The 115,343-nt window shown below is 61.6% G+C and carries 95 protein-coding genes, 1 other RNA gene and 9 pseudogenes (1 of these 105 cut by a window edge); 48 read left to right on the top strand and 57 right to left on the bottom strand.

Annotated elements, in window-relative coordinates; all coding sequences use genetic code 11:
• A protein-coding gene (locus C4Q26_RS20460) for a non-ribosomal peptide synthetase (protein WP_104883442.1) crosses the window boundary here: on the bottom strand, positions 1 to 6,826 show its 5' portion. 6,128 nt of this gene lie to the left of the window's left edge; only the first 6,826 of its 12,954 coding nucleotides appear in the window; it begins with the start codon at positions 6,824 to 6,826; its stop codon lies off the left edge, out of view.
• Between the two features lie 339 nt (positions 6,827 to 7,165).
• Between C4Q26_RS20460 and C4Q26_RS20455 the strand changes: the two genes are divergently transcribed.
• Positions 7,166 to 7,696 carry an RNA polymerase factor sigma-70 gene (locus C4Q26_RS20455; protein ID WP_104883441.1) on the top strand — a complete coding sequence of 177 codons (531 nt, stop codon included), beginning with the start codon at positions 7,166 to 7,168 and terminating at the stop codon, positions 7,694 to 7,696.
• A 106-nt stretch (positions 7,697 to 7,802) separates the two neighbouring features.
• Here the strand turns inward: C4Q26_RS20455 and C4Q26_RS20450 are convergent, their stop codons facing one another.
• Complete coding sequence (locus C4Q26_RS20450; RefSeq protein WP_104884061.1) at positions 7,803 to 8,816, bottom strand: GNAT family N-acetyltransferase; 1,014 nt, start codon at positions 8,814 to 8,816, stop codon at positions 7,803 to 7,805.
• A gap of 65 nt (positions 8,817 to 8,881) precedes the next feature.
• Positions 8,882 to 9,682, bottom strand: coding sequence for an ABC transporter substrate-binding protein (locus C4Q26_RS20445; RefSeq protein ID WP_023381398.1), 801 nt, complete (start codon positions 9,680 to 9,682; stop codon positions 8,882 to 8,884).
• 163 nt (positions 9,683 to 9,845) lie between these two features.
• Between C4Q26_RS20445 and C4Q26_RS20440 the strand changes: the two genes are divergently transcribed.
• Positions 9,846 to 10,397 carry an exonuclease domain-containing protein gene (locus C4Q26_RS20440; RefSeq protein ID WP_023381399.1) on the top strand — a complete coding sequence of 184 codons (552 nt, stop codon included), beginning with the start codon at positions 9,846 to 9,848 and terminating at the stop codon, positions 10,395 to 10,397.
• A gap of 77 nt (positions 10,398 to 10,474) precedes the next feature.
• A complete protein-coding gene (locus C4Q26_RS20435; protein WP_023381400.1) occupies positions 10,475 to 10,759 on the top strand; it encodes a pyrimidine/purine nucleoside phosphorylase in 285 nt (94 codons plus the stop codon).
• 105 nt (positions 10,760 to 10,864) lie between these two features.
• Here C4Q26_RS20435 and C4Q26_RS20425 read toward each other — a convergent pair whose 3' ends face one another.
• Complete coding sequence (locus tag C4Q26_RS20425) at positions 10,865 to 11,557, bottom strand: alpha/beta family hydrolase (RefSeq protein ID WP_104882349.1); 693 nt, start codon at positions 11,555 to 11,557, stop codon at positions 10,865 to 10,867.
• A 49-nt stretch (positions 11,558 to 11,606) separates the two neighbouring features.
• Between C4Q26_RS20425 and ccoN (C4Q26_RS20420) the strand changes: the two genes are divergently transcribed.
• From ccoN (C4Q26_RS20420) to C4Q26_RS20340, 16 genes are all read left to right on the top strand, one after another.
• Positions 11,607 to 13,031 carry a cytochrome-c oxidase, cbb3-type subunit I gene (gene ccoN / locus C4Q26_RS20420; protein WP_023381402.1) on the top strand — a complete coding sequence of 475 codons (1,425 nt, stop codon included), beginning with the start codon at positions 11,607 to 11,609 and terminating at the stop codon, positions 13,029 to 13,031.
• 13 nt (positions 13,032 to 13,044) lie between these two features.
• Complete coding sequence (gene ccoO, locus C4Q26_RS20415) at positions 13,045 to 13,653, top strand: cytochrome-c oxidase, cbb3-type subunit II (protein ID WP_023381403.1); 609 nt, start codon at positions 13,045 to 13,047, stop codon at positions 13,651 to 13,653.
• Between the two features lie 5 nt (positions 13,654 to 13,658).
• The gene (locus tag C4Q26_RS20410; protein WP_023381404.1) at positions 13,659 to 13,850 is read left to right on the top strand and encodes a cbb3-type cytochrome c oxidase subunit 3; all 192 of its coding nucleotides are present in this window, start codon (positions 13,659 to 13,661) and stop codon (positions 13,848 to 13,850) included.
• Complete coding sequence (gene ccoP, locus C4Q26_RS20405; RefSeq protein WP_023381405.1) at positions 13,847 to 14,788, top strand: cytochrome-c oxidase, cbb3-type subunit III; 942 nt, start codon at positions 13,847 to 13,849, stop codon at positions 14,786 to 14,788. Before C4Q26_RS20410 ends, ccoP (C4Q26_RS20405) begins: the two co-directional genes overlap by 4 nt.
• Before the next feature lie 610 nt (positions 14,789 to 15,398).
• Positions 15,399 to 16,841, top strand: coding sequence for a cytochrome-c oxidase, cbb3-type subunit I (ccoN, locus tag C4Q26_RS20395; protein WP_023381406.1), 1,443 nt, complete (start codon positions 15,399 to 15,401; stop codon positions 16,839 to 16,841).
• A complete protein-coding gene (gene ccoO, locus C4Q26_RS20390; RefSeq protein ID WP_023381407.1) occupies positions 16,841 to 17,449 on the top strand; it encodes a cytochrome-c oxidase, cbb3-type subunit II in 609 nt (202 codons plus the stop codon). Before ccoN (C4Q26_RS20395) ends, ccoO (C4Q26_RS20390) begins: the two co-directional genes overlap by 1 nt.
• A gap of 5 nt (positions 17,450 to 17,454) precedes the next feature.
• Positions 17,455 to 17,652, top strand: coding sequence for a CcoQ/FixQ family Cbb3-type cytochrome c oxidase assembly chaperone (locus C4Q26_RS20385; protein ID WP_023381408.1), 198 nt, complete (start codon positions 17,455 to 17,457; stop codon positions 17,650 to 17,652).
• A complete protein-coding gene (ccoP, locus tag C4Q26_RS20380; protein ID WP_023381409.1) occupies positions 17,649 to 18,626 on the top strand; it encodes a cytochrome-c oxidase, cbb3-type subunit III in 978 nt (325 codons plus the stop codon). Before C4Q26_RS20385 ends, ccoP (C4Q26_RS20380) begins: the two co-directional genes overlap by 4 nt.
• Positions 18,627 to 18,916: 290 nt before the next feature.
• Complete coding sequence (gene ccoG / locus C4Q26_RS20375) at positions 18,917 to 20,332, top strand: cytochrome c oxidase accessory protein CcoG (RefSeq protein ID WP_023381410.1); 1,416 nt, start codon at positions 18,917 to 18,919, stop codon at positions 20,330 to 20,332.
• Positions 20,333 to 20,347: 15 nt separating this feature from the next.
• On the top strand, positions 20,348 to 20,875 hold the full coding sequence (locus tag C4Q26_RS20370; RefSeq protein ID WP_023381411.1) for a FixH family protein: 528 nt from the start codon (positions 20,348 to 20,350) through the stop codon (positions 20,873 to 20,875).
• Between the two features lie 122 nt (positions 20,876 to 20,997).
• On the top strand, positions 20,998 to 23,442 hold the full coding sequence (locus C4Q26_RS20365) for a heavy metal translocating P-type ATPase (protein WP_104883440.1): 2,445 nt from the start codon (positions 20,998 to 21,000) through the stop codon (positions 23,440 to 23,442).
• Between the two features lie 13 nt (positions 23,443 to 23,455).
• The gene (gene ccoS / locus C4Q26_RS20360) at positions 23,456 to 23,668 is read left to right on the top strand and encodes a cbb3-type cytochrome oxidase assembly protein CcoS (RefSeq protein ID WP_023381413.1); all 213 of its coding nucleotides are present in this window, start codon (positions 23,456 to 23,458) and stop codon (positions 23,666 to 23,668) included.
• The gene (locus C4Q26_RS20355) at positions 23,661 to 24,344 is read left to right on the top strand and encodes a sulfite exporter TauE/SafE family protein (protein WP_027907552.1); all 684 of its coding nucleotides are present in this window, start codon (positions 23,661 to 23,663) and stop codon (positions 24,342 to 24,344) included. Before ccoS ends, C4Q26_RS20355 begins: the two co-directional genes overlap by 8 nt.
• A 161-nt stretch (positions 24,345 to 24,505) precedes the next feature.
• Positions 24,506 to 25,888 carry an oxygen-independent coproporphyrinogen III oxidase gene (gene hemN / locus C4Q26_RS20350; RefSeq protein ID WP_104883439.1) on the top strand — a complete coding sequence of 461 codons (1,383 nt, stop codon included), beginning with the start codon at positions 24,506 to 24,508 and terminating at the stop codon, positions 25,886 to 25,888.
• Positions 25,889 to 26,071: 183 nt separating this feature from the next.
• Positions 26,072 to 26,806 (top strand): Crp/Fnr family transcriptional regulator FnrA, encoded by a 735-nt coding sequence (gene fnrA / locus C4Q26_RS20345; RefSeq protein WP_015271145.1) that lies wholly within the window; start codon positions 26,072 to 26,074, stop codon positions 26,804 to 26,806.
• Positions 26,807 to 26,861: 55 nt separating this feature from the next.
• Positions 26,862 to 27,410, top strand: coding sequence for an adenine phosphoribosyltransferase (locus C4Q26_RS20340; RefSeq protein WP_023381416.1), 549 nt, complete (start codon positions 26,862 to 26,864; stop codon positions 27,408 to 27,410).
• Between the two features lie 98 nt (positions 27,411 to 27,508).
• Here the strand turns inward: C4Q26_RS20340 and recR are convergent, their stop codons facing one another.
• From recR to dnaX, 3 genes are all read right to left on the bottom strand, one after another.
• Positions 27,509 to 28,111 (bottom strand): recombination mediator RecR, encoded by a 603-nt coding sequence (recR, locus tag C4Q26_RS20335; protein ID WP_023381417.1) that lies wholly within the window; start codon positions 28,109 to 28,111, stop codon positions 27,509 to 27,511.
• Positions 28,112 to 28,200: 89 nt separating this feature from the next.
• Positions 28,201 to 28,536: a YbaB/EbfC family nucleoid-associated protein gene (locus C4Q26_RS20330; RefSeq protein ID WP_023381418.1), complete on the bottom strand. Its 336-nt coding sequence runs from the start codon at positions 28,534 to 28,536 to the stop codon at positions 28,201 to 28,203.
• A 64-nt stretch (positions 28,537 to 28,600) separates the two neighbouring features.
• Positions 28,601 to 30,613: a DNA polymerase III subunit gamma/tau gene (gene dnaX / locus C4Q26_RS20325; protein ID WP_104883438.1), complete on the bottom strand. Its 2,013-nt coding sequence runs from the start codon at positions 30,611 to 30,613 to the stop codon at positions 28,601 to 28,603.
• A gap of 125 nt (positions 30,614 to 30,738) precedes the next feature.
• Between dnaX and C4Q26_RS20320 the strand changes: the two genes are divergently transcribed.
• Positions 30,739 to 31,506 carry an ABC transporter substrate-binding protein gene (locus C4Q26_RS20320; protein ID WP_023381420.1) on the top strand — a complete coding sequence of 256 codons (768 nt, stop codon included), beginning with the start codon at positions 30,739 to 30,741 and terminating at the stop codon, positions 31,504 to 31,506.
• A 102-nt stretch (positions 31,507 to 31,608) separates the two neighbouring features.
• On the opposite strand, the gene C4Q26_RS20315 is transcribed toward C4Q26_RS20320, so the two are convergent.
• The 6 genes from C4Q26_RS20315 to C4Q26_RS20290 form a co-directional block, all read right to left on the bottom strand.
• The gene (locus tag C4Q26_RS20315) at positions 31,609 to 32,112 is read right to left on the bottom strand and encodes a hypothetical protein (RefSeq protein WP_104883437.1); all 504 of its coding nucleotides are present in this window, start codon (positions 32,110 to 32,112) and stop codon (positions 31,609 to 31,611) included.
• Between the two features lie 231 nt (positions 32,113 to 32,343).
• Positions 32,344 to 32,440: signal recognition particle sRNA small type (gene ffs, locus C4Q26_RS20310), an RNA gene on the bottom strand.
• A 183-nt stretch (positions 32,441 to 32,623) separates the two neighbouring features.
• Entirely contained in the window at positions 32,624 to 34,954 is a 2,331-nt protein-coding gene (ligA, locus tag C4Q26_RS20305) for an NAD-dependent DNA ligase LigA (protein ID WP_104883436.1), read from the bottom strand.
• Between the two features lie 63 nt (positions 34,955 to 35,017).
• Complete coding sequence (gene zipA / locus C4Q26_RS20300) at positions 35,018 to 35,899, bottom strand: cell division protein ZipA (protein ID WP_104881441.1); 882 nt, start codon at positions 35,897 to 35,899, stop codon at positions 35,018 to 35,020.
• 204 nt (positions 35,900 to 36,103) lie between these two features.
• Positions 36,104 to 39,592 (bottom strand): chromosome segregation protein SMC, encoded by a 3,489-nt coding sequence (gene smc / locus C4Q26_RS20295; protein WP_104883435.1) that lies wholly within the window; start codon positions 39,590 to 39,592, stop codon positions 36,104 to 36,106.
• A 3-nt stretch (positions 39,593 to 39,595) separates the two neighbouring features.
• Positions 39,596 to 40,255 (bottom strand): GntR family transcriptional regulator, encoded by a 660-nt coding sequence (locus C4Q26_RS20290; protein WP_023381437.1) that lies wholly within the window; start codon positions 40,253 to 40,255, stop codon positions 39,596 to 39,598.
• A gap of 269 nt (positions 40,256 to 40,524) precedes the next feature.
• On the opposite strand from C4Q26_RS20290, the gene xdhA reads away from it, so the two are divergent.
• Genes xdhA through guaD form a run of 4 tightly spaced genes read left to right on the top strand, consistent with a single transcriptional unit; the run spans position 40,525 to position 46,574 of the window.
• Complete coding sequence (xdhA, locus tag C4Q26_RS20285) at positions 40,525 to 41,979, top strand: xanthine dehydrogenase small subunit (RefSeq protein ID WP_023381438.1); 1,455 nt, start codon at positions 40,525 to 40,527, stop codon at positions 41,977 to 41,979.
• Positions 41,972 to 44,368 (top strand): xanthine dehydrogenase molybdopterin binding subunit, encoded by a 2,397-nt coding sequence (gene xdhB / locus C4Q26_RS20280; protein WP_023381439.1) that lies wholly within the window; start codon positions 41,972 to 41,974, stop codon positions 44,366 to 44,368. Before xdhA ends, xdhB begins: the two co-directional genes overlap by 8 nt.
• 45 nt (positions 44,369 to 44,413) lie before the next feature.
• On the top strand, positions 44,414 to 45,259 hold the full coding sequence (gene xdhC / locus C4Q26_RS20275) for a xanthine dehydrogenase accessory protein XdhC (protein WP_104881439.1): 846 nt from the start codon (positions 44,414 to 44,416) through the stop codon (positions 45,257 to 45,259).
• Between the two features lie 10 nt (positions 45,260 to 45,269).
• A complete protein-coding gene (guaD, locus tag C4Q26_RS20270) occupies positions 45,270 to 46,574 on the top strand; it encodes a guanine deaminase (protein ID WP_023381441.1) in 1,305 nt (434 codons plus the stop codon).
• A gap of 7 nt (positions 46,575 to 46,581) precedes the next feature.
• Here the strand turns inward: guaD and C4Q26_RS20265 are convergent, their stop codons facing one another.
• From C4Q26_RS20265 to C4Q26_RS20255, 3 genes are all read right to left on the bottom strand, one after another.
• Positions 46,582 to 51,603, bottom strand: coding sequence for a dermonecrotic toxin domain-containing protein (locus C4Q26_RS20265; RefSeq protein ID WP_104883434.1), 5,022 nt, complete (start codon positions 51,601 to 51,603; stop codon positions 46,582 to 46,584).
• A gap of 113 nt (positions 51,604 to 51,716) precedes the next feature.
• A complete protein-coding gene (aqpZ, locus tag C4Q26_RS20260; RefSeq protein WP_023381443.1) occupies positions 51,717 to 52,415 on the bottom strand; it encodes an aquaporin Z in 699 nt (232 codons plus the stop codon).
• A gap of 192 nt (positions 52,416 to 52,607) precedes the next feature.
• Positions 52,608 to 53,363 (bottom strand): GntR family transcriptional regulator, encoded by a 756-nt coding sequence (locus C4Q26_RS20255; protein ID WP_023381444.1) that lies wholly within the window; start codon positions 53,361 to 53,363, stop codon positions 52,608 to 52,610.
• Between the two features lie 282 nt (positions 53,364 to 53,645).
• Between C4Q26_RS20255 and C4Q26_RS20250 the strand changes: the two genes are divergently transcribed.
• The gene (locus tag C4Q26_RS20250; RefSeq protein ID WP_104883433.1) at positions 53,646 to 54,995 is read left to right on the top strand and encodes an NCS2 family permease; all 1,350 of its coding nucleotides are present in this window, start codon (positions 53,646 to 53,648) and stop codon (positions 54,993 to 54,995) included.
• Between the two features lie 541 nt (positions 54,996 to 55,536).
• Here C4Q26_RS20250 and uraH read toward each other — a convergent pair.
• The gene (gene uraH, locus C4Q26_RS20245; RefSeq protein ID WP_023381446.1) at positions 55,537 to 55,890 is read right to left on the bottom strand and encodes a hydroxyisourate hydrolase; all 354 of its coding nucleotides are present in this window, start codon (positions 55,888 to 55,890) and stop codon (positions 55,537 to 55,539) included.
• 397 nt (positions 55,891 to 56,287) lie between these two features.
• On the opposite strand from uraH, the gene puuE reads away from it, so the two are divergent.
• The 7 genes from puuE to C4Q26_RS20210 all read left to right on the top strand — a co-directional run bounded on the left by puuE (position 56,288) and on the right by C4Q26_RS20210 (position 63,325).
• The gene (gene puuE / locus C4Q26_RS20240) at positions 56,288 to 57,214 is read left to right on the top strand and encodes an allantoinase PuuE (RefSeq protein WP_023381447.1); all 927 of its coding nucleotides are present in this window, start codon (positions 56,288 to 56,290) and stop codon (positions 57,212 to 57,214) included.
• On the top strand, positions 57,214 to 57,729 hold the full coding sequence (uraD, locus tag C4Q26_RS20235; protein ID WP_023381448.1) for a 2-oxo-4-hydroxy-4-carboxy-5-ureidoimidazoline decarboxylase: 516 nt from the start codon (positions 57,214 to 57,216) through the stop codon (positions 57,727 to 57,729). Before puuE ends, uraD begins: the two co-directional genes overlap by 1 nt.
• 107 nt (positions 57,730 to 57,836) lie before the next feature.
• Positions 57,837 to 58,340 carry an ureidoglycolate lyase gene (locus C4Q26_RS20230; protein WP_012315446.1) on the top strand — a complete coding sequence of 168 codons (504 nt, stop codon included), beginning with the start codon at positions 57,837 to 57,839 and terminating at the stop codon, positions 58,338 to 58,340.
• A 43-nt stretch (positions 58,341 to 58,383) separates the two neighbouring features.
• Entirely contained in the window at positions 58,384 to 59,712 is a 1,329-nt protein-coding gene (locus C4Q26_RS20225; RefSeq protein ID WP_027907559.1) for a urate hydroxylase PuuD, read from the top strand.
• Between the two features lie 198 nt (positions 59,713 to 59,910).
• A complete protein-coding gene (locus C4Q26_RS20220) occupies positions 59,911 to 61,266 on the top strand; it encodes a nucleobase:cation symporter-2 family protein (RefSeq protein ID WP_104881436.1) in 1,356 nt (451 codons plus the stop codon).
• Between the two features lie 135 nt (positions 61,267 to 61,401).
• Positions 61,402 to 62,187 (top strand): outer membrane protein OmpK, encoded by a 786-nt coding sequence (locus C4Q26_RS20215; RefSeq protein ID WP_104881435.1) that lies wholly within the window; start codon positions 61,402 to 61,404, stop codon positions 62,185 to 62,187.
• A gap of 355 nt (positions 62,188 to 62,542) precedes the next feature.
• Positions 62,543 to 63,325, top strand: coding sequence for an outer membrane protein OmpK (locus C4Q26_RS20210; RefSeq protein ID WP_104881434.1), 783 nt, complete (start codon positions 62,543 to 62,545; stop codon positions 63,323 to 63,325).
• Between the two features lie 96 nt (positions 63,326 to 63,421).
• Here the strand turns inward: C4Q26_RS20210 and C4Q26_RS20205 are convergent, their stop codons facing one another.
• Positions 63,422 to 64,336, bottom strand: coding sequence for a DUF808 domain-containing protein (locus C4Q26_RS20205; RefSeq protein ID WP_104883432.1), 915 nt, complete (start codon positions 64,334 to 64,336; stop codon positions 63,422 to 63,424).
• Positions 64,337 to 64,468: 132 nt separating this feature from the next.
• On the opposite strand from C4Q26_RS20205, the gene C4Q26_RS20200 reads away from it, so the two are divergent.
• A complete protein-coding gene (locus C4Q26_RS20200) occupies positions 64,469 to 65,080 on the top strand; it encodes a TetR/AcrR family transcriptional regulator (RefSeq protein WP_023381456.1) in 612 nt (203 codons plus the stop codon).
• 91 nt (positions 65,081 to 65,171) lie between these two features.
• Here the strand turns inward: C4Q26_RS20200 and C4Q26_RS20195 are convergent, their stop codons facing one another.
• Positions 65,172 to 65,612: a heme-binding protein gene (locus C4Q26_RS20195; RefSeq protein WP_023381457.1), complete on the bottom strand. Its 441-nt coding sequence runs from the start codon at positions 65,610 to 65,612 to the stop codon at positions 65,172 to 65,174.
• 257 nt (positions 65,613 to 65,869) lie between these two features.
• On the opposite strand from C4Q26_RS20195, the gene gcl reads away from it, so the two are divergent.
• The 6 genes from gcl (at position 65,870) to C4Q26_RS20165 (ending at position 73,316) form a co-directional block, all read left to right on the top strand.
• Positions 65,870 to 67,645, top strand: a complete 1,776-nt coding sequence (gene gcl, locus C4Q26_RS20190) for a glyoxylate carboligase (protein WP_023381458.1) — start codon at positions 65,870 to 65,872, stop codon at positions 67,643 to 67,645.
• A 54-nt stretch (positions 67,646 to 67,699) separates the two neighbouring features.
• The gene (gene hyi, locus C4Q26_RS20185; protein ID WP_104883431.1) at positions 67,700 to 68,482 is read left to right on the top strand and encodes a hydroxypyruvate isomerase; all 783 of its coding nucleotides are present in this window, start codon (positions 67,700 to 67,702) and stop codon (positions 68,480 to 68,482) included.
• Positions 68,483 to 68,533: 51 nt separating this feature from the next.
• Positions 68,534 to 69,424: a 2-hydroxy-3-oxopropionate reductase gene (locus tag C4Q26_RS20180; protein WP_023381460.1), complete on the top strand. Its 891-nt coding sequence runs from the start codon at positions 68,534 to 68,536 to the stop codon at positions 69,422 to 69,424.
• Positions 69,425 to 69,579: 155 nt separating this feature from the next.
• Positions 69,580 to 70,854 (top strand): glycerate kinase, encoded by a 1,275-nt coding sequence (locus C4Q26_RS20175; protein ID WP_023381461.1) that lies wholly within the window; start codon positions 69,580 to 69,582, stop codon positions 70,852 to 70,854.
• A complete protein-coding gene (gene pyk / locus C4Q26_RS20170) occupies positions 70,851 to 72,266 on the top strand; it encodes a pyruvate kinase (RefSeq protein WP_023381462.1) in 1,416 nt (471 codons plus the stop codon). The genes C4Q26_RS20175 and pyk overlap by 4 nt, the downstream gene beginning before the upstream one ends.
• A 174-nt stretch (positions 72,267 to 72,440) precedes the next feature.
• Positions 72,441 to 73,316 carry an urea transporter gene (locus C4Q26_RS20165; protein ID WP_104883430.1) on the top strand — a complete coding sequence of 292 codons (876 nt, stop codon included), beginning with the start codon at positions 72,441 to 72,443 and terminating at the stop codon, positions 73,314 to 73,316.
• Here C4Q26_RS20165 and C4Q26_RS28885 read toward each other — a convergent pair.
• Positions 73,301 to 74,047 carry an RHS repeat-associated core domain-containing protein gene (locus C4Q26_RS28885; RefSeq protein ID WP_081669699.1) on the bottom strand — a complete coding sequence of 249 codons (747 nt, stop codon included), beginning with the start codon at positions 74,045 to 74,047 and terminating at the stop codon, positions 73,301 to 73,303. The two genes, C4Q26_RS20165 and C4Q26_RS28885, sit on opposite strands and share 16 nt — an antisense overlap.
• 145 nt (positions 74,048 to 74,192) lie before the next feature.
• Here C4Q26_RS28885 and C4Q26_RS20155 point away from each other — a divergent pair, with 145 nt between their 5' ends.
• Positions 74,193 to 75,014, top strand: a complete 822-nt coding sequence (locus C4Q26_RS20155) for an ion transporter (protein WP_023381465.1) — start codon at positions 74,193 to 74,195, stop codon at positions 75,012 to 75,014.
• Between the two features lie 217 nt (positions 75,015 to 75,231).
• Positions 75,232 to 76,230 (top strand): sulfate ABC transporter substrate-binding protein, encoded by a 999-nt coding sequence (locus tag C4Q26_RS20150; RefSeq protein ID WP_023381466.1) that lies wholly within the window; start codon positions 75,232 to 75,234, stop codon positions 76,228 to 76,230.
• Positions 76,231 to 76,252: 22 nt separating this feature from the next.
• Here C4Q26_RS20150 and C4Q26_RS20145 read toward each other — a convergent pair whose 3' ends face one another.
• Complete coding sequence (locus C4Q26_RS20145) at positions 76,253 to 77,179, bottom strand: class I SAM-dependent methyltransferase (RefSeq protein WP_104881429.1); 927 nt, start codon at positions 77,177 to 77,179, stop codon at positions 76,253 to 76,255.
• Between the two features lie 110 nt (positions 77,180 to 77,289).
• Positions 77,290 to 78,186: a DMT family transporter gene (locus C4Q26_RS20140; protein WP_023381468.1), complete on the bottom strand. Its 897-nt coding sequence runs from the start codon at positions 78,184 to 78,186 to the stop codon at positions 77,290 to 77,292.
• A gap of 133 nt (positions 78,187 to 78,319) precedes the next feature.
• Between C4Q26_RS20140 and C4Q26_RS20135 the strand changes: the two genes are divergently transcribed.
• From C4Q26_RS20135 to C4Q26_RS20125, 3 genes are all read left to right on the top strand, one after another.
• A complete protein-coding gene (locus tag C4Q26_RS20135; protein ID WP_023381469.1) occupies positions 78,320 to 78,757 on the top strand; it encodes an Lrp/AsnC family transcriptional regulator in 438 nt (145 codons plus the stop codon).
• A gap of 523 nt (positions 78,758 to 79,280) precedes the next feature.
• Positions 79,281 to 80,813: an NCS1 family nucleobase:cation symporter-1 gene (locus C4Q26_RS20130; RefSeq protein WP_023381470.1), complete on the top strand. Its 1,533-nt coding sequence runs from the start codon at positions 79,281 to 79,283 to the stop codon at positions 80,811 to 80,813.
• Between the two features lie 16 nt (positions 80,814 to 80,829).
• Positions 80,830 to 81,558, top strand: a complete 729-nt coding sequence (locus C4Q26_RS20125; protein WP_023381471.1) for an aspartate/glutamate racemase family protein — start codon at positions 80,830 to 80,832, stop codon at positions 81,556 to 81,558.
• Positions 81,559 to 81,651: 93 nt separating this feature from the next.
• Here C4Q26_RS20125 and C4Q26_RS20120 read toward each other — a convergent pair whose 3' ends face one another.
• The 11 genes and pseudogenes from C4Q26_RS20120 to C4Q26_RS20070 form a co-directional block, all read right to left on the bottom strand.
• Positions 81,652 to 82,845: a D-amino acid dehydrogenase gene (locus tag C4Q26_RS20120; protein WP_104883429.1), complete on the bottom strand. Its 1,194-nt coding sequence runs from the start codon at positions 82,843 to 82,845 to the stop codon at positions 81,652 to 81,654.
• A 49-nt stretch (positions 82,846 to 82,894) separates the two neighbouring features.
• Entirely contained in the window at positions 82,895 to 83,233 is a 339-nt protein-coding gene (locus C4Q26_RS20115; protein ID WP_023381473.1) for an FKBP-type peptidyl-prolyl cis-trans isomerase, read from the bottom strand.
• An 86-nt stretch (positions 83,234 to 83,319) separates the two neighbouring features.
• Positions 83,320 to 83,727, bottom strand: coding sequence for a GFA family protein (locus C4Q26_RS20110; protein WP_104883428.1), 408 nt, complete (start codon positions 83,725 to 83,727; stop codon positions 83,320 to 83,322).
• An 81-nt stretch (positions 83,728 to 83,808) separates the two neighbouring features.
• Positions 83,809 to 84,294: pseudogene (locus C4Q26_RS20105) on the bottom strand (RHS repeat protein); the annotation flags it as partial.
• 201 nt (positions 84,295 to 84,495) lie between these two features.
• Positions 84,496 to 84,906: a hypothetical protein gene (locus C4Q26_RS20100; protein WP_104883427.1), complete on the bottom strand. Its 411-nt coding sequence runs from the start codon at positions 84,904 to 84,906 to the stop codon at positions 84,496 to 84,498.
• A 580-nt stretch (positions 84,907 to 85,486) separates the two neighbouring features.
• The gene (locus C4Q26_RS27915; RefSeq protein WP_158664902.1) at positions 85,487 to 86,086 is read right to left on the bottom strand and encodes a hypothetical protein; all 600 of its coding nucleotides are present in this window, start codon (positions 86,084 to 86,086) and stop codon (positions 85,487 to 85,489) included.
• 353 nt (positions 86,087 to 86,439) lie between these two features.
• Positions 86,440 to 87,168, bottom strand: a pseudogene (locus C4Q26_RS20090) (RHS repeat-associated core domain-containing protein); the annotation flags it as partial.
• A gap of 133 nt (positions 87,169 to 87,301) precedes the next feature.
• Complete coding sequence (locus C4Q26_RS20085; RefSeq protein ID WP_104883426.1) at positions 87,302 to 87,685, bottom strand: Imm10 family immunity protein; 384 nt, start codon at positions 87,683 to 87,685, stop codon at positions 87,302 to 87,304.
• Between the two features lie 11 nt (positions 87,686 to 87,696).
• Positions 87,697 to 89,040, bottom strand: a pseudogene (locus C4Q26_RS20080) (RHS repeat-associated core domain-containing protein); the annotation flags it as partial.
• Between the two features lie 429 nt (positions 89,041 to 89,469).
• On the bottom strand, positions 89,470 to 89,799 hold the full coding sequence (locus C4Q26_RS20075) for a hypothetical protein (protein WP_023381481.1): 330 nt from the start codon (positions 89,797 to 89,799) through the stop codon (positions 89,470 to 89,472).
• Positions 89,800 to 90,143: 344 nt separating this feature from the next.
• Positions 90,144 to 91,089, bottom strand: a pseudogene (locus tag C4Q26_RS20070) (RHS repeat-associated core domain-containing protein); the annotation flags it as partial.
• 5 nt (positions 91,090 to 91,094) lie between these two features.
• Here C4Q26_RS20070 and C4Q26_RS20065 point away from each other — a divergent pair.
• Entirely contained in the window at positions 91,095 to 91,307 is a 213-nt protein-coding gene (locus tag C4Q26_RS20065; protein WP_104881425.1) for a hypothetical protein, read from the top strand.
• A 708-nt stretch (positions 91,308 to 92,015) separates the two neighbouring features.
• Here the strand turns inward: C4Q26_RS20065 and C4Q26_RS27910 are convergent.
• The 24 genes and pseudogenes from C4Q26_RS27910 to ccmA form a co-directional block, all read right to left on the bottom strand.
• A complete protein-coding gene (locus tag C4Q26_RS27910) occupies positions 92,016 to 92,606 on the bottom strand; it encodes a hypothetical protein (protein ID WP_158664901.1) in 591 nt (196 codons plus the stop codon).
• Positions 92,607 to 92,959: 353 nt separating this feature from the next.
• A pseudogene (locus C4Q26_RS28880) lies at positions 92,960 to 93,332 on the bottom strand (RHS repeat-associated core domain-containing protein); the annotation flags it as partial.
• A 44-nt stretch (positions 93,333 to 93,376) separates the two neighbouring features.
• Entirely contained in the window at positions 93,377 to 93,640 is a 264-nt protein-coding gene (locus C4Q26_RS20045; protein ID WP_104883424.1) for a hypothetical protein, read from the bottom strand.
• A gap of 331 nt (positions 93,641 to 93,971) precedes the next feature.
• Positions 93,972 to 94,457: pseudogene (locus tag C4Q26_RS28415) on the bottom strand (RHS repeat domain-containing protein); the annotation flags it as partial.
• A gap of 366 nt (positions 94,458 to 94,823) precedes the next feature.
• Entirely contained in the window at positions 94,824 to 95,054 is a 231-nt protein-coding gene (locus C4Q26_RS20035; protein ID WP_104881422.1) for a hypothetical protein, read from the bottom strand.
• A 199-nt stretch (positions 95,055 to 95,253) separates the two neighbouring features.
• A complete protein-coding gene (locus tag C4Q26_RS20030) occupies positions 95,254 to 95,628 on the bottom strand; it encodes a hypothetical protein (RefSeq protein ID WP_158664900.1) in 375 nt (124 codons plus the stop codon).
• A gap of 80 nt (positions 95,629 to 95,708) precedes the next feature.
• Positions 95,709 to 97,628, bottom strand: a pseudogene (locus C4Q26_RS20025) (RHS repeat-associated core domain-containing protein); the annotation flags it as partial.
• A gap of 151 nt (positions 97,629 to 97,779) precedes the next feature.
• Complete coding sequence (locus tag C4Q26_RS28135; RefSeq protein ID WP_177429839.1) at positions 97,780 to 98,394, bottom strand: hypothetical protein; 615 nt, start codon at positions 98,392 to 98,394, stop codon at positions 97,780 to 97,782.
• A 10-nt stretch (positions 98,395 to 98,404) separates the two neighbouring features.
• Positions 98,405 to 98,698: a hypothetical protein gene (locus C4Q26_RS28130; RefSeq protein ID WP_177429838.1), complete on the bottom strand. Its 294-nt coding sequence runs from the start codon at positions 98,696 to 98,698 to the stop codon at positions 98,405 to 98,407.
• Positions 98,699 to 98,877: 179 nt separating this feature from the next.
• Positions 98,878 to 99,804, bottom strand: a pseudogene (locus tag C4Q26_RS20010) (RHS repeat protein); the annotation flags it as partial.
• Positions 99,805 to 99,854: 50 nt separating this feature from the next.
• Positions 99,855 to 100,073, bottom strand: a pseudogene (locus C4Q26_RS20005) (type VI secretion system tip protein VgrG); the annotation flags it as partial.
• Between the two features lie 81 nt (positions 100,074 to 100,154).
• Positions 100,155 to 100,673: an Hcp family type VI secretion system effector gene (locus tag C4Q26_RS20000; protein WP_023381485.1), complete on the bottom strand. Its 519-nt coding sequence runs from the start codon at positions 100,671 to 100,673 to the stop codon at positions 100,155 to 100,157.
• A 509-nt stretch (positions 100,674 to 101,182) separates the two neighbouring features.
• The gene (locus tag C4Q26_RS19995; RefSeq protein ID WP_023381486.1) at positions 101,183 to 101,971 is read right to left on the bottom strand and encodes a PhzF family phenazine biosynthesis protein; all 789 of its coding nucleotides are present in this window, start codon (positions 101,969 to 101,971) and stop codon (positions 101,183 to 101,185) included.
• 50 nt (positions 101,972 to 102,021) lie between these two features.
• Entirely contained in the window at positions 102,022 to 102,960 is a 939-nt protein-coding gene (locus tag C4Q26_RS19990) for a 2-hydroxyacid dehydrogenase (RefSeq protein WP_027908251.1), read from the bottom strand.
• Positions 102,961 to 103,068: 108 nt separating this feature from the next.
• The gene (locus C4Q26_RS19985) at positions 103,069 to 103,485 is read right to left on the bottom strand and encodes a hypothetical protein (RefSeq protein WP_023381488.1); all 417 of its coding nucleotides are present in this window, start codon (positions 103,483 to 103,485) and stop codon (positions 103,069 to 103,071) included.
• Positions 103,486 to 103,497: 12 nt separating this feature from the next.
• On the bottom strand, positions 103,498 to 104,679 hold the full coding sequence (gene ccmI / locus C4Q26_RS19980) for a c-type cytochrome biogenesis protein CcmI (protein WP_023381489.1): 1,182 nt from the start codon (positions 104,677 to 104,679) through the stop codon (positions 103,498 to 103,500).
• The gene (locus C4Q26_RS19975) at positions 104,672 to 105,148 is read right to left on the bottom strand and encodes a cytochrome c-type biogenesis protein (RefSeq protein WP_023381490.1); all 477 of its coding nucleotides are present in this window, start codon (positions 105,146 to 105,148) and stop codon (positions 104,672 to 104,674) included. Before C4Q26_RS19975 ends, ccmI begins: the two co-directional genes overlap by 8 nt.
• Positions 105,145 to 105,681: a DsbE family thiol:disulfide interchange protein gene (locus tag C4Q26_RS19970; protein ID WP_023381491.1), complete on the bottom strand. Its 537-nt coding sequence runs from the start codon at positions 105,679 to 105,681 to the stop codon at positions 105,145 to 105,147. The genes C4Q26_RS19975 and C4Q26_RS19970 overlap by 4 nt, the downstream gene beginning before the upstream one ends.
• Positions 105,678 to 107,651, bottom strand: a complete 1,974-nt coding sequence (locus tag C4Q26_RS19965) for a heme lyase CcmF/NrfE family subunit (RefSeq protein WP_177429864.1) — start codon at positions 107,649 to 107,651, stop codon at positions 105,678 to 105,680. Before C4Q26_RS19965 ends, C4Q26_RS19970 begins: the two co-directional genes overlap by 4 nt.
• An 11-nt stretch (positions 107,652 to 107,662) precedes the next feature.
• Positions 107,663 to 108,118, bottom strand: a complete 456-nt coding sequence (ccmE, locus tag C4Q26_RS19960) for a cytochrome c maturation protein CcmE (RefSeq protein WP_104881413.1) — start codon at positions 108,116 to 108,118, stop codon at positions 107,663 to 107,665.
• Positions 108,115 to 108,291, bottom strand: coding sequence for a heme exporter protein CcmD (gene ccmD / locus C4Q26_RS19955; protein ID WP_023381494.1), 177 nt, complete (start codon positions 108,289 to 108,291; stop codon positions 108,115 to 108,117). Before ccmD ends, ccmE begins: the two co-directional genes overlap by 4 nt.
• Positions 108,291 to 109,055 (bottom strand): heme ABC transporter permease, encoded by a 765-nt coding sequence (locus tag C4Q26_RS19950; protein WP_023381495.1) that lies wholly within the window; start codon positions 109,053 to 109,055, stop codon positions 108,291 to 108,293. Before C4Q26_RS19950 ends, ccmD begins: the two co-directional genes overlap by 1 nt.
• 46 nt (positions 109,056 to 109,101) lie before the next feature.
• Entirely contained in the window at positions 109,102 to 109,779 is a 678-nt protein-coding gene (gene ccmB / locus C4Q26_RS19945) for a heme exporter protein CcmB (protein WP_371263234.1), read from the bottom strand.
• Positions 109,767 to 110,399 carry a cytochrome c biogenesis heme-transporting ATPase CcmA gene (gene ccmA / locus C4Q26_RS19940; protein WP_023381496.1) on the bottom strand — a complete coding sequence of 211 codons (633 nt, stop codon included), beginning with the start codon at positions 110,397 to 110,399 and terminating at the stop codon, positions 109,767 to 109,769. Before ccmA ends, ccmB begins: the two co-directional genes overlap by 13 nt.
• Positions 110,400 to 110,602: 203 nt before the next feature.
• Here ccmA and C4Q26_RS19930 point away from each other — a divergent pair, with 203 nt between their 5' ends.
• The 3 genes from C4Q26_RS19930 to C4Q26_RS19920 all read left to right on the top strand — a co-directional run bounded on the left by C4Q26_RS19930 (position 110,603) and on the right by C4Q26_RS19920 (position 115,338).
• Positions 110,603 to 112,159, top strand: a complete 1,557-nt coding sequence (locus tag C4Q26_RS19930) for a flagellar hook-length control protein FliK (protein WP_104881409.1) — start codon at positions 110,603 to 110,605, stop codon at positions 112,157 to 112,159.
• Complete coding sequence (locus C4Q26_RS19925) at positions 112,156 to 112,494, top strand: EscU/YscU/HrcU family type III secretion system export apparatus switch protein (RefSeq protein WP_023381499.1); 339 nt, start codon at positions 112,156 to 112,158, stop codon at positions 112,492 to 112,494. The genes C4Q26_RS19930 and C4Q26_RS19925 overlap by 4 nt, the downstream gene beginning before the upstream one ends.
• An 81-nt stretch (positions 112,495 to 112,575) precedes the next feature.
• Positions 112,576 to 115,338, top strand: a complete 2,763-nt coding sequence (locus C4Q26_RS19920) for a dermonecrotic toxin domain-containing protein (protein ID WP_104883419.1) — start codon at positions 112,576 to 112,578, stop codon at positions 115,336 to 115,338.
• The last annotated feature ends 5 nt before the right edge of the window (positions 115,339 to 115,343 follow it).

Raw genomic sequence — 115,343 nt, 5'->3', positions numbered from 1 at the left:
CGATGCGGCTGTCCTCGATCATGTAGTGCAAACGGTCGAGCGGGTATTCGGGGTCCAGCGGCACATAGGCACCGCCGGCCTTGAGAATGGCCAACAGGCCGACGACCATCTCCAACGAGCGCTCGAGGGCCAGGCCCACCCGTACCTGCGGGCCGACACCGCGCTCGCGCAGGGCCCGGGCCAGGCGGTTGGCCCGTTGGTCCAGCTCGGCGTAGCTCAGGTGCTGGCCGGCGAAGGTCAGTGCCAGGGCTTGCGGGGTACTGGCGGCCTGGATGGCGAACAGGCCGTGAAGGGTCTGGTTGAGTCCGTGGTCCGGCTCGCCCTGCAAATGGCCCACCAGCACCTGCTGCTCGGTGTGGCTCAGCATCGGCAACTCGCACAGACGTCGTTGAGGATCGTCGAGCAGGCCGACCAGCAACTGCTGCCAGTGCTCGGCCATGCGCGCGATGCGCGGTTCGTCGAACAGGTCGCGGCTGTAGGTCAGGCAGCAGCCGAGGCGGCCGTCCAGGTCGGTGACCTCCAGATAAAGGTCGAACTTGGTGGCACTGGCATCGTTGACCAGGTAGTCCACCTGCATGCCCGCCAGTTCGCGGCGCTGCTGGAAGGCCCAGCGCTGGACGTTGCACATGACTTGGAACAGCGGGTTGTAGGCACTGCTGCGCGGCGGCTGCAGGGCTTCGACCAGTTGGTCGAACGGCAGGTCCTGGTGCGACTGGGCCTCGATGGCGACCTGGCGCACCTGATCGAGCAGCGCGGTGCCGGTCATCTGTCCGTCCAACTCGCAGCGCAGCACCTGGGTGTTCAAGAAGGCGCCGATTAGCCCCTCGCTCTCGGGACGAATACGGTTGGCCACCGGCGCGCCGATGCGCAGGTCGCGCTGGCCACTGTAGCGGTGCAGCAATGCGGCCAGCGTGGCGGTGATGGTCATGAACAACGTCAGGCCACGTTGGCTGTTGAAGGCATGCACGCGCGCCACCAGCGCCGGGTCGAGGTCGAAGCGATACAGCTCCCCCCGGTGGCTCTGCACGGCCGGGCGCGGGCGGTCGGACGGCAGGGCCAGCACCGGGTGTTCATCGCCCAGGCGGGCTTTCCAGAGGGCCAGCTGACGGGTGCCCTCACCGCTCTCCAGCCACTGGCGTTGCCACACGCTGTAGTCGAGGTACTGCACCGGCAGCGGCGCCAATGGCGATTCGCGCGCGTCGACAAAGGCCTCGTACAGCTCGCCCAGCTCGCGGGCGAAGATGTCCATGGCCCAGCCTTCGGTGACGATGTGGTGCAAGGTCAGGACGAAGAAGTGCTCGTGCGCCTCGGTCTTGGTCAGGCACGCACGCAGCAGCGGGCCGCGCTCCAGGTCGAACGGCTGGTGCGCCTGGGCATCGGCCAGTTGCTGCAAACGATGCTGGCGGGAATCGGCAGGCAAGGTGCTGAAGTCTTGCCAATCGAGCTGCAGGCCGCTGTGCTCGGCAACGCACTGGTACGGCACGCCGTCGATGCTCGGGAAGGTGGTACGCAGGGTTTCATGGCGCACGATCAGCGCCTGCAAGGCACGCTCGAAGGCCTCCACATCCAGAGTGCCACGCAGCCGGGCCATACCACCGACGTTATAGGCCGGGCTGTCCGGCTCCATGTGCCAGAGGAACCACATGCGCTGCTGAGAGTAAGACAGCGGCACGGCCTGACGGCGGTCGACACGTGCGATCTCGCCTTGCAGGTTGCGCTCGCCAGCCTCGCGGATGCGAGCGATCTCGGCGCAGAAAGCGCCCAGCTCGCTGGCTTCGAACAAGGCTTTGAGCGGCAGCTCGACATCGCAGGCCTGGCGGGTGCGGGAGACGATCTGGGTAGCCAGCAGCGAGTGGCCGCCAAGGTCGAAGAAGTCGTCCTGCAGGCCGATACGTGGCAGGTTGAGCACCGCGCACCAGATCGCCGCCACCTCCTGCTGCAACGCAGTTCGTGGCTCGATATGTTCGCGCTGCTGCCAGACCGGCGCTGGCAAGGCCTTGCGATCGACCTTGCCGCTGGGGCCCAGCGGCAGGTGCGCCAGCGCAATCAACTGCGCAGGGACCATGTAGGCCGGCAACCGCTCTGCCAGGGCCGCCACCAGCGCTTCAGGCTGGGCGGTGCCACTGTAGTAGCCGACCAGTCGTGCACTGATCCCATCCTTGTGGATGAGCACCAGGGCCTGGTCGACACCGGACTGGCTCAGCAGGCAGGCCTGGACCTCTTCGGGCTCGACGCGGAACCCGCGCACTTTCACCTGCTGATCGAGGCGACCCAGGTACTCCAGCGCCTGGACCTGCATCTGCCAGCGGGCACGGTCGCCACTGCGGTACAAGCGTTCGCCGTTACCATCGACCTGGGGCACGAAGCGTTCGGCGGTCAGGCCCGGACGGCCCAGATAGCCCCGCGCCAGACCCGCACCGCCCAGGTACAGTTCGCCCGGCACACCCGGGGCGGTCAGTTCCATCTCGTCATCCAGCACCCGGCAGATCACATTCCCCAGCGGGCGGCCGATGGGTGAACGCTCACCATCCTCTGCCTGGCAATGCCAGTGGGTAACGTTGATCGCAGTTTCGGTCGGGCCATAACGGTTGTGCAACTGCACCTGCGGTAGCACTTGCAGCACACGGTCACGCAGGTTCGCCGACAGCGCCTCGCCACCGGAGAACACTCGCCGCAGGCTGGTGCAGCCGGCAGTCAGCGGCTCTTGCACGAACACTTGCAGCAACGGCGGGACGAAGTGCAGCGTGGTCACGCCATGCTGCTGCACCAGCGCCGCGATGCGGTGCGGGTCGCGATGCTCGCCGGGGCCGGCCAGCACCAGGCGGCAGCCGGTGACCAGCGGCCAGAAGCACTCCCACACCGACACATCGAAACTGATCGGCGCCTTTTGCATCAGCACGTCGCTGTCGTTCAGGCCGTAGGTGGCCTGCATCCATTGCAGGCGTTCGGCAAGGGCCGCGTGGGTATTGCCGACGCCCTTGGGTTGTCCGGTTGAGCCGGAGGTGTAGATCACGTAGGCCAGGTTATCCCCATCCAGATGCAGGCCAGGCGCCTGGCTTGGCCAACTGTCCAGGTGCAGTTGGTCGAGTGCGATGGCGCTGACGCCGTCCACCTGCGGCAGCCTGTCGAGCAGGCCACTGTGACTGAGCAGCAGGCCGGCCTTGCAGTCTTCGAGCATGTAGGCCAGACGCTCGGCCGGGTAATCGACATCCAGCGGCACATAGGCGCCACCGGCCTTGAGAATGGCCAACAGGCCGATCAGCAGTTGCGGTGAACGCTCGATGGCAATGGCAACGCAGGTGTCCGGGCCAACGCCTTTGTCGCGCAGGTAGTGGGCCAGCCGGTTGGCCTGCTGGTGCAGTTCGGCGTAATCGAGGCTACCGCCCTCCCACACCAGCGCCGTGCGCTGCGGGGTCAGCCGGGCCTGCTCGTTCAGTTGCCCTAACAGCAGGCTCTTAGGGGCTGGCATCGGGGCCTGGCCCCAACCCAGCAGTTGCTCGCGGCCCTGCTCATCCAGCAAACGGACCTCGCCCAAGGCCATCCGCGGTTGGGCGCAGACTTGCTCCAACAACGCCAGCAGGTGCTGGGCCAGGCGCTCGATGGTGCTGGCTTCGAACCGTTCGGCAGCGTAGTCGAACGCCAGGCTCAGGCGGCCCTGGTGGTCTTCCTCGCTGTGCAGTTGCAGGTCGAACTTGGCTTCGCGGCTATGCCACGGCAGCTCTTCGGCCAGAAGGCCGGGCAGGCGGCGCAGGGCAGACAGGTCGCGTTGCTGGTGGTTGAACATGACTTGGAACAGGCCTTGCTCGCGCGCTTCGGGCAAGGCTTCGAGCAGTTGTTCGAACGGCAGGTCCTGGTTGGCCTGGGCTTCAAGGGTCGCTTGGCGCACCTGCGCCAGCAACTGCTGGAACGGCAGACGGCCATGGAGCTTAGCGCGCAGCACCTGGGTGTTGATGAAGAAGCCGACCATGCCCTGGGTTTCCAGGCGCGGACGGTTGGCATTGGGCACGCCGACGCAGAGGTCGTTCTGGCCGCTGTAGCGGTGCAACAGGCCTTGCCATGCCGCCAGCAGGACCATGAACAGACTCGCCTGCTGCTCTCGGGCCAGGCCTTTGATGGCGTCGCCCAACTTGGCCGACACCTTGAGGTTGAGGCGCGCGGCGCGCCGGTCGCGCAGGGCGGAGCGCGGATGGTCGGTGCACAGGTCGAGCACCGGCAGTTCATCGCCCAGACGGGCCTTCCAGTACGCCAACTGGCGCTGCGCCTGGCCATCGGCCAGCCACTGCCGCTGCCAGTTGCCGTAGTCGGCATAGCCTAGCGACAGGGGAGCGAGGTTGGCTTGCAGGCCCTGGCAATGTGCGGCATACAACTTGGCGAACTCATCGAGCAGGATGTTCAGCGACCAGCCATCGGCAATGATGTGGTGCAGGGTCACCCACAGCTGATGGTCCTCGTCATCCAGGCGCACCAGGGTCACCCGCAACAGCGGGTCGCCGGTCAGGTCGAACGGATGCTGGGCCTCCTCCTCACGCAGCCTCGCCACGTCATCGGCGCTCAGCCCTTGGAGGTCCACGCGCTTTAGAGTGAACGGTCGCTCGGGCAGGATCCGCTGCAACGCCTGGCCGCCTTCTTCGCTGAACAGCGTACGCAGCGATTCATGGCGGGCCACTAGGGCCTGGAACGCAGCTTCCAGTGCAGCGACGTCCAGCTCGCCGCGCAAGTGCAGGCCGGCGGGAATGTTGTAGGCCGCCGACTGCGGCGCCAGCTGCCACAGCAACCACAGGCGGTTCTGCGCCAGCGACTGTGGCAGCGCCTGGCCACGGCTCAGGCTGCTGATAACCGTCGCCTTGGCACTGCCCTGGGCAAGGATGGCCGCCACGGCAGCACGGTAGTCCGCCAGGATGGGCGCTTCGAACAGCGTGCGCAGCCCCAGGTCGATGCCTAACTCGTCGGCCAGGCGTGCAGTCACCTGGGTAGCAGCGATGGAGTTGCCGCCCAGCAGCAGGAAGTGATCGTCCGCGGCCACCGCTTCGACCTTGAGCACCTCGCGCCAGGCTGTCGCGATGCGCGCCTGCAGAGCGTCGCCAACGGCCGTGGCGATGGCCGGCTCGGCAGGTGCCGGGTAACGCGCATAGCAGTCCAGGCTACCGTCGCTCATGCGCAGACGGCAGGCCGAGCGTTGCAGCTTGCCGCTTGAGGTCTTGGGCAGCGCGCCGGGATTGAGCAGCAACACTACGGCGGGGGCCTGACGGCAGGCATCAGCGATCACCTGGCGCAGGGCCTTGATCAGTTCGTGAGGCTCGACGGCCTTCTGCACGCTGCGGCTGACCTCTACCGCAACGCCAATGCCCTCCTCGCCCTGATCGTCGACGGCGAACACCGCTACGCGACCTTTGCGTAGCACCGCCACTTCACGCTCGAGGGTTCTTTCCAGATCTTGCGGGTACAGATTCTGCCCACGGACGATGAGCATGTCCTTCAGGCGACCGGTGACGAACACCTCGCCATCGCGCATGAACCCCAGGTCGCCGGTGCGCAGCCAGGTCTGGCCGTCCGCCTCGACGAAGGTCCGGGCAGTGGCCTCACGGTTGCGCCAGTAGCCCAGGGCGATGCTCGGGCCACCCGCCCAGATCTCGCCCACCTGGTTGTCACTCAGCACCTCGAGCCGTTGTGGCTCGACGATACGCACAGCGTGTCCAGGCTGCGGATAACCACAGCTCATCAGCACACTGCCCTCGCCCGGCTCGGCGCGGTTGGCGGCAAACGCTTCGGCGTCCAGTTCCAACGCAGCGATACCCTGGCCACGACGGCTGCCGCTGACGAACAGCGTGGCCTCGGCCAGGCCGTAACTGGCAAAGAAGCTGCTCGGTTGGAAACCGCAGGACTGGAACTTGTCGGCGAAGGTGGCGAGGCTGTCCTGGCGGATGGGCTCGGAGCCGGAATACGCCACGCGCCACCGGCTGAGGTCGAGCCCGGCCAGGGCCGCCTCGCTGATCCGCTCGCTGCACAGTCGGTAGGCGAAGTCAGGGCCGCCACTGATGGTGCCGCCGTACGCGCTGATCGCCTGCAACCAACGCAGCGGCCTGGCGAGGAAGTAGCCTGGCGACATCAATACACACGGCACACCGCTGAAGATCGGCTGCAATAGGCCGCCGATCAGGCCCATGTCGTGGTAAAGCGGCAGCCAGCTGACGATCACATCGTCCGGGTTCAGGTCGATGCCGAAACCATGGCGAATGAGTTGCTCATTGGCCACCAGGTTGCCGTGACTGACCTGGACCCCTTTGGGCAAGGCGGTGGAGCCGGAGGTGTACTGCAGGAAGGCGATGTCATCGCACGCCAGCGCAGGTTCGCGCCAGGACGCCGCCAGCGCAGGGTCCAGGCTGTCCACCGCCAACAGTGCCGGAGCATTGTCCGCGCTCAAGGCTTCCAGGCCCTGCAGGCTGTCGTGCAGCGCAGTGACGGTCAGCAGCAGGCGCGGCTCGGCGTCGTCGATGATCGACAGCAGGCGCTCTTGATGATGGCGGCGCGATGACTCCGGCGGGTAGGCCGGAACGGCGATGACGCCGGCATACAGGCAACCGAAGAACGCCGCAACGTAATCCGGGCCGCTTGGGAACAGCAGCACGGCGCGGTCCCCTCGTGCGGTTCGCACCTGCAGGGCGGCGGCTATGGTGCGAGCGCGCGCGTCCAGGTCCCGGTAGCTAAGCACGGCCTGCTCGCTGGGGTCATCGGCCAGAAAGCGCAAGGCGATGCGGTCCGGTGTCTGCGCGGCGCGTTGCGCCAGGGCCTGGACCAGCGTGAGCGGGAGTTCGAAGGCGTCCGTCATGGGGGGTTCCTGCCAGTGTCTGGGTAAGTCGGGCCAGCTGCCCACGCGGTGGTCGGCGGGCAGCGCTCGGCGGCCGGATGTACACAGGTGAACGGATTGGTGGGGGAAGAAATTAGCGTCGGGAGGGATGGAAATGGGGCGCGGGCAGAGCACCGCCCACGGCGCATCGTGAGCACGCTCGCGCCCACGGCGGCTTCGTAGCGGATATTCCCGAAGGTTATATTTACTAATTACGTTTCGTATTTGACATTAATTATCATTACGAATAGCTTGTCGCACGTCGTAGGAAGCTACCCCACATGGGGTGCGACCTCTCCCATCTGAGACAAGGTGATTTCCATGGCGGAACAACTATCCACAAGTAAGTGCGATTCACCATTACTCCAGGCATTCGTCGACAATCGCCGCATTCTGGTGAAGATCGCCGCCCGCATCACGGGTTGTCGCTCACGCGCTGAAGATGTCGTACAGGACGCTTTCTTCCGTCTGAGCGCTGCTCCGCAGATCACCTCGTCATTCAAGGCCCAGCTCAGCTACCTGTTTCAGATCGTGCGTAACCTGGCCATCGACCACTACCGCAAGCAGGCGATGGAACTGAAGTACTCCGGGAGTGAAGAGGAAGGCCTGAATGTGGTCCTCCAGAACGCCTCGCCGGAAGCTACGCACATCAACCTCGCCACCCTGGAGCACATTGCCGATGCGCTCAACGAACTGCCGCAGCGCACTCGCTACGCCTTTGAGATGTACCGCCTGCACGGCGTGCCACAGAAGGACATCGCCAAGGAACTGGGCGTGTCGCCAACGCTGGTGAATTTCATGATTCGCGACGCCCTGGTACATTGCCGCAAGACGGCCAGCCGACAGGCCTGAGTTTTTCAGGCCGTTTTCCGCCCCCCGGGGAGCGGCCTCTTCGCGATAAAAGGCCGCTCCCACCCGGCGCTCTCACCCGGGCTGCGCAGTTCTTGTTGAGATACCGTCAAACCAGCTTGCAATGATCGAAGAAGCGCTCGCGCCCCAGGATCATCAGCGCCGCACGCTTGTGCGGGAAGTCGAACTCTTTCTCGCAGTGGAAGCACTGGTCGTGCATGTAGCCGATCATCTTGCCATTGTCGGCGCGTGGTTCGGCCACCACCCGCTGGGTACGCGGGTCGTCCAGGAACAGGTAATGCACCAGGGCCGATAACCAGCTCGCGACCTTGTGCGGCCCTCGGTGCGTCTCCTCGCCCACCAGCATATGCACGCCTCGATCGTAATCGTCCGCAGGGTAGAACGGAGCGATGCGGTCCTCTTTCGCCCAGTAGGCTTCGAAGTAGGCAAAAGGCTGGTCATCGAAACAGCCGATCAGCGTCAGGGTATGAGGGTCGGCGTCGAGCTTGGTCAGGTATTCGCGATGCTGCTCCAGGGAGCCGCCCTCCTGCCAGAACTGCTCGACGCGCGGATTGTTCTGCCAGCGGTTGAAGCGCTCCAGGTCCTGGTCGATTTCCAGGGTGCGCAACGATACCCAGCTGCCCAGGCGGGCATCGAAACGGCGATACACCTCACCACGGGGTTTCGGTGCACGGCGGGGGTGACGCTTGCCATGGCTGATCTGCATCTGCTGCGGATAGGGCTCGCTGGCGACCTGGCCAAGCCAGGGCTGGGGCAATTGCCAGAACAGGGTGCGTTCGCACAGGTAGTGCCCCGGCTGGTCGGCACTCAGCAATAGGCCGCTGGTCAATGCCTGCGGCACAGGCTCGGGCAGACGCCAGGCCAGGCGCTGGCGCGCGGGGTCGCGCGACAGCAACCAATAGCACGCGGCCCACAAGGCTTGGTACGGACGCTCCGGGCAAAGGCGTTCAAGGTGAACGTGCAGGGTTTCAGCCGGCTCCAGGCGCACCCGGATCAACGGGCGACCTTCAAGGGTCAGGCTCAGCCAGCAGTCTCCCTCATCGGCGCTCAGGCTGCGCCAGCGTGGCAGGGACAAGGGCTGCGAAGCGGCATCGAACGGCATGGTCATGGCTCACAGGTAGAGAATAGAAAGGCTCACACCTGAAAACGTGACCACGCTGCAGGAATTTAGTCGCCGGGGGTTTCCACGGTAATGCGGTATGGCTGGAAGATCCGCGACAGTTCGCCGGTCTCTCGCAGGTCACGCAGCAACCCGGCGAACGCCTTGTCGCTGATGGGGGCATCGGGGCGGAGCAACGCGTAGTGGTGGTAGACCTGGTCGACCCGCTCCGAGGCCATCAACTGCGCCAGGCTTTCCGGGTTGCGCACCATGAAATCGCTCAGGTAGGAACGGGTCACCAGGGCGATGTCGGAGCGGCCGGCCTGAACCATCAACAGGTTGCTGTCATGGGAATAGGTCAGCGTCGCGTTGTAGGTCTTGCGTAGGTAGTTCGGGTCGGGGTTGAAAGCGGCGAATGCGTAGTGGTAGCCATTGAACAGCGCCAGCCGCTTCCCCCTCAGGTCATCGAAGTAGCGCTGATCACGGTTGTCGAGCTTCTTGGCGACGAATACCTCGGCATCCTCGAGGCCCATGTCCACGGTCTGATGCGGAATGCTTTGCCAGCCCCATTGCGGGTTCTCGAAAATCGCCATGTCGGTGCGACCTTGCTGGAAGTCGCCGAAGCGCCGCTGAATGGAGGTCGGCACCAGCACGAAGCGGTAGTCCTGCTGCAGCCGGTTGAGCGCTTCCACCAGTTGTGGCAGCAAGCCGGTGTCCGCGCCCTGCTCGGGGCGGACCGTATAAGGAGGGAAATGCGCGGCGCCGATCTTCACTTCGATGGCCCCGGCAACGCAGGCAGGCGTGACCAGCCACAGCGCGGCGAGTACCAACAGGGAAGACAACACTTTTAGGCCGGGCGCTGGAGTCAAGACGGACACTCATCACGGTTCGTACCTGGATGCGCCTAAACTAGGCGTTTTCCCTGCGGCGCACAACCGCTGGTTATGCCAAAGTGACGGCATTTTGCCAGGGGATGCCGTGGGGGCAGACATTGGCTACGCTGCTTTGGCATGAATGGCAAGGGAGCCTGGTATGGGCCACTGGTTGGTGATCGACCTGGAAGCCACCACCGATGACGGTGGCTGGCCGGTCACAGAGATGGAAGTCATTGAAATCGGCGCCAGCCTGGTGACCCGCGAAGGCCGCGAGGTCGACCATTTCCAGCGCTTCGTGAAGCCCAGACGGCGCCCGCAGCTGACGCCGTTCTGCCGAGAGCTTACGCACATCAGCCAGGCCAGCGTGGACAGCGCCGCCGGTTTCGCCGAAGTGTGGGTCGCTTTCGAACGCTGGCTGGGGCACCATCGGGGCCAGCTGCAGGCCTGGGTCAGCTGGGGCGACTACGATCGCCAGCAATTATTGCAGGAATGGCAACAGCACAAGGTCGACAGCCTGCTGCGAGACCTGCCGCACATCAACCTCAAGCAACGCTTCGCCAAGGCTCGCCACCTGCAGCGGCCGACCGGGCTCAACGGTGCCTTGCAACTGGCCGGGCTACAATTTTGCGGTCAACAGCACCGGGCCCTGGAAGATGCGCGCAATACGGCGCGCCTGCTGCCCCTGACACTGCCGGCCCACGGCACCTGAAAGCAGATGACGGCGCCAGTGGCCTTGGGCATACTGGCCAGCCCTTTTTCATCCCCCCTCATTTCAGGAGTCGCCCTATGTTCAAGGTCAATGAGTACTTCGATGGCACCGTCAAGTCGATCGCCTTCGAAGGCACTGAAGGTCCGGCCACGGTTGGCGTCATGGCACCGGGCGAATACGAGTTCGGCACCGCCAAGCGCGAGATCATGCATGTCGTTTCCGGCGCCCTGACCGTCAAGCTGCCAGGCAGCGACAACTGGGAAACCTTCAACGCTGGCGACAAGTTCAACGTGCAGGCCGACAGCAAGTTCCAGTTGAAAGTGGCGGTGGACACTGCCTACCTGTGTGAGTACCGCGACTAAGCGTTAGTCCGCACTGGCCTCATCGCCGGCAAGCCGACTCCTACAGGGATCGCGCCGACTTCGGAAATAACTGTAGGAGCCGGCTTGCCGGCGATGAAACCAAGACTATCCCTTCAGAAACCCCGCCACTCGCTCAGCCGCCGCCTGCAAATGCTGCTCATGGCTGAACCCGGAAGCCTTAAGCGGCTTCAAGTCATGATCCGCCGCCACCAGCCAGCTCACTTCGATCGAAGGCGACAGCGCATACCCCTGCACCGCTTCCCGATTACCCAGCGCATCCCGCTCGCCCTGCACGATCAGCGTTGGCGTACGCAACCCAGCCAAGTGCTCGACCCTGGGCTTTTCCGGCTTGCCCACGGCATAGAACGGATACCCCAGGCATACCAGCGCATCGACCCCCAGTTCGTCGGCCAACAGACTGGCCATGCGCCCGCCCATCGACTTGCCGCCAATGGCTAACCTGCCCGCGACCAAAGGTCGCACCTGCTGGTACACCTCGCGCCAGCATTGCAGTAATACCTTCTGAGGATTGGGCGGTCGTTTGCCGCCACTCACCCTGCGCTCGGCCATGTAGGGAAACTCGAAGCGGATCACGCCTACCCCAAGCGCCGCCAGCCTTTGCGCGATGTCCTCCATGAACGTGCTGTCCATTGGCGCGCCCGCGCCATGGGCCAGGATCAGGCCGCCCGCGGGGCCTTCACCCAGCCCTGGGCGCGGAGGATTGCAGCGCAAGCCTGGGACATTTCCGATATTCGCCCATTGATCCCCGTCAATACCGGCACTTTGCCCATTACTCATGCTTGCCTCGCTGTATAGCCTGCCAATAACCGTGGATGGGAACCCATACATGAACACAACCAGCAGTACCGCCTATAACTACAAGGTGGTCCGCCAATTCGCCATCATGACGGTGGTGTGGGGAATCGTCGGGATGGGGCTCGGCGTCTTCATCGCCGCCCAGCTCGCCTGGCCTTCCCTCAACTTCGACCTCCCCTGGACCAGCTTCGGCCGCCTGCGACCCCTGCATACCAATGCGGTGATCTTCGCCTTCGGCGGCTGCGCGCTGTTCGCCACCTCCTATTATTCGGTGCAACGCACCTGCCAGACCACCCTCTTCGCTCCGGGCCTGGCTGCGTTCACCTTCTGGGGCTGGCAACTGGTGATCCTGCTCGCGGCCATCACCCTGCCGCTGGGCTACACCAGTTCCAAGGAGTACGCCGAACTGGAATGGCCGATCGACATCTTGATCACCATCGTCTGGGTCTGCTACGCCATCGTGTTCTTCGGCACGCTGATCAAGCGCACCACCAAGCACATCTACGTGGGCAACTGGTTCTTCGGGGCGTTCATCCTCACCGTGGCGATGCTGCACATCGTCAACAACCTGGAACTGCCGGTGAGCCTGACCAAGTCGTACTCGGTGTACGCCGGTGCCACCGATGCGATGGTGCAGTGGTGGTACGGCCACAACGCGGTGGGCTTCTTCCTGACTGCAGGCTTCCTGGGGATGATGTACTACTACGTGCCCAAGCAGGCCGAACGCCCGGTGTATTCCTATCGCCTGTCGATCGTGCACTTCTGGGCGCTGATCACCCTGTACATTTGGGCCGGTCCGCACCACCTGCACTACACCGCTCTGCCCGACTGGGCACAGTCGCTGGGCATGGTGATGTCGCTGATCCTGCTGGCACCAAGCTGGGGCGGCATGATCAACGGCATGATGACCCTGTCCGGTGCCTGGCACAAATTGCGCAGCGACCCGATCCTGCGTTTCCTGGTGGTATCCCTGGCGTTCTACGGCATGTCCACCTTCGAAGGCCCGATGATGGCCATCAAGACGGTCAATGCCCTGTCCCACTACACCGACTGGACCATCGGCCACGTCCATGCCGGCGCCCTCGGCTGGGTCGCGATGATCTCCATCGGCGCGCTCTACCACACCATTCCCAAAGTGTTCGGCAAGCAGCAGATGCACAGCATCGGCCTGATCAACGCGCACTTCTGGCTGGCGACCATCGGCACCGTGCTGTACATCGCCTCGATGTGGGTCAACGGCATCGCTCAGGGCCTGATGTGGCGCGCGGTGAACAGCGACGGCACGCTCACCTACTCGTTCGTCGAGACCCTGGTTGCCAGCCACCCAGGCTTCATCGTTCGCTTCGTCGGTGGCGCGATCTTCCTCAGTGGCATGTTCCTGATGGCCTGGAACACCTGGCGCACCGTGCGCGCGCCGGCTGCTGAAGCCACCCCTGCCAACGCCCAGCTGGCCTGAGGAGACCTGCCTGATGAAACATGAAGTCATCGAGAAAAACGTTGGCCTGCTGGCCTTGTTGATGGTGTTCGCCGTCAGCATCGGCGGCCTGACCCAGATCGTCCCGCTGTTCTTCCAGGACGTTACCAACAAACCGGTCGAAGGCATGAAGCCCTATACCGCGCTGCAGCTGGAAGGCCGCGACATCTACATCCGCGAAGGTTGCGTCGGTTGCCACTCGCAGATGATCCGCCCGTTCCGCGCCGAGACCGAGCGCTATGGCCACTACTCGGTCGCGGGTGAGAGCGTCTGGGACCATCCGTTCCTGTGGGGCTCCAAGCGCACCGGCCCGGACCTGGCCCGCGTCGGCGGTCGCTACTCGGACGACTGGCACCGTGCGCACCTCTACAACCCACGCAACGTGGTACCTGAATCGAAAATGCCGTCGTACCCATGGCTGGTCGCCCAGCAGGTCGACAACAGCCATACCGACACCAAGATGCGCACCCTGCGCACCCTCGGCGTGCCGTACACCGACGAAGACATCGCCGGTGCCCGTGACGCAGTGAAGGGCAAGACTGAGATGGATGCCCTGGTCGCCTACCTGCAGGTGCTGGGCACCGCCATCAAGAACAAGAGGTAAGTGCGATGGAACTGGACATCGGCATGATCCGCGGCTTGGGCACCCTGGTGGTGATGATCGCCTTCATCGGCCTCTCGCTCTGGGTATTCAACCGCCGCCGCGACCGTGATTTCGCCGAAGCGCGCCTTCTGCCCTTCGTCGACGACCGCCTGCCCCCGGCCGGGCAGGAACCTGCCATGAGGAATGAACGGCAATGACCACCTTCTGGAGTACCTACATCAGCGTACTGACCCTTGGCAGCCTGGTCGGTCTGGCCTGGCTGCTGCTGGCCACCCGCAAGGGTCAGAGCAACAACACTACCGACCAGACCATGGGCCACAGCTTCGATGGCATCGAGGAGTACGACAACCCACTGCCCAAGTGGTGGTTCTATCTGTTCGTCGGCACCCTGGCCTTTGGCGTGGGGTACCTGATCCTGTATCCGGGCCTGGGTAACTGGAAAGGCATCCTGCCCGGTTACGAGAACGGCTGGACCGGCGCCAACGAATGGCAGAAGGAAATGGAAAAGGCGGACGCCAAGTTCGGTCCGATCTTCGCCAAGTTCGCCGCGATGCCGTTGGAAGAAGTGGCCAAGGACCCGCAGGCCCTGAAGATGGGCGGTCGTCTGTTCGCCTCCAACTGCTCGGTTTGCCATGGCTCGGATGCCAAGGGCGCGTATGGCTTCCCCAACCTGACCGACAAGGACTGGCGTTGGGGCGGCGAGCCGGAGACCATCAAGGCCTCGATCATGAACGGCCGTCACGGCGTGATGCCGGCCTGGGCCGAGGTGATCGGCGAGCAAGGCGTGGCCGATGTGGCGGCCTACGTGCTGACCAACCTCGACGGCCGCAGCCTGCCCGAGGGTATCAAGGCCGACGCAGCCAAGGGCAAGGAGATCTTCGCCGCCAACTGCGTGGCCTGCCACGGGCCTGAGGGCAACGGTACTCCCGCCATGGGCGCGCCGAACCTGAATCATCCGCAGGCATTCATCTACGGGTCGAGTTTTGCCCAGTTGCAGCAGACCATTCGCTATGGTCGCCAGGGCCAGATGCCGGCGCAGGCCGAGATCCAGGGCAACGACAAGGTGCATCTGCTGGCGGCTTATGTGTACAGCCTGTCGCAGGGCAACGGTACCGAAACGGTGAGTGCCAAGTAATTACCTTGCGGGAAATCTCGCGCCAGTGAGATCGAGTGCCGCCCGCGCGGCGCATCGCGAGCAAGCCTAGCACCCACGTCTGCGACATCGAGCCAAGCGCCATAGCGTCCCCGCGCAACCCTCGCGGGAATAACTGGCCTGAAACAAACGTAGGAGCGAGCCTTGCTCGCGATGCGCCGCGCGGGCGGCGCTCGATCTACGCCTCTCTGCAAAAACCAAGCCCCCTCTCCCCTTCCCCTTCCCCTTCCCCTTCCCCTTCCCCTTCCCACGCCCCAAGCCGCAGCCCCTCCCTTGCACCCCCTCCGATCAGAACTAAGCTTGTTGCCTCAGTAGCCCTCGCTGCCAATCCAGCGAGACAGACGCGACGCACAGCCTGACGCCGCCAGCAGAAAAAGCTTGACCGTTCGATCAGAAAAAAGCGAAAAACGGTACACATTACAAATATTTATTTGTGTACAATCGACCAAGCCCCAACACCGCGGGACATCGGTGGACGGGTGTGGACACGGGTCGGCGCAAGGATCCTTGCGTTGCCATAACCCAGGTGGTTATCGATACTGGCGCCGATTTTTTCAACCAACAAGAACACCAAAACCGTGGAACCTTAGCAATGAGCACAGCAATCAGTCCGACTGCTTATAACTATAAGGTCGTCCGCCAGTTCGCCATCATGACGGTGGTCTGGGGGATCCTTGGCATGGGGCTTGGGGTGTACATCGCCTCGCAGCTGGTATGGCCACAGCTGAACCTCGACCTGCCCTGGACGAGCTTCGGCCGCCTGCGCCCCCTGCACACCAACCTGGTGATTTTCGCCTTCGGCGGCTGTGCACTGTTCGCCACCAGCTACTACGTGGTGCAGCGAACCTGCCAGACGCGGTTGATCTCCGACAGCATGGCCGCCTTCACCTTCTGGGGCTGGCAGGCAGTGATCATCGGGGCACTGGTGACCTTGCCGATGGGCTACACCACCACCAAGGAATACGCCGAGCTGGAATGGCCGATCGCGATTCTGCTGGCCATCGTCTGGGTCACCTACGCCTTGGTGTTCTTCGGCACCATCGTCAAGCGCAAGACCAAGCACATCTACGTCGGTAACTGGTTCTACGGTGCCTTCATCGTGGTCACCGCGATGTTGCACATCGTCAACCACATGTCCCTGCCGGTAAGCCTGTTCAAGTCGTACTCGGCCTACTCCGGCGCCACCGATGCGATGATCCAGTGGTGGTACGGCCACAACGCGGTGGGCTTCTTCCTCACCACCGGCTTCCTGGGGATGATGTACTACTTCGTGCCCAAGCAGGCCGAGCGGCCGATCTACTCGTATCGCCTGTCGATCGTCCACTTCTGGGCGCTGATCACCCTGTACATCTGGGCCGGCCCGCACCACCTGCACTATACCGCCCTGCCGGACTGGGCCCAGTCGCTGGGCATGGTGATGTCGATCATCCTGCTGGCACCGAGCTGGGGCGGCATGATCAACGGCATGATGACCCTCTCCGGCGCCTGGCACAAATTGCGCACCGACCCGATCCTGCGTTTCCTGGTGGTATCGCTGGCGTTCTATGGCATGTCCACCTTCGAAGGCCCGATGATGGCCATCAAGACCGTGAACTCGCTGTCGCACTACACCGACTGGACCATCGGCCACGTCCATGCCGGCGCCCTTGGCTGGGTAGCGATGATCTCTATCGGCGCGGTCTACCACATGATCCCCAAACTGTATGGCCGCGAGCAGATGCACAGCGTCGGCCTGATCAACGCGCACTTCTGGCTGGCCACCATCGGCACCGTACTGTACATCGCCTCGATGTGGGTCAACGGCATCACCCAGGGCCTGATGTGGCGGGCGATCAACGACGACGGCACGCTCACCTACTCGTTCGTCGAAGCCCTGCAAGCCAGTCACCCGGGCTACATCGTCCGTGCCCTGGGCGGTGCGTTCTTCGCCTCCGGCATGCTGCTGATGGCCTACAACGTGTTCCGCACCGTACGCGCCGCCAACCCGGCGCAGGCTGAAGAAGCCGCCAAGATCGTCGTCGTGGGAGCGCACTGATGAAGCATGAAGCAGTCGAGAAGAACATAGGCCTGCTGGCCTTCTTCATGGTCATCGCCGTGAGTGTCGGTGGCCTGACCCAGATCGTCCCGCTGTTCTTCCAGGACGTCACCAACAAACCCGTTGAGGGCATGAAGCCGCGCACCGCGCTGGAACTCGAAGGCCGTGACATCTACATCCGCGAAGGTTGCGTCGGTTGCCACTCGCAGATGATCCGCCCGTTCCGCGCCGAAACCGAACGCTATGGCCACTACTCGGTCGCAGGCGAGAGCGTCTGGGACCACCCGTTCCTGTGGGGCTCCAAGCGCACCGGGCCGGACCTGGCCCGTGTCGGCGGTCGCTACTCGGATGATTGGCACCGCGCGCACCTCTACAACCCACGCAACGTGGTGCCTGAGTCGAAGATGCCCTCTTACCCGTGGCTGGTGGAGAACAAACTCGACGGCAAAGACACCGCGAAGAAGATGGAAGTACTGCGCACCCTCGGCGTGCCGTACACCGATGCCGACATCGCCGGCGCCCGCGACGCGGTCAAGGGCAAGACCGAGATGGACGCGATCGTCGCGTACCTGCAAGGCCTTGGCACCATCATCAAGAGCAAACGGTGACGCTGATGGATATCGGGATGATTCGCGGCCTGGGCACCGTCGTGGTGATGGTGGCCTTCGTGGGCCTGGCGCTGTGGGTATTCAGCCCACGGCGCAAGCGGGAGTTCGACGAGGCGACCCTGTTGCCCTTCGCGGATGATCCAGAGGCCACCCGGCACGTCGAACAAGCGCAAGAGAAAGCTTCTGGGAGCAAACAACAATGACAACCTTCTGGAGTCTGTACGTCACCGTCCTGACCCTGGGCACCATCTTCTCGCTGACCTGGCTGTTGCTGTCGACCCGCAAGGGCCAGCGCGAAGAGGTCACCGACGAGATCGTCGGACACGCCTTCGATGGCATCGAGGAATACGACAACCCACTGCCCAAGTGGTGGTTCTGGCTGTTCGTCGGCACCATCATCTTCGCCCTCGGTTACCTGGTGCTCTACCCGGGGCTGGGCAATTGGAAGGGCGTGTTGCCAGGCTATTCATACCTGGATAACGACAAGAAGACCGAGTTCGCCAATGGCCAGGCAGGCTGGACCGGCGTGCACGAATGGGAAAAGGAAATGGCGAAGGCCGATGCCCGCTTCGGGCCGATCTTCGCCAAGTTCGCCGCGATGCCCATCGAGGAAGTGGCCAAGGACCCGCAAGCGTTGAAAATGGGCGCGCGACTGTTCGCCTCCAACTGCTCGGTGTGTCACGGCTCCGACGCCAAGGGCGCCTACGGCTTCCCCAACCTCACCGACAGCGACTGGCGCTGGGGCGGCGAGCCCGAGACCATCAAGACCACCATCATGGGCGGCCGCCACGGCGTAATGCCGGCCTGGGCCGAGGTGATCGGTGAGCAGGGCGTGGCCGACGTGGCCGCATTCGTGGTCAGCAAACTCGATGGCCGTGCGTTGCCTGAAGGTGTCAAAGCCGATGCAGAGAACGGCCAGAAGATCTTCGCCGCCAACTGCGTGGCCTGCCACGGGCCTGAAGGCAAGGGTACACCGGCCATGGGCGCGCCTAACCTGACCCACCCTCAGGCGTTCATCTACGGTTCGAGCTTCGCCCAGCTGCAACAAACCATTCGCTATGGTCGCCAGGGACAGATGCCGGCCCAGGAGCAGTTGCAGGGCAATGACAAGGTGCACTTGCTGGCGGCTTATGTGTACAGCCTGTCGCACCAAGCGGAACCGGCCAAGGCTGAATAAGCAATAAGCAGGGCTGGCCTCTTCGCGGGTGAAACCGCTCCCACAGGGATCGTGCACACCCGCGAAGAGGCCGCCGCAGGTACCGCATTTCTAGCAAGCTGATGATCTGGATCAATTGACACCCGCCATAACACGATTCATACCACGAACCCAACGCGACTAAGTGTCGCAGCGCGACCCCGGCGCGCCATCAGCGGCGTATCATGGGGCGCAGAGCGCTAGCAGAATGCGCGAGACCGCGGCCGGCAAGCACTGGCCGAGGCATTTCTCCACTGCCGTGGGACTTGATGATGAGCAAGCAAATTCCGGTACATGACGTCACCCCGCCTGCCAGCAAAGGGAAGGATTCCGTCGACCTCTACGCCTCCCGAGAGAAAATCTACACCCGCGCCTTCACCGGTGTGTTCCGCAGGCTGCGCATGGTTGGCGGCGCGGTACTGTTCCTGCTGTACTTTGGCACCGTGTGGTTGAACTGGGGCGGGCACCAGGCCGTGTGGTGGAACCTGCCGGAGCGCAAGTTCTACATCTTCGGCGCTACCATCTGGCCGCAGGATTTCATCCTGCTGTCGGGGATCCTCATCGTCGCTGCCTTCGGCCTGTTCTTCATCACTGTGTTCGCCGGCCGGGTGTGGTGCGGCTACACCTGCCCGCAAAGCGTGTGGACCTGGATCTTCATGTGGTGCGAAAAAGTCACGGAGGGTGACCGCAACCAGCGCATGAAGCTCGACAGGGCGCCGATGAGCGGCAACAAATTCCTGCGCAAGTTCGCCAAACACAGCCTGTGGCTGCTGATCGGTTTCGTCACCGGCATGACCTTCGTCGGCTATTTCTCGCCGATCCGCGAACTGGCCGTTGAATTCTTCACAGGCCAAGCCGATGGCTGGGCCTACTTCTGGGTCGGCTTCTTCACCCTGGCCACCTACGGCAACGCCGGCTGGCTGCGTGAGCAAGTCTGTGTGTACATGTGCCCCTATGCGCGCTTCCAGAGCGTGATGTTCGACAAGGACACCCTGATCGTTTCCTACGACCCGCGACGCGGCGAAACCCGCGGCCCGCGCAAGAAGGATATCGACTACAAGGCCCAGGGTCTGGGCGACTGCATCGACTGCACCATGTGCGTCCAGGTCTGCCCTACCGGTATCGACATCCGTGACGGCCTGCAGATCGAGTGCATCGGCTGCGCCGCCTGCATCGACGCCTGCGACAGCATCATGGACAAGATGAACTACCCCAGGGGCCTGATCAGCTACACCACCGAGCACAACCTCTCGGGTCAGAAGACCCACATGCTGCGCCCACGGTTGATCGGCTACGCCGTGGTGCTGCTGATCATGATCGGCGCCCTGGCCACGGCGTTCGCCACCCGTTCGCTGGTCGGATTCGACGTCAGCAAGGACCGGGTGCTGTACCGCGAGAACGCCCAGGGCCGGATCGAGAACGTGTACAGCCTCAAGGTGATGAACAAGGACCAGCGCGACCATGTGTATGTGCTCGATGCCGCTGGCCTGCCGGACCTGAGGCTCGAAGGCCAGCGCGAAATACGTGTGGCCGCAGGCGATATCGTCAGCCTGCCGGTGCAGTTGTCGGTCGCACCCGAGAAACTGCCATCGACCACCAACGAAATCACTTTCATCCTCAAGAGCGCCGACGACAGCGCCAGCGAGGTTGAAGCCAAGAGCCGCTTCATCGGCCCCCAGATCCGCTGAGAGAGAACCACAAAAATGCCTGCCGCCACCGCCGCCAGCCCTTGGTACAAGCACCTCTGGCCCTGGATCATCATCGGCATCCTCACCACCTCGGTGTGCCTGAGCCTGACCATGGTCAGTATCGCCGTGCGCAACCCGGACAACCTGGTCAACGACAACTACTACGAGGCAGGTAAAGGCATCAATCGCTCCTTGGACCGCGAACTGCTGGCCCAGACCCTCAACCTCAAGGCCAGTGTGCACCTGGATGAGTTGACCGGCGAAGTCGAGGTGCGCCTGACCGGCAACAGTGACCCGCAGCAGTTGGAACTGAACCTGATTTCACCCACCCAACCGGACAAGGACCGCAAGGTGCTGCTGAGCCGTGCCGAGGTCGGGCGCTATATCGGCCAGTTGGATGACAAGGTCGATGGACGGCGTTTCGTCGAATTGCTGGGCAGCCAGGACGAGCATGTATGGCGCTTGTTCGAAGAAGAGAAGGTGGAGCATGGCCTGACCTTGCAGCTGGGCGACGAGGCCCTGCAAGGGGCCGAGCACCAGTAATGACCCGGCACACGACCGGGGGCGCTCTGAGCGTTGCGCGCGATCATTCGTGGGAGCGGCCCTGTGTCGCGAAAGGGCCGCGAAGCAGCCCCAACCCTGTCAAGACATAAGACTGCCCCAAGATGACCCACCCCACCCCTTGCTACCACTGCGCCATGCCCGTCCCCGCCGGCAGTCGATTCACTGCCGTGGTCCTTGGGCAATCGCGGCAGTTCTGCTGCCCCGGTTGCCAGGCGGTAGCCGAGTCCATCGTTGCGGGGGGCCTGGAGCATTACTACCAACACCGCAGCGACAGCAGTTCCAACCCCGAAGCGCTGCCAAAGCAGTTGCAGGATGAGCTGGCGCTATACGATCGTAACGACGTACAACAGACCTTCGTTCGCCATGCCGGGGAACTGGCCGAGGCCACCTTGCTGGTCGAGGGCATCAGCTGCGCCGCCTGTGGCTGGCTGATCGAAAAACACCTGGGCAGTCTGCCTGGAGTCACCGAGGCGCGGCTGAACCTGTCCAACCACCGCCTGCTGCTGAGCTGGGATGACCACCAGCTACCGTTGTCGCGCCTGCTGGCCGAGTTGCGCCTGATCGGCTACGCCGCCCACCCCTATCAGCCCGACCAGGCCGCCGAACGCCTGGCCCAGGAAAACCGCAGCGCCCTGCGCCGCCTGGGTGTGGCCGGGCTGCTATGGTTCCAGGCGATGATGGCGACCATGGCCACCTGGCCGGAATTCAACATCGACCTGTCACCCGAACTGCACACCATCCTGCGCTGGGTGGCGCTGTTTCTGACCATTCCCATCGTGTTCTACAGCTGCGCGCCGTTCTTCAAAGGGGCCGCGCGAGACCTGCGCACCCGTCACCTGACCATGGATGTTTCGGTCTCGCTGGCAATCGCCCTGGCCTTCGGCGCTGGGATCTGGACCGCCATCACCGGCAGCGGCGAGCTGTACTTCGATACCGTCGGCATGTTCGCCCTGTTCCTGCTCACTGGCCGCTACCTCGAACGGCGCGCCCGCGAGCGTACCGCCGCGGCGACTGCCCAGCTGGTGAACCTGCTGCCGGCGTCATGCCTGCGACTGGATGCCAGTGGCAAGACCGAGCGCATTCTGCTCGCAGAGCTGCAATGCGGCGACACCGTGCAGGTCCTTCCCGGCGCGGTGATTCCCGCCGACGGGCGCATCGTCGAAGGCCGCTCCAGTGTCGATGAATCGCTGCTCACTGGCGAATACCTGCCTCAACCCCGTAAGCCGGGCGAGCGGGTGACCGGCGGCACCCTGAACGTCGAGAGCACCCTGAACGTGCAGGTCGAGGCCCTGGGGCATGACTCCCGGCTGTCGGCCATCGTCCGCCTGCTGGAGCGGGCGCAGACGGAAAAACCGCGCCTGGCGGAAATCGCCGACCGCGCCTCGCAAGGCTTCCTGTTGTTCAGCCTGGTAGCGGCGGTGGCCATCGGACTGTGGTGGTGGCACCTGGACCCAAGCCGGGCGTTCTGGATTGTCCTGGCCATGCTGGTGGCGACCTGCCCTTGCGCACTGTCCCTGGCCACCCCCACCGCCCTGACCGCCGCTACCGGTACCCTGCACAAACTTGGCCTGCTGGTGACCCGTGGCCATGTGCTGGAGGGCCTGAACCAGATCGACACGGTGATCTTCGACAAGACCGGCACCCTCACCGAAGGCCGCCTGGCGCTGCGCAGCATCCGCCCGCTGGGCTCACTGCCCGCCGACCGCTGCCTGGCCCTGGCGGCCGCCCTCGAAAACCGCTCCGAACACCCCATCGCCCGCGCTTTCGGCCGCACCGCCCGGTCGGCCGACGACGTGCAGACCGTGCCTGGGCTTGGCCTGGAAGGACGGGTGGACGGTCAGCGACTGCGGATCGGCCAGGCCACCTTCGTCTGCGCCCTGAGCGGCACCGAGATCCCCGGCGTCCCAGAGCCCCGCGGCCAATGGCTGCTGCTGGGGGATCGCCAAGGCCCGCTGGCCTGGTTTGGCCTGGACGACCGCCTGCGCGAGGACGCCGCTGACCTGCTGGCCGCCTGCAAGGCTCGCGGCTGGCGCACCCTGCTGCTGTCCGGCGACAGCTCACCGATGGTCGCCGAAGTGGCCGCGCAACTGGGCATCGACCAGGCCATCGGTGGTCTGCGTCCGGACGACAAGCTGGACCGCCTCAAGGCACTGCAGTCAGCAGGCTGCAAGGTGCTGATGCTGGGTGACGGGGTCAACGACGTGCCGGTGCTGGCTGCCGCCGACATCAGCATCGCCATGGGCAGCGCCACAGACCTTGCGAAAACCAGCGCTGATGCCGTGCTGTTGTCCAACCGCCTGCAGGCCTTGGTGCAGGCCTTCGACCTGGCTCGCCGCACTCGCCGCAACATCATCGAGAACCTGCTCTGGGCAACGCTGTATAATGGCCTCATGTTGCCGTTCGCCGCGCTCGGCTGGATCACTCCGGTATGGGCCGCCATCGGCATGTCGGTCAGCTCGCTGATCGTGGTCCTCAATGCCCTGCGCCTGACCCGGCTGCCAGGCAGGCCGGCCGCCAGCAGCCATCCGCAACCCGCCACGGCCTGACCAGGAGCCCACCATGCCAGCCCTCTATGTCATGATCCCGGCCGCCCTGCTGCTCGTTGGCGTGGCGGTGTACATCTTTTTCTGGGCGGTGGACAGCGGCCAGTACGACGACCTCGAAAGCCCGGCCCACAGCATTCTTTTCGACGACCAGGACCCCCGTCACCAGGCTGCCGTGAAGGGCGACGAGGCGCATATCGACGACAAGGAACCACCTTCCCGTGCCTGAACTGCTTCCCCTGCTGGGCTCGGCACTGGTGCTGGGACTGCTCGGCGGCGGCCACTGCCTGGGCATGTGTGGCGGCCTGATGGGCGCCCTGACTCTGGCGATTCCGCCAGAACAGCGCGGTCGTCGCCTGCGTTTGCTAATGGCCTACAACATGGGCCGGATTCTCAGTTATGGCTGTGCCGGCCTGCTGCTGGGCCTGGCCGGCTGGGCCGTGGCCAGCAGCCCTGCCGCCCTGGCGTTGCGGGTGATGGCAGCGCTGCTGCTCATAACGATGGGGTTGTATCTGGCCGGCTGGTGGAGTGGACTGACCCGTATCGAAGCGCTGGGGCGTGGCCTGTGGCGGCATATCCAGCCAGTCGCCTCACGCCTGATGCCCGTCTCCAGCGTACCCCGCGCCCTGCTGCTGGGGGCACTGTGGGGCTGGTTGCCGTGCGGTCTGGTGTACAGCACCTTGCTGTGGTCGGCCAGCCAAGGCAATGCCGGTTACAGCGCAGCCTTGATGCTGGCATTCGGAGTCGGCACCTGGCCGGTGCTGCTGGCCACGGGTTTGGCGGCAGAACGTGTGAACGGGCTGTTGCGACGACGCAGTGTGCGTGTGGCCGGCGGTGTACTGGTGATCGTGTTTGGCCTGTGGACCTTGCCCGGGCCACATCAGCATTGGCTCATGGGGCATTGATCGTCAGCAGCCCCAGCGGGAACGCGCTGACACTGTAGGAACGAGCTCGCGGGCAAGTAGGCCGCACGACGCGCCCCCATGGCCCTTGATACAAATCAACACAGTTTCCTACAGACGCCCCTAGACTCCGGACACTGCTGCTCTTTCCGGGGACTGCCCACATGCTCGACGACCTACGTTGGGATTCCGACCTGATCCGCCGCTACGACCTGGCCGGACCACGCTACACCTCCTACCCGACCGCCGTGCAACTGCACAGCGAAGTGGGTTCGTTCGACTTGCTGCACGCCCTGCGCGAAAGCCGCCGAGCCGTGCGCCCGCTGTCGCTCTATGTGCATGTGCCGTTCTGCGCCAACATCTGCTACTACTGCGCCTGCAACAAAGTCATCACCAAGGACCGCGGCCGTGCCGCGCCTTACCTGCAGCGCCTGGAGCAGGAGATCCAACTGATCGCCTGCCACCTGGACCCTAAACAACGTGTTGAACAGCTGCACTTCGGCGGCGGCACGCCGACCTTCCTCAGCCATGTGGAATTGCGCCAGCTTATGGCCACCTTGCGCCAGCACTTCCACCTGCTGGACGACGACTCGGGCGACTACGGCATCGAGATCGACCCACGCGAGGCCGACTGGTCCACCATGGGCTTGCTCCGCGAGCTGGGCTTCAACCGTGTCAGCCTGGGCGTCCAGGACCTCGACCCGGCCGTGCAACGGGCCGTCAACCGTCTGCAGAGCCTGGAGCAGACCCGCACCTTGATCGAAGCGGCGCGCACCCTGCAGTTCCGCTCAGTGAACCTGGACCTGATCTATGGCCTGCCCAAGCAGACCCCCGAAGGCTTCGCCCGCACGGTCGAGGAAGTGATCCGCCTGCAGCCCGATCGCCTGTCGGTGTTCAACTACGCCCACCTGCCCGAGCGCTTCATGCCGCAACGGCGCATCGACAGCAACGACCTGCCCAGCCCCGCCGCCAAGCTCGAAATGCTCCACGCCACCATCGACCAGCTCACCGCCGCCGGGTACCGCTACATCGGCATGGACCACTTCGCCCTGCCCGACGACGAACTGGCCATCGCCCAGGAAGAAGGCACCCTGCAGCGCAACTTCCAGGGTTACACCACCCATGGACACTGCGACCTGATCGGCCTGGGAGTTTCGGCCATCAGTCAGATCGGCGACCTGTACTGCCAGAACAGCAGCGACCTCAACACCTATCAGGACGCCCTTTCCAATGCACAGCTGGCCACCCAGCGCGGCCTGCTGTGCAACCAGGACGACCGCGTGCGCCGCGCAGTGATCCAGCAGCTGATCTGCCACTTCGAACTTGACTTCGCGCCCATCGAACAGGCCTACACCATCGATTTTCGTGGGTACTTCAATGACCTTTGGCCACAGCTGCTGACCTTGCAGCGGGACGGCCTGATCCACCTGGACGACAAAGGGATCCGTATCCTGCCGGCAGGCCGCCTGCTGGCGCGCTCGGTGTGCATGGTGTTCGACGCCTATCTGACCCTGCACAACCACCAACGCTTTTCACGGGTCATCTGAACAGACGAGTCGCATTACCACATGGACAACCTACCTTGCCAGGGACACTATGGGCAGATCGCGAGCCAAGGCATACCCGCTTAGGCTGCACCAGTTCGCACCACAACTGCGCACACTGGCCTACAACCTATGCCGTGAGTTACCCTTACGGCTTATGTGTGTTTCCCACAAGGATCGATTCAAATGTCCGAGCCAGTCAAACTGCGCCCCCACAACCAGGCCCATTGCAAGGATTGCAGCCTGGCCCCTCTGTGCCTGCCTCTTTCGCTCAATCTGGAAGACATGGATGCACTGGATGAAATCGTCAAGCGTGGGCGGCCGCTGAAGAAAGGCGAATTCCTGTTCCGACAGGGGGACAATTTCGGTTCGGTCTATGCAGTACGCTCCGGCGCCCTCAAGACGTTCAGCCTGAGCGACAGTGGCGAAGAGCAGATCACCGGCTTCCACCTGCCCAGCGAGCTGGTCGGCTTGTCGGGCATGGACACCGAGGCGTACCCGGTGTCGGCCCAGGCCCAGGAAACCACCTCGGTCTGCGAAATCCCGTTCGAGCGCCTCGACGAGCTTTCGGTGCAGCTTCCACAGCTCCGCCGCCAGCTGATGCGGGTGATGAGCCGCGAAATCCGCGACGATCAGCAGATGATGCTGCTGCTCTCGAAGAAAACCGCCGATGAGCGCATCGCCACCTTCCTGGTCAACCTGTCCGCCCGCTTCCGCGCCCGTGGCTACTCGGCCAACCAGTTCCGCCTGAGCATGTCGCGCAATGAAATCGGCAACTACCTGGGCCTTGCCGTGGAAACCGTGTCGCGGGTGTTCACCCGCTTCCAGCAGAACGGCCTGATTCGCGCCGAGGGCAAGGAAGTGCACATCCTCGACCCGATCCAGCTTTGCGCGCTGGCCGGTGGTGCAATGGAGGCCTGAGGTCGCAGCTAACGAGGTATACTTGCGCATTCGTTTTCCCAGGATACCTGCAACAATGCACAGCGATGCCTTCGACCTCAAAGCCCTGATCCGCCCGGTAGTGGACTTCCCCAAGCCGGGCGTGATCTTCCGCGACATTACCCCCTTGTTCCAGTCGCCGCGCGGGCTGCGCTATGTCGCCGACCAGTTCATCGAGCGTTATGTCGAGGCCGAGTTCAGCCATATCGGCGCGATGGATGCACGCGGCTTTTTGATCGGCTCGATCATCGCCCACCAGTTGAACAAACCCCTGATCCTGTTCCGCAAGCAGGGCAAGCTGCCGGCCGACGTACTGTCAGAGGGTTACCAGACCGAGTACGGCGAAGCCTTCCTTGAAGTGCACGCCGACAGCCTATGCGAGGGTGATTCGGTGTTGATCTTCGATGACCTGATCGCGACCGGCGGCACGCTGCTGGCAGCGGCGAACCTGGTACGTCGCACTGGCGCGCAGGTGTTCGAGGCGGCGGCGATCATCGACCTGCCGGAGCTTGAAGGCTCGCGCAAGCTGCAGGCGGCTGGGGTGCCGACCTTCTGCCTGACCGAGTTCTCGCTGAGCGAATACTGAGTCGGGGCACCACGACAAGCCGGCTCCCACACTGTCCGGATCACCGCCGTACCTGTAGGAGCCTGCTTACCCGCGAACACGGGCAAGCCCGTGTCAGATCACAACGAAATCGGCTTGCGCCCGGCGAAGGCATGGGCCAGCGTCCCGCCATCCACCAGCTCCAGTTCGCCACCCAGCGGCACGCCATGGGCAATGCGCGAGGCCACCAGGCCCTTCTCGGCTAGCAACTGCGCGATGTAATGGGCCGTCGCCTCCCCTTCCACCGTAGGGTTGGTCGCCAGGATCACCTCGGTAAACGTCCCCTGCTCTTCGATGCGCGCCATCAACTGCGGCACGCCGATCGCCTCTGGCCCCAGGCCATCCAGTGGAGACAAATGCCCCTTGAGCACGAAGTACCGGCCGCGGTAGCCGGTCTGCTCGACCGCATACACATCCATCGGCCCTTCCACCACGCACAGCTGGGTATCGTCGCGACGTGGGTCGGCACATTGCGGACACAGTGCCTGCTCGGTGAGCGTACGGCACTGCTGGCAATGACCCACACCTTCCATGGCCTGGCTCAGAGCTTGCGCCAGGCGGGTACCACCGCTGCGGTCGCGCTCAAGCAGTTGCAGGGCCATGCGCTGGGCAGTTTTCTGGCCGACACCCGGCAGAATGCGCAAGGCGTCGATCAGTTGGCGGATCAGGGGGCTAAAGCTCATGTGTGCAGGCCTGTGAATTCAAGAAACAGAACGAACAAGGGAGCAACGACCCAGCGGCCGTTGCTCCCCAATTTGACGCAAGAGCCCGATCAGAACGGCATCTTGAAGCCCGGCGGCAACTGCATGCCGGCCGTCATGCTGCCCATTTTTTCCTGGCTGTTCTGCTCGACCTTGCGCACGGCGTCATTGAGCGCGGCCGCGATCAGGTCTTCGAGCACTTCCTTGTCGTCTGCGTCGGTCGACATCAGGCTCTGGTCGATGCTGACGCGCTTGACGTCGTGACGACCGGTCATCACCACGCTCACCAAGCCGCCACCGGACTGGCCGGTGACTTCGGCGTTGGCCAGCTCTTCCTGCATCTTCTGCATTTTTTCCTGCATCTGCTGGGCCTGCTTCATCAGGCCGGCCATGCCACCTTTCATCATGGGGGTATACCTCGATTGGGTCGTGTGATGCAGCCCGACGGGTGGCCGGGCGCATGGTTATCCGTTACTGGCCCTGGCTGACCAGGGCGTCTACAGGCTCAATAGTATCGTGCCGGACCGTGGCACCGAACAGTTTGATCATCTGCTGGATCAAGGGGTCCTGCTCGATCGACACCACCGCCTCATGCTGGCGCTCGGCGCGCTTGCGCGATGCGGCTTGGGCGGGCGTCTCCTGCTCGGGGCGCACCAACTCGATCCTAAGGTTCAGGGTACGTCCCAGGTGCTGGTTGAGCGCTTCGTTCAAGCGGCGCTGCTGAGTGCTGTTGAACAGCGCGCCCTGCCCGGGATCCAGGTGCAACAGCCAGTCATCACCGTCTGCCGCGATCAGCGTACAGTTTGCCGCGATGTTGCCTGTCATACCGGAGACAGGCAACTGTGGGAATAATTCCAGCCATTGCAAGGCCAGACCGGTGGCTGGCTGGGCAGCAGGCAACGGCTCTGGGGCTGCGACAGGCTGGTCTTCCTGAACGTGTTCGGCCAATTCGTCGAGGTAGCTGAAGCCCATCGGCTCGCTGTCGCCAGCATAGTAGTCGTCGTCCATCGGCGGCTCATCGTCACGGTCCATGCCTGCTGGAGCATAGGCATTCGGATCGAACGGTGGCGCCTCGAAGGCTGGCGGTGCGCTTGGTGGCTCGGGCTTCACAGGCACAGGCGCCGGAACGGGCTCGATGGCCTTCGGAGCTGGCTGGGCCGCGGGCTCCTCCCACGGCAGGTCGACAACCTCTTCTACAGGTGCAGGCTCCGAATGAGCCACTTCTGGCTCAGCTTCCGGCGCCGGCTCCGCGACCACCTGCTCGACCGCAGGCGCTGGCGGCGCCTCGACAACGGGCGACGCAACAGCAACCGCCGCCGCTGCCACCGGTTTCGCAGAATCAGCTGTGGCCTGGCTGATCCCCACCGGCTTTAGTACCGGTTTCGGCGCATCTTCGGTATCGGCCGGACGGAACGCCAGCATGCGCAACAGCACCATCTCGAAGCCGCCCCGAGGGTCCGGCGCCAACGGCAGGTCACGACGGCCGATCAGGCCCATCTGGTAATAGAACTGCACGTCCTCGGCGGGCAACGCCGCCGCCAGGGCCAGCACTCGCTCACGATCGCCCTGGCCATTGTCCACTGCCTCTGGCAAAGCCTGGGCGATGGCCACCCGGTGCAACACATTGAGCATTTCAGCCAGTACGCCACTCCAGTCCGGCCCTTGCTCGGCCAGGTTGCGCACCGCTTCGAGCAGGGCACGGGCATCGCCTTCCAGCAACGCCTGGAGCACGCCATAGACCTGGCCATGGTCAAGGCTGCCGAGCATGGCACGCACGTCAGCGGCCAGCACCTTACCCTCACCGAAGGCGATGGCTTGGTCGGTAAGGCTCATGGCGTCGCGCATCGAGCCATCGGCGGCACGTCCGAGCAACCACAGCGCATCCGGCTCGAACGGCACGTTCTCGGCCGTGAGCACGTGACTCAGGTGCTCGACCACCCGCTCGGGGCTCATGTTCTTCAGCGAGAACTGCAAGCAACGCGACAAGATGGTGGCCGGCAGCTTCTGCGGGTCGGTGGTGGCCAGGATGAACTTGACGTAGGGCGGCGGCTCTTCCAGCGTCTTGAGCAAGGCGTTGAACGAGTGAGTGGACAGCATGTGCACTTCGTCGATCAGGTAGACCTTGAAGCGTCCGCGGCTTGGCGCGTACTGCACGTTATCGAGCAGTTCGCGGGTGTCTTCCACCTTGGTTCGGCTGGCGGCGTCGATCTCGATCAGGTCGACGAAACGGCCCTCGTCGATCTCACGGCACACCGAACAGGTGCCACAAGGCGTGGACGTGATGCCGGTTTCGCAGTTCAGGCATTTGGCTATGATGCGCGCAATGGTAGTCTTGCCGACCCCGCGGGTGCCGGTGAACAGGTAGGCGTGATGCAGGCGCTGATTGTCCAGCGCGTTGATCAAGGCCTTGAGCACATGGGTCTGGCCGACCATTTCGCGGAACGAGCGCGGACGCCATTTACGTGCAAGAACCTGATAACTCATCGAAAAACCATCGTAGCCTGATCGAGCGAAGGATCGCTAATCCTAGCGGAGCGGGGGCAAAATTGCACCCTGCGCGGTTCGTCTAAGCTAAGGAACTGGCGCAGGAAGTTCCGGGAGGAAAGCCCTTGCGAAGACTGCTGGCCCTGTTGTTGTTCTGGACCACCCACAGCCTGGCCGAGCAGCCAGTGCTGCGCTTCTCCGTCGTCGAGAGCTGGAGCATGCCGCTGATTCGTACCGAAAAGGGTCGGCCGGTGGAGGGCATGCTGTACGACCTGATGCAGGCCCTGGCCCGCGAAGCCGGTGTCCGCCCTGAATACCACCTGATGGCCCGCCTACGCTTGCAGCAGGCGATGAACGACGGCGATATCGACGTGCGCTGTTACGTCAGCACCCTGTGGTTCAATGACCGCCCTGGAGATTTCGTCTGGAGCATTCCTCTGTTCACCCAGCGCGATGTGCTGGTCGGCCGCCCCGGCGAGCGCAGCCCTGCCAGTGTGGAGCAGTTGCCACCGCAAGCCATCGGCACGGTGTTGGGGTACACCTATGCCTCGCTCGAGCCCCTGTTCAAGCAGCAGCGCCTGCACCGTGAAGACAGCCGTAACCAGGTGCTGGTGCTGCAGAAGCTCGAGGCGGGTCGCTATCGGCATGCGGTGAGCAACCTGATGTCACTGCAGTGGTTCAACCAACGCTTGCCGGCCGAGCAGCACCTGAAGGCAGTGGCCGTGCTGGAAGAGCAGTCCCTAGGCTGCATGGTGCGCAATGATCCGGCGATACCGACCCAGGGGTTGCTCCGGGCGCTGGTGAGGATGAAGCAATCGGGAGAGATCGAACGGATCACCCGGCGGTATGGGGCCGTGGAATATCCGGGAGACGCCTCGGCGGCTCTACCTTGATGCGGTGGGCACTGGGCTCGCCTTGATTGGGGCACGGCTGCGCCATACCCCCTCTACCAAGAAGAGATCAGCCACCGGGATGCCAGAGGGGTTGCCCTGGGCTCAGCGAGACGGCGCAGCCATGTGTTGCTGATGCTGCATCATCTGCTCCATCATCATCTGCTGCATGCCCATGTACCTGTCCATCATGTATTGATGCTGCTTCATCTGCTCGGGCGTCATCTGCGAGTAATGGCTGCCCATTTGCCCCCAGCCCATCTTGTGGCCGCCGCCCATCATAGGCCCGCCCATCTTGCCGCCTGCACAGCATCCCATCATGCCCGCACCCCACATCCCGGACATCATCTGCATGCTCTGCTGCATCATTGCCTGGTGCTCCTGCATCAGCTTCTGCCGCTGAGCAGGGTCGGTGGTTTTCTGGATAAGGCTCATCTGCTCCTGCATCTTCTTCAGATTTTCCTGGGCCTTGGCCATCTGTTGATCGAACTTCTCGACACTCATGGACTGCTCGGCCGGCTTGGCGACGCCAGCGTCCTGCTGGGCATAGATCAGCGCCGGGAAAAGCACTGCTGCCAAAGCGATAACGGCGAATTTGGAGGCTTTCATGGTTCAGCTCCTTGCGCGCAAGGTCAGGGTAGGGAGTGGAGCGCCACTGTCCAATCTAATCCTGGCCGCACACCCGAAACTGATCTAAATCAACCACGCAACCTATCGCGACGCACAGGCGATAGCAGCCGCTCAGCGACCACCACTGGGGCGTACCAATACGTTGTTCGACTCTGGGGATGCTGGAGCGAGAAATCCTTGAGAATTCAAGGACTTGCGTAATGGAGGCGGCCCCACCAGCCACACCCCGGCACTCGATGTCACCGCTACGGCTGCTCCCTTCCGGGCCTGACCGGGTTAACGGTTAATCAATGCGGGGGGACCGATGGGGCCACCACTACGCGGCTCGCCATGTGACGAGCCGCGCCATTGTACCGGTCTGGGGCGAACTTACAACCTCTGCGGCGAGAAAAAGTCATCATTTCTCAATGACTTGTCCTGACGCGCCTGACTCGTCGCCGCTAAGCCGGCCGCTACACGGGCCGCGGCGCCCCAGGATCACGGCAGGCCCCTAGATAGCAATACCCTGATCGGCCAAGAACGCAACAAATGCATCCTCATCCAGCACCCTCACCCCCAGCTCACTGGCCTTGGCCAGCTTGGAACCGGCACCGGGACCGGCAACCACGCAATGGGTCTTGCCGGACACCGAGCCGGCTACCTTGGCGCCCAGGCTTTCGAGTTTTTCCTTGGCGATGTCGCGACTCATGCGCTCCAGGGTCCCGGTCAGCACCCAGGTCTGACCGGCCAGCGGCAGCCCTTCGGCAACTTTTTTCTCATTGCTCCAGTGCATGCCGAACTCCAGCAACTGAGCCTCGAGAGCCCGTGCAAGCTTCTGGTTGGCCTCGTCGCGGAAGAATTCGCGCACCGCATCGGCCTGCTTGGTGTTCAAGACCTGGCGCAAGTCGATGCCGTCGGCTTCGATGATCTTGTCCAGGCTGTCGAGCTTGGCCACCAGCTTTTCCGCCCCCGTCGGGCCGACCGAGGCGATGTCGAGCTTGGCGATCATGCCGGCCAAGGTGGTGCTGGCCGCGAACTCCGCTGCCACCTCGCCCTCGTCCTGCAACTGCATGCCGCTGGCGAACAGTTGCTCGATGACCTTGCGGTTGTGGTCGTCTTCAAAGAAGTTATGAATCTCATAGGCCACTTCGAGCCCGATGTCCGGCAGGTAGGTCAGCACCTGCGGCAGCGCCTTCTGAACCCGCGCCAGGCTACCCAGCGAGCGAGCCAGGACCTTGGCGGTCTCCTCGCCCACATCCGGAATGCCCAAGGCATAGATGAAGCGTGCAAGGCTCGGGCGCTTGCTGGCCTCGATGGCGTCCAGCAGCTTCTTGCTGGAGACCTCAGCGAAACCTTCCAGACCAACGATCTGCTCGAACGCCAGCTTGTACAGGTCCGCCGGCGAGCCGATCAGCCCCTCATCCACCAACTGCTCGACGCTCTTTTCACCCAGGCCGTCGATGTCCATGGCGCGACGGGACACGTAGTGAATGATCGCTTGCTTGAGCTGGGCACCGCAGGCCAGGCGACCGACACAGCGATACACCGCGCCCTCGCTGGTGGTTTCCTTGCCCTTGCTGCGCTTGACCAACTGGGTGCGCTCGACCTGCGAGCCGCACACCGGGCATTCGCTAGGCACCTCCACCGGACGGGCATCTTCGGGACGACGCTCGAGCACCACCTGCATCACCTGCGGGATAACGTCACCGGCGCGGCGAATGATCACCGTGTCACCGATACGCAGCCCCAAGCGCGCAATTTCATCCATGTTGTGCAGGGTGGCGTTTGACACGGTCACGCCGGCGACCTTGACCGGCTTCAGGCGTGCCACGGGAGTGACCGCTCCGGTACGACCGACCTGGAACTCGACATCCAGCACTTCGGTCAGCTCTTCCATGGCGGGGAACTTGTGGGCCACGGCCCAGCGCGGCTCTCGGGCGCGGAAGCCCAGCTCGCGCTGCGCGGCCAGACTGTTGACCTTGAACACCACGCCGTCGATTTCGTAGGCCAGGCTGCTACGCCGCTCACCGATGTCGTGGTAATAGGCCAGGCACTCTTCGATGCCCGCCGCGTGCTTGAGTTCGCGGCTGATCGGCAGGCCCCATTGCTTGAGTTGTTCGAGGATACCAATGTGGCTTTCGCCGATGCTCTCGGAGACCTGCCCCACGCCATAGCTGCAGAATTCCAGCGGGCGACTGGCAGTGATCTTCGGGTCCAACTGACGCAGGCTGCCGGCCGCCGCGTTGCGTGGGTTGGCGAAGGTCTTGCCGCCAGCAGCGGCCTGGACAGCGTTGAGTCGGTCGAACCCGGCCTTGCTCATGTACACCTCACCGCGCACTTCAAGCACGGCAGGCCACCCCTGGCCCTGGAGCTTGAGCGGGATATTCCGCACGGTGCGCACGTTGGCGCTGATGTCTTCGCCGGTGGTGCCATCACCTCGGGTCGCGCCTTGCACCAACTGGCCATCACGGTACAACAGGCTGACCGCAAGGCCATCGAGCTTGGGCTCGCAACTGAAATCGACCGCACCGGACTGATCGAGCCCTTCGGCCACGCGCCGGCCGAACTCGCGCAGGTCGGCCTCGTCGAAGGCGTTGCCGAGGCTGAGCATCGGCACTTCGTGACGGACCTGGCTGAATGCCGCCAAGGCATGACCACCGACGCGCTGAGTCGGCGAGTCGGGCATCACCAGGTGCGGGTATTCGGCCTCCAGCGCCTTGAGTTCGTTGAACAGGCGGTCGTACTCGGCATCTGGGATGCTTGGCTCGTCGAGCACGTAATAGCGGTAGTTGTGCTGATCGAGCTCGGCTCGCAGTTCGAGAATTCGGGTTTCGGCAGTCATTTTTGGCTCTCTTGCAAAGCAAAAAAGCAGCCAACAGGCTGCTCTTTCGTTTGGATCCCTCTGTCAGCGCTTCTGAGTCAACGCACGGCGCTCGAACTCGACGATACGCTGGCGGTAGTGCTCGATGGTCTGGGCGGTCAGCACGCTGCGCTGGTCGTCCTTGAGCTCGCCATTGAGCTCATGGGCCAGCTTGCGTGCCGCGGCCACCATCACATCGAAGGCCTGCTTTGGATGGCGCGGGCCTGGCAGACCGAGGAAGAAACTCACGGCCCGGGTGCTGAAGTGGTCGATGTCGTCCAGGTCGAAGACGCCTGGCTTGACCGCGTTGGCCATCGAGAACAGCACTTCGCCGTGACCGGCCATGCTTTCGTGACGGTGGAAAATATCCATTTCACCGAAGCGCAGGCCGCTCTCGAGAATGTTCTGCAGCAGCGCCGGCCCCTTGAAACCACCTTCGTCACGGGAGATGACACTGATCACCAGCACCTCTTCGACAGGTGGCAGCTCTTTGGCCGCGTTGCCGCTGGCAGCAAAACCGCTGTTGCGATTGTTGTCGGCGGCCAGACCTTCATCGGCATCGTCGAACAGGTCGGGCTCGCGCTGCTCGGCAACCAGGTTCAGGTCACCCTGTTGGGCTTGCGCGGTACGCTTGCCGCGCTTGTTGGCCTTGGCAGGCTTGGGTTCGCGCTCACGCTCACGCTCGGGCGCACTGACCGAAGGCAGGTCACTCTCGTCCAGCTCCGGCTCCTTGTGGGTGTCCAGTACCCGCGATGGGCCAAGCACCTCGGCACTGCCTTCGTCGTCCGGCAGGTTGGAGTAGCTGCGATCCAGACGGAACTTCAACTTGCCTTTACCGCCGCGCATGCGGCGCCAGCCGTCGAAAAGAATACCGGCGATGACAATGATGCCGATGACGATCAGCCACTCGCGCAGACCGATTTCCATGTAATCCCGTGCCTCTATAAAAATATGCTTGAAAACAAAGGGTTCAAAGCCCTTTAACACGTGGCGCCAACTCTATGTTCTGACAGGCGTTTTACCCACGCAAAAAACGAGTGACATTAAGCTAGCACGACCAAAGACAACTTTACACCGTCTGTCGCACATGACGGGGGCATTTGCCCACACATTCTGCCCTATCTTCGCTCATCAGGCGTCGACCATGGCCAGAGCCTCCTCCACATCAACTGCAACAAGACGTGAGCACCCAGGCTCATGCATGGTCACCCCCATCAATTGATCGGCCATCTCCATGGCAATCTTGTTGTGGGTGATGTAGATAAATTGCACGCTTTCACTCATGTCCTTGACCAAACGGGCGTAGCGCCCGACGTTGGCATCGTCCAGCGGTGCATCGACTTCGTCGAGCATGCAGAACGGTGCGGGGTTCAACTTGAAGATGGCAAACACCAGCGCCAATGCGGTCAGTGCCTTTTCGCCGCCGGACAGCAAATGGATGGTGCTGTTCTTCTTGCCCGGCGGACGCGCCATGATCGTCACCCCTGTATCGAGTAAATCTTCGCCCGTCAGTTCCAGATACGCGCTGCCGCCACCGAAAACTTTTGGGAAAAGCGCCTGTAATCCGGCATTTATCTGATCAAAGGTATCCTTGAAGCGGTTGCGGGTTTCCTTGTCGATCTTGCGAATGACGTTCTCCAGGGTCTCCAGAGCTTCGACCAGGTCGGCGTCCTGAGCATCCAGATAGCGCTTGCGCTCGGACTGCTGCTCGTATTCTTCGATCGCCGCCAGGTTGATCGCGCCCAGGCGCTGGATGCGCGCCTCCAACTGCTCAAGCTCCTGCTCGGTGCCCTGCTCGCTGGCCTCAGGTTCCAACGTGGCGAGCACGCCCTGCAAATCATAGCCATCGGCCAGAAGTTGCTCCTGCAGCGTCTTGCGGCGCACGTCCAGGCCCTGGCACTCCAGGCGCAACTGCTCCAACTGGCCACGCAGCAACTGTGCCTGCTGTTCGGCCTGGGTACGGCGCTTCTCGGCCTCTCGCAGTTCGCGGTCGGCCTCATCCATGTGCAGACGCGCCTGGCGCATTTCCTCGTCGACGCTCATGCGCCGCTCCAGCAACTCCTCCAGCTTCAGACGCAGTTCTTCGAGCGGCGCTTCGCCCTCCTCCAGATTGAGGCTCAATTGCTCCTGGCGCTCGCCAAGGCGCGCAGCCTGCTGCTCCAGACGCTCCAGAGCCTGGCGAGTGGAGTCGTGCTGGGCGCGCAACGAACCCAGGCGCACGGCGAGTTGGTGGGCATGGTCCTTGTGCTGACGGGCCTCCTGTCGCACACGGTCGAGACCCTCGCGCAAGGTATCGCGCCGGGCCATCAGCGCTTCGCGCTGCTCGGCGTCCTGTGCCATGAGGTCCAGCGCCTCTTGCAGCAACAGGCGCGCTTCACCCAATTGCTCATGCTCCACGGCGCGTTGCTCCTGCAACTCGACCAGCTCTTCGTGCAAGCGGCCGCGGCGCAGTTCCAACTGCTCGGCACGCGCACGGGCGGCCGACAGGCGCGAGTTGAGCTCGCCGTGCTGTAGGGTTTGCTCCTGGGTGCGGCGGCGCAGTTGCTCTCGCTGCTCTTCGTGGTCCAGTTGCTGCTCGCGCAGGGCCTGCAACCGTTGTTCGAGCACCTCGAGCGCCGCCTCCTGCTCAGCCTGGTCGAAGCCCAGGCGCTCGATTTCCTGGCCACGGGCCAGCACACCACCCTGGGCGTCTCCACCACGGCTGATGCGCAGGAAGTGCCGGCCCACCCAGTAGCCGTCGCGGCTCACCAAGCTCTGACCTTCGCCCAGGGAGGCGCGCAGGGCCAAGGCTTGCGCGAGGTCCTCCACCGGCTTGACCTGGGCCAGCCACGGGGCCAGGTCGGTACGACCTTCGACCTTGTCCAGCAGGCTGCCGGCCGGGCGCGCACCCTCCTCGTCGGCCAGCAGCAAACGCAGCTCGCCCTGCTCGAGGTGCGTGAAATCAAGCCCGGCGAAGTCATTGACCAACACCGCTTGCAAGTCAGCTCCGAGCACCGTCTCCACGGCCAGCTCCCAACCCGGCTCGACACGCAAGCCCTCGGCCAGCCGGGGCTGGTGCGCCAGGCCTTGTTCGCTCAACCACTGCGCAATGCCTGCGCCTGGCTCGAGGGCGGCCTGCTGCAATGCCTCGAGCGAGGCCAGGCGTCCGCCCAGCCGCTGCAGATCGCCCTGCGCCTGCTGCTGCGCTTGGGTCGCCTGCTGCAACTGCTCACGCACGCCCTCAAGGCTGTCGACCAGTTGCTCTTCCGCCAACTGCAGCGCTTCAAGCTGTACTTCACTGCCTGCCAACTGCTCGCTCAAGGCCCGCATGTCGGCATCCTGCGGGTCGGCGCCCAGCTGCTCGCCTTCCTCGGTCAGTTTGCGCTGGCGTTCGCTCAGGCGCTCCAGGCTGGCTTCAAGCTGCTGCAGACGCGACTGCTGGACCTCGGCCTGGCGCCGAGGTTCGGCAGAGCGGGTATTGAAGCTGTCCCACTGCTCTTGCCAGCCGTGCATGCCTTGCTCGGCTTCTTCCAGGATGGCGGCAGCCTCCTCGGCCGCGGCCAGGGTCAGCTCCTGCTCGGGCAGCAGCCTGTCCAGCTCTTCGCCCAGCGTGGCCAGCAGGGTGCGATCGTGGCCCAGGTGCGACTCGGTCTCCAGTCGCGTGCGCTCGGCCTCCTTGAGGTCGTCCTGCAACTGACGAAGGCGTTGCTGGCCGTGCTGAATGCTCTGCTCGACCCGGGCGATATCGCCGGCCACCGAGTAGAAACGCCCTTGGACCTGGTTGAAGCGTTCGGACAGCTCGTGATGACCGTCGCGCAGGCGCTCGATGGCGGCGTCGGCATTGCGTTGCTCGGCCACCAACGCCTCATGGGCGACGTCCTGATCGCCAATCACCCCTTCACGCTGGCGCACGCGGGCATCTAGGTCGCGCCAGCGCAAAGCCGACAAACGCGCCTTGAACTGGCGCTCCTGGGCTTTGTACTCGCGGTATTTCTCGGCGGCCTGGGCCTGGCGATGCAGGCGCTCCAACTGGCGCTCCAGTTCTTCGCGCAGGTCGGTCAGGCGCGCCAGGTTTTCCTGGGTGCGGCGAATGCGGTTCTCGGTCTCGCGGCGGCGCTCCTTGTATTTGGATATGCCAGCGGCTTCCTCGATGAAATTGCGCAGCTCCTCGGGCTTGGCCTCGATCAGCTTGGAGATCATGCCCTGTTCGATGATCGAATAGCTGCGCGGGCCCAGGCCGGTGCCGAGAAAAATATCGGTGATATCACGCCGACGGCACTTGGCACCGTTCAGGTAATAGGTGTTCTGCCCGTCGCGGGTCACCTTGCGACGGATGGAAATCTCCGCATAGGCGGCGTATTCGCCCACCAGGGTATTGTCACTGTTGTCGAACACCAGTTCGATGCTGGCCTGGCTGACAGGCTTGCGGCTGGTGGAGCCGTTGAAGATGACATCGGTCATCGACTCGCCACGCAGGTTCTTCGCCGAACTTTCGCCCATCACCCAACGCACCGCGTCGATGATGTTGGACTTGCCACAGCCGTTGGGGCCGACCACGGCCGCCATGTTGCTGGGGAAGTTGACCGTGGTCGGGTCGACGAACGACTTGAACCCGGCCAGGCGAATGCACTTTAGGCGCATCGGTCAGACTCGGGCCAACGCAGCCAGCACCAGTTCGCAACTACGCTGGCCGTAGGCGGTAAGCACTTCGCGAATGCGCGGCAGGTCTCGGGCGACCACGGCGTCGAGCAAGCGGGCGAACAGCTCCAGGTAGTCGTTCATGTTGGCCTGGCGCTGATCCAGTGACAGGTAGTAGGCACGGCTCATGGCCGGCTGCAGGTTCTCGACGGTTTCCTGGAGGAACGGGTTGTCGGCAAACGGGTAGGCCGCGCGCATCACGGCAAAACTTTCGGCGACGAAGGTCTTGATGTCCTTGTTGGCGCACGCTTGCTGCAGGCGCTGCTGAATGCCCAAGAATGGCAACAGGTCGCTCTCGACGCGCCATTTCTGCGCAACCGCGTTGCCCAGCAGGATGTAGAACTCGCTCATCAAGGTGCACAGGCTGCGCACGCTGCGTTCGTCCAGTTCGGTCACATGGGCACCACGACGCGGCAAGATCGCGACCAGATGCCGACGTTCGAGGATCAACAGGGCCTCACGCACCGAGCCACGGCTGACATTGAGCGCCTGGGTGACCTTCTGCTCCTGGATACGTTCTCCCGGCGCGAGTTCGCCACGGATGATCCGCTCGGCCAGGTAGTCGGCAATCTGCTCTGAGAGGCTGTCCGGCGCCTTGAACGTCATGGTTTTCCTTCAGAATCATTGAACTGGAGACAAGGGCGGGATTGTAGCGCACTTGCAGCCCAATCGAGCAGGGGGACTACAGCCTTTGTTGGCATCGCCCAATGCCCTCGATGACGGCCCGATCTATGCTTAGGAAAAGGACGGGTTCGGTGGAATCGGCGTAGGCATGAATAATTTCCTGACCTTTGAGTCAGAAAAATATTGACCTTCAGGTCAGCCCTGCTTAGAGTCCGCCCGAACAACAATAAAACCATTGCGAGGCCTTCCCCGTGATCCAGTTTCTCGTCAATCAGGAGCTGCGTAGTGAGCACGCCCTGGACCCGAACATGACGGTGCTGCAATACCTGCGCGAGCACCTGGGCAAACCCGGCACCAAGGAGGGCTGCGCCAGTGGCGACTGCGGCGCCTGCACCGTGGTGGTCGGCGAACTGACCCAGGACGCTGCCGGCAACGACACCTTGCGCTACCGCAGCCTCAACTCGTGCCTGACGTTCGTTTCGTCGCTGCACGGCAAACAGCTCATCAGCGTCGAAGGCCTCAAGCACCAGGGCAAGCTGCACAGCGTGCAACAGGCCATGGCCGACTGCCACGGTTCGCAGTGCGGCTTCTGCACCCCTGGTTTTGTCATGTCGCTGTTCGCTCTGCAAAAGAACAGCGAAGGCCACGACCTGCACCAGGCGCAGGAAGCACTGGCTGGCAACCTGTGCCGTTGCACCGGTTACCGCCCGATTCTCGACGCGGCCCAGCAGAGCTGCGCCCAGCCCTGCCGGGACCAGTTCGATGCCCAGCAGGCCCAGACCATCAGCCGCCTCAAAGCCATTGCCCCGACCCAGACCGGCGAGCTCAACAGTGGCGACAAGCGCTGCCTGGTGCCGCTGACCGTGGCCGACCTGGCCGACTTGTACAGTTCCCACCCCGAGGCACGCCTGCTGGCCGGTGGTACCGACCTGGCGCTGGAAGTCACCCAGTTCCACAAGACCTTGCCGGTGATGATCTACGTCGGCCACGTCGCCGAACTCAAGCGCATCGAGAAAACCGCCAGCCACTTGGAAATCGGCGCCGCCACCCCGCTCACCGACTGCTACGGCGCGCTCAACGAGGAATACCCTGACTTCGGCGCCCTGCTCCACCGCTTCGCCTCGCTGCAGATCCGCAACCAGGGCACCCTGGGCGGGAACATTGGCAACGCCTCGCCGATTGGCGACTCGCCACCCTTGCTGATCGCCCTGGACGCGCAGATCGTGTTGCGTCAAGGCCAGCGCCAGCGCACTCTGGCACTGGAAGACTATTTCATCGACTACCGCATCACCGCACGCCAGGACAGCGAGTTCATCGAGAAGATCATCGTGCCCCGCGCCAGCGCTGACTGGGCGTTCCGCGCCTACAAAGTGTCCAAGCGCCTGGACGACGACATCTCCGCCGTGTGCGGGGCGTTCAACCTGAGCATCGAAAATGGCGTGGTCAGCGGTGTGCGCATTGCCTTCGGCGGGATGGCCGCCATTCCCAAGCGTGCCCGGGCCTGCGAAGCCGCACTGCGCGGCAAGCCTTGGAACCAGGCCAGCATCGAACGCGCCTGCCAGGCGCTGGCCGAGGACTTCACCCCGCTCAGCGACTTCCGTGCCAGCAAGGAGTACCGCCTGCTGACCGCGCAGAACCTGCTGCGCAAGTACTTCATCGAACAGCAATCGCCATACATCGAGACCCGGGTGACCGCTTATGTCTAACCATCACGCAGCCAAGAGCCAGGCCGAGATGGCCGAACTGTTCCGCCAGGACCTGACCACCGGTGTTGGCCGCAGCATCAAGCACGACAGTGCCGACAAGCATGTGTCCGGCGAGGCGGTGTACATCGACGATCGCCTGGAGTTCCCCAACCAGCTGCACGTGTATGCCCGCACGTCCGACCGCGCCCACGCACGCATCCTGCGCATCGACACCACGCCCTGCTATGCCTTCGAAGGTGTGCGCATCGCCATTACCCACGAAGACATTCCCGGCCTGAAGGATATCGGCCCGGTGGTGGCCGGTGACCCGCTGCTGGCCATCGACAAGGTCGAGTTCTTCGGCCAACCGGTACTCGCCGTGGCCGCCCGCGACCTCGACACCGCGCGCCGTGCGGCCATGGCCGCCATCATCGAGTACGAAGACCTGGAACCAGTGCTGGATGTGGTCGAAGCGTTTCGCAAGAAGCACTTCGTGCTCGACAGCCACACCCACCAGCGTGGCGATTCGGCCGCAGCCCTGGCCAGCGCTGCGCACCGCCTGCAAGGCACCCTGCACATCGGCGGCCAGGAGCACTTTTACCTGGAAACCCAGATCTCTTCGGTAATGCCTACCGAAGATGGCGGCATGATCGTCTACTGCTCGACCCAGAACCCCACCGAGGTGCAGAAGCTGGTCGCCGAAGTGCTGGACGTGCCGATGAACAAGATCGTGCTCGACATGCGCCGCATGGGCGGCGGTTTCGGAGGCAAGGAAACCCAGGCGGCCAGCCCGGCGTGCCTGTGCGCGGTGATCGCCCGCCTGACCGGCCAGCCGACCAAGATGCGCCTGCCGCGCGTCGAAGACATGACCATGACCGGCAAACGTCACCCGTTCTACGTCGAGTACGACGTGGGCTTCGACGATGACGGCCGCCTGCATGGCATCACCTTCGACCTGGCTGGCAACTGCGGCTACTCCCCGGACCTGTCCGGTTCGATCGTCGACCGCGCCATGTTCCACTCCGACAACGCCTATTACCTGGGCGATGCCACCGTGCACGGCCACCGTTGCAAGACCAACACCGCCTCCAACACCGCCTACCGTGGCTTTGGCGGTCCGCAGGGCATGGTCGCCATCGAGCAGGTGATGGACCACATCGCCCGCCACCTGGGTCGCGACCCGCTGGAGGTACGCAAAGCCAACTACTACGGCAAGACCGAGCGCAACGTCACCCATTACTACCAGACGGTCGAGCACAACATGCTCGAAGAGATGACCGCCGAACTGGAAGCCAGCAGCGACTATGCCGAGCGTCGCGAGTCGATCCGCCGCTTCAACGCCAACAGCCCGATCCTGAAGAAGGGCCTGGCGCTGACCCCGGTCAAGTTCGGTATTTCGTTCACCGCCACCTTCCTCAACCAGGCCGGTGCGCTGATCCACATCTATACCGACGGCAGCATCCACCTGAACCACGGCGGCACCGAAATGGGCCAGGGTCTGAACACCAAGGTCGCCCAGGTGGTCGCGCAGGTGTTCCAGGTCGACTTCAGCCGTATCCAGATCACCGCCACCAATACCGACAAGGTGCCCAACACCTCGCCGACCGCCGCCTCCAGCGGCGCCGACCTCAATGGCAAAGCGGCGCAGAATGCCGCAGAAATCCTCAAGAAGCGCCTCACCGAATTCGCCGCACGCCACTATCAGGTGACCGAGGAAGACGTCGAGTTCCGCAACGGCCATGTACGGGTGCGCGACCAGATCGTCAGTTTCGAGCAACTGGTTCAGCTGGCGTACTTCGCCCAGGTTTCGCTGTCGAGCACCGGTTTCTACCGTACGCCGAAGATCTACTACGACCGCAGCCAGGCGCGTGGCCGGCCGTTCTACTACTTCGCCTTCGGCGCGGCATGCGTGGAGGTGATCGTCGATACCCTGACCGGCGAATACAAGATGCTGCGCGCCGACATCCTGCATGACGTCGGTGACTCGCTGAACCCGGCCATCGACATCGGCCAGGTGGAGGGCGGCTTCATCCAGGGCATGGGCTGGCTCACCACCGAGGAACTGGTGTGGAACGCCAAGGGCAAGCTGATGACCAACGGCCCGGCCAGCTACAAGATACCGGCAGTGGCCGACATGCCGCTGGACCTGCGCGTGAAGCTGGTGGAGAACCGCAAGAACCCGGAAGACACCGTGTTCCACTCCAAGGCCGTGGGCGAGCCACCGTTCATGCTCGGCATCGCTGCCTGGTGCGCGATCAAGGATGCCGTAGCCAGCATCGCCGACTACCGCGAGCAGCCGAACATCGACGCGCCAGCGACGCCGGAGCGGGTGTTGTGGGGCTGTGAGCAGATGCGCAGGGCGGTGGCCACGCAACCGGCCGAACCGCAACTGGAAACAGAGACTCAGTAACACCGCCCCCAAAGCGGGCCGAGCTACCTGAAGAGGAATTGGATCATGCACCAATGGATCAACGCCCTCGCCGACCATCAATCCCGTGGCGAAGCCTGCGTGCTGGTGACCATCATCGAAGAGCGCGGCTCCACGCCACGCAACGCAGGCTCGAAGATGGTGGTCAGCGCCGACGGCCTGTTCGACACCATCGGTGGCGGCCACCTGGAATACAAGGCCCTGCACATCGCCCGGCAGATGCTCGAAGCGCAACGCACGACCCCGCATCTGGAGCGCTTCAGCCTGGGCGCCAGCCTCGGCCAGTGCTGCGGCGGCGTCACTGTACTGCTGTTCGAACCCATGGCCGCGGTGCAGGCGCAGATCGCTGTGTTCGGCGCGGGCCATGTCGGCCGCGCTCTGGTACCCTTGCTCGCCGCGTTGCCCTGCCGAGTACGCTGGATCGACTCACGCGAGCAGGAGTTTCCCGAGGTCATCCCTAACGGTGTGACCAAGGTCGTCAGCGAGGAACCGGTCGACGAGGTGGCAGAGCTGCCAGCAGGCTGCTACTGCATCGTCATGACCCACAACCACCAGCTCGACCTGGAACTGACCGCCGCCATTCTGAAGCGCAACGATTTCACCTGGTTTGGTCTGATCGGCTCGAAGACCAAGCGCGCCAAGTTCGAGCACCGTCTGCGCGAGCGCGGCTATGACGACGCCGTCATGGCACGCATGCGCTGCCCGATGGGCCTGGCCGAGGTCAAAGGCAAGCTGCCGATCGAGATCGCCGTGTCCATAGCCGGGGAAATCATTGCCACTTACAACGCCTGCTTCGGCCAGCACGACGCTGCCGCCAATGCCGGCCCCATTGCCCAGTTGCTGCCGCCTTCACGGCGCAGCCAAGCCCTTTGACGAGCGTTTTATGACTGCTACCCGTAAAGCCTACCGCGCCGCCATCCTGCACAGCATCGCCGACCCGGCCGAAGTTGGCCTGGACGCCTCCCACGAATACTACGAGGATGGCCTGCTGGTAATCGATGATGGCCGCATCAGCGCCGTTGGCCATGCCAGCGAGCTGCTGCCGACCCTGGACGCCGACATCGAGGTGGTGCACTACCAGGATGCCCTGATTACCCCAGGCTTCATCGACACCCATATCCACTTCCCGCAGACTGGCATGATCGGTTCCTACGGCGAACAGCTGCTGGACTGGCTAAATACCTACACCTTCCCCTGCGAGAAGCAGTTTGCCGACAAGGCCCATGCCGACCAGGTGGCGAAGATTTTCCTCAAGGAGCTGCTGCGCAATGGCACCACCACCGCCCTGGTGTTCGGCAGCGTGCACCCGGAATCGGTCAACGCGCTGTTCGAAGAAGCTGAGCGTCTGGACCTGCGCCTGATCGCCGGCAAGGTGATGATGGACCGCAATGCGCCTGACTACCTGACCGACACCGCCGAGTCGAGCTACAGCGAAAGCAAGGCATTGATCGAACGCTGGCATGGCAAGGGCCGCCTGCACTACGCGGTCACCCCGCGTTTCGCCCCTACCAGCACCCCGGAACAACTGACCATGGCGGGGCAACTGCTCAAGGAACACCCCGGCGTGTACATGCACACGCACCTGTCGGAGAACCTCAAGGAAATCGACTGGGTCAAGTCGCTGTTCCCTGAGCAGAAGGGTTACCTGGACGTCTACGACCACTTCGAACTGCTGGGCGAGCGCTCGGTGTTCGCCCACGGCGTGCACCTGTGTGACGACGAGTGCCAGCGTCTGGCAGAAACCGGCTCGGCGATCGCCTTCTGCCCAACCTCCAACCTGTTCCTGGGCAGCGGCCTGTTCAACCTGCCCCAGGCCGAGCGTTTCAAGGTCAACGTTGGCCTGGGCACCGATGTCGGCGCCGGCACCAGCTTCTCGCTGCTCACTACCCTGAACGAGGCCTACAAGGTGATGCAACTGCAGGGCGCTCGCTTGCACCCCTACAAGTCGCTGTACCTGGCGACCCTCGGCGGTGCCCGTGCCTTGCGCCTGGACGACCGCATCGGCAGCCTGCGCCCAGGCAACGATGCCGACTTCGTGGTGCTCGACTACAAGGCCACGCCGCTGCTGGACTACCGTATCCAACAGTCCAACAGCATCGAAGAGACCCTGTTCGTCCTCACCACCCTGGGCGACGACCGCACCGTGCGGGAAACCTACGCGGCCGGTCGTTGCGTGCACCAGCGCTGAGGCGCGATCAGAAATCGGCCAGGCGCGTCACCGCGACCTGGCCACTGTACGGCCCTGCCCCTACGCGCAAGGTCACCAGCAAGCGAACCAGACGTCCTTGCTCGACCGCCTGCTGCAGAGCCTGGCGCGCTTGCGCGCCGATCTGCGTGTGCCACTGCGCCAGCCAAGCCTGGGACAGCACTGATCCTCCCAGGTCCGGGGCCACATCGATAACCGCCTCTTCGCTGACGGCCACCAGCACGAGGTAGACCCTGCCTGTCGACGACTGCCCATACTGGACGACATTGCCGATACGCTGCTGGTGGCTCAATCCATAACGCCTGAGCATATCGTCGACCACGTTGATGGCGTGCTGGCGCATGCGTCTGCCACTGACAGTGCCGAGCAATTGCTGGCTGTGGGCATCCACGGCTCGCAGGTAGTACACCGGAGGCCTGGCTGCCGGAGCATCCAGCGCCAGCGTCAACCGCCACCCCCTCTGCCCCTCCAGCTGCAAGGGCCGCTGCGGCGCGAGCAACAACAGCGGGTCGGCGAGATCACCCAGGGCGCGGGTATCTCCCAACCAGCCATTGAGCACCTGCTCAAGGTGCAACAACCGCGCATGCTCGCTGCCCTGGAACCCTTCGAATACCGTACGGGCGACGTTCTGCGCACTCTGTTGGGCCAAACCTGGACGCGCACGGCTAACCTGGTAATCCAACGGCAGGGTGAACAGCGCCCGCCGCACCGACCACCCCTGCTGGTTACGCACCACCAACCAGGGCTGTTCGCCGTAGCGCTGACGCACACAGCGTTGCAGGTCATCGAAACGCAACGGTGCAGGTAGCTGCTGCGTCCGGGTAAGCACAATGGCGCTGTTGCTTTCCACCGGAAAGATCGGCACCCAGCGCCCTTCGATAGCGACCCCTTGGACCAACGCTTCGCCTTCGGCTCCATAAAGCCCTGAGCCTGGTACTCGCTCGATGTCCGCCATCGTGAGCTCACGCGAGCTGTGTCGCCAGCTCCGTCCTTGCGGGACCGTGGGATTCTCGCGCAGCTGGAAATGGATACGCTGCCAGACCAATTCGGTGGTGTGCGGCCCCTCGAAGTGCACGCCGCCCAGCACTGGCCGCAGCAATCGTTGCTGGCGGGCCGTGCGCAGCGCGGCAGCGACCGGCAGTGTCAAGCGGGAGATCAGTTCGTCCAGCCAGACTTCACCGAACAGCACCATGCCATTGCGCCCCATCAGCGATACCCGCCCCAGCGCCAGATGCTGCAGCAGCACATACACCTCCCGATGCCCGGGCCTCACGAAGATGAACAGGCAACGCCCTTGGTGGCCACCCTCCTGGAGAATCCGGTAACCTCGGTCGACGATGGCCCGCCTGATGCCTGCCTGGAATGGCTGCAAGGTCGGCTGCCCCACAGCGCTGCGCAGCGCATCGGCTTCGGGACGCGCGAGCATCCAGCGCCACTCGTACGTCTGGGTGCCGAGGACGTCTCGGTTGACCGCCACTTGCAGATTGTCGACGATGCGCTCGTCGATTATCCGCAGCGGCTCGGAGGTCGCATCATCCAGCCAGTGATCCAGATCCTCCAGCGTGATCGAACTCCATCCATGGCGGCGCCGGGCATTCCTGAACAGCGTCTCGCCCATTACCTGCCGGGCGTTGGCATTCATCAAGGGATAACGCCGGGCAAGCCGTGCACCGAAGGTTTCGGCAAAACCACCCAACACTTCAGGCGCCTCGGCGGCGTGCTGCCCCAGTCGGACCCGCACCGGTCCGAACCCTTGTGCGATCCCGTCATCGAGATCGACCAGCCGTTCAGGCTGCCAGCCCGGCTGGACGATGAAACGCACCCGACTGGAGGCCGACCCTTCAAGTATTGGGTAATAGTTACCCTCGACACGCACACCGAGCGCCGAGGTATCCGACTGCCCCCCGAAATGTACACTGACTTCGCCCCCGGACCTTGCGATCACACGGTCTTCGCCATGAAGCGCCCAACGCCACTGCTGCCAGGGCTGGGAAGGCCTGGTGACCGGCACACCCGCCGAGCTGCCTGGGCCAATGAGGTGGGTACGCGACCAGGCTGGCGCTACACCATCGGCCAGGTAGGACAATACGAACTCCACCCGCTGCTCTTCACTTCGAAAGGCGTAGTTGGCGAGGATGCGCCGTCCCCGCACCAAGGCGGTCTGCGGGCTTGCCCCGGCGAACGGCTGGTGCCGGCTGCGCGGCCCCGCATATTTCAGCAGCCCTTCCGATTCGGTCAGTTTGCCGCCGCCACCGCGCAGGCCGACCTCGGCATGCACGACCCAACGCCCACCCTCCCTGCGCACTGGCGCCTCGTAGCGCCGCATGGTGGTGGCACGCAAGCGTAGCGTGTGCTCCCCGGCTCGCCGGTAGACGGCATAGAGGCGACCGTCCTGCTGGATGTACTGCTGGCCGGCATGCAGCCAAAGCCCCTCGTCGCCCCCCTGCAAGCGAGTCGCGCCGCGCAGCCGTGGTTGTACCTCATAGCCGGCCAGCGGGCGGCTGGCGCTGAGTTGCCGCAGGCGCAGGCGCACGGCCCGGCGCAGGCTCCACAGCCCACCGGCGACAGGAACGGCGGTTAGCAGGATGTCGGCCACGGCACCCGCCACGCTCAGCGCAGCCCAACCCAATGAGTCGGCATCCCGTGCCCGCCAGGCGCTACCGATGGCCTGGACACTGTGCTGGATATCCTGCAATGCGACGACCACGTTCACACCCGGCACTATCGCCAGGCCAGCCCTGAGATAACCGATGTGGCGCTCATGCGCCTGCTGGTCACGGCTGATCCTGATACCCAGCTGATTGCGCCCTTGCTGGCGCGCCAGACTCATCAGGCGGTTACGCCGGTCCGTCAGCTGCAGGCCGATCAGCGTCTGGTCGATTGCCGCTGGGGCATTCAAGAAGCCTTCATAGCCCTTGCTGGCCGCCTGGCGGAAATAGCTCAGGAGCCGGTCGGGGTCGTCGGTGCAGCGCTGCGCAACATAGTCGGCTACATCCGTGCGGGTGCGGATGGCCAGCCGCAGATGAGCCAACGCCTGTTCAAGGCTATCGCGCTCGATCAAATTGATGTCTTCTGGCGCACCGGGCAAAACCAGCACGGTTAGGCCTGAATCGGTCCTGACCAGCGCACCGGCGCCGCGGATTTCGCTACCCAGGGCCTGGTTGCTGTTGATGGTCAACCAGTGAACTCGCATCCTTGCTTGCGCCAGTGCCGCAGTTGAAGTCACCTGCGCCGCGGTGTCCAGCATGTCCACGGCAGGTTGGCTGAGCGCCTGACGCCAGTGTTGTACGCGGGCCAACAGTTGCAGTTCGAGTCTGTAAGGTCGACGCAAGCGCTGGATATCCGCCTCCTGCGACGGGTCGAATGTCACAGCCAGAGTAGTCTCGAATTGCCTCAGCGGGTCGAGCGAGACCAAGGTGTCGGACAGATACTTCGCCGAGATGCCCGCTACCCGCCACTGGGCCATCTGCAGGCGTCTAGTCTCGGCGTCGTCCTGGCCATCGAAGCCTTCGCAAGCCAGTTGCGCGACCGTCACATCCTCCCATTCGTCGCTTGCCACCCATGTCATCGACGCCTGCGCCGCGTGTAATGGAGCGCCGGAAAAGCCGAACTCGCCGCCAGGGAAGGGCTCGATGACTGTACCTTCGCCCAACCAGTGAAAGCCGACCGACACCGGCCGATGCAGCAGCACGGTGTCAGGGGTCAGCGTGATGCCCAGGTCCTGCTGGATTCGATCGCAGAGCAACTGACCGGCGAATGTGACAAATGGCGGTAATTGTTCTTCAAGCCAATCTTCCAGCGCCCAGGCTGCCTGTTGGTACTCCCTCAGCCAGGCGGCAAAGAGCTCGCGCTCATCTTCGCTTCGCGCCAGCAGCCACTGTGGCAGGTGTTGGGCCAACGTATCGGCTGCCCACAGTTGCTCGAGCACCGCCACCGCCGCCTGCCGACAACTGTCGACCGGCATCGACAGCGCCGTGCGGGCAAGCTCCCGACGCCGCTCGGCCTCCTGATCGGGCGTCAGTTGTGCCAGCGGGCCATTGGCTGGCGGAGCGTCCCCCAACTGCCCCGACCAGTGATCCAGCAGGTCCTGTACAAGACCGGTGAGGCCTTGCGGAGCGGGCACGAACTGCAATTGAGCCTCATCCTCGGGAACCAGCGAGGATACTGGCAGGCGTGCGTTGGCCAGGGTGAAGGCCAGGCGCTCGCGCAGTTGTACCTGGGCCTCCAGGCAAATCAGCCCTCCGCCTTCGCCATGAACCCAGACCAGCAGGGGGGCATCGAGCAAGCCAGAGGCCCATGCACTGGCTTGGACCATCGCCCACACCCCAGGCAGTGGCTGTTCACCCACCTGCACCGAAAGCCACTGCACGGGGTGCTGATCATCGGGCGAGAACAATTGGTCGCGAGCCTGATGTGTGATTTGCCCCTCAAGCACCTGCAGGCTTGCCTCGGCATCCATGGCCGCGAGGATTGCTGCTTGCAATGGCCCCGACTCGCGCCACGGCCCTTCCCCCGTCAGCGCCTGACGCGCCTGCTCGGTCGCTTTATGCCGGGTGCTTTGCAGGCTTATCCAAGGCGCCAGTGCCTGTCGCGCTGGCGCCGTCGCGCCGAAACAGTCCAACAGCCGCTGAAGGTGCTGTGCCCGGTAACGGTCACGCAGACGCTCGGGGTAGCTGTCCGGCAAACTGCCTAATGGCAACAGGTCGGCATAAACCTGCGCTTGGGCCTCCAGGGCTTCCTCCAGCACGCTGAACCACTGCGGTTCGGCGGACTCGATGTGCCCTGCCTGCAAATCGAGCCCAGCGGGCAAACGTTGCCGCCATTGCGTATCGCCAGCCGACCTGGCCCGCCGTGCAACCGATGCCTGGTTGAGCCAGTCCACGGGATCGGGCGCATCGGCAAGCAGTGCATGCAGTTGCACCCTGGCCTGCTCCAGGACCGGGTCGGGGGCGCTTGTCGATTCAACGCTGTCGAGGGGTACGGCATCGAACAATTCGGCCGGTAAAGTCATGTAGGTAGCTCCTTATGAAGAGCCACCAGTCTGCGCAGGGGGACCGTCGAAAAGCGGTACATTCATATTCACAGCCCATCGGCGCCCCTGCGCCCCCAGCCTGCAAACCGGCTTTATGGCTCGCGGGCCAAGCCACGGTACAGCGCACCACCGATCGCAGCGCCAATCAACGGTGCCAGCCAGAATAGCCACAACTGCTGCAAGGCCCAGCCGCCGACGAACAATGCCGGGCCGGTACTGCGTGCGGGATTGACCGAGGTGTTGGTCACCGGGATCGAGATCAGGTGAATGAGGGTCAGGGCCAGGCCGATGGCGATAGGGGCGAAGCCTGCCGGTGCGCGTGCGTCGGTGGCGCCCATGATGACCACCAGGAACATCGCCGTCATCACCACTTCGCTGACAAAGCCGGCCGCCAGCGAATAGCCGCCGGGCGAGTGATCGGCATAACCGTTCGAAGCCAGACCAGATGCCAGTTCGAAACCGGCCTTGCCGCTGGCGATGAAGTAAATCACCGCCGCCGCCAGGATCGCGCCGATCACCTGGGCGATCACATAAGGCAGCAGTTCCTTGGCCGGAAAGCGCCCCCCCACCACAAGCCCGAACGACACGGCAGGGTTGAGGTGGCAGCCGGAGATATGGCCGATGGCGAACGCCATGGTGAGCACGGTGAGGCCGAAGGCGAAAGCGACACCAAGCACGCCAATGCCGATGGGGGAACTGGCTGCGAGTACTGCACTGCCACAGCCGCCAAGCACTAACCAGAAGGTGCCGACCAGTTCGGCGCCCATACGTGTACCCAGGGAGATGCTCATGATTCCTTTCCTCAAGTAGTTGAACGCAATGAATGCGCAAGCCCAACTGCTTGATGAAGGTTTGCCCACAAGAATTTAGCAGTCCTTGGGTTAATGGCCAGTCAAGGCCACGGGACCGCTGCGCGACACGAGGCCGCGCCCTCTCGGACGGCGCGGCGCTGGAGAAAACTCAGGAGACCGGCGCGGGAAGGATCAGCCCTTGACTGAGGCCTTGGGCTTTTTCAGGAGGTGCGAAAACACGGCATGCAAGTCGTCCGAGGCACTCTCCTCGTCCAGGTTGAGCTTGCTGTCGATGTGGTCCATGTGGTGCATCATCAGGCTCACTGCCTGCTCGGCATCGCGCGCCTCGATGGCGTCGATCAACTGCATGTGCTCGTCGTACGAGCAATGCGAACGGTTGCCGCTTTCGTACTGGGCGATGATCAGCGAGGTCTGGGACACCAGGCTGCGCTGGAAGCTCACCAGCGGGGCATTGCCAGCCGCTTCGGCCAGCTTGAGGTGGAACTCGCCGGAAAGACGGATACCCGCACCCCGGTCGCCGCGCGAGAAGCTGTCCCGCTCTTCACGCACCATCTGGCGCAGCTCATTGAGTTGCTCGGCGGTAGCGTGCTGCACGGCCAGTTCGGTGATAGCGCGCTCGACCATACGCCGCGAGAAGAACACCTGACGCGCCTCTTCCACCGTCGGACTGGCCACCACCGCGCCGCGATTGGGTCGCAGCAGCACCACACTTTCATGGGCCAGGCGCGACAACGCGCGGCGAATGATGGTACGGCTGACACCGAAGATCTCGCCCAGCGCTTCCTCGCTCAACTTGGTGCCCGGTGCCAGACGCTGCTCGAGGATCGCCTCGAAGATGTGCGCATAGACGATGTCGTCCTGGGTACCACTGCGGCCAGCCTTGCCAGCGCGTGCAGGTTTCTTCAGAGGTTGCAGCTGTTCGTTCATGGGCTCTCGAGGCACGAAGGAAAGTATGGCGCCATTGTACACAGGCTGAGCCGTTTCTGCAGGTGGCCTTTTCGCTATATAGCCATCGAGCGACAGTTTGTGCACACAAAAGATAAAACATTATTTGCATTCTTTGTACACAAAAGGATAATCCAGCGAGCAACTTCTTGACCCATAAGTCAACAAACGGTCGGACGTCTGCCTTCCCTCTTGGAGCCGCCAAGCGCTTTTGCGCAGGACGAAGGCTCCACAACAACAAGAAAGACTTGAGGAGTACTCGCTGTGGAAAGCCGCAAATCCGAAGCCCCTACGCTGGATCTCGCGCCGCCGCTCGAAACGAGCTGGCTGGAGCGGATTTTCAAACTCAAGCAACACGGCAGCACTGTCCGAACCGAGCTGATCGCCGGGGTGACCACCTTCATCACCATGGCGTACATCATTTTCGTCAACCCCAACATCATGGCCGACGCAGGTATCGACCATGGCGCGGCCTTCGTCGCCACCTGCATCGCCGCCGCCCTCGGCTGCCTGCTGATGGGCCTTTACGCCAACTGGCCGGTGGGCCTGGCACCGGGCATGGGGCTTAACGCCTTCTTTACCTACACCGTGGTCGGGACCATGGGCTACAACTGGGAAACAGCGCTCGGGGCCGTGTTCGTCTCGGGCGTGCTGTTCATGTTCCTGACCTTGTCGAAGGTTCGCGAATGGTTGCTCAACAGCATCCCAGTGAGCCTGCGACATGCCATGGGTGCCGGGGTCGGACTGTTTCTCGGACTGATCGGCCTCAAGACCGCAGGGATCATCGTCGACAGCCCGGCCACACTGATCAAGCTCGGCTCGCTGCATGAGCCTGGTCCGCTGCTGGCAGCGGTGTGCTTCCTGATGATCGCCATCCTCAGCTACAAGCGGGTGTTCGGCGCCATCCTGATCAGCATCATCGGCGTCACCGTCGCTGGCTGGGGCTTGGGTCTGGTGAAGTTCGGTGGCGTGATGTCGATGCCACCGAGCCTGGCACCCACCTGGATGGCCATGGATGTGGCGGGCGTGTTCAACGTCAGCATGATCAGCGTGGTACTGGCGTTCCCCTTCGTGCACATGTTCGACACCGCCGGCACCCTGATGGGCGTAGCCCAGCGGGCCAACCTGGTGGCAGCGGATGGGCGTATCGAAAACCTGTCGAAGGCCCTGAAGGCCGACAGTGCCTCCAGTGTGTTCGGAGCGGTGGTCGGCGTGCCACCTGTGACCAGCTACGTGGAGAGTGCCGCGGGTGTCGCGGCGGGTGGCCGTACTGGCTTGACTGCAGTGGTCGTCGGCGTCCTGTTCATCGCCGCGATGTTCTTCGCGCCACTGGCCGGGATGATCCCTGCCTATGCCACTGCTGGTGCACTGATCTATGTAGCGATGCTGATGATGGGCAGCATGGCGCACATTCACTGGGATGAAGCCACCGACAGCATTCCAGCGATCGTTACCGTGATCATGATGCCGCTGACCTTCTCGGTCGCCGATGGTATTGCCCTGGGCTTCATCAGCTATGTGGCATTGAAGGCAGGCACTGGCAAGTACAAGGAAATCTCTGCCAGCCTTTGGGTACTGTGCGCGATTTTCATTGCCAAGTTCGTGTTTCTTTAATTCGTGAATGGCTTGGCTTTAGCTTTTTAGCGATTGCAAGATCGAGCGCCGCCCGCGCGGCGCATCGCGAGCAAAGCTCGCTCCTACGTCTGTTTCAGGTCGGTCTTCCTGTTTGAGGCGCACGACCGCTGTGTTGCATGGCTCGCGATGCGCCGCGCAGGCGGCGCTCGATTTCAAGCCCACCCACATCCGCGCCCTACACCACACGCCACCCTCCTCTTTTTTCACCGTGGCCGAAGGGTATGACCCAGGTTCCGGTAGCTTGGCTTGAGCTTTCTAGCAATTGCAAGATCGAGCGCCGCCCGCGCGGCGCATCGCGAGCAAAGCTCGCTCCTACGCCTGTTTCAGGTCGGTTTTCCTGCTTGAGGCGCACGCCCGCTTTGCTGCATGGCTCGCGATGCGCCGCGCAGGCGGCGCTCGATTTCAAGCCCACCCACATCCGCACCCGACACCACACGCCACCCTCTTTTTCTGCAGACGAAAAAAAGCCCGCCAGTGTGAGAGCGGGCCAAGGACCTACGAAGATTCTTCTAGCGACCCACTAGCTTCCACGATAGGTCGAATAGCTATACGGCGAGATCAACAGCGGCACGTGGTAATGCTCCTGCTTCTCGTCGATGCCAAAGCGCAGCACAACAACATCCAGAAACGCCGGCTCCGGCAACTGCACGCCGCGAGCACGGTAATAAGCGCCCGCACTGAACTGCAACTGATAGACACCGGTACGGTAATCGTCGCCTTGCAGCAACGGTGCGTCGACCCGCCCATCGCTGTTGGTCAGCGCAGTGTTCACCAGCTCCAGCTGCTGGCCTTCTACGCGATAGAGCTCGACCTTGATCGAGCTGCCTGGGCAGCCGTGCGCGGCATCCAGTACGTGTGTGGTCAAACGTCCCATTGCTTGTCGCCTCTTGTGCAGATCGTGGGCAGAAAATACTCGGCATGGCACCAAAATGGACCTCGCCGTATGCGGGAATGCAGTCATTAAGACATTTTCACGAAAGATTGTACACAATTTTCTAAACCCTTCCTTCGCCCTCCTCCCTGCGCCCCGACAAACCGGCCACCAGTCGCAAATACAGGCCCAGCGCAGACGTCAACGTCATTAACTGACCAAGTGGGCAGGTTTCTTGCAAAGACTTAACCGGCAAGGCTCATGCGACAAATGGGAAGAAATGCGGAAAAACAGGCTTACAAAAGATTTCAGAAGTTGTATACAATCAGCCCATCCGGTGGTGCGACATCCCGACGCGGCCCGCCCACCCCCGCACAAACGCACAAGAAGGAAGACTGCAGTGAGCGCTGACTACCCTCGCGACCTGATCGGTTACGGCAACAACCCACCTCACCCGCAATGGCCGGGCAACGCCCGTATCGCGCTGTCTTTCGTGCTCAACTACGAAGAAGGCGGCGAGCGCAACATCCTGCACGGTGACAAAGAGTCCGAAGCCTTCCTCTCCGAAATGGTTGCCGCCCAGCCACTGCAGGGTGTGCGCAACATGAGCATGGAGTCGCTGTACGAGTATGGTAGCCGCGCCGGTGTCTGGCGCCTGCTCAAGCTGTTCAAGGACAGCGGCGTACCCCTGACCATCTTCGCCGTGGCCATGGCCGCCCAGCGCCACCCGGACGTCATCCGCGCCATGGTCGAGGCCGGCCACGAGATCTGCAGCCACGGTTACCGCTGGATCGACTACCAGTACATGGACGAGGCCCAGGAGCGCGAGCACATGCTCGAAGCCATCCGCATCCTCACCGAGCTGACCGGCGAGCGCCCGCTGGGCTGGTACACCGGCCGCACCGGCCCAAACACCCGTCGCCTGGTGATGGAGGAAGGTGGCTTCCTCTACGACAGCGACACCTATGACGACGACCTGCCCTACTGGGAGCCAAACAACCCCACCGGCAAACCGCACTTGGTGATCCCCTACACCCTGGACACCAACGACATGCGCTTCACCCAGGTGCAGGGCTTCAACTGCGGCGAGCAGTTCTTCCAGTACCTCAAGGATGCCTTCGACGTGCTGTATGCCGAAGGCGCCGAAGCGCCGAAGATGCTCTCCATCGGCCTGCACTGCCGCCTGGTCGGTCGCCCGGCGCGCCTGGCTGCGCTCAAGCGCTTCGTCGACTACGCCAAGAGCCATGAGCAGGTCTGGTTCGCCCGTCGCGTGGATATCGCCCGCCACTGGCACGCCACCCACCCGTACAAGAAAGAGAACGCCTGATGACTGCCTTCAAGACCCTCAAGCCCTCCACCCTGGACCGTGACGCCTTCGTCGAGGCCTTCGCCGACATCTACGAGCACTCGCCGTGGGTTGCCGAAAAGGCCTACGACCTCGGCCAGCTGGGTGAGCTGGACGAGATCGAAGCCCTGCACCAGCGCATGAGCGATATCCTGCTCAGCGCAAGCCACGCAGAGCAACTGGCCCTGATCAACGCTCACCCGGACCTGGCCGGCAAGGCCGCCATCCAGGGCGAGCTGACCGAATCGAGCACCAACGAGCAAGCCGGTGCCGGCATTCACCAGTGCACCGCCGAGGAGTTCGCCCGGTTCACCGAACTGAACGATGCCTACAAAGCCAAGTTCCAGTTCCCGTTCATCATGGCGGTTAAAGGCAGCAACCGGCACCAGATCCTGGCCTCGTTCGAAAAACGCATTCACAACGATGCCGAAGCAGAGTTCAAGGAAGCCCTGGCACAGATCAACCTGATTGCCCTGTTCCGCCTGCTGCAGCTTTAAGGACCGAGCGCAGCCGTGGCCCGAGTGCGTGACGCGTCCGTACCCAGGGCCTGGCCTGCAAGCCGGTCCACCTATTCAAGAACAACGAACATAGAAGAGATAACCGCATGCGCACCCTGATGATCGAGCCCCTGACCAAAGAAGCCTTCGCCCCCTTCGGTGACGTGATCGAAACCGACGGCAGCGACCACTTCATGATCAACAACGGCTCGACCATGCGCTTTCACAAGCTCGCCACGGTCGAGACCGCAGAGCCTGAAGACAAAGCGATCATCAGCATCTTCCGCGCCGACGCGCTGGACATGCCGCTGACCGTGCGCATGCTGGAACGCCATCCGCTGGGCAGCCAGGCTTTCATCCCGCTGCTCGGCAACCCCTTTCTGATCGTGGTCGCGCCCGTTGGCGATGCACCTGTATCAGGCTTGGTCCGAGCCTTCCGCAGTAATGGCAGGCAGGGCGTTAATTACCATCGCGGCGTCTGGCACCACCCGGTGCTGACGATCGAAAAGCGGGATGACTTCCTGGTGGTTGATCGCAGTGGTTCCGGCAACAACTGCGACGAGCATTACTTCACCGAGGAACAGATGCTGATCCTCAATCCCCACCAATAAGAAAAGGTCGGTCATCGTTCGGTGACCGGCAGAGGTACATACTGTGGAAGCACACCTTCACGAATGGCTGAACCTGAGCATTCGCTGGGTTCACATGATCACCGGTATCGCCTGGATCGGTGCATCGTTCTACTTCGTCTGGCTTGAAAACAACCTGAACCGGAGCAATCCGCGCGAGGGGCTGTCGGGTGACCTATGGGCCATCCACGGCGGTGGTATCTACCACCTTGAGAAGTACAAGCTGGCACCGCCGAAAATGCCCGAGAACCTGCACTGGTTCAAATGGGAAGCCTACTTCACCTGGATGTCCGGTATCGCCTTGCTGTGCGTGGTGTTCTACTGGAACCCAGCCCTGTACCTGCTGGCCCCTGGCAGCACCCTGAGCGGTGCCGAGGGCGTGGCCATCGGTATCGGTTCGCTGATCGCCAGCTGGTTCATCTACGACTTCCTGTGCGACTCGCCCCTGGGTAAAAAGCCTGCGCTGCTCGGTGCCGTGCTGTTCGTGCTGATCATCGCCGCCTGCTTCGGCTTCAGCCAGGTATTCAGCGGCCGTGGGGCATACCTGCATACCGGCGCGATCATCGGCACCATCATGGTCGGCAACGTGTTCCGGATCATCATGCCGGCCCAGCGTCAGCTGGTGGCCGCGATCGAAAACAACACCACCCCTGACCCGGTTCTGCCGGCCAAGGGCCTGCTGCGTTCGCGCCACAACAACTACTTCACCCTGCCGGTGCTGTTCATCATGATCAGCAACCACTTCCCGAGCACCTATGGCAGCCAATACAACTGGCTGATCCTGGCTGGGATCGCAGTGGCCGCGGTACTGATCCGTCACTATTTCAACACCCGCCATGACAGCAATAAGTACGCCTGGACCCTGCCTGTCGGTGCCCTGGCAATGATCTGCCTGGCCTACGTCACCGGTCCCAAGCCGATGGCTGTAGCGCCTGAGCAAGCCGCGGCGAAGATCGAGTACCAGCCTCTGCCGGAAACCGCTGTCGGCGGGAAAACCGCAGCCGAGAAGCGTGCCGAGGAGGCCGCCAAGGCCGCCGAAGCGCCTGCGGCGGCTGCGCAAGCCCCGGCCCAGGCCACCGCCCAGGCCGTGACCGATGGATTCGAAAAGATCCATACCGTCATCCAGGAACGCTGCACCGTGTGCCACTCGTCCAAGCCGACCAGCCCACTGTTCAGCGCCGCCCCTGCCGGCGTGATGTTCGACACCCCACAGCAGATCCAGGCCCAAGCCGCGCGCATCCAGGCGCAAGCGGTCGCCAGCCAGATCATGCCACTGGGCAACATCACCCAGATGACCGTGGAAGAGCGCAAGCTCGTCGGTGACTGGATCGCCAAGGGCGCGCCGGTCAACTGATCCAACGGGCACACCCCACGCCTCCTGGGGAGCGGGCTCGCCCGCGAAGAGGCCGGTGAACCCGGCCTCGGTTTCAAGGCAATACGCAAGCATCGAGCGCTCGGGCCTCATGCGGGAACCCCAGGTCTTCTTCTGAAGACCTGCCGCCTGCAGCCCGGCGCTTGGATCCGAGAATAAAAACAAAACTCGAGGTGCTGCATGTCCGAGTCACGCAAGGCGTACATTCCCGTTGCGCCGCCGCGACAGCCTCTGCCCCTGTTCCAATTGATTCTGGTAGGCCTGCAACACGTTCTGCTGATGTATGGAGGCGCGATTGCCGTGCCTTTGATCATCGGCCAGGCTGCCGGGCTGTCTCGCGAAGAAGTCGCCTTCCTGATCAACGCCGACCTGCTGGTTGCCGGCGTCGCCACGATCATCCAGTCGTTCGGGATCGGCCCAGTGGGCATCCGCATGCCGGTGATGATGGGCGCAAGCTTCGCAGCCGTCGGCAGCATGGTGGCCATGGCCGGCATGCCCGGCGTCGGCCTGCAAGGGATCTTCGGGGCGACCATCGCCGCCGGGTTCTTCGGCATGCTGATCGCGCCGTTCATGTCCAAGGTCGTGCGCTTCTTCCCGCCCTTGGTCACCGGTACGGTGATCACTTCCATCGGCCTCTCGCTGTTCCCGGTCGCGGTCAACTGGGCCGGCGGTGGGCACGAAGCGCAAACCTTCGGCTCGCCGATCTACCTGCTGGTGGCCGGCCTGGTGCTGGCAGTGATCTTGCTGATCAACCGCTTCATGCGCGGGTTCTGGGTGAACGTTTCCGTGCTGGTGGGCATGGGCCTGGGCTACATCCTGGCCGGCTCGATCGGTATGGTCGACCTGTCCGGCCTGTCCGAAGCTCCGTGGTTGCAAGTCGTTACCCCGCTGCACTTCGGCATGCCGACCTTCAGCCTGGCGCCGATCCTGTCCATGTGCCTGGTGGTGGTGATCATCTTCGTCGAGTCCACCGGCATGTTCCTGGCCCTGGGCAAGGTCACCGACCGCGAAGTCACCCCCGGCATGCTGCGTCGCGGCCTGTTGTGCGATGCCGGCGCGTCGTTCGTGGCAGGCTTCTTCAACACCTTCACCCATTCATCCTTCGCCCAGAACATCGGCCTGGTGCAGATGACTGGCGTACGCTGCCGCTACGTCACCGTGGTGGCAGGCGCGCTGCTGATTCTGCTGAGCCTGCTGCCCAAGGCGGCCTTCCTGATCGCTTCGATCCCGCCCGCGGTGCTGGGCGGCGCGTCCATTGCCATGTTCGGCATGGTCACCGCCACCGGGATCAAGATTCTCCAGGAAGCGGACATCGGCGACCGTCGCAACCAGTTGCTGGTTGCGGTCAGCGTCGGCTTCGGTCTGATCCCCGTGGTCCGCCCGGAGTTCTTCGCGCAGATGCCCCATTGGATGGAACCGATCACCCACAGCGGGATTGCCATGGCAACGGTCAGTGCGCTCGTGCTGAACCTACTGTTCAACATCCTCGGGGGTGCTGATCGGGCGGTGCACAACGACGCCTGTCACCAGCATTGAACCAGGGGGCGGCATGCTGCCGCCCCTTTTTCAAGCAAGCAACGACCTCCACCGTCGGCCCGCCGGAATGGGCCGCCCGGGGCGCTTGTGCGCCGAAAAAACGCTAACAAAAACAATAAGTCCGGGAATCACAACATGAAACGCATCACCTCGTCCCTGCTGCTGGGCAGCAGCCTGTTGGCTACCCTTCCGACGCACGCAGGCGAATGGCTGCAGTGGCATGGCGAAAGCCTGACCTACTTGTACGGCAAGGACTTCAAGGTCAACCCAGACATCCAGCAGACGATCACGTTCGAGCACGCCAACAAATGGAAGTACGGCGATACGTTTCTTTTCGTCGACAAGATTTTCTACAACGGCAAGGCCGACCCCAGCAAAGGCGTGACCACCTACTACGGTGAGTTCAGCCCGCGCCTGTCGTTAGGCAAGATCACTGGCCAGAGCTTCGCGTTCGGCCCGATCAAGGACGTGTTGCTGGCCATGACCTACGAGCGTGGCGAAGGCGACAACGAAGCCTACCTGATCGGTCCGGGCTTCGACCTGAACGTTCCCGGCTTCAACTACTTCACCCTCAATTTCTACCTGCGCAACACCGAAGGCAGCCGCCCAGGTGACAATGTCTGGCAGATCACACCGACGTTCTCCTACACCATCCCCGCCGGCAAATCCGACATTCTGATCGACGGCTACATGGACTGGGTGGTGGACAACGACCAGACCCGACGCGGCACCTACCATTCCAACCTGCAGTTCAACCCGCAGGTCAAGTATGACCTGGGCAAGGCCATGAACCTCGGCGCCAAGCAGCTCTATGTAGGCTTCGAGTACAGCTATTGGAAGGACAAGTACGGCATTGACAGCCAAGGCAATGTGCAGAGCAACCAGAGCGTGTTCAGCGCACTGGTGAAAGTGCATTTCTAAGAAGCTGACCAAACGCCCAAGTTTGTATCACTGTGCTCCAGGACGGAGCACTTGAGACAAGGCGCGCAAGTGAGTAATCTGCGCGCCCCCTCGATCAAGGCAGGATGGATTCTGCCTGCGTTTACTGACCGCTCAGTCAATGAATTCGGGCGGTTGGCCAACGTGTTGCCAGCCTGAAATACCCTTTTCATCCGTTCAGAAAGACGTCGAGCAGGATGGTTGCGTCCAACCCGGAAAAGTTGGCGCAGCTCTTGCCAAACAACTGTGGCTAATCGAAAAAAACTGACTCAAAAGACAAAAAAAAGCGCCAACACCACGCGCTGACAACAATCCAATCAAGGGAGCGACACTCGCAATGCGTACCATCAACAGCCTGATTCTCGCGGGCGGCCTAATGGCCTGCGGCACCTCCTTCGCCGGTGACCTGCTGCAGTGGCAGAACAACAGCCTCACCTATCTGTGGGGCAAGAACTTCAAGGTCAACCCAGAGATCCAGCAAACCGTCACCTTCGAGCACGCGGACGCGTGGAAGTACGGCGACAACTTCATCTTCGTCGACAAGATCTTCTACCAGGGCAAGACGGACGCCAACAATGGCCCGAACACCTACTACGGCGAGATCAGCCCTCGCCTGTCGTTCGGCAAGATCTTCGACCAGAAGCTGGAGTTCGGCCCGGTCAAGGACGTGCTGCTGGCCATGACCTATGAGTTCGGCGAAGGGGACAGCGAGTCGTACCTGATCGGCCCAGGCTTCGACCTGGATATTCCAGGCTTCGACTACTTCCAGTTGAACTTCTACCAGCGCACCACCGACGGCAGCCGCGCCGGTGACAATGTCTGGCAGATCACCCCGGTTTGGTCGTACACCATTCCCGTGGGCTCGTCCGACATCCTGATCGACGGCTTCATGGACTGGGTAGTCGACAATGATGAGAATCGCCGCGGCGAGTATCACGCCAACCTGCACTTCAACCCGCAGGTGAAATACGATCTGGGCAAGGCCCTGCACCTGGGCGAGAAGCAGTTGTACGTCGGCTTCGAGTACGACTACTGGAAGAACAAGTACGGGATCAAGGATTCCGATGCGTTCACCACCGACCAGAACACTGCAAGCTTCCTGGTCAAGGTTCACTTCTGATCATCGGGGCCGCATTGCGGCCCATCGCCGGCAAGCGAGCTCCCACTGTCATTGGACATAACCCTTAGGAGCCAGCTTGCCGGCGATCCATGCCACTCAGCGCGAAGGCCGGACAGCGCGCCACAGCTTCCCAGCCACCGCGACCGCTGCCAATACCACGCCCCCCGCCACCACGCCGGCCACACCATTGAGCAACGCGCCGGTCAGCGCCCCACCGCGCCCTTCACTGAACGCTTCGATGGCGTGATGCAACGGCGCGATGCCGTGTACCAGGATCCCGCCGCCGACCAGGAACATTGCCGCGGTGCCGATCACCGACAGGCTTTTCATCATGTAAGGCGCCGCGCGCAGGATGCCATTGCCGATAGCCTGGGCCATGCGCGACGTTTTCTGAGTCATCCACAGCCCCAGGTCATCGAGCTTGACGATACCGCCCACCAGCCCGTACACGCCGATGGTCATGACGATGGCAATGCCCGACAGCACGATGATCTGCTGGGTCAGCGGCGCATCGGCGACGGTACCCAAGGTGATGGCGATGATTTCGGCCGACAGAATGAAATCGGTGCGCACCGCGCCCTTGATCTTCTCCTTCTCGTACGCCACCAAGTCGACGTTGGTATCGGCCACCGCCTCCTTGAGCGCATCGTGCCCGGCGGCGTCCTCCTCCTTGCTGTGCAGGAACTTGTGCGCCAGCTTCTCGAAACCCTCGAAGCACAAGTAGGCGCCGCCGACCATCAACAGCGGCGTAACCGCCCATGGAATGAACGCACTGATCAGCAGCGCCGCAGGGACCAGGATCAGCTTGTTGACCAACGACCCCTTGGCCACCGCCCACACCACAGGGATCTCTCGCTCGGCACGTACGCCAGTGACCTGTTGGGCATTGAGCGCCAGGTCGTCACCCAGCACGCCCGCAGTCTTCTTCGCCGCGACCTTGGTCATGACCGAGACGTCATCGAGCACCGTGGCGATGTCGTCGATCAGCACCAGTAGACTGCTTCCTGCCATGATTGCCGGTTCCGAATAAGTTGAATGGGCCAGATTCTAGCCGAAAGTCGCTGCCTTGAGCGCCCATTGGGGCCGGTGCTACCATGCCCGATCCCTCTTAGAGGTGGCCAGACACGAGGAAGAGCCCCGACAATGAGCACCATTCGCGAGCGCAACAAGGAACTGATCCTGCGCGCGGCCAGCGAGGAATTCGCCGACAAGGGCTTCGCCGCCACCAAGACCAGCGATATCGCGGCCAAGGCCGGCCTGCCCAAGCCGAACGTGTATTACTACTTCAAGTCCAAGGACAACCTCTACCGCGAGGTCCTGGAAAGCATCATCGCCCCGATCATGCAGGCGTCGACGCCGTTCAATGCCGATGGCGACCCCAGAGAAGTGCTGAGTTCCTACATTCGCTCGAAGATCCGCATCTCCCGCGACCTGCCGCACGCTTCGAAAGTGTTCGCCAGCGAGATCATGCATGGCGCACCGCACCTGTCGCCGAGTCAGGTAGAGCAATTGAACGAGCAGGCACGCCACAACATCGAGTGCATCCAGCGCTGGATCGACCGTGGGCAGATCGCCCATGTGGATGCGCACCACCTGATGTTCAGCATCTGGGCCGCGACCCAGACCTATGCCGACTTCGACTGGCAGATCTCGGCGGTGACCGGCAAGGCCAAGCTGGCCGACAGCGATTATGACGCGGCGGCGGAGACTATCATCCGGATGGTACTCAAAGGCTGTGAGCCTGAGGTGGCCTGAACCACCTGGCGCCATTCGCGGACAAGCCCGCTCCTACAGTCTCTGTGGGAGCAGGCTTGTCCGCGAATAGGTCAGAGCCGGCAATCGAGATTCAGGCAGCTACCCCGGCATCCGCCTTCAACCCGATCTCTTCGATCGCACTGATCGCGCACTGCTCGTCGATATCCGACGTATCTCCACTGATCCCTACCGCCCCCAGCACTTTCCCGTCCTGATCACGAATCAGCACGCCACCTGGAGCCGGCACCACCGGCCGCTCACCCAACCCATTCAATGCCGCGAAAAACGCTGGGCGCTGCTGCGCATCCAACGCCAGCAAACGCGAGCCCTTGCCCAGCGCAATCGCGCCCCATGCCTTGCCCATGGCTACCTCCGGGCGAATCAGGCTCGCCCCATCTTCGCGCTGCAACGCCAGCAGGTGCCCGCCGGCGTCCAGCACCGCCACCGTCAGCGGCGCGGAATTGATCTTGCGGCCCGCAGCCAGCGCGGCGTTCACCAGGCTGACAGCGGCTTTGAGGTTCAAAGCGTTCATGGAAAGGTCCTCTTCTTGTTGTGAGAAGCCCTGAGGGCAGTTGAAAACCGATGGGACAAATAGAACACAACCGCTAATATTTTTGTATACAATAATTTGATACGATCGTATGCGATCACGCAAACAGCCGTTTTCACGGGCGCTCGAACGAAAGCGAACTGCCCCGATGAAAATCCATTGACCTGAGCCGCCAGGCGTGAATACACTCTGGCACAAAGCAAGTTGTATACAATTACAAAATCAATGAGGCACAAACCATGAGCAAAATGAGAGCAATCGATGCAGCCGTTCTGGTCATGCGCCGTGAAGGTGTAGATACCGCGTTCGGCATCCCGGGGGCAGCCATCAACCCGCTGTACTCGGCCCTGAAGAAAGTCGGTGGCATCGATCACGTCCTCGCTCGTCACGTCGAAGGCGCCTCCCACATGGCCGAGGGCTACACCCGCGCCAATCCGGGCAACATCGGCGTGTGCATCGGTACGTCCGGCCCTGCCGGCACCGACATGGTCACCGGCCTGTACAGCGCCTCGGCCGACTCCATCCCGATCCTCTGCATCACCGGCCAGGCGCCGCGTGCCCGCTTGCATAAGGAAGACTTCCAGGCCGTCGACATCACCAACATCGTCAAGCCGGTCACCAAGTGGGCCACCACCGTTCTGGAACCCGGCCAGGTGCCTTACGCCTTCCAGAAGGCCTTCTATGAAATGCGCACCGGCCGCCCAGGCCCAGTGCTGATCGACCTGCCGTTCGACGTGCAGATGGCCGAAATCGAATTCGACATCGACGCCTACGAGCCGCTGCCAGTCCACAAGCCGTCCGCTACCCGCGTACAGGCTGAAAAGGCCCTGGCCCTGCTCAACGACGCCGAGCGCCCGCTGCTGGTGGCCGGTGGCGGCATCATCAACGCCGATGCCAGCGACAAGCTGGTCGAGTTCGCCGAGCTGACCGGCGTGCCGGTGATCCCGACCCTGATGGGCTGGGGCACCATCCCGGACGACCACGCACAGATGGTCGGCATGGTCGGCCTGCAGACCTCGCACCGCTACGGCAACGCCACCCTGCTCAAATCCGATCTGGTGTTCGGTATCGGTAACCGTTGGGCCAACCGCCACACCGGTTCCGTCGACGTCTACACCGAAGGCCGCAAGTTCATCCACGTCGACATCGAGCCAACCCAGATCGGCCGCGTGTTCACCCCGGACCTGGGGATCGTTTCCGATGCCGGCAAGGCGCTGGACGTGTTCCTGGAAGTTGCCCGCGAGTGGAAAGCCGCTGGCAAGCTCAAATGCCGCAAAGCCTGGCTGGAAGACTGCCAGGAGCGCAAGGCCACCCTGCAGCGCAAGACCCACTTCGACAACGTGCCGGTCAAGCCGCAGCGCGTCTACGAAGAAATGAACCAGGTCTTCGGCAAAGACACCTGCTACGTCAGCACCATCGGCCTGTCGCAGATCGCTGGCGCGCAGTTCCTGCACGTCTACAAGCCACGCCACTGGATCAACTGCGGCCAGGCCGGCCCGCTGGGCTGGACCATCCCTGCCGCCCTCGGTGTGGTCAAGGCCGATCCAAAGCGCAAAGTGGTTGCGCTGTCGGGTGACTACGACTTCCAGTTCATGATCGAAGAACTGGCCGTGGGCGCGCAGTTCAACCTGCCATACGTCCACGTGCTGGTGAACAACGCCTACCTGGGTCTGATCCGCCAGGCTCAGCGTGGCTTCGACATGGATTACTGTGTACAACTGGCGTTCGAGAACATCAACGCCACCGACGCCGCCACCTACGGTGTCGATCACGTCGCCGTGGTCGAAGGCCTGGGCTGCAAGGCCATTCGCGTGTTCGAGCCGGGCGAGATCGCCCCTGCCCTACTCAAGGCGCAGAAGATGGCCGAAGAGTTCCGCGTGCCGGTGGTGGTCGAAGTGATTCTCGAGCGTGTGACCAACATTTCCATGGGCACCGAGATCAACGCGGTCAACGAGTTCGAAGACCTCGCCCTGGTCGGCAACGACGCACCGACCGCCATCTCGCTGCTGGACTGATCGCCTGACGCCCCCAGGCTTGAACTGGGGGCCTTCATCGCAAGGAGACCACTCATGCCTCGCTTCGCTGCCAACCTGTCCATGCTGTTCACCGAACAGGACTTCCTGGCCCGCTTCAAGGCTGCCGCCGACGCTGGCTTCAGCGGCGTCGAATACCTCTTCCCGTACGACTTCAGCGCTGCCGAAATCAAGCAGCAGCTCGATGCCCACGGCCTGACCCAGGTGCTGTTCAACCTCCCAGCGGGCGACTGGTCGAAGGGCGAGCGCGGTATCACCTGCCACCCTGATCGGGTCGAAGAATTCCGTGCAGGTGTCGACAAGGCCATCGAGTACGCCAAGGTGCTGGGCAACACCCAGGTCAACGCCTTGGCCGGCATTCGCCCGCAAGGTCCGGACTGCGCCACTGTGCGCAAGACCTTCGTCGAGAACCTGCGCTACGCCGCCGACAAGCTCAAGGCCGCCGGTATTCGCCTGGTCATGGAAATGATCAACACCCGCGACATTCCAGGCTTCTACCTGAACAACACCCAGCAAGCCCTGGAAATCCAGGCCGAGGTGGGTAGCGACAACCTGTTCCTGCAATACGACATCTACCACATGCAGATCATGGAAGGTGACCTGGCTCGCACCCTGGAAGCCAACCTGAAATTGATCAACCACATCCAGCTGGCCGACAACCCGGGCCGCAACGAACCCGGTACCGGCGAGATCAACTACCGCTTCCTGTTCGAGCACCTGGACCGCATCGGCTACCAGGGCTGGGTGGGCGCGGAGTACAAGCCGCTGACCACCACCGAAGCTGGCCTGGGCTGGCTGAAAACGCACAACGCGATCTGAATCCTTTGCTCCCACCGGGAATGCGAACAAATATAAAAGAGGTAATTTCTCATGGCTAAAATCGGTTTCCTCGGCACCGGCATCATGGGCAAACCCATGGCCCAGAACCTGCAAAAAGCAGGTCACAGCATCTTCGTTTCCACCCACCACGACGCCGCCCCTGCCGACCTGATCGCCGCTGGCGCAGTGGCCCTGGCCAACCCGAAGGAAGTGGCCCAGGAAGCCGAGTTCATCATCGTCATGGTGCCGGACACCCCACAGGTCGAAAGCGTGCTGTTCGATGAGAACGGCGTTGTCGAGGGCGTAGGTCCAAACAAGGTAGTGATCGACATGAGCTCGATCTCGCCCACCGCGACCAAAGTCTTCGCCGAGAAGATCAAGGCCACCGGCGCTGCCTACCTGGACGCGCCGGTATCCGGCGGTGAAGTCGGCGCCAAGGCCGCGACCCTGAGCATCATGGTCGGTGGCTGCCCGAAAGCCTTCGAGCGCGCCCTGCCGCTGTTCGAAGCCATGGGCAAGAACATCACCCGCGTCGGCGGTAACGGCGACGGCCAGACCGCCAAGGTCGCCAACCAGATCATCGTCGCCCTGAACATCCAGGCCGTTGCCGAAGCCCTGCTGTTCGCTGCCAAGAACGGCGCGGACCCTGCCAAGGTCCGTGAAGCTCTGATGGGCGGCTTCGCTTCGTCGAAGATCCTTGAAGTGCACGCCGAGCGCATGATCAAAGGCACCTTCGACCCAGGCTTCCGCATCAACCTGCACCAGAAGGACCTGAACCTGGCCCTGCAAGGCGCCAAGGAACTGGGCATCAACCTGCCCAACACCTCCAATGCCCAGCAAGTATTCAGCACCTGCGTGGCGCTGGGCGGCGGCAACTGGGACCACTCCGCGCTGATCAAGGGCCTGGAGCACATGGCCAACTTCTCGATCCGCGACCTCTAGGAGCGAGCGTAGCTCGCGATGAAGCACACGCTGCCTGACCTGCGACCACAGGCCAGGCAGTGACCCGAGCAACACCCGCCCCTGGTTCGGCCTGCACGGAGGCAGTTCCAGGGGCGTTTTCGATTCTGCAGAACAAAAACAATTGGGAGCCTGCCATGTCGGTCGATCCGCAAAAACTTCTCCGCGAGCTGTTCGACACAGCCATCGCCGCCGCCCACCCGCGCCAAGTCCTCGAACCCTACTTGCCCACCGACCGTAGCGGTCGGGTCATCGTCATCGGCGCCGGCAAGGCCGCAGCCGCCATGGCCGAAGTGGTCGAAAAGAGCTGGCAGGGCGAAGTCTCCGGGCTGGTCGTGACTCGCTACGGCCACGGCGCCAACTGCCAGAAGATCGAGGTGGTCGAAGCCGCCCACCCGGTCCCCGATGCCGCCGGCCTCGCCGTGGCCAAGCGCGTGCTCGATCTGGTCAGCGACCTGACCGAAGACGACCGCGTCATCTTCCTGCTATCCGGCGGCGGCTCCGCCCTGTTGGCCTTGCCGGCCGAGGGACTGACCCTGGCCGACAAGCAACAGATCAACAAGGCACTGCTCAAGTCCGGCGCTACCATCGGTGAGATGAATTGCGTGCGCAAGCATCTGTCGGCGATCAAGGGCGGTCGCTTGGCCAAGGCCTGCTGGCCGGCCACCGTGTACACCTATGCCATCTCGGACGTGCCGGGCGACCTGGCCACGGTCATCGCTTCCGGCCCCACCGTGGCGGACCCGAGCACTTCGGCCGATGCCTTGGCCATCCTCAAGCGCTACAACATCGAAGCCCCCAAGGCCGTCATCGACTGGCTCAACAACCCGGCCTCGGAAACGGTCAAGGCCGATGACCCGGCCCTGGCACGCAGCCACTTCCAACTGATCGCCAGACCCCAGCAGTCACTGGAGGCCGCAGCGGTCAAAGCTCGCCAGGCAGGCTTCAGCCCGCTGATCCTCGGCGACCTGGAAGGCGAATCGCGCGAAGTGGCCAAGGTGCATGCCGGTATCGCCCGACAGATCGTCCAGCATGGCCAACCGCTCAAGGCGCCCTGCGTGATTCTCTCCGGCGGCGAGACCACCGTGACCGTACGCGGTAACGGCCGTGGCGGGCGCAATGCCGAATTCCTGCTGAGCCTCACCGAAAGCCTCAAAGGCCTGCCGGGCGTGTACGCCCTGGCCGGCGACACCGACGGCATCGATGGCTCGGAAGAAAACGCCGGCGCCATCATGACCCCGAGCAGCTACGCCCGCGCCGAGGCGCTGGGCCTGTCGGCCAGTGACGAGCTGGACAACAACAACGGCTATGGCTACTTCGCCGCGCTGGATGCGCTGATCGTCACCGAGCCGACCCGCACCAACGTCAACGACTTCCGCGCCATCCTGATTCTCGAGACTGCCCAATCATGACGCCTGATAAAAAAGTTAAGATCCTCGCCACCCTCGGCCCTGCGATCAAAGGCATCGACGACATCCGCCAGCTGGTCGAAGCCGGGGTGAACATCTTTCGACTCAACTTCAGCCACGGCGAGCATGCCGACCACGCCCTGCGCTATCAGTGGATTCGTGAGGTCGAGCAGCAGCTGAACTATCCGCTGGGCATCCTTATGGACCTGCAAGGGCCTAAGCTTCGTGTCGGCCGCTTTGCCGAAGGCAAGGTCCAACTGCAACGCGGCCAGGCGCTGCGCCTGGACCTGGACAAGGCCCCGGGCGACAGCCGTCGGGTCAACCTGCCGCACCCAGAGATCATCGCAGCCCTTGAACCGGGCATGGACCTGCTGCTGGACGATGGCAAGCTGCGCCTACGCGTGACCGCCAAGCACAGCGATGCCATCGACACCGAAGTCCTGGCCGGTGGCGAGCTGTCCGACCGCAAGGGTGTCAACGTGCCGCAAGCGGTGCTCGACCTCTCGCCACTCACCGAAAAGGATCGCCGCGACCTGGCCTTCGGCCTGGAGCTGGGTGTGGACTGGGTGGCCCTGTCGTTCGTGCAGCGCCCTGAGGACATCGTCGAAGCGCGCCAGCTGATCGGCGATCGCGCCTACCTGATGGCCAAGATCGAAAAGCCATCGGCAGTCGAACAGCTGCAAGCCATCGCAGAGCTTGCGGATGCGATCATGGTGGCCCGTGGCGACCTGGGTGTGGAAGTGCCGGCCGAAAGCGTGCCGCAGATCCAGAAGCGCATCATCGGCACCTGCCGCCAGCTGGGCAAACCGGTGGTGGTGGCCACGCAGATGCTCGAATCCATGCGCTTCTCGCCCGCGCCGACCCGTGCCGAAGTCACCGACGTGGCCAACGCCGTGGCGGAAGGTGCCGATGCGGTGATGCTGTCGGCCGAGACCGCCTCGGGGGACTACCCGCTGGAAGCCGTGCAGATGATGAGCAAAATCATCCGCCAGGTGGAGAACGGCCCGGACTACCAGGCCCAGCTCGACGTTGGCCGGCCGAAGGCCGAGGCCACCGTGTCGGACGCCATCAGCTGCGCCATCCGCCGTATCAGCGGCATCCTGCCGGTAGCGGTGCTGGTCAACTACAGCGAGTCGGGCGCCTCGACCCTGCGCGCGGCACGCGAGCGGCCACGGGCACCGATCCTCAACCTGACACCGAACCTGAACACCGCGCGGCGCCTGAGCGTAGCCTGGGGCGTACACTCGGTGGTCAACGACCGCCTGCGCCAAGTGGATGAGATCTGCTCGACCGCACTGGAGATTGCCCAGGCGCAAGGCATGGCCAGCCGTGGCGACACGTTGCTGATCACTGCCGGCGTGCCTTTCGGCAAGCCTGGGTCGACTAACACGCTGCGGATCGAGACCTTGATCTGACAGCCCATCGCCGGCACGCCGGCTCCTACAGGATTTTCGCGATACCCCTGTAGGAGCTGGCGAAGCCTGCGATGGAGGGCAAAGCCCTCCCCATACACAAATACAAAAGACATGCGGAAAACCGAGGCCCAAAAGAGGCCCACCGCCCTCCCATCAACCTCACTGACTGCCCCGATGTACACCAAAAATTTCGTCAACCCGTGCCCTGACTGGGCCACGGCGCTGCTCAACGGCTTCAGCCAGGTGCTGCTGCTGCGCAACCCCCTGTGCGGCCTGTGCTGCCTGCTGGCCATACTGCTGACCGCCCCGAACCTGGTCGGTGGTGCCCTGCTCGGCGCCCTGGCCGGGCTGCTCGCCGCGCAAGCCCGCGGCTACGACCGTGCCGACCGCCAGGCCGGGCTGTACTGCTACAACGGCGTGTTGATCGGCATCCTGATCACCGCCGTGCTGCCCTGGTCAGCCATCCTGCCGCCACTGATCATCGCCGCCGGCGGCCTGTCCAGCATCATCACCCACCAGTGGCGCAAGCGCGGCGGCAAGCTGCTGGTCGCCTACACTGCACCCTTCGTGCTGCTGGGCTGGGCCACACTGCTGATCGCCAGCCCCTCACCCAGCGGCTTCGTCGAGGCCGACCCGCTGTACGCGTTGGCGCGCGGTGTGGGCCAGATCTTCCTGCTCGACCAGCCGCTGGCTGGCTTGCTGATCATCGTCGGCATGTTCATCGCCAACCCTTATGCCGCAATGTGGGCGGTGCTCGGCTCGGCCATCGGCGGCGGCGTTGCACTGCTCGCCGACCAAGCGCAAGCCGCGTGGCTGGGCCTGTACGGTTTCAACGCCGCGCTGGCGGCACTGGCCTTCAGCAGGCAAGGTGAAAAGCCGTGGGTAACGCTGCTGGCCATCGCCCTGGCCCTGTTGCTGCAAGCGCTGTTCAAGCTGCTACCGGTGCCCGGCCTGACCGCGCCGTTTGTGGTGGCCTGCTGGCTAATGCATGTGGCTGAATACCGAGATCACAGAAAGCAGAAAAACACCGCACATCAACTGCCGAACTGACTGTCTTCTGGCAGTCCAGACACTCGTTCTGACGGCTGCCGGATATGAGCTGGATTGAGCGCCAGATCAACTTTTCTTGGCGGAAGCGGTGGAGGCCTTCGCGACGGAGGCGGCGGAAGTCTTGGAGGCGGTGGAGGCTCAGGCTTGTTACGACGCAGGTACTGTTCCAACGCGTTGACCTTGAGCACAAGGGCCTTATTACTCTCAATCAGCCCACTGTTTTCACTTTGTAGGGCTCGATTAAGAGTTTGAGATTGCATCCATCGCTCATGGGTGGCACCCAAGCCAAGAATTCGAGCTGCTGTTAATTGCCCAGTTGGCGACTTCTTAATCAAGTAACCTGCCTCACCAAGACCAAGGTGATAGGAGGTCTTAGATGGGTTGCTTTTAAAATATGTCTTAACCAGAGATCTGAACGCCTGCGGTATGTTCAGGCGAATAAACTCACCCTTGAGCCCAGTGCCAGCCCGACCTGACGGGTCAGAGCGATTAATCGGATCGCCCTCGCAGTAGCAATAGGCATTTAGCCCGCCCTCTCCAAACGGGCTCAACGCATCCTCGCTGCAAAAGCGCATAAGCGTAGGGATATAAAAGCGATACCCATTGCCCAATGCATAGCCGTGCAATACCCGGTCTCTCAGCTCGCCATTGAACCCCAGCGAAGCACCAGACATTGCCCACAAATGCCCATAAGCGGTATACGAAGCTGTCTGTATCGCCATTGCTGTCATAGCCGTTCGCTCAGCTTTATTTTCGAGATTCCCAATCTTGCTCTGACCTGAACTCTCCAGGTAACTAGCAGTTTTACCAGTTCACTCGTTGCACCCTTCACCAAAGACCCTCTAGGCTTACTGCTTCGCCCTCGGAATTTAAGCCATGTTCACCCCGCAATCCCTGCGCGAACGCCTCTACATCATGGTCTTCCAGACCGACACCGTAGCCGGCCGGCGCTTCGACAAGATCCTCCTGCTGATCATCCTGGCCAGCCTGGTCACCGTCATCCTTGACAGCATCGACGAGGTGCATCAGGGCTACGCCGGCCTGCTGGCCGGCATCGAGTGGGGCTTTACCGCGATCTTCCTGGCCGAGTACCTCACCCGCCTGTACTGCTCGCCCAAACCCTTGCGCTATGCCTTCAGCTTCTATGGCCTGGTCGACCTACTGGCGATCGTGCCGGGGATCATCGCGCTGTACTACAGCGATGCCCAATACCTGCTGATCATTCGGGTGATCCGGATGCTGCGGATCTTCCGGGTGCTCAAGCTTAGCCCCTACCTCAAGCAGGCCCATTACCTGATCGAGGCGTTGCGGGGCAGCAAGCAGAAGATCATCGTGTTCCTGGTCAGCGTGTCGACCCTGGTCACGGTGTTCGGCACCTTGATGTACGTGATCGAAGGACCCGAGCATGGCTTTACCAGCATTCCCAAAGGCATTTACTGGGCCATCGTTACCCTGACCACGGTGGGCTTTGGCGACATCGTGCCGAAGACGCCGCTGGGGCAAGTGGTGTCGTCCCTGGTGATGATCATTGGTTACTCGATCATCGCCGTGCCAACCGGGATCTTTACCGCCGAACTGGCCAATGCCATGCGCGGGGAGCAACTGCAGCACGATTGCCCGACCTGCAGCAAGAAGAGCCATGAGCATGGCGCGGCGTTCTGTTCCCGGTGTGGGAATGTGCTGTTTCCCAAACAATGAGGTTGCCTGGACCGACACTTTCGCGGGTAAACCCGCTCCCACAGGATCACCACAGGCCCAAACTGCGCGCGGCCCCTGTAGGAGCGGGTTTACCCACGAAGAGGCCGGCACTGGCAAAAGCATAACCAAAGTCGTTTTTGTTCTTTAACCCCTACAAACCCACCCGTTATAGTCGCTGGCAATCTGCCCCGATAATCTTCAAGAACAAGGAAGCAACGTGAAAAGACTCTTCACCGCCTCGCTGCTCGCCGCAGGCCTGGCCTTGGGCAACCTCGCCCAGGCCGCCCCCACCCTGCTCAACGTGTCCTACGACGTGATGCGCGACTTCTACAAGGACTACAACCCGGCCTTCCAGAAGCACTGGGAAGCCGAGCACAAAGAGAAGGTCAACGTGCAGATGTCCTTCGGCGGTTCCAGCAAGCAGGCACGTGCGGTGATCGATGGCCTGCCGGCCGATGTCATCACCATGAACATGGCCACCGACATCAACGCCCTGGCCGACAACGGCAAGCTGGTGCCGGACAACTGGGTGACCCGCCTGCCGAACAACAGCGCGCCGTTCACTTCGGCTACCGTGTTCATCGTGCGCAAGGGCAACCCCAAGGCACTGAAAGACTGGCCCGACCTGCTCAAGGACGGCGTGCAGGTGATCGTGCCCAACCCCAAGACCTCGGGTAACGGCCGCTACACCTACCTCTCGGCCTGGGGCTACGTGCTCAAGCAGGGGGGTGACGAAACCAAGGCCCGCGATTTCGTCGGCAAGCTGTTCAAGCAGGCACCGGTGCTCGACACCGGTGGCCGCGCCGCGACTACCACCTTCATGACCAACCAGATCGGCGATGTGCTGGTGACTTTCGAGAATGAGGCGGAGATGATCGCCCGCGAATTTGGCCGCGACCAGTTCGAAGTGGTTTACCCAAGTGTGTCGGCCGAAGCCGAACCACCAGTCAGCGTGGTGGACAAGGTAGTGGCCAAGAAAGGCACCCAAGCCGTGGCCGAGGAGTACCTGAAGTACCTGTGGTCGCCAGCGGCCCAGGAAATCGCCGCGCAGAACTACCTGCGCCCGCGTGACGCCACGGTACTGGCCAAGTACACCGACCGCTTCCCGAAAGTCGACTTCCTCTCGGTGGAGAAGACCTTCGGTGACTGGCGCACAGTCCAGAAGACCCACTTCAACGATGGTGGCGTGTTCGACCAGATCTACACTGGCCAATAACCGATTGCAGGCCCTGACACCGTCATCCCTGACGGAACACCAGTGCCTTCAGCCCACCCGCCGGGTCCGCATCCGGAAACTCCGGCGGGTTGTCCAGCCGCTCCACGAACTGCAGCCTCGGCGCCTGTTCGGCCATCCCTTGAATGAGAAACTCCGGCCCAATGCCCGGGTCGTTGACACAGGCGAGCACAGTGCCGCCCTCGCTCAACATCTCAGGCAAACGCCGCAGGATCTTCGCGTAATCCTGGGTCAGTACGAAACTCCCACGCTGGAAGGTAGGCGGATCGATGATGATCAGGTCATACGGCCCGTACTTGCGCACCTTGCCCCACGACTTGAACAACTCATGCCCCAGGTATGCCACCCGTGAAGCATCGTGGCCATTGAGCCGGTGGTTGTCGCGGCCGCGGGACAAAGCGGACTTGGCCATGTCCAGATTCACCACCTGCTGGGCCCCGCCGGCAATGGCCGCCACGGAGAAACCACAGGTATAGGCAAACAGGTTCAGCACCCGCTTGCCGGCGGCCTGTTCGCGCACCCAGCGCCGGCCGTAGCGCATGTCCAGAAACAGTCCGTTGTTCTGCCGCACACCGAGGTCGAGCAGGTAGGTCAAACCGTCCTCGATCACTTCGCGCTGTTGGCAAGGTTCGCCCACCAGCCACTGGCCAGGGCTGTCCGGCAGATAACGGTGCTGAATGAGAATGGCCTGGCCTGTCCACTGTGGGCGTTCGGCAAGCGCTTGCAGCATGGCTTGCAGTTCCGCGAGCTGACCTTCAGGCGGCTCGCGGAACAGTGCAACCGAGAGCACGCCTTGCAACCAGTCGACCGTGATCTGCTCCAGGCCCGGCCAGCACCGACCACGGCCATGGAACAGGCGACGGGTTTCCTGGGGGGCTGGGTCAAGGGCGCTGAGCAGATGCTGTTCGAGGGTGTGGATCGGCGAAGTCATGGCGGGTCGCAAGCGAATAAAAGGAGCCATTCTACCGCTGCCGACCGCTTCGCGGGTAAACCCGCTGCCACAGGACCGCTACGTACCCGCGAAACGGTCGGCAACGCACCTCATTCTTTTACCGCGACCTGCGCCGAACGGAACCACCACCCCTGCTGCATCCCCGCCGCCGCCAGCAGAATCAACGCCACACCCAACCATTGCAACGGCGCCAGCCGGTGCCCGAAGGCCACCCAGTCAACCAGGATCGCTGCAATCGGGTAGATGAACGACAACGCCCCAGTCAATGCCGTGGGCAGACGCTGGATCGCGCTGTACAGCAGCACGTACATCAGCCCGGTGTGAACGATGCCCAAGGTCACCAGGCTACCCAACGCCGAAGGCTCGCCAGGCAACCCACCCATCCCCACCCAGGGCGCCAGCAGCAGTACCCCAGTGGCCACCTGGATCAACGCAATCAGGTGGGGCGGCGTGCCGCTCAGGCGTTTGATGATCAACGCAGCAATGGCATAGAGCAACGCTGCGCCCAAAGCCAGGGCAATCCCGAGCAGGTACTGATCACCGCTGGCCTGCCCCGCACCGTGGGCACTGACGATAGCCAACATGCCCAGGAACGCCACACTGAGCCAAGTCACCTTGGGCAAGGTGATTTTCTCACCTAGGAACAGTGCCGCCAGCCCCACCAGCATGAAGGGCTGCACGTTGTACACCGCTGTGCCGATGGCGATGGAAGCTCGCGAATAGGACGCGAACAGCAACACCCAGTTGCCAACGATGGACACCCCACTGGCAATCGCCAACACAACGGCAGTACGGCTGATGACTCCCGGCCTGAGAAAACCGAACGCCGCGCAAATCACCAGTAACGTGCCGGTGCCGAACACACAGCGCCAGAACACCACCTCCAGCACCGGTTGCCCGGACACCAGCACGAACCAGCCAATGGTTCCCGAAATCAGCATGGCGGCGACCATTTCCAATGAGCCGCGGCGTAGTGAACTGTCCATCTCACACCTCCGGTTGACGATGGCGACAGTATGCAGAGGGCGAACGATGACCTTCCAGCGGTTATCCAAGGCAAATCTATGAGAACGCCTTTACTATCAAGGCAAGATCTCAAGAAAACCTTACGAGGCAAAAATGACCGACGCCATCGACCAATGCTTGATCAACGCCTTGATGGAGGACTCCCGCCGCTCGCTCAAGGCGCTGGCGCAGCTCAGCGGCCTATCGGCCCCCAGCGTCAGCGAACGCCTGCGCCGCCTCGAAGAGCGCGGTGTGTTGCGTGGCTACACCGTGGACGTCGACCCGCGCTGCTTCGGTTACCAGTTACAGGCCATCGTACGCATCCGCCCGTTGCCGGGGCAGCTGCAAGAGGTGGAGCGCCAGATCATCGCCATTCCCGAGTTCACCGAGTGCGACAAGGTCACCGGTGAAGACTGCTTCATCGCCCGGCTGCATGTGCGCTCGATGGAGCAGCTCGACACTGTGCTCGACCGTATCAATGTGCTGGCTGAGACCAACACCGCGATCATCAAGAAAAGTCCGGTGAAACGGCGGCTGCCACCCATGGAATGAGCATCCTCATCGCCCGCCAGCCGGCCCTCGGCGGACGACGGCGAACCTGCAGGAGCCGGCTGCCGGCGAAAAGGCCACCGCAAAACCTGACTATTTTTTGTACACAATAATGTAACCATAGGTGCCATTTTTGTGTGCAATTTATTAAGTAACGCCCCAATACGTTACACAACACCAACCCCTGAATTTGACCACTCGATCAACTAACTAGTGCTGAAAAAAATTAAAACTGTTCAACTGGTCAACTTATAAATCTTTATTTTCATCAAGTTACGGCTCAGTTTCGTTACTTCTATTAAGCATCATTCCTGGCGTTGACTTTTGCCTGGCACGGAACTCGCTTTTGTGTGCCTGTGCTTTGTATACAAACGATGCAAAACATAAATACACAATAACCCGCGACGCCGGTCCAAACCCGTCTGTCGCGCCCAGAACCCAGTGATGCCAACGCTGCACCGACGAGATGGCGAGCCCGTGCGCATGCCCGCTCATCGCAGTCCACGCGCATCAGGAGCCTGCCGGAATGAGTACCAGCCTCGACCTTGCCCCTGAACTATCCGTTGCCAGCGCCAACCCTCCCTCCCCTGTTGCCGGTGGTGCGCCGGCAATCGAACTCAGCCCACGCCTGCACAATCGCGACTTGGCTCCGACGCGAGCCGAGGGTCGGCGCTGGGGCGGGTACAGTATCTTCGCGTTGTGGACAAATGATGTGCACAACATCGCCAATTATTCCTTTGCCATGGGTTTGTTCGCCCTGGGCCTGGGTGGCTGGCAAATCCTCCTGTCGCTGGCGATCGGTGCGGCGCTGGTGTACTTCTTCATGAACCTGTCCGGCTACATGGGACAGAAAACCGGCGTGCCTTTCCCGGTCATCAGCCGTATCGCCTTCGGCATCCATGGCGCGCAGATTCCGGCACTGATCCGCGCGGTCATTGCCATCGCCTGGTTCGGCATCCAGACCTATCTCGCATCGGTGGTCCTGCGTGTGCTGCTGACGGCCGTCTGGCCGCACTTGGCGGCCTACGACCACGACAGCATCCTGGGGCTGTCGAGCCTGGGCTGGGTATGCTTCGTGGCGATCTGGCTGGTGCAACTGGTGATCCTCGCCTACGGCATGGAGATGGTTCGCCGCTATGAGGCTTTCGCCGGCCCGGTGATCCTGCTGACGGTCGCGGCCCTGGCCGTGTTCATGTACTTCAAGGCCGACGCTCGCATCGCCTGGTCGGTGGCCGAACCGCTGTCCGGCTACGAGATGTGGCGCAACATTTTCGCAGGCGGTGCGCTGTGGCTGGCGATCTATGGCACCCTGGTGCTGAACTTCTGCGACTTCGCTCGCTCTTCGCCGTGCCGCAAGACCATCCGCGTGGGCAACTTCTGGGGCCTGCCGGTGAACATCCTGGTGTTCGCCGCCATCACCGTGGTGCTGTGTGGCGCGCAGTTCCAGATCAATGGCCAGATCATCGACAGCCCGACCCAGATCGTCGCCAGTATCCCCAACACTCCGTTCCTGGTACTGGGCTGCCTGGCCTTCCTGATCGTCACCGTGGCGGTGAACATCATGGCCAACTTCGTCGCCCCGGCGTTCGTGCTCAGCAACCTGGCCCCACGCCACCTGAACTTCCGCCGCGCCGGGCTGATCAGCGCCACGCTGGCGGTGCTGATCCTGCCGTGGAACCTGTACAACAGCCCGCTGGTGATCGTGTACTTCCTGTCTGGCCTCGGCGCCCTGCTCGGCCCACTGTACGGCGTGATCATGGCCGACTACTGGCTGCTGCGCAAAGGCCGCATCAACGTGCCGGAGCTCTACAGCGAGAACCCGACCGGCGCCTACCACTACAGCAAGGGCATCAATCTACGCGCCGTTGCCGCCTTCACCCCGTCCGCACTGCTGGCCATCGTCTTGGCCCTGGTGCCCAACTTCCATGGCATCGCGCCCTTCTCCTGGCTGATCGGCGCCGGCATCGCGGCCGCGCTCTATCTGCTGATCGCGCCGCGCAACGGCCAATACCACGATGTCAGCGGTGAGTGCATCGCCGTCGACCACAGCAGCCATTGATCAAGGAGGATCGTCCATGCGTATTCTGATCGCCAACGTCAACACCACCGAAGCCATCACCGAGGCCATCGCCGAACAGGCTCGCAGCGTGGCCGCGCCCGGCACCGAGATCGTCGGCCTGACCCCCTGGTTCGGCGCCGAATCGGTGGAAGGCAACTTCGAGAGCTACCTGGCCGCCATTGCGGTCATGGACCGCGTGCTGGCCTATGAAGGCCCCTACGATGCGGTGATCCAGGCTGGCTACGGCGAGCATGGCCGCGAAGGCCTGCAAGAGCTGCTGAACGTGCCGGTGGTGGACATCACCGATGCCGCCGCCAGCACCGCGATGTACCTGGGCCATGCGTATTCGGTGGTCACCACCCTGGACCGCACCGTGCCGCTGATCGAGGACCGCTTGAAGCTTTCCGGGCTGTACGACCGCTGTGCGTCGGTGCGCGCCAGTGGCCTGGCAGTGCTTGAGCTGGAGGCCGACCCGCAGCGTGCAGTGGAGGCTATCGTCGAGCAGGCCGAACGCGCCGTGCGCGAGGACAAGGCCGAGGTGATCTGCCTGGGTTGCGGCGGCATGGCCGGGCTCGACGAGCAGATCCGCCAGCGCACCGGCGTGCCGGTGGTCGATGGTGTGAGCGCGGCGTTGACCATCGCCGAATCGCTGGTGCGGATGGGGTTGAGCACGTCCAAGGTGCGGACCTACGCGACGCCGCGGGTGAAGAAGGTGGTGGGTTGGCCGATGCGGCTCGGGCGCTGACAGATCGGCTGTCGGTACTGGCCCTATCGCCGGCAAGCCGGCGCCTACTGGCATCTCATTGGCGCCGGCTTGCCGGCGATAGGGCCGGTAACTTCAAACCAACATCCGCGCCAGCCGCTCCCCGCTACCGCAGGCCAAGGTAAAGCCCAAGGCCCCATGCCCGAGGTTCAACCAGAGGTTGCGATAAACCGTTGCACCGATGATCGGCACCCCGGTCGGTGTCGCAGGACGCATCCCCGCCCACTCCACCGCTTGGCCATAATCGGCCGCCCCAGGCAACGTGCTGCGGGCCATCCGAAGCATGCTCTGAAACCTGCGCGCATCCACGGACTCGTCGAACCCAACGATATCCACCATCGCCGCGACGCGCAGTTGCTCATCCAACCGTGCATACACGATCTTGCGCTCATAGTCGGTGATGCTCACCTGTGGCGCTCGATGGCTCGGCGCAATCGGCGCGGTCAGGCTGTAGCCCTTCAGTGGATAGATCGGCAGTTTCAACCCTGGCAAAGCCAGCCCTGGGCTGCGATACCCCGCGCATAAAACCAGGTGCTCCACGTCCAACTGCTCATGACCGAGTTGCAACCCGATCACCTTATCATTGCGCCTGATCAAGCGGCTAACCGGCTTGCCCAGTAGAAAACGGCACAACCCCGAGGCACGTAGACGCTCGGCCAGTCGTTGGCAAAAACGATGACAATCGGCGACCTCCTCATCTGGCGTATACACCCCCCCGATGAAAGGTGTTTCGAGCAGTGACGGCTCGAGCGCCCGCAGTTCTGTGGCCCCCAGCACCTGCTGGCGTGTTGGGTCCAGCAGATGATCACGCCCAAGGGTAAAAGCGCGCTCGCTACGAAAAGCGACCAGCTTGCCATTGCGCCGCCAGGCAAAATTCGCCAGTCCGTCTTCCTCACGCCAGCGCTGCAGCGCGGCCTGGCTGTGCAGGGCCAAATCCAGCAGCACGTGGGCATTGCGCCGGTTCACCGAACGCCGACAGGCCAGCATGAACGCGGCCAGCCAGCGCCATTGCGCCGAGTCCAGTCGCAAGCGCAGGCGCAAGGGCGAGTCTCCTTGAAGCAACCAACCCAGTGCCTGCCAGGGCACCCCCGCATCGGCCAGCGGCGCGACATAGCGATAGGACAGCTGCCCGCCATTGGCAAAACTCGTGGCAATGGCCAGGCTGTCACGTGCTTCGATCAGGTCGACCGACAAGCCCTCGCGCACCAACGCATAGGCCGTCGCCAGGCCAATCACCCCACCGCCGATTATCGTTACTCGTTGGCTCATGCCGCTTCCTTGCCAGACATCCGAATCCAATTGCGCGATTGCCTAGGTATCAATCATCCCGCGTCAGCACTTCCAGCAACTCGATCTCGAACGTCAGGTCCGAGTTCGGCGGAATCGCGCCAACGCTACGCTCGCCGTAGCCCAGATGGGCCGGCACTTGCAACTTGCGTTTGCCGCCAACGCGCATGCCCATCAGGCCTTGATCCCAGCCCTTGATCACGCGGCCGGTGCCGATGACGCACTGAAACGGCTTGCCACGCGACCACGATGAGTCGAACTCGCTGCCGTCGGCCAGCCAGCCGGTATATTGGGTGGTGATCAATGCGCCCTTGACCACGGCTTTGCCGTCGCCTTGTTCAAGGTCGATGATCTGCAGTTCGCTGCTCATGGCATGCTCCAACGGTAAAAATCAAAGCCGCCCTTTTCTCAGGAATGCAGTGGTTTGGCAAGCTCGCGAGTATTGCACGGTACGGGTCAGCCGAGCTGTTCGAAGGCCTGCTCGCCGGTCAGCTCCTTGGTCTGATTGGCGAAACAGTACCAGGCTGGTTTCTGTTCGACGAAAATCTGCAGGTCGAAATCCCAGGTCTCATCGCCATCGAGCAAACCGACCGGCACCGCATAAAAGTCGTTTGCCTTGAGTCGGTAGTACAGGTGCGTGCCGCACTGGCCACAGAAACCGCGCTGTGCCCACTCAGAAGAGTCGTAGACGCTAGGAGAGCGTCCTTCGAATGTCGGTGGCTGGCTGCAGTGAACCACCAGCAGCGGACCTCCGGTCCACTTGCGGCACATGCTGCAGTGGCAGGCGCTGATATGGGTGTTATCGACCGTGACGCTGAGGCGGGTGGCACCACAGAGGCACGTGCCTTGTTTTTCGAGGGCCATGGGTGCAGTCCTTTGGACGGAGGCTGGGCAGGTGAGTATAGATGCCTGTACCGGCTTCATTGCCGGCGAGCCGGATCAAATGAGGTTGCCCGCTTCGTCATGGAACCATTGCAGCTTGCTGTCGGCATTGATGGCCTGGATCAGCTTGCCGTTGCCGTCGTAGGCAAAGGTTTCTTCCTGGCGCTGGTCGCCCTGGCGGGCCGTGCGCGAGGCCAGACGCCCGACGGCATCGAAGGTGATGTCGATCCGGCGTTGACCGACCTGGGTGCTGGCCAGTCGACCGCTGTCCGGGTCGTACTGGTAGCGGGTGACCAAACCATCGAAGCCCTTTTCTTCCAGCAGGCGACCGACCGGGTCGTACAGGAACGTGGCCTTGCTGTCGTTCTCGTTCTCCAGCCCGATCAGGCGGCCCAGCTTGTCCCAGCGGTAGCGCAAGTTGTGCTCGTTGGCGTCGACCCGTTCGACCAGTTTGCCGGCCGCGTCGTAGGACCAGGTGGTGCAGCGGTCCTGCGCGTCGGCGTGGGCCAACAGGCGGCCTTCGGCATCGCGTTCGAAACGCTCTTCGGTGTCGTAGTGGACTGGAAAAGAATACGGCGCAGTTGTTCAGTCTGTTTGGGTTGGCCAATCTGGTACTGGCCAGTAGCATCTCTCAAATAGCACTCACTGTGAATTGAGGCGTTTGGATGTTTCGCGCTAGAAACCCCGACTCCATCAGGACTTAATCCTTCGACCTGTACAAATAGCCGGCCAGACACCATATTGAGACATCTAAGCGATTCCGAGCTTATGCTTAGCCTGGTCGACGACACCCCTAAGAAGATCAGCGTCGGAATCGGGCATTTTTAGACTTTTTATACCAACCATCAGATCAACTGAACGACTTAATCCCTCAAGCATAAATCCAACCTTTCCAACATCATCTGCATCTTTGAAATCATAAAACGGGAGCTGCACACGCACTTCAATAACGCTTCGCTGCTTATGATATTTTCTGACTTCAGGATAGCTATCTACAATGTCGTCCGGCATCATTATTGAGATATAGCTCCATGTACCCGCCCCACACTCAAGAGTAACGTCTTCGAGTAGATCAGACATGACAGCCGCCACCTTCCTCCGGGCGACCTGCGCACCCGGACCAACCAAAATATCCTGCTCACTTGAAGAATGAAAAATCATAAAAACCCTCTAATAATCACTATTATTGAGTGGCGGTCTCTTCCCACCGTGCGCCGCCTTATATTCAATAATCTTCTGATTTTGCCAAGCGTGCATTTCTCTTTTTGTTCCACCCGCCTCTCGCTGCATGTAAACGTTGTTTTCAGATAGATATTTCTGAGTATGCCGCCGCTCTCCGTGTATCGTTTCACCATACTTCATTACTTCATCAGTATCCGCATCTCTCAATGTGTAACCGATAGCAGGCTTAGGGTCTGCATGAAAAGTCTTGAGACGAAGGTCAGGCAAGGCGAAAACAGCCGAGGAAGCGGAGTTTACGGGTTGCAAATGAGCATTCGGAGGCGGTTTTCAACGCAGCATCACCGAGTATCAAGGCTTTTCGTACAGAGCCTAGTCAATGGTCATGCCGAGCACATAACAGCTACGTTAGGCGGAGAGATTTAAGCCACCCGGGCAACTAATCGGATCTTGAGAAACCAACTACCATCCCTCGGTTCGCGGCAGCGATAACGTTTGTAATGCAGCCAAGGAGCTAAGCTCCTCGACCGCAAATTGAAATCAGCACCCTACAAATGATGAGCTATTTTTTTGCCCATTTCTTAAACAACCCATCAACCTCTTTGGCCAAACCTAAAACTTTTTGCTCCGCAACCTCGTTCCCAATTCTCATATCCTCTGGAATCTCACTCATTCGACAACTGTCATTCGGACCAAAATACCCAGCCAGATGAGCGTTAACTCTGAACACAATATGATGCATTCGCCAGCATGTGGCGGCCTCGTAAGGGCTACAACTTGCGTACCCATGCTCACTTACTGGCTTAGGGTGTCGCACCCCACCAACCCTAAAGTCAGAATGATACTCCAGCGTTATATCTCTATAATTCGAAACCAATCTATCATAGGCTTCACCCCTAAACAAAATTCGCCATCTAGGTATCTCAGAAAATCGCATGGAGCATAAAATTGGCCTAAAAAGACGCCCTGTCATATCCACTTGCCCCAAAGTTTTCGGCGGCTCACGATAAAATTTTTTAAAAACCTCTATTAAAGCCCCTGCATTATGCTCAACATGTTCGATAAACCTAGCTAATACAAACCCAACCTCACCTGCTGGGGTGATCGCTGGAATGTAGAAAATATCGCCGGCTTGGGCATCATTCCTTAAAAGCTTCATCATCTTACACCTTAAAGCTCACAAGTATTTTTTGATTTGATTCTTTCATATTCGGCGACATGCGATCTACCACGCTCGTCTTGCCTAGACTTATCAATCGGTTCAATGATATTCCCTGGGAACCCGGTTTTTGTATCATAAACCTCTCGATAGTACTGCTCCTGCCCCTTCGACTGTGTATAAGTAAGGCCTTCCGAGACTGGTTTCAACGCTCCATTACCTAACCGGCCTGACTGAGCATGCTGAGCCTCTCGCTTAAGCGGATCTTGTTTAGTATGTCCAATATATTAAGGCATCTCGTCATCTGGTTTATAAAGCCCATAAACGATATAGCCAGGTTCATTAAGCGGCGTTGGAGTGAGGCCTCGTGTGTCGACCCAAAATATTGGGTTCGGCGTGTACGCGAAGAGGTTTAGCCCTCCGGTATAACGAATAGGATCCTGACTAACAAACCGCCCAATCCTCGGATCATAGTACCGATACCGGTTGTAATGCAGCCCGGTCTTATGATCGTGGTACTGCCCCTGGAAGCGAATCGGGTTGCTCATCCCAACCTGCTTGGCCCACTCCGAACGCACCTCGCGCACTTCCCCCCACGCCTTATACTGCCCCGCCCACGCCACCTCTCCGTGGTGGTCGGTCAGCTCCATCGGCGTACCGAGGTGATCGCACTGGTACCAGGCAATCGCATCGATCGGCTGCGGTTTCACTTCGTGCTGCCACAGCGGGTTCTGGTCGATGTCGTATTCCCGTCCACGCCAGTCCGGCTGCCGTAACAGGCGAATCGGTGCCTTGCGCAGCGCCTGCGCGACGGGCACGAAGCTGTCCGGTTCGTACAGGTAATGCACGGTCCGCCCGGTCTCCCCTTCGCCCTGCGGCGGCGAGCTTTCCCAGGCGAGGTTGTCGCCATCCCAGCCGTACAGGGTGTAACCGCAACCCAGTTCGCGCTGGCGCTTGGCGCGTTGCATCTGGTTCCAGCCGCTGCCCGCACGGGGATCGTCGTAGTGATGCGCGGTCGAGTGTTTGTGCAGGCGACGGCCCAGGGCGTCGTAGCTGTACGCGACGCTGAGCTTGCCATCGTCGAAGCACCTGGCACCAACTCTGACTGTAAGCCCCCGAAATAGTTAAATAATGAGTCTGAGCAGCGCAGCTTTTCCTCTTGGTGGCTTAACTAGCGCTGTGTTCCAATTACCAAACGCCGTCTCATTTTAAAAGTCATTAAAAACGAACGAGAGGCGTATCCCCATGGAAGATTTTGCTCAAAGCGCTATATATGTCATTCACATCCTCTGAAACCCCAGAAGTATTCACCTCAATTGCCTTTATAGGCTTAACCCAATCACAAGAGCCGACAAAGTTAAAAATTATTCTATCTGAAAAAATCTCTACTCTGTCCACCCCCCCATAACCTGCAACGCCAGGGTTTCCAATTTCAACATAGTAAGTATCCAGCCCTAACTCCTGATCCTGCTCATCCACCTCATCAGATCTTTGGAGGATAATAAAGTCCACTGGATCCTCAGAATCATCTGCAAGGCCGACCGTTAACACATCATACTCATGATCCGCATGAAAGGTATTTGCTGAAAACTTTTTGTCCATAGTCACCCTCGTTACCTCCCTTCACTGGCGATCCATGTTTTAGTTTCACCGTTTTCTGACCAGGTATACTTGACTATTGCTCCTGACGTTGCTGAAGCCTTGTTCATTTTACCTCTGCACGAAGGACATGGAGGGTACTGCCCATCAATCACCATAACATCCCCCTGCTGCAGTGGTATCTGTTTTACTGCTCTAGCCTCCGTATGTGTGGCCAGCGAACTTCTTGGAAATCCTAAGGCTCTTTCTTCCTCAGTCATGTTTCCACTGTAAAGAACACATGAGACAATGTTGTGTTGACCTTCAGCATCATGCACATTTACCACTGCAGTGTGAACGCCTTTGCCACTGCCGAATTTGTTGAGCCCCAGTGGATCAATCCACTCCACAGGGTTCGGCGCATAGGTATACAGGTTTAAACCGCCGCCGTAGCTGATCGGATCCTGGTTCACGAACCGCCCAGCCCTCGGATCATAGTACCGATACCGGTTGTAATGCAGCCCGGTCTCATGATCGTGGTACTGCCCCTGGAAGCGAATCGGGTTGCTCATCCCAACCTGCTTGGCCCACTCCGAGCGCACCTCGCGCACGTCACCCCACGCCTTGTACTGCCCCGCCCACGCCACCTCTGCGTGGTGGTCGGTCAGTTCCATCGGCGTACCGAGGTGATCGCACTGGTACCAGGCAATCGCATCGATCGGCTGCGGCTTCACTTCGTGCTGCCACAGCGGGTCCTGGTCGATGTCGTATTCGCGTCCACGCCAGTCCGGCTGCCGCAACAGGCGAATCGGTGCCTTGCGCAGCGCCTGCGCAACGGGCACGAAGCTGTCCGGTTCGTACAGGTAATGCACGGTCCGCCCGGTTTCGCCTTCGTCCTGCGGTGGCGAGCTTTCCCAGGCGAGGTTGTCGCCATCCCAGCCGTACAGGGTGTAACCGCAACCCAGTTCGCGCTGGCGCTTGGCGCGTTGCATCTGGTTCCAGCCGCTGCCCGCACGGGGATCGTCGTAGTGATGCGCGGTCGAGTGTTTGTGCAGGCGACGGCCCAGGGCGTCGTAGCTGTACGCCACGCTGAGCTTGCCATCGTCGAAGCGGACCAGACGGTCGAACAGGTCCCAGGTCAGGCGGGCCTTGTCGCCGTTGTGCAGGCGGTGGATGAGGTTGCCGCGTTCGTCGTACTGGTAATGCGTGCCGGCGTACTCGCGCAGCAGGTTGTCCATCAGCTTGTTGCGACGCGGGTCGCTTTCCAGCGGGCGGTTGAGTTCCTGGGTCTTCTGGTCCAGCAGGTTGCCGGCCGGGTCGAAGGCGAAGGTCTCGACACCCAGGCGACTGGTGGCTTGCAGCAGGCGGCCTTCGGCATCGCGTTCGAAACGCTCTTCGGTGTCGTAATGGACTGGAAAAGAATACGGCGCAGTTGTTCAGTCTGTTTGGGTTGGCCAATCTGGTACTGGCCAAGCGGTATTTGCAACGGACGGCGGGATAAGTCCGTCTAAAAGGCGGGGCTGGCCCGCTAACTCAGCAAAATCAGGGTAGAAATCGGCCCAAGAAACACAGAGTAAGGCCAGTAGGTTGGAAAAACCGGCTTGAAAAATGGGGACGGTAAGAAATGGCTAATTGTTCAGCGTCTCCGTATCGAAATGATGACGGCAATGATAGCCAAGCACCATGAAAGCCCATCCTTAACTCAATAGTCGGGTGTTGCACTCAGCCTCTGAAACCGCCTACCCAAAAGCACAGAAAGGCGAGCTAAAAACCTATTATTCAAAGTTCAAGCCCGCCCTCTTAACCCTCTATGACTTTCTAATTTCGGCCAAGGCTTTCTCCAGCGCACTGATATTCCCAGGATCATTAAATCTACCTTTTGATTTAGCCCATCGACTTACAGCGCTTTTAGGCCCTTCAACAAGTTTATTGCCTTCCTCAGTAATCTCGCTTTTCATGATCACACGCTTCACAACCCGCCCTTCCTCATCAGTAACTCGGCATTTCAGAAGACCATTACGCTCCATAAAAATGAAGAGATTCTCCGTCGATAGCTCAATATTTTTCTGCCAGTCCGGAGCACTCCTATAGGCCGAAATCAACACATCGATATCCCAAACTGGATAGTCACTTGTCATTACAACCTCCTTTCTACTTGAGACAACCCTGCAACCGGCACCAGCTTCCCAGTAGTTCTATCTCAAATAAATGTCCCACCACTCGTGAGAATTCGACTTTCTTTCATTTGCTGATCATATTTATCAGCAGTCAAACTTGTTACCTCATAAGTCGTTGCCTGCCTATTCTCAATAACAGCCGTGTCCACCCTACGCCGCTCACCGCTTTCAGGATCCCTGACAGATTTCCCGCTTGCATCCCGCAGATAACACTCACTCTGAATAGTCGCATTTGGATGCTGAGTTTTAATTTCCGCATTGAATTCCTGATGGCGGCGATCCCCATCAATCGCATTCTTGATCCGCTTCAGTCCCCACGGATCGATCCAATCAATAGGGTTCGAAACATACTCATAGAGGTTGAAACCACCAACGTAGCTAATCGGATCCTGGCTCACAAACCGCCCGACCCTCGGATCATAGTACCGATACCGGTTGTAATGCAGCCCGGTCTCATGATCGTGGTACGACTCCCTGGAAGCGAATCGGGTTGCTCATCCCAACCTGCTTGGCCCACTCCGAGCGCACCTCGCGCACGTCACCCCACGCCTTGTACTGCCCCGCCCACGCCACCTCTGCGTGGTGGTCGGTCAGTTCCATCGGCGTACCGAGGTGATCGCACTGGTACCAGGCAATCGCATCGATCGGCTGCGGCTTCACTTCGTGCTGCCACAGCGGGTCCTGGTCGATGTCGTATTCGCGTCCACGCCAGTCCGGCTGCCGCAACAGGCGAATCGGTGCCTTGCGCAGCGCCTGCGCAACGGGCACGAAGCTGTCCGGTTCGTACAGGTAATGCACGGTCCGCCCGGTTTCGCCTTCGTCCTGCGGTGGCGAGCTTTCCCAGGCGAGGTTGTCGCCATCCCAGCCGTACAGGGTGTAACCGCAACCCAGTTCGCGCTGGCGCTTGGCGCGTTGCATCTGGTTCCAGCCGCTGCCCGCACGGGGATCGTCGTAGTGATGCGCGGTCGAGTGTTTGTGCAGGCGACGGCCCAGGGCGTCGTAGCTGTACGCGACGCTGAGCTTGCCATCGTCGAAGCGGACCAGACGGTCGAACAGGTCCCAGGTCAGGCGGGCCTTGTCGCCGTTATGCAGGCGGTGGATGAGGTTGCCGCGTTCGTCGTACTCGTGCTTCCACACCGCGACCATCGGCACAGCGGTCTTGAGGTAGTACTGATGCTCGCGAGTGAGGTTGCCCGCTTCGTCATGGAACCATTGCAGCTTGCTGTCGGCATTGATGGCCTGGATCAGCTTGCGTTTTGGGCCAGCACGATATTTCCACTGCAAACGACGCCGACGACAGCGCGACGGCCAGCGCCGGAATTCGACAATTGTCGGCGGCGGCGCTAGCCGGCACGAATGACGAACATCGCGCAATTGCCGATACCTGGCTGCGCCGTGCGATCGCCGGAATTCAGCAAATTCACCTCAACGACGACGCGTGTCGGGTGGTCGCAGAACGACTTTTCTAGCCACCCTCAAACTCACGGGCGCCGCAGCGTTTCTTCTCGGGGTAGCTATGAACGACAAGAAAACCAAATACTTGCTTAAACCTTTCTCTTAATTTTTGGAGTCTCGATATAGCTACCAGTTCGTATATCTAAACCTTGCACGGTAAAATCACCAATTTAGCGGATCAGATTCCGCGCGACCAAAGAAGAACACGCACTGGAGGCGCTAAGGTAGTTCTGCGCAAATGGCTTCGAGCGGGGTATGTAGATCAGGGAGCCTTGTTCGCCACGGAGCCAGGAACTCCACAGGGGGGAATCATCTCTCCGGTACTCGCGAATTGGGCGCTGGATGGCCTGGAAGATGTCGTCCATGCGAGCGTGACTTCGACAGTACGCAAGCGTGAGCCATTCAAGACTCGCTTTCGTGGCTTGGCCCAGAACACAGCACAACTGACGACGTTGTTTGCGCTGTCGAACCTGAGGATGGTGCGCCGGCAGTGATTGAGCGCTGCGGGAGAGGTGCCCCTGTAGCGGGTCAGAACCAGAGCAAAGCTCTGGTTTTGACCCGACTGACGGCTGAAAAATGGGTTTGACGCGGTCGAGATGTTGCTCATTGTGAGCTCGGCCAAACTTGATTGGAGTTTCCTTAACCGGCTGTAGGTGGGGCCATTCGACCTACAGATTCAAAAGTGATTTTGATGCATCGCTGGCCAGGGTCTGCTTATCTTTTTACAAAACCTTAAAAAAATCATCAATTTTTCTTGCCAATAAAACTACGACGTCACCCGCTTCCTTATTTCCAATCTGCATAGACTCAGGCAGCTTAACATCATCATATGCTTCTTCTGGCTCAAAATAACCTGCCAAACAAGCATTCACTCTAAACACAATGTGATGCATGCGCCAGCAGGTGGCCCACTCCAAAGCATTAGCTCCTTGGGAAAATCCTTGATCAGTCAGTTTTTTCTTGATCATATTTCCGCCAATCCAGAGATCAGAATGATACTCAAGCACTATATCAGCATACCCCGATGAAGACGGTTCATACTGTAAATCCTCAAACAACACCTTCCAGCGAGGTATTTCTGAAAAACGCAATGAGCACAGTATTGGCCTAAAAAGTCTCTCACTCATTTCGACTTCCGAAAGAGATTTCGGTGGCAATGAGTAAAACTTTGAAAACACCTCAATCAAAAAACCTGCATTTGACTCCACATGCTCAATAAATCGAGCAAGCACAAATCCAGACTGCTTATCACGATCCAATGCAGGTATATAAAAAATACTTCCAGGTTTCACGTCCAACTTTAGCTGCTTCATACAATCCCACCTAGAACTCACAAACAGAACCAGCCTTGAGCTTATTGTATTCAGCCACATGAGAGAGGCCGCGCTCGTCTGTCCTTGATTTATTTATCGGCTCAATCACATCACCAGGGAAACCAGTCTTAGTATCATACACTTCTCGATAATATTGCTCCGCCCCTTAGCCTGCGTATAAGTCAAATCTTTGGCTATTGGCACTAACTTTGCCTCCCCGAGTCTTCCTGTATTCGCGTGCTGTGCCTCTCGCACACTTTCTGCCTGCATCGTGTGCCCTACATAATACGGCTTAGTCGCCTTAGGCTCGTAAAGTCCGTAGACAGTATAACCAGGTTGATTTAATGGTGTCGGTGCAAGCCCTAATGCGTCAACCCAATGCAACGGATTCAGTGTATAGGCATAGAGGCTCAACCCGCCAAAGTAGCTGATCGGATCCTGGCTCACAAACCGCCCAACCCTCGGATCATAGTACCGATACCGGTTGTAATGCAGCCCGGTCTCATGATCGTGGTACTGCCCCTGGAAGCGAATCGGGTTGGTCATCCCAACCTGCTTGGCCCAGTCCGAACGCACCTCGCTCACGTCACCCCACGCCTTGTACTGCCCCGCCCAGGCCACCTCTCCGTGGTGGTCGGTCAGCTCCATCGGCGTACCTAGGTGATCGCACTGATACCAGGCAATCGCATCAATCGGCTGCGGTTTCACTTCGTGCTGCCACAGCGGGGCCGCGACCAAGCACCCAAATCCGCTAAAGCAAAAAACCTTACCTACTTCAATACCGCATTAAACTTCCCGAAAACGTCAATAAACCCCTGCAGATCCTTTATTTCGTAACGCTCGTTAATTATGTAGCTACCTGTATCGACATTGACAGCCTCAATGACACAACTATCATCATCCCACAATGTCAATCTCGCCAAATTAAACTCATCATCAATATTGATAACAGCACTTGAGCTTAATTCATTTTCATTCAGCTCCAGCTTTCTTTTTGAGTTAACATCAAGCCAAGCCAATATCTCTATGAACATTTAATTATTCCATCTTCTGTTTATGTGCTTTGACTCTAAAGCCTTCTGCAAATGTCATTTCCGGTATAGGATTACCCTTCCTCTTAGCAAGCCTTACCTCTAGTGAGTCGGGACCCACATTTTTTGCCCAGCCCTCATTAGTTTTAATGAGAGACGCCTCAGGCACATTGAACTCAAAATACTTAGTTCCGGGCTTTGCCTGCTTTCCAAAAGCTTCAATACTGACTGGAGATACAACATGTGTTGTACCTGTATAACTTTGCACAACCCTCCCAGCACTAGTCATTTGATCGTACTCGGAAGGCCCCATCCAACGACCAACTGTTACGCTTGATAGTCCCAGCGGATCGATCCAGATCAGTGGATTCGGCGCATACTGGTAAAGGTTTGTTCCTCCCAATAGCCCTATCGGATCTCGGGAGATGAATTTCGCGATGTTCGGATCATAGTACCGATACCGGTTGTAATGCAGCCCGGTCTCATGATCGTGGTACTGCCCCTGGAAGCGAATCGGGTTGGTCATCCCAACTTGCTTGGCCCAGTCCGAGCGCACCTCGCGCACGTCACCCCACGCCTTGTACTGCCCCGCCCACGCCACCTCTCCGTGGTGGTCGGTCAGCTCCATCGGCGTACCCGGGTGATCGCACTGGTCCCAGGCAATGGTATCGATCGGCTGCGACTTCACTTCGTGCTGCCACAGCGAGTCCTGATCAATGTCGTATTCGCGTCCACGCCAGTCCGGCTGGCATAACAGGCGAATCGGTACCTTGCCCAAGGCTTTCGCTACGAGCATGAGGCTGCTCGACTCGTACAGGTAAGTGCGGCTTGGTGAAGCTCGGCTTCAAGTGGAACTTAATTGCACTCTTGCTTTTCCAACCGCCTCCTTTAGCACATGAGAATCAGCGGCCGTTAGCTTTAAGCTTCTTATCTCACCAATCATAACCAGCGCACGATCTAGTGTCCTGTCTCGGAAATACGTTCTCTTTTGGCGAGTGGCCTGGGTGTTCGGCAAAGGCGCCGCGACGAGTCATAGCAGGGCTATGGCGAGGAGTGGCAACGCAGGCCGAAAGCCCAGGACGCCGCCAAAAGTGAACAGCTTATTTCCGAGACAGGACACTAGCGCATCGAGCAACATACCCATCTGCCGAGTGCTGTTTGCATCCTTAAACTCATAATAAGGAATCTACACGCGCGCCTCTACAGTTTTTCTAGCCTTATGACAGCGTTTAACCTCAGGATAGTAAGCTACTAATTCATCAGACATCACAACTGCAATAAAAGTCAGTTTTTCAGCACCGCACTCAAGAACAACACCTTCCAGCAACTTCACCATACCCGGCTTTATTTTATTGCGCGCAACATGCTCCGCATCACCTACGAGCGCATGCAACTCACTGATCATCCCTAGCAACATACCCCCCTCAATAGTCGCCCTTATTTAAAGGCGGCCTATTCCCGCCATTCGCGGCTTTGCACTGTAGAATTTTCTCATGCTGCCAAGCATGCATTTCTCTCTGACTGCCGGTGACCTCCACGCTCATTCTGACATTATTAACTTCGTAAAACTTTTCCGTATACCTACCTATCCTCAAGTATTCAGATACCCTGCATAACTAAACTCCCGCCTTATTCAATATTGCCTTAACCTCTGGGTACCCCGCCAAAAAATCATCACTTCGTAAGAAATCTCGTAGAACTGGATTTGATCGCGCAGCATCAGTTATTGGCACGATCCAATTGGAATCCCCAGTATTAAACACTCGCCCAAGCAAAATCAACGGCCATTCTTTCTCACTCGATCTAGCCAGAAGCCTTTCAAACCCTTTCGAAAGTTCGCTAGCAAACTCTATAGGATCCGACCCGCCCAAGACAATTAACACCCTCTCCTGCACCCCATAATCATCAGCATTAGTGAATGTATCTAGTAGCACACTAATAACCTCTTCATTGGTGCGCCCTTGCACCTCATCGAGAAGTTTGAAAAACATGCTACAGTCTGCCTCGGACTCATAAGGATCAAGTGACTGTAGTTTCTGCTTCCACCTAGAAAGCTCTTGCTCATTCATAATCATTTTTTCACCCAATATCCTTGACACTTGGAGTAAGCCAGCACTTCTTGCATAGCCACATTGTATTTTCTAGGTTGCCCCGATTCGGAAGCCACTCGGCGAACATCCCGGATCTCCATTGCCATAGTTCCTCGCATGTTTTCAGAATTAATCATCTGCTGTATCTCTGCCCTATACGCTTTACCCGCATTACCTTGCCTGCCATGACTACTTGTACGAGCGTGATCACTTGGATCCATTTGGATAGCTGGGCCTTGACTGCGTTTGATAGGACTAACGCTGTCAGCTGGCATATGATGGGACTCAACACCTCTTGTAGTCGTACCGCCATAAGATCCTCCCCGGAAGTTACCTTTACCATCTGGATCTCCCTTCTTCATACGATCGCAAAGGGAGCGTCCAAGGCCTAATGCGTCTGTCCATTGCACAGGGTTCGGAGCATAAGCGAATAGATTTAAACCTCCGGTGTAACTAATGGGGTCCTGACTCACGAACCGCCCAACCCTCGGATCATAGTACCGATAGCGGTTGTAATGCAGCCCGGTCTCATGATCGTGGTACTGCCCCTGGAAGCGAATCGGGTTGCTCATCCCAACCTGCTTGGCCCACTCCGAGCGCACCTCGCGCACGTCACCCCACGCCTTGTACTGCCCCGCCCACGCCACCTCTGCGTGGTGGTCGGTCAGCTCCATCGGCGTGCCGAGATGATCGCACTGGTACCAGGCAATCGCATCGATCGGCTGCGGATTCACTTCGTGTTGCCACAGCGGGTCCTGGTCGATGTCGTATTCGCGTCCACGCCAGTCCGGCTGCCGCAACAGGCGAATCGGTGCCTTGCGCAGGGCCTGCGCAACGGGCACGAAGCTGTCCGGTCCGTACAGGTAATGCACGGTCCGCCCGGTTTCGCCTTCGTCCTGCGGCGGCGAGCTTTCCCAGGCGAGGTTGTCGCCATCCCAGCCGTACAGGGTGTAACCGCAACCCAGTTCGCGCTGGCGCTTGGCGCGTTGCATCTGGTTCCAGCCGCTGCCCGCACGGGGATCGTCGTAGTGATGCGCGGTCGAGTGTTTGTGCAGGCGACGGCCCAGGGCGTCGTAGCTGTACGCGACGCTGAGCTTGCCATCGTCGAAGCGGACCAGACGGTCGAACAGGTCCCAGGTCAGGCGGGCTTTGTCGCCGTTGTGCAGGCGGTGGATGAGGTTGCCGCGTTCGTCGTACTGGTAATGCGTGCCGGCGTACTCGCGCAGCAGGTTGTCCATCAGCTTGTTGCGACGCGGGTCGCTTTCCAGCGGGCGGTTGAGTTCCTGGGTCTTCTGGTCCAGCAGGTTGCCAGCCGGGTCGAAGGCGAAGGTCTCGACACCCAGGCGACTGGTGGCTTGCAGCAGACGGCCCACCGGGTCGTACTGATAGGCCAGGTGACCACGGCGGGTGTCGTGGATGTCGGTCAGCTGGCCGACAGCATCGTATTGATACTGGCGCTTGAGCAACGTGGACTTGCCGTCGTGGCTACCCAGCCATTGCGCCTGCAGGCGACCTGCCGGGTCCCACGCCTGGGTCTGCATCAGCTGGTTGCCCTGATGCCGGACCACCTCACGGTGCAGAGCATCGCGCTCGTAGGCCAGCAGCTCATGCTGGTCAAGGGTCATGCCCAGCACGTGACCGCTGCCATAGGTGAGCGTGCTGACCTTATGGCCATCGGGACGAATCGTCGCCGTGCGCAGGTTCAGCGCGTCGTACTCGTGCTTCCACACCGCGACCATCGGCACAGCGGTCTTGAGGTAGTACTGATGCTCGCGAGTGAGGTTGCCCGCTTCGTCATGGAACCATTGCAGCTTGCTGTCGGCATTGATGGCCTGGATCAGCTTGCCGTTGCCGTCGTAGGCAAAGGTTTCTTCCTGGCGCTGGTCGCCCTGGCGGGCCGAGCCCATTCACTTATAGCCTTGGCGTGGGCGCTGCTGCCATCCCCTTCCAGATTCATGCCGCGATATAGACATGGTACAGCCCACTTGCGGCCAAAAAAACTTGATCGCTAAGTAGTTGGCTACGCCCATCTTACTCTAACCCGCTAAAATATTACCGCAGAGGAATAGGCAACCGCCTTGTCAACGGTCGCAACTGTTCCCTGTCATCCCATAAACCCGGAAATATCTCAAATTTCAAATCATCTCGATTGATTCCAGCATCATAATAGCGCGACAACCTATCAGAGAGATCTTGATCACCCCACATATTTGTCAACTCATGTGCCTCGATAATATCCCGATCATCCCGAACAGAAAGGTCATGCTTTATAACCGGAGCCCCATATGTCTCCGGATTATCTCCCACCCCTACATCTATAAGCTTTCCACCATAGAATGAAAACTTATCACCTCCTCCTTTGAAGTGATCACCATCCGCCACACTGTATGGCTTAATCCAGTATCGTTGCGGGACAACAATATCAGTACCCCATCCTTCGACAGAGAACTTCCTGACACCTAATTTTTTTTGGACCACACTACCTACAAAAACTTGAAATAGCGGCCTAACTTTTCTCCAATCCACATCACTCCATTCATCCTCAGTGCGAAACACATCGAACACACATAAAACTGTCTTACCAACCATATTGGCGACTGTATAAAGCCCACCTCTAACCTGCAGAACTAAAAAATCCCCTACGTTCCACACAATCCGTTTATTCATCTTCACCCCCTCAAATTGCACATACTACTCCACTAATGGCCACCTGCGAATCGAGATGATTCTTGGCAGCGACCGTGTACTCTGTACGACGACCGTTCTTTTCTCCAACTGGATTTTGTCGGTTCGCAGCTCCCTCAAGACCGCCGTTTGCTAGGAAATAATGCTGTTCCAAACCACGAACTGTATCTTTACCATCTTGACCATAACCGCGATATAAAACTTCAGGCGCAGAACCACCAAAACGCTCATAGTTCCCACCATATCTGTATTTGACAACTTCCGGGGCCGACTTATCACCAGGCATACTGGCGTAGCCTACATACGGCTTACCCGTTGCTTGATCAATGGCCTGATAAGTGACATGGGTCGAGTTAGCGGGGTTTCCCGCCAACCCCAGAGGATCAGTCCAGACCGTTGGGTTTACAGTGTATGCATAGAGGTTCAGGCCGCCAGCATAACTAATAGGGTCCTGAGCAATGAACCGCCCAGGCGACTGGTGGCTTGCAGCAGGCGGCCCACCGGGTCGTACTGATAGGCCAGGTGACCACGGCGGGTGTCGTGGATGTCGGTCAGCTGGCCGACGGCATCGTATTGATACTGGCGCTTGGCCATTTCCCCGCCCAGCGCTCGCAGCTGCCCGGTATTGGCCAGCACGCTGTTCTTGATGTCATCGGGCAACAGCTTGCTGGTAGCGCTGTTGGCCATGCCTTTACCAGCCGCCTTGCAGGCGCTGTGCACCGCCCCGAAGAAGTTGCTGATCGCCGCCTTGGGGTCGTTGAGCAACTGGTCGCTGGCGGCTGCCATCTGCTTGCTCGCCGCCGCCTTGTCGCCCTGGGCGTCGAGTTGGCCGAGCACGACTTTCTCCAGGCCCGTGGCAATTTCGCCAGTCACCTTGGTACCCAGATCGCCCGCGTCCTTGAGAATGCCGGCGATCTTTGGCTGTGCCTGGGTCACAAAGTCGTCGAGGGTCCCGGCGATGGTGGCGTTGAGGTGGCCCATCAGCACCGTGATCAGCGAGTCGCCCAGCAGCATCTTGGCGCTGTTGCGCAGCTCCTGGCGGACCAGGAACAAGGTCGGGCGCAAGCTCATGCGGGCGGCGGCCATGGTCGGCGGCGCCGGCAATACGCCGATCAGGTTGATGCCCAGGCTGACCCAGTCGAGCACCTGGCGGTGCTTGCTCTTGACCAGGGTGACCACATCGCCCAGGGCGTCGACCAGGGCCATGATGTTGCCCACCACCGGCAAGGCACCGGCCACGGTCTTGATCCGTTCGAGGGTGACGTAGCCGCTGCTGACCGACTGCAACCAGGCGTCGAAGGCGGCGGCGCCGCGGCCCACGTCCTTGGCGTCGATGGTGTTGAGCGGGGCGACCGCGACTTGCGCTTCGCGTTGCTTGGATTCGCCACTCATGCCAGCACCTCACTGCCCAGCGGGCGCTTGGCCGGGTTGGCGGGAGGGCTCAGGCCGTGCAGGCCACGGCCGGCATCGCCGAGCTGGAGGAAAGCGGGTTTGTGCAGCAGGCGTTCCAGGTCCAGCGAAGGGCGTTCGCTGACCAGCTCGAGGTCAATGGCATAGGCGTGGCTGATGGCTTCCGTGCCGTTGAAGGCGAGGACCTGGAAATCGTGCTCCAGGCCGTCGATGTGCAAGCTGAAATGGGTCTGGTTCGCGGCGGCAAACATCCCTGTCCTCCTTTAGGAAAACGTAGTGAAAACGACCGCAGCCCGCCGCGCGAACGCGGCAGGCAGCGGTGTGATCCAGGTTTAGCCTGCGACCGGAACGCGCCAGTCGTCGGAACCGGAAGTCCCGGAGACCTCGTGGGTCCAGGTGATCTTGCGGTAGGTGAAGTACACGTCTTCCAGGTGGGTGAAGTGGGCGTTGGCCGGGTCCTGGCAGTTGTGCATGTAGTCCTTCATGTCGACGATGATCGCGTCTTCCAGGACGGTGGTGTAGTAGTGCTCCTGGGTGCCGGCGGCCGAGGTGCGGTACCACTTGATCTCGACCTTGGTCATGCGCTCACCGGAGGTCAGGGCCGCCAGCAGCAGTGGCGAGGCCTTGTCGAAGACCTTGGTGATCTTCACCGGTTTGTGCACGCGCTGGCCGGTCGGTTGGCCGGACTGCGGATCACGGGGGATGATCACCTGGTGGTCGAAGCCCTGGACCATCACCTGGTCTTCGTGGCCTTCCTGGTAGGTGTTGCCCACCGAATCGGCGGTGAACGCGCCAGCGGTGATCAGGCCTTGTTTTTCGCCGGTGACGGACATGTACGCGGGTGTTGCCATGGTGCTGCTCTCCTTGCTGTGGATAAGTGCCTTTTTCGGCAGCTAATTGCCGGTCAATCGGGTCTCGATGTGACAAAAGTCGTGCCAACTTGAGGAAAAGCCTTGTAGATCAAGGCCTGCAGCGATCCACGCTGAAAATCGGAGAGCTTTTTCGGAAAAAACCACGGGAAAAGTGCGCAACTTCTTGCGCAGTGGTGTGCAAAAAGTTGCGCAGTTGCCTGTACGCCATATTTCTCAAGGCCTACAGGAATGTATGCACAGGTTTATCCACATTTGAGTGCGCAACTTCTTGCGCAGTTGACTGGAAAGTCAGGTGACAGGAAGCAAGCCAATACGGGTGATCTCGGGAGGGGCGGAGAATGGGACTCTACGAGAGCCCGCACTCCCGACGAACGGCCATCCGAAGGCTGCCGGGTGCCTGCCGGGAAAAAAGCGCCGCCCGCGCGGCGCATCGCGGATAAATCCGCTCAGGGATGGCTTGCACTTTCAGGAACGATGCGGTCTGCCAGTCAGATGAACACGCGACCCTTGAGGTAGAGCGCCGCCCGGCCGCTGATGATCACCCGGCCATTGCCAGGCACTTCACAATGCAGCTGACCCTTGCGTGCCCCGCCCTGCTCGCAGCTCAGACTGGTCTTGCCCAGGCGTTCGGCCCACAACGGCGCCAGCGAGGTGTGGGCCGAACCCGTGACCGGGTCCTCGTTGACTCCGACCCGCGGGCCGAACCATCGAGTGACGAAATCATAGCCACGACCCGGAGCAGTGACAGCGATACCGCGTACATCGAAGGCTGACAATGCGACGAAATCTGGCTTGAGCGGTTCAAGCAGCGAAGCGTCATCGATCATCAGCACGAAATCATCACTGCGGTAAAGCTGCCCCGCTACGTTCAGACCCAGGGCTTGCAGCAAACCTGCGGGGGTGTCCACCGCGACCGGCTGCCTGGCCGGAAAGTCCATCGCCAGCAGTCCGTCGGCGCCACGGCTGACCCGCAGTTCGCCGCTGCGGGTATTGAAGCGCAGCACTTGTGCCTGTTCGCCCAATTGCTCGAACAGCACATAGGCCGACGCTAGCGTGGCATGCCCGCACAGATCGACCTCGACCGCCGGGGTGAACCAACGCAGGTCGTACGTCTCGCCATTGCGGACGAAGTAAGCGGTTTCGGATAGGTTGTTCTCTTCGGCAATGCGTTGGAGCCTGTCGTCCGGCAGCCAGCTATCCAGCGGAATCACCGCCGCTGGGTTGCCCCCGAAAGGCTCAGCACTGAAGGCATCGACCTGGAATATCTCGAGTTGCATCAAACACTCCTTGAGGCCCGGTCACCGCCGGGCGGAATCGAAAGCGAAGGTTACTGGCGCACCGGCGTCAGCACGGGCTCGCCGGCAAAGAAGGCCTGCAGGTTGCGCAATACCAGGGACACAGTATCCCGCGCGGCCTCCGGCGACTGGCCAGCTACATGGGGCGTCAGCACGGTGTTGCCGAGGGCCTTGAGCGCATCGGGCACGGCAGGCTCGTCATCGAACACGTCCAGCGCGGCACCGGCGATCTGCCCGCGCTCGAGTGCTGCGACCAAGGCCTGGGTATCCACCACACTGGCACGGGCGATGTTAACCAGGTAGCCCTCGGCCCCCAGCGCCTCCAGCACCTGGGCATCGACCAGGTGTCGGGTAGTGGCGCCCCCCGGCGTGGCGACCACCAAAATGTCCACGTCCCGGGCCAGGCTCAGTGGGCTGTCGAACCAGGCGTAGGGCACGTCCTGGCGAGCCGTGCGGCTGTGGTAGCTGATGCTCATGTCAAAGCCCAGGTGGGCACGCTTGGCAATCGCTTGCCCGACTGCACCGAGACCGAGGATGCCCAGGCGTTTGCCACTGACCGAGGGGCTGATTACCCGGTTCCATTCGCCTCGGCGGGTACCGGCGTCGGCGCGAGGGATATCGCGCAGCAGCGCCAGCAGCATGGCCAAGGTATGGTCGGCGACTGCCGTGGCGTTGGCTCCGGCGCCATTGGTGACGGTAATACCACGCGCGGCGGCGGCGGCCAGGTCGACCTGCTCATAGCCGGCACCGATCACGCAGATGATCCGCAGCTGGTGTAGCGTGTCGATCTCGGCGGCGGTCAAGCCAAGCGGGCCACGGGTGAGTACCGCGTCGATCTCATGGGCATGGTTGGCGATGGCATCGGCACGTAGCGAGGGCGACGGGGCTCGGATCAGCCGATAGCCTGCCTCTTCCAGCAAAGGCAGGTAATCGTCGACGGTCTCCACCAGTACCAGAACTGTTTTGCTCATGCCGCCTCCGAGTTCGTTCGAAGGGGCATTATGCGGAGTTACCGTACAGTACAGTCAATCGATAAATCGAGGTTCAACTGTACTGTAATGGTGGTTTGCCCCAAGGGCCTATTGGGCGAATGCCCTGCCAAGACCGCCGGGCACACCACTGCTGTCGGTTTCCTGCCACGGCCCATCAGGGCTCAGCGACCAGCTCCAGCCCCCATCCCAGCGGTAATAGGTGCGCTGTCTGTAGAAGGTATTAGGTTTTTTCTCTAGCACGTATACACCCAGTTTCGGGTCCCAGTGGCTGGCACCGCCCGGTGGCGGCGCGAAGCTCGCGGAGGTGCGCGGCATCGGTTTGGGTATCGACGCCGGCTTGCTCGGCTGGGTAGACGGTCGACTACCCGGCAATGGCTTTACCGCCGGCCCCTGGTGCGGCGGCGTCTCGATGCGAGGTTCGGGCTGCTCGTACGGCTCGTGCACCGTACACGCAGACAAACCCAGGGCCAGGGTGATCAGGGTCAGGCGGACGGTGCTGTGCATGGCGTGGTTCTCTTACAAATCGGGGCTGTCGATGATCAGGTGCTGGGTAGCCTGGGTGCCTTTGGCCAATGGCGCGCCTTGGCCGATCCACTCGCCGCGGGTCGGTTGGCCGGCACGTGAGACACGGGCAACCAGTTTGACTTCGGCAAAGTCGGACAGTTTCATCTGCGGCATCATCGCATCGGCGTCGGACAACTCCACTTCGATCGGTAACTGCGCGACCGTCACCCGCTTGGCCGCCAGAGGCATCGGTGGGCCGTTCAGGGCACGGGCGAAGATGAACACCGTGTCGTCAGGCTTGACCTTGTCCTTGAGCGCAGCCGCCAGCTCCACACGCACTTTCACCCGTGCTGCCACGGGTGCGGCGGGCTTGCCACCGAGCCGCTCGGCGGCGCGGTCGATGCCGCCCTGCAGAGCCGCGCGCGAGGCATCACCCTCCGGCAACAGGGCAAGCAGTCGCTGCCAGTAGTCGATGGCTTCCTGGTAGCGCTCGCCCTCGAACGCCGCGATGCCTCGCAGGCCCAGGCTGGTCACTTCCTTCGGATCGGCTTGCAGTGCTTCGTCGGTAAGCGCCTGCAATGGCGCGCTCCATTGCTTGTCGGCGGCAAAGTACAGCGCCTGGGCCCACTGGCCGAGCAACTCGGGCTGGCGCCCGGCCAAGGCTACGGCACGCTCGAAGGTACGCGCTGCATCGGCTGGGCGCTGCTCGGCCATATAGGAACGGCCCAGAAAGTACAGGCCCTCGGCAGAGTCTGGCTGGGCCTGGACAGCGCGCTCCAGGCGCGAGGTCATCTCTTGCAAGGTCTTGGGCGCCTCGGCGAACTCCTCGGTCAACTCGACCTTGTCCGCTGCACCAAAGTGCAGGTACAGCCCCAATGCCATTACGGGAACAAGTACCGCCGCCAGCAACGGCAAGGCTTTGCCCAGATAGCCCTGACGCTGCGCCTCGCCACCTTCGGTGTCAGCCAGCAGTTCACGGGCCGCTTCGTCACGCCCACTGGCCAACTGCGCTTCATCGAGCACACCGGCCGCCTGCTGGGCAGCCAGTTCGGCGACCCGTTCCTGATACAGGGCCACGTTCAGTGCGGTACGGTCTTCTTCCTGCTGGCGACGGCGGCCACGCAGGATCGGAATCAGCAAGAAGCCGAGGGCGGCGAGCAGCAGCAGGCCCGCACTAAGCCAGAATTCAGTCATGGGTCTGTTCTTTATCCAGCAGTTTGGCGAGACGCTCGCGTTCTTCGACGGACAGCTCCTTGGCACCCTGCGCGGCAGGGTCACGGCGTCGACGGACCATCACCGCCAATACCACGAAGCCACCGGCCAGCAGAATCCCAGGGCCAAACCACAGCAGCCAGGTCCGCCCACTGAGCGCCGGCTTATAGCGCACGAAATCGCCATAGCGGTCGACCATGAAGTCAATGATCTGCTGGTTGCTCTTGCCCTCGCCCAGCATGCGGAAGATTTCGCGGCGCAGGTCAGCGGCAATCGGTGCGTTGGAGTCGGCGATGTCCTGGTTCTGGCATTTGGGGCAGCGCAATTCCTTGGTCAGTTGCTGGTAACGCTCGCGCTCTGCCTCATCGCGGAACTGGTAGGTGTCGATGGCCGCCTTGGCCACGCCGGCCAGGCTCATGCCCAGCACGGCGGCTGCAAGCCAGCGCCTCATGGCTTGGCCTCATCGACCAGCCCTTGATACAGCGGCGCCAGTTGCTCACGCCAGACCGTGGCGTCGACGACACCGACGTGCTTGTAGCGGATGATGCCCTGGGCATCGATCAGGAAGGTTTCCGGTGCGCCATACACACCAAGGTCCAGCCCCAGCGTGCCCTGCTGGTCACGGATATCGAGCTGGTAAGGGTTGTGGAACTCCGCCAGCCACTTCTGCGCGGCGGCATTGTCGTCCTTGTAGTTGACCCCATGGATCACCACACCCTGCTGGGCCAGTTGGTTCAGGTACGGGTGCTCGACCTTGCACGATGGGCACCAGGTCGCCCAGACGTTGACCAGCGCCGGGCGGCCAAGCAGATCGGCCTGGGTGAGATTGCGATCGCCTTGCACCGAGGCGAGGGAGAACGCCGGGAACGGCTTGCCGATCATCGCCGAAGGCAGCTCGTCGGGCTTGAGGAACAGCCCCTTGTAGAGAAACACCGCCACCAGCAGGAACACCGCCAGGGGTACTACCATGATCCAACGCTTCATACAGCTGCTCCAGACACGCCCAGGACATCACGCACCCGGGTCTTGACCTTGACGCGGTAACGTCGGTCCAGGGCCGCCAGCAATCCGCCCAGACCGGTCAGCAGACCGCCCAGCCAGATCCAGCGGACGTAAGGCTTGATGTGCACACGCACGGCCCAGGCGCCGTTCTCCAGCGGCTCGCCCAAGGCAACGTACAGGTCACGGGTGAAACCGGCATCGATACCGGCTTCGGTCATCATCGACTGCTGCACGGTATACAGGCGCTTTTCAGGGTGCAGCGTGGTGATCTCGCGGCCCTCGCGGGACACCACCACCGTACCCTTGTCGGAGATGAAGTTAGGGCCCTCGAAGTGCTTGGCGCCCTGGAAAAGGAAGTGATAACCGCCCAGCTCGATGCTCTCGCCCGGAGCCATGCGCAGGTCGCGCTCGGCGCTGTTGTTGCTCGACAGCACCACGCCCAGGGCGCAGACCGCCAGGCCCAGGTGCGCCAGCTGCATGCCCCAATAGCTGCGGCTCAGGCCGCGCATGCCCTTGACCAGGCCTTTGTGACGGGTCTTGTCGACGATATCGCGCAGGCCAGCCAGCACAACCCAGGACGCCAGGGCGAAGGCGCTCAAGGTCGGCCAGTCGAAGTCGTCGACGATCAGGCCCGCAACCGGTGCAAGCACTGCGCTGCCGATCAACACCGGGGTCATCATGCTGACCAGCCACGTGCCAGGGGTGTCCTTCCAACGCACCACCACGCCGACGCCGAGCACCACCATCAGCAACGCCATCAAGGGCAGGAACAAGGCATCGAAGTAAGGGGGGCCGACCGATAGCTTGGCCCCGGTCAGCGCGTCGAGCACCAGGGGGTACAAGGTACCCAGCAGGATCATCGAGGCTGCCACCACCAGAATCAGGTTATTGGCCAACAGCAATGTCTCGCGCGACCATAGGGCAAAGCCGACCTGGCTTTTCACCACCGGTGCGCGCAGGGCGAACAGGGTCAGCGAACCGCCGACCACGCACAGCAGGAAGATCAGGATGAACACGCCTCGGGACGGGTCGGCGGCGAAGGCATGCACCGAGGTCAGCACCCCGGAACGGACCAGGAAGGTTCCCAACAGGCTCAGGGAGAACGCGGCGATGGCCAGCAGTACCGTCCAGCTTTTGAAGACACCACGTTTTTCGGTCACCGCCAGCGAATGGATCAGCGCCGTACCCACCAGCCACGGCATGAACGAGGCATTCTCCACCGGGTCCCAGAACCACCAGCCGCCCCAGCCCAACTCGTAGTAGGCCCACCACGATCCCAGGGTGATACCCACCCCGAGAAACGCCCAGGCAACGATGGTCCAGGGCCGCGACCAGCGTGCCCAGGCCGCATCGAGACGGCCACCCAGCAGAGCGGCAATGGCGAAGGCGAATGCCACCGAGAAGCCGACATAGCCCATGTACAGCATCGGCGGATGGACGATCAGGCCGAAGTCCTGCAGCAACGGGTTGAGGTCGCGTCCGTCGGTCGGCACCTGCGGCAGCAGACGCTGGAAAGGGTTGGAGGTGATGATCAGGAATGACAGGAAACCGACGCTGATCATGCCCATCACCGCCAGTACCCGGGCCAGCATCACGTGCGGCAGTTGCCGCGAGAACACCGATACGGCAAAGGTCCAGCCACCGAGAATCAGCGCCCACAACAGCAACGAGCCCTCATGGGCACCCCACACCGCGCTGAACTTGTAGTACCAGGGCAAGGCACTGTTGGAGTTGCTGGCCACATAGGCGACCGAGAAATTGTCGGTCATGAAGGCGTGGGTCAGGCAGGCGAAAGCGAACGCCAGAAACGCGAACTGCCCCCAGGCCGCCGGGCGCGCCAGGCTCATCCACAGGCTGTCGCCACGCCAGGCCCCCAACAACGGCACACTGGCCTGCACGACGGCGAAGCAGATCGCCAGGATCATCGACAATTGTCCCAGCTCAGGGATCACCAACGCCGCATTCATGGCTTGGACTCCGCACCAGTGGCGGCCTGGCCGCTTTCCTTCAGTGCCTTGGTGACTTCCGGCGGCATGTATTTCTCATCGTGCTTGGCCAACACCTCGTCGGCCACCACCACACCGTCGGCATTGAGCTTGCCCAGGGCAACGATGCCCTGCCCTTCGCGGAACAGGTCAGGCAGGATGCCGCGGTAGGTGATCGGCACCGACTTGTTGAAATCGGTGACCACGAAACGTACGTCCAGCGAGTCGGACGAACGCTGCACCGAGCCTTTTTCCACCATGCCACCGGCACGGATGCGTGTGTCCAGCGGTGCTTCGCCGTTGGCGATCTGGGTCGGTGTATAGAACAGGTTGATGTTCTGCTGCAGGGCGCTCAAGGCAAAGCCGACGGCAACGCCGACACCGACCAGCAGGCCGAGGATAAGCAACAGGCGTTTCTTGCGCTGCGGATTCACTGGTTGTTCTCCCGGCGCAGACGGCGCGCCTCTTCTTGCAGGTAGCGGCGACGGGCCAGCAAGGGCATGGCGACATTGACCGCCAGCACCGCCATGCAGATGCCGTATGCCGACCAGACGTACAGGGCATGATGACCCATGGCGAGGAAGTCGCCGAATGAAGCAAAGCTCATCACGCCACCCTCCGACCCAGGCTGTTCAGGACTTCTTCACGTACCCAACTGGCCCGCGCCTCGCGCTTGAGCACTTCCAGGCGCATGCGCAGCAGCAGCACGGCACCGAAGAAGCAGTAGAAGCCCAGCGCCGTGAGCAACAGGGGCAACCACATCTCGGCGGGCATCGCCGGTTTTTCCGTCAGGGTGAAGGTGGCGCCCTGGTGCAGGGTGTTCCACCACTCCACCGAGTACTTGATGATCGGGATGTTCACCACTCCGACAATGGCCAGCACCGCGCACGCCTTGGCCGCGCTGTCACGGTTACTGATCGCCTGGCCGAGGGCGATGATGCCGAAGTACAGGAACAGCAGGATGAGCATCGACGTCAGCCGCGCATCCCACACCCACCAGCTACCCCAGGTCGGCTTGCCCCAGATGGCCCCAGTAACCAGCGCCACGGCGGTCATCCAGGCGCCAATGGGGGCTGCGCACTGCAGCGCGACATCGGCCAGCTTCATCTTCCACACCAGCCCCACTACCCCGGCCACTGCCAACAGCACGTAGCAGGACTGCGCCAGCATGGCCGCCGGTACATGGATATAGATGATGCGGAAGCTGTTGCCTTGCTGGTAATCCTGCGGGGCGAAGGCCAATCCCCAGATCACGCCGGTGACCAGCAGCAAGATGGCGGAGACGGTCAGCCACGGCAGCATTCGACCGCTGATGGCATAGAACCATTTTGGGGAGCCCAGCTTGTGGAACCACGTCCAGCTTATTTTCATCAGGGTACATCCAGGGTGTTTGCCGGGCTTGAAAGCCCGGGACTCGTTATTCGCCGACGCTGATCTTGAGGCCGGCGGCGATCGCAAAGGGTGCCAATGTCACTGCCAGGGCAGTCAGGCTGGCAAGCCAGAGCAGATGGCCGGTTGCCGGCATATTCTGCAACGCCGCTTGCAACGCACCACTGCCCAGGATCAATACTGGGATATACAACGGAAGAATCAGCAACGCCAGCAGCAAACCACCTCGCTTGAGCCCGACGGTCAAGGCAGCCCCCACCGCGCCCAGCAGGCTCAGCACGGGAGTACCCAGCAGCAGAGAACCCAGCAGCACAGGCAGGCAGTGGCTCGGCAGGCCCAGCATCAACGCCAGCAGTGGCGCCAACAATACCAGCGCCAACCCAGAAAAGATCCAGTGCGCCAGTACCTTGGCCAGCACCAGCATGGCCAGGGGATGCGGCGACAACACCCATTGCTCCAGCGAGCCATCCTCGAAATCGCTGCGGAACAGGCCATCGAGCGACAGCAACACCGCCAGCAGCGCCGCGACCCAGACCAGACCTGGCGACAAGGTTTGCAACAATTGGCTTTCAGGGCCTACCGCCAGCGGAAACAGCGCCACGACGATGGCGAAGAACACCAGCGGGTTGGCCAACTCGGCCGGGCGGCGAAACAGCAGACGCGCTTCTCGGCGCAACAACAGGATGAATACACTCATGCCGCCCATTGCCCCAGGTTCAGTTCTCGGTAGCCGGAGGGTTTGCGCTCCAGGGTGTGGTGAGTGGTGAGCACCACTGTACCGCCCTGCTCGCAATGGGCCGCAAGGTGCGCCTCCAGTTGCGCCACGCCCTGCTTGTCCAAAGCCGTGAAGGGTTCGTCGAGAATCCACAGCGCTGGGCTGTCGAGGTACAACCGTGCCAGGGCCACACGCCGCTGCTGCCCTGCGGACAGGGTATGGCAGGGCACGTCTTCGAAACCGCGCAGGCCGACGGCCTCCAGCGCATTCCAGATGGCCTCCTCGCTGGCCGGTCGGTGCAAGGCGCACAACCAGGTGAGGTTTTCCTCGGCGGTCAGCAGGTCCTTGATACCAGCGGCGTGACCAATCCACAACAGAATGCTGGCCAAGGCATGGCGCTGCTCGGCCAATGGCTTGCCACCCAGCAGAATCTGCCCGGCAGTAGGCTGCATCAGCCCGGCCAGCAGGCGCAGCAGGCTGGTCTTACCGCTGCCGTTGGGGCCGCTGATCTGCAGCATGTCGCCAGGCCGCAGTTCGAAATGCAGGTGCTCGAACAGCAGGCGCAGGTCGCGCTCGCAGGCAAGGCCCACGGCTTGGAGGTGAAGGGTCACAGGTTCGCCTTATCCAGTTTCGGGATCCTGTTCGGTGTCGTCTTCTTCACGGGTGAACCCGCGATGGAGACGACACCGAACCTGACCCCGGAGTCTCAAGTCGCCCGCCTCGCTGCCGTTATACTGGCAGTGGCGGACGAGCGGCATTATTACATGCGGCGCCTCGCTGCCAAGAGGGCGGGTTCGACAGGTTGTATACAATCATGACTGAAATCAATAGTCTCGGCACACAAACCGCGATCAACCCGCAAGCGATCAAAGCGGCCATGACCGGCGAACTGCTGAGCCTGCTGCAAGCCCAGCCGGGGTTGCTCAAGCCAGGCGAGACCGCGCAGGCCGAGGTGGTTTCGTTGCGCCAGGTGGGCCAGGACTTCCAACTGGTGCTGCGCATTCTTCAGGCCAACGGCAACCAGACCCAGGTGCAGGCCAGCGCCAGCCAGCCACTGCCCCAGGGCAGCCAGATCACCGTGAGCCAGCCAGAGAGCAATCGCCTGGCGGTGATGGTGCAGCAGGCCGGTGCCAGCAATATCGCCACCCTCACCCGCCTGGACACCAGCAAGGTCCCGGTCGGTACTCTGCTGCAAGGCAAGGTGCTGACCAATCAGCCCTTGCCACAGGCTCCGGGTCAGACGGCCAACTTCCGCTCGCTGGTGAGCCTGCTCAACAGTGCCCAGGCCGGGGCCACCCTGACCATCGACAGCCCTCGCCCGCTACCGGTGGGCAGCCTGCTGAGCGCGCTGGTGCAGGGTGACCAGTCGCTGAAGTTCGTACCCCTGAGCGGTCGTCAGGATCAACTGAGCATTGCCCAGCAACTCGTCACCCAGCAAAGCCGCCAGGCCTCGTTGCCAGGCCTGCTCAACGCCTTGCAGCAGATCACCCGCGACCCTGGCAGCAATGGCGAGGTACGCGCCATCGCCGAGCGCGTGCTGGCCAACTTGCCTGAAGTGCGTCAGCTCGGGGATGTGAAAGCCATCGCCCAGGCGCTGGGCAACAGCGGCGCCTTTCTTGAAGCGAAACTGCTAAGCGGGCAGCCCGCCGGCGTGGCCACGGACCTCAAGGCGCAACTGGTCAGGCTGGTGGCGCAAGCCTCCGCGCAAGCGCCCATCGCGCCTTCGACCAGCGCCTCGACACTGGCCCAGGTCATGCCCGCCGTCGCCCGTGGTGCCCTGGGCATGCTTGAGCGTGTCACGCCAAAACCGCCACCTGGGGCCTTTCCGCTGCCTTCTCGGCTGATGCAGGCGATGGAGGACGAAAGCGACCTGCAACAGCTGCTACGCCTGGCCGCAGCCGCCATCTCGCGAGTGCAGAGCCATGCACTGAGCAGCCTGCAACAAACCGGCAACCTGGAAAATGGCAACCTGCAGACCACCTGGCAGACTGAAATCCCGGTTCGTCACGGCCAGGAGTTCATTCCTTTGCAGGTGAAGCTGCAACGCGAGGAAACCCCGCAGCAGCAAGCCGACCGCCAGCGCGAGCCGCAGCCCCTGGGTGAAGCCTTGTGGCGTATCGAGCTGGCCTTCGACCTTGCCCCATTGGGACCCTTGCAGGTTCAGGCCCAACTGAGCCGGGGCCGGCTTTGCGGGCAATTGTGGGCAGAACGTGAGCGGACCGCCCAGCTGATCGACAGTCAACTGGGTGAGCTGCGCGCGCGCCTTCTGGCGCGTGGCGTGGATGTCGGCGACCTGGAGTGCCACCCGGGCATTCCACCGCACGGGCCACGTACCCGCGTCGAACAACGTTGGGTGGACGAAACCGCATGAGCTACCCGCAACCACGCCAGGCTATCGCCCTGAGCTATGACGGCCAAAACGCCCCTACCCTCAGCGCCAAGGGCGAAGACGAACTGGCCGAGGCCATTCTCGCCCTGGCCCGCGAACACGAAGTACCGATCTACGAGAACGCCGAACTGGTGCGCCTGCTGGCACGCCTGGAGTTGGGCGAGCAGATTCCCGAGGCACTGTACCTGACGATCGCTGAGATCATCGCCTTTGCCTGGCAGCTGCGCGGCAAGGTGCCCTATGGTTTCGACGATTCTCCTCCGGGCGAGCGTGACGTGACCGAAGTGCTGCCGGGCCTGCCTGCTCCAGGCCACTGAGTTGTCGGGCAAGCATTATCTACCGTTGCGCTGGCGCTGAGTCGGTCGATGCTATGGCTTTTCACAGCCACGGAGATCGACATGCCCAGCTCTCGGATCAACACTGCCGGCGTCCAGTTCGTACGCGACCATCTAGCCACTGTTCCTCGACCCGATCGCGAGGCCAGCCGCGCGATTGGCGACTGGCTATCGGCACAAGGTGTGGACCTCGACCCTGATCAGGTCGATGTGGTAACGCTGCATGTCCATCCAGATGGCGTCGCCAGTTACCAGGCCGTTGTCGTGCAATGCATAAGCCTCACTCAGGCCGTGCTGATGAACTGGCAAGGCGAGACCAACAACGATTTTTTCGGTGGGCTGTTCAACCAGCCGTGGGCCGGCAAGCTTCCTGGCGATGGCCCGATTACTATCGTCGATCGGTTACCAGCGCAACCCTTGACCGATAACGGCGCGTGGTACCAGGTGTTCAACGGCCTGTTCAGGCGCACCACACCCGCCCGTTACGACCACTCGACACTGCTCGACGTGCGTGCCGAAGCACTGCAACGTCACATCGAGGCGCTGGATTTCCACAGTCGCTACACGGCGTTGCTGGATGCGTACTGGCGGGACCATCTGCCAGGCTACCGCCTGTGCTGCAAACTCAATTTCATCGCCGCCTGCAACAAGCAGATTGCTGAAGGCAGCCTCAGCGATGCAGCACGCAAGCTCGCCTGGCGCGCCGCAGGCCTGATTCCCCGTGGCAAGGGCTTGCGCCTGAGCACCTTGAACATCTATGGCTATGCCGCCACCGACCTGCTGTACCTCAACGACGCCAGCTCCGACCTGACCCTGCTCTATGCACCCGGCAACAGCTCGCCTCTGCTGGAGTTCGCCAGTGAAGAGCTGCTCAAGGACTGGGTGGGCCAGCAGTGCAGGAATGCCGCCAGCCGCCAGGCCCTGAAACGACACTTTCGCTTGGCCGATGGCCCTCAAGGTATCGACTTCAGCGGCCTGGACACCGCCCTGGAAGGGCTGGGGGTCTACCCGCTCAACCACAGGCTTCCCCCGGAACATGGTTACTTCAACGATGACGGTCGCTGGCCGCCGCGCACCTACGTCAACTACCGACCAGGCAAGTACAACCCGAGGATCACCGGCGACCTGTTCCAGGCGCTGGCCGAGCGCCAGCGTCAACGCACTTATGACGATGCCGATTTCATGATCACCAGCAACGCTGAGGTGACCAAGTCCAAATGGGCCAGTTACCTGAACGCCACCCTCAACTTCGTGGCCCCCCTCACTTTCGTGGTGCCAGGGCTGGCACCCTTGCTGGCCGTAGGGGGCATCGCACAGATTGCCCTGGGTCTGGATCGGGCTATCAACGGCAGATCCCTTCGGGCCAAGCAAGCCGGTGTCGGCAGTGTGGCCTGGGGGCTATTGAACGCCGCGCCCGCAGTAGCGCATGCAGCATCCCAGGGCGGTAAGCTGTTCAGTTTCAAATCGGGCGATTTCGTCAGACCGGTGCGAGTCAACGAGCAGTGGGGATACCCACTCAGCCCCATGGATCCGCCGCACCTGCCGGAACTGGACGTGGCGCCGTTCTTCGAGGCTGGACCAGCGCGTGCAGAGCAATTGCCTGCAGCAGAGGTCTTTCCGGTCGGTCGTTCGGTGGACTGGGCGACCAAGACACAAGTCATCACTGGCAGCTATGCCGTCGATGGCTACCTGGTAGAGCTCGACCTTGTCTACGATATCGAGTTCGATGTGTTCGTCGAAAAAAGCGAACTGAACAGTGTCGAGCCGACTGTGTATGAAGCCCGCCCAGGTGATCCGTTGGTGCGTCGGGTCATGCCTGGCCCACGCCATGTGACCGACGACATGCGCATGGCCACGCTGCGCAGACTTGGCGTAGACTTGCAGTTGCCGCTGCACATCCCCGACACACCAATTGGCGCACGCCCGATTCCAAAGAAGATTTCGTCGCTGTGGGTCGGCGACAAGGTGATCGCCCCGAACCTGGTGGAAAACCTCGCCAGAAACGCCAGGCGCTTGAACAGCACTCAGTACCAGTACCGCTTGTTCCTTTCCAACGCCCATCCCCAGGTCTATGAACAAAACTTCCGCCAGCTGACCGAGAACGCCCCTGGCTTGCGGGTGGAACCGCTCGAGGAGCAGCCGTTCTTTCAGACGTTCAGCACCAGCAAGCATTACCCGCAGTATCGAGCTGCACTGGAGGGCAATGGCGGCGTCGCCACCAACTACAGCTCAGCCTCGGACGTGCTGCGCTATCCCATGCTGTATCAGGAGGGTGGTCTTTACATGGATGTCGACGATGAGCTGCTCGAGGCGGGTGGGCAGCATTCCGGATGCATAGGCACCGACGCATGCACCGCGCAAACCCTGGACGATGTCGTGCTAGCCACTACCGATGATGGGCTGTTGCTGCACCCTCCCCTGAGCAACAACCTGCTCGACATGGAAATTCAATACAACACCAGCATGATCGGAAGCCACCCTGGCAATCCGACGCTGCTGGCCATTTCCGAGGAGATGCATGCCCGCTACCAACGCCATCCTGACTTCTACCGCGTCAGGCCCGACCGCGCCCAGGACCCGGAGGCATTCCACGCCTACACGCGACGCCTGAGCCAACTGACCGGGCCGGCAATGATGAACGATGTGATCGACCGCTTGCTGCCAGACCTCTACCGACTGCGGCAGATCGAAAGGCTGATGAAACTGCCGGTCATCAACGGCCGTGCCTATGTCGACGTTCAACGCTGGAGCACCGCCGAGCGCGCGCTGACGCCCCTTGGGCGGTTCGCGCGGGTTGGCAGCGCGCAATCCTGGATCAGCCACTGAACGAA

This window comes from Pseudomonas sp. SWI44, from assembly GCF_002947915.1.
GTDB lineage: Bacteria > Pseudomonadota > Gammaproteobacteria > Pseudomonadales > Pseudomonadaceae > Aquipseudomonas > Aquipseudomonas taiwanensis.
Note: the sequence above shows the minus strand (reverse complement) of the source record. Positions and strands in the feature narration are given on the sequence as shown.

What these genes read in the sequence shown, in the direction of transcription:
- C4Q26_RS20455 (WP_104883441.1), top strand. Translation starts at nt 7,166, where the DNA reads ATGGCGGAACAACTATCCACAAGTAAGTGCGATTCACCATTACTCCAG.
- C4Q26_RS20450 (WP_104884061.1), bottom strand. Translation starts at nt 8,816, where the DNA reads ATGCCGTTCGATGCCGCTTCGCAGCCCTTGTCCCTGCCACGCTGGCGC.
- C4Q26_RS20440 (WP_023381399.1), top strand. Translation starts at nt 9,846, where the DNA reads ATGGGCCACTGGTTGGTGATCGACCTGGAAGCCACCACCGATGACGGT.
- C4Q26_RS20435 (WP_023381400.1), top strand. Translation starts at nt 10,475, where the DNA reads ATGTTCAAGGTCAATGAGTACTTCGATGGCACCGTCAAGTCGATCGCC.
- C4Q26_RS20425 (WP_104882349.1), bottom strand. Translation starts at nt 11,557, where the DNA reads ATGAGTAATGGGCAAAGTGCCGGTATTGACGGGGATCAATGGGCGAAT.
- ccoN (WP_023381402.1), top strand. Translation starts at nt 11,607, where the DNA reads ATGAACACAACCAGCAGTACCGCCTATAACTACAAGGTGGTCCGCCAA.
- ccoO (WP_023381403.1), top strand. Translation starts at nt 13,045, where the DNA reads ATGAAACATGAAGTCATCGAGAAAAACGTTGGCCTGCTGGCCTTGTTG.
- C4Q26_RS20410 (WP_023381404.1), top strand. Translation starts at nt 13,659, where the DNA reads ATGGAACTGGACATCGGCATGATCCGCGGCTTGGGCACCCTGGTGGTG.
- ccoP (WP_023381405.1), top strand. Translation starts at nt 13,847, where the DNA reads ATGACCACCTTCTGGAGTACCTACATCAGCGTACTGACCCTTGGCAGC.
- ccoN (WP_023381406.1), top strand. Translation starts at nt 15,399, where the DNA reads ATGAGCACAGCAATCAGTCCGACTGCTTATAACTATAAGGTCGTCCGC.
- ccoO (WP_023381407.1), top strand. Translation starts at nt 16,841, where the DNA reads ATGAAGCATGAAGCAGTCGAGAAGAACATAGGCCTGCTGGCCTTCTTC.
- C4Q26_RS20385 (WP_023381408.1), top strand. Translation starts at nt 17,455, where the DNA reads ATGGATATCGGGATGATTCGCGGCCTGGGCACCGTCGTGGTGATGGTG.
- ccoP (WP_023381409.1), top strand. Translation starts at nt 17,649, where the DNA reads ATGACAACCTTCTGGAGTCTGTACGTCACCGTCCTGACCCTGGGCACC.
- ccoG (WP_023381410.1), top strand. Translation starts at nt 18,917, where the DNA reads ATGAGCAAGCAAATTCCGGTACATGACGTCACCCCGCCTGCCAGCAAA.
- C4Q26_RS20370 (WP_023381411.1), top strand. Translation starts at nt 20,348, where the DNA reads ATGCCTGCCGCCACCGCCGCCAGCCCTTGGTACAAGCACCTCTGGCCC.
- C4Q26_RS20365 (WP_104883440.1), top strand. Translation starts at nt 20,998, where the DNA reads ATGACCCACCCCACCCCTTGCTACCACTGCGCCATGCCCGTCCCCGCC.
- ccoS (WP_023381413.1), top strand. Translation starts at nt 23,456, where the DNA reads ATGCCAGCCCTCTATGTCATGATCCCGGCCGCCCTGCTGCTCGTTGGC.
- hemN (WP_104883439.1), top strand. Translation starts at nt 24,506, where the DNA reads ATGCTCGACGACCTACGTTGGGATTCCGACCTGATCCGCCGCTACGAC.
- fnrA (WP_015271145.1), top strand. Translation starts at nt 26,072, where the DNA reads ATGTCCGAGCCAGTCAAACTGCGCCCCCACAACCAGGCCCATTGCAAG.
- C4Q26_RS20340 (WP_023381416.1), top strand. Translation starts at nt 26,862, where the DNA reads ATGCACAGCGATGCCTTCGACCTCAAAGCCCTGATCCGCCCGGTAGTG.
- recR (WP_023381417.1), bottom strand. Translation starts at nt 28,111, where the DNA reads ATGAGCTTTAGCCCCCTGATCCGCCAACTGATCGACGCCTTGCGCATT.
- C4Q26_RS20330 (WP_023381418.1), bottom strand. Translation starts at nt 28,536, where the DNA reads ATGATGAAAGGTGGCATGGCCGGCCTGATGAAGCAGGCCCAGCAGATG.
- dnaX (WP_104883438.1), bottom strand. Translation starts at nt 30,613, where the DNA reads ATGAGTTATCAGGTTCTTGCACGTAAATGGCGTCCGCGCTCGTTCCGC.
- C4Q26_RS20315 (WP_104883437.1), bottom strand. Translation starts at nt 32,112, where the DNA reads ATGAAAGCCTCCAAATTCGCCGTTATCGCTTTGGCAGCAGTGCTTTTC.
- ligA (WP_104883436.1), bottom strand. Translation starts at nt 34,954, where the DNA reads ATGACTGCCGAAACCCGAATTCTCGAACTGCGAGCCGAGCTCGATCAG.
- zipA (WP_104881441.1), bottom strand. Translation starts at nt 35,899, where the DNA reads ATGGAAATCGGTCTGCGCGAGTGGCTGATCGTCATCGGCATCATTGTC.
- smc (WP_104883435.1), bottom strand. Translation starts at nt 39,592, where the DNA reads ATGCGCCTAAAGTGCATTCGCCTGGCCGGGTTCAAGTCGTTCGTCGAC.
- C4Q26_RS20290 (WP_023381437.1), bottom strand. Translation starts at nt 40,255, where the DNA reads ATGACGTTCAAGGCGCCGGACAGCCTCTCAGAGCAGATTGCCGACTAC.
- xdhB (WP_023381439.1), top strand. Translation starts at nt 41,972, where the DNA reads ATGTCTAACCATCACGCAGCCAAGAGCCAGGCCGAGATGGCCGAACTG.
- xdhC (WP_104881439.1), top strand. Translation starts at nt 44,414, where the DNA reads ATGCACCAATGGATCAACGCCCTCGCCGACCATCAATCCCGTGGCGAA.
- guaD (WP_023381441.1), top strand. Translation starts at nt 45,270, where the DNA reads ATGACTGCTACCCGTAAAGCCTACCGCGCCGCCATCCTGCACAGCATC.
- C4Q26_RS20265 (WP_104883434.1), bottom strand. Translation starts at nt 51,603, where the DNA reads ATGACTTTACCGGCCGAATTGTTCGATGCCGTACCCCTCGACAGCGTT.
- aqpZ (WP_023381443.1), bottom strand. Translation starts at nt 52,415, where the DNA reads ATGAGCATCTCCCTGGGTACACGTATGGGCGCCGAACTGGTCGGCACC.
- C4Q26_RS20255 (WP_023381444.1), bottom strand. Translation starts at nt 53,363, where the DNA reads ATGAACGAACAGCTGCAACCTCTGAAGAAACCTGCACGCGCTGGCAAG.
- uraH (WP_023381446.1), bottom strand. Translation starts at nt 55,890, where the DNA reads ATGGGACGTTTGACCACACACGTACTGGATGCCGCGCACGGCTGCCCA.
- uraD (WP_023381448.1), top strand. Translation starts at nt 57,214, where the DNA reads ATGACTGCCTTCAAGACCCTCAAGCCCTCCACCCTGGACCGTGACGCC.
- C4Q26_RS20230 (WP_012315446.1), top strand. Translation starts at nt 57,837, where the DNA reads ATGCGCACCCTGATGATCGAGCCCCTGACCAAAGAAGCCTTCGCCCCC.
- C4Q26_RS20220 (WP_104881436.1), top strand. Translation starts at nt 59,911, where the DNA reads ATGTCCGAGTCACGCAAGGCGTACATTCCCGTTGCGCCGCCGCGACAG.
- C4Q26_RS20215 (WP_104881435.1), top strand. Translation starts at nt 61,402, where the DNA reads ATGAAACGCATCACCTCGTCCCTGCTGCTGGGCAGCAGCCTGTTGGCT.
- C4Q26_RS20210 (WP_104881434.1), top strand. Translation starts at nt 62,543, where the DNA reads ATGCGTACCATCAACAGCCTGATTCTCGCGGGCGGCCTAATGGCCTGC.
- C4Q26_RS20205 (WP_104883432.1), bottom strand. Translation starts at nt 64,336, where the DNA reads ATGGCAGGAAGCAGTCTACTGGTGCTGATCGACGACATCGCCACGGTG.
- C4Q26_RS20200 (WP_023381456.1), top strand. Translation starts at nt 64,469, where the DNA reads ATGAGCACCATTCGCGAGCGCAACAAGGAACTGATCCTGCGCGCGGCC.
- C4Q26_RS20195 (WP_023381457.1), bottom strand. Translation starts at nt 65,612, where the DNA reads ATGAACGCTTTGAACCTCAAAGCCGCTGTCAGCCTGGTGAACGCCGCG.
- gcl (WP_023381458.1), top strand. Translation starts at nt 65,870, where the DNA reads ATGAGCAAAATGAGAGCAATCGATGCAGCCGTTCTGGTCATGCGCCGT.
- hyi (WP_104883431.1), top strand. Translation starts at nt 67,700, where the DNA reads ATGCCTCGCTTCGCTGCCAACCTGTCCATGCTGTTCACCGAACAGGAC.
- C4Q26_RS20180 (WP_023381460.1), top strand. Translation starts at nt 68,534, where the DNA reads ATGGCTAAAATCGGTTTCCTCGGCACCGGCATCATGGGCAAACCCATG.
- C4Q26_RS20175 (WP_023381461.1), top strand. Translation starts at nt 69,580, where the DNA reads ATGTCGGTCGATCCGCAAAAACTTCTCCGCGAGCTGTTCGACACAGCC.
- pyk (WP_023381462.1), top strand. Translation starts at nt 70,851, where the DNA reads ATGACGCCTGATAAAAAAGTTAAGATCCTCGCCACCCTCGGCCCTGCG.
- C4Q26_RS20165 (WP_104883430.1), top strand. Translation starts at nt 72,441, where the DNA reads ATGTACACCAAAAATTTCGTCAACCCGTGCCCTGACTGGGCCACGGCG.
- C4Q26_RS28885 (WP_081669699.1), bottom strand. Translation starts at nt 74,047, where the DNA reads ATGACAGCAATGGCGATACAGACAGCTTCGTATACCGCTTATGGGCAT.
- C4Q26_RS20155 (WP_023381465.1), top strand. Translation starts at nt 74,193, where the DNA reads ATGTTCACCCCGCAATCCCTGCGCGAACGCCTCTACATCATGGTCTTC.
- C4Q26_RS20145 (WP_104881429.1), bottom strand. Translation starts at nt 77,179, where the DNA reads ATGACTTCGCCGATCCACACCCTCGAACAGCATCTGCTCAGCGCCCTT.
- C4Q26_RS20140 (WP_023381468.1), bottom strand. Translation starts at nt 78,186, where the DNA reads ATGGACAGTTCACTACGCCGCGGCTCATTGGAAATGGTCGCCGCCATG.
- C4Q26_RS20135 (WP_023381469.1), top strand. Translation starts at nt 78,320, where the DNA reads ATGACCGACGCCATCGACCAATGCTTGATCAACGCCTTGATGGAGGAC.
- C4Q26_RS20130 (WP_023381470.1), top strand. Translation starts at nt 79,281, where the DNA reads ATGAGTACCAGCCTCGACCTTGCCCCTGAACTATCCGTTGCCAGCGCC.
- C4Q26_RS20125 (WP_023381471.1), top strand. Translation starts at nt 80,830, where the DNA reads ATGCGTATTCTGATCGCCAACGTCAACACCACCGAAGCCATCACCGAG.
- C4Q26_RS20120 (WP_104883429.1), bottom strand. Translation starts at nt 82,845, where the DNA reads ATGAGCCAACGAGTAACGATAATCGGCGGTGGGGTGATTGGCCTGGCG.
- C4Q26_RS20115 (WP_023381473.1), bottom strand. Translation starts at nt 83,233, where the DNA reads ATGAGCAGCGAACTGCAGATCATCGACCTTGAACAAGGCGACGGCAAA.
- C4Q26_RS20110 (WP_104883428.1), bottom strand. Translation starts at nt 83,727, where the DNA reads ATGGCCCTCGAAAAACAAGGCACGTGCCTCTGTGGTGCCACCCGCCTC.
- C4Q26_RS20100 (WP_104883427.1), bottom strand. Translation starts at nt 84,906, where the DNA reads ATGATTTTTCATTCTTCAAGTGAGCAGGATATTTTGGTTGGTCCGGGT.
- C4Q26_RS27915 (WP_158664902.1), bottom strand. Translation starts at nt 86,086, where the DNA reads ATGATGAAGCTTTTAAGGAATGATGCCCAAGCCGGCGATATTTTCTAC.
- C4Q26_RS20085 (WP_104883426.1), bottom strand. Translation starts at nt 87,685, where the DNA reads ATGGACAAAAAGTTTTCAGCAAATACCTTTCATGCGGATCATGAGTAT.
- C4Q26_RS20075 (WP_023381481.1), bottom strand. Translation starts at nt 89,799, where the DNA reads ATGACAAGTGACTATCCAGTTTGGGATATCGATGTGTTGATTTCGGCC.
- C4Q26_RS27910 (WP_158664901.1), bottom strand. Translation starts at nt 92,606, where the DNA reads ATGAAGCAGCTAAAGTTGGACGTGAAACCTGGAAGTATTTTTTATATA.
- C4Q26_RS20045 (WP_104883424.1), bottom strand. Translation starts at nt 93,640, where the DNA reads ATGTTCATAGAGATATTGGCTTGGCTTGATGTTAACTCAAAAAGAAAG.
- C4Q26_RS20035 (WP_104881422.1), bottom strand. Translation starts at nt 95,054, where the DNA reads ATGTTGCTAGGGATGATCAGTGAGTTGCATGCGCTCGTAGGTGATGCG.
- C4Q26_RS20030 (WP_158664900.1), bottom strand. Translation starts at nt 95,628, where the DNA reads ATGTTTTTCAAACTTCTCGATGAGGTGCAAGGGCGCACCAATGAAGAG.
- C4Q26_RS28135 (WP_177429839.1), bottom strand. Translation starts at nt 98,394, where the DNA reads ATGAATAAACGGATTGTGTGGAACGTAGGGGATTTTTTAGTTCTGCAG.
- C4Q26_RS28130 (WP_177429838.1), bottom strand. Translation starts at nt 98,698, where the DNA reads ATGCCTGGTGATAAGTCGGCCCCGGAAGTTGTCAAATACAGATATGGT.
- C4Q26_RS20000 (WP_023381485.1), bottom strand. Translation starts at nt 100,673, where the DNA reads ATGGCAACACCCGCGTACATGTCCGTCACCGGCGAAAAACAAGGCCTG.
- C4Q26_RS19995 (WP_023381486.1), bottom strand. Translation starts at nt 101,971, where the DNA reads ATGCAACTCGAGATATTCCAGGTCGATGCCTTCAGTGCTGAGCCTTTC.
- C4Q26_RS19990 (WP_027908251.1), bottom strand. Translation starts at nt 102,960, where the DNA reads ATGAGCAAAACAGTTCTGGTACTGGTGGAGACCGTCGACGATTACCTG.
- C4Q26_RS19985 (WP_023381488.1), bottom strand. Translation starts at nt 103,485, where the DNA reads ATGCACAGCACCGTCCGCCTGACCCTGATCACCCTGGCCCTGGGTTTG.
- ccmI (WP_023381489.1), bottom strand. Translation starts at nt 104,679, where the DNA reads ATGACTGAATTCTGGCTTAGTGCGGGCCTGCTGCTGCTCGCCGCCCTC.
- C4Q26_RS19975 (WP_023381490.1), bottom strand. Translation starts at nt 105,148, where the DNA reads ATGAGGCGCTGGCTTGCAGCCGCCGTGCTGGGCATGAGCCTGGCCGGC.
- C4Q26_RS19970 (WP_023381491.1), bottom strand. Translation starts at nt 105,681, where the DNA reads ATGAAGCGTTGGATCATGGTAGTACCCCTGGCGGTGTTCCTGCTGGTG.
- ccmD (WP_023381494.1), bottom strand. Translation starts at nt 108,291, where the DNA reads ATGAGCTTTGCTTCATTCGGCGACTTCCTCGCCATGGGTCATCATGCC.
- C4Q26_RS19950 (WP_023381495.1), bottom strand. Translation starts at nt 109,055, where the DNA reads ATGAAAATAAGCTGGACGTGGTTCCACAAGCTGGGCTCCCCAAAATGG.
- ccmB (WP_371263234.1), bottom strand. Translation starts at nt 109,779, where the DNA reads ATGGGCGGCATGAGTGTATTCATCCTGTTGTTGCGCCGAGAAGCGCGT.
- C4Q26_RS19930 (WP_104881409.1), top strand. Translation starts at nt 110,603, where the DNA reads ATGACTGAAATCAATAGTCTCGGCACACAAACCGCGATCAACCCGCAA.
- C4Q26_RS19925 (WP_023381499.1), top strand. Translation starts at nt 112,156, where the DNA reads ATGAGCTACCCGCAACCACGCCAGGCTATCGCCCTGAGCTATGACGGC.
- C4Q26_RS19920 (WP_104883419.1), top strand. Translation starts at nt 112,576, where the DNA reads ATGCCCAGCTCTCGGATCAACACTGCCGGCGTCCAGTTCGTACGCGAC.